The 113,171-nt window shown below is 74.5% G+C and carries 98 protein-coding genes and 4 pseudogenes (2 of these 102 only partly in view); 40 read left to right on the top strand and 62 right to left on the bottom strand.

All coding sequences use genetic code 11. The features are described from left to right. Nucleotides 1-1,049, top strand: partial view of an FUSC family protein gene (locus A4V12_RS19715; protein ID WP_234372250.1) — the 3' portion only. The gene continues 202 nt to the left of window position 1, outside the view; the window shows 1,049 of its 1,251 coding nt (coding positions 203-1,251); its start codon lies off the left edge, out of view; the stop codon is at nt 1,047-1,049. A 90-nt stretch (nt 1,050-1,139) separates the two neighbouring features. Here A4V12_RS19715 and A4V12_RS19710 read toward each other — a convergent pair whose 3' ends face one another. Then, nucleotides 1,140-2,219 carry a YihY/virulence factor BrkB family protein gene (locus A4V12_RS19710; protein WP_079137158.1) on the bottom strand — a complete coding sequence of 360 codons (1,080 nt, stop codon included), beginning with the start codon at nt 2,217-2,219 and terminating at the stop codon, nt 1,140-1,142. Nucleotides 2,220-2,341: 122 nt separating this feature from the next. On the opposite strand from A4V12_RS19710, the gene A4V12_RS19705 reads away from it, so the two are divergent. Beyond that, nucleotides 2,342-3,745 (top strand): NADP-dependent succinic semialdehyde dehydrogenase, encoded by a 1,404-nt coding sequence (locus A4V12_RS19705; RefSeq protein ID WP_064070674.1) that lies wholly within the window; start codon nt 2,342-2,344, stop codon nt 3,743-3,745. 35 nt (nt 3,746-3,780) lie between these two features. Here the strand turns inward: A4V12_RS19705 and A4V12_RS19700 are convergent, their stop codons facing one another. The 3 genes and pseudogenes from A4V12_RS19700 to A4V12_RS38935 form a co-directional block, all read right to left on the bottom strand. Then, nucleotides 3,781-4,347 carry an HAD domain-containing protein gene (locus A4V12_RS19700; protein ID WP_064070673.1) on the bottom strand — a complete coding sequence of 189 codons (567 nt, stop codon included), beginning with the start codon at nt 4,345-4,347 and terminating at the stop codon, nt 3,781-3,783. A 129-nt stretch (nt 4,348-4,476) separates the two neighbouring features. Beyond that, nucleotides 4,477-5,460, bottom strand: a complete 984-nt coding sequence (locus A4V12_RS38940; protein ID WP_064070934.1) for a glutathione S-transferase family protein — start codon at nt 5,458-5,460, stop codon at nt 4,477-4,479. Nucleotides 5,461-5,643: 183 nt separating this feature from the next. Beyond that, a pseudogene (locus A4V12_RS38935) lies at nt 5,644-6,417 on the bottom strand (helix-turn-helix domain-containing protein); the annotation flags it as partial. Between the two features lie 191 nt (nt 6,418-6,608). On the opposite strand from A4V12_RS38935, the gene A4V12_RS37610 reads away from it, so the two are divergent. Then, complete coding sequence (locus A4V12_RS37610) at nt 6,609-7,946, top strand: helix-turn-helix transcriptional regulator (RefSeq protein WP_064070672.1); 1,338 nt, start codon at nt 6,609-6,611, stop codon at nt 7,944-7,946. A gap of 466 nt (nt 7,947-8,412) precedes the next feature. Here the strand turns inward: A4V12_RS37610 and A4V12_RS19685 are convergent, their stop codons facing one another. Beyond that, on the bottom strand, nt 8,413-9,435 hold the full coding sequence (locus tag A4V12_RS19685) for a PHP domain-containing protein (RefSeq protein ID WP_064070671.1): 1,023 nt from the start codon (nt 9,433-9,435) through the stop codon (nt 8,413-8,415). Continuing rightward, on the bottom strand, nt 9,435-11,510 hold the full coding sequence (locus tag A4V12_RS19680) for a SpoIIE family protein phosphatase (RefSeq protein WP_064070670.1): 2,076 nt from the start codon (nt 11,508-11,510) through the stop codon (nt 9,435-9,437). The genes A4V12_RS19685 and A4V12_RS19680 overlap by 1 nt, the downstream gene beginning before the upstream one ends. Nucleotides 11,511-11,750: 240 nt before the next feature. Between A4V12_RS19680 and A4V12_RS19675 the strand changes: the two genes are divergently transcribed. Next, nucleotides 11,751-14,282, top strand: a complete 2,532-nt coding sequence (locus A4V12_RS19675; RefSeq protein ID WP_064070669.1) for an alpha-L-arabinofuranosidase C-terminal domain-containing protein — start codon at nt 11,751-11,753, stop codon at nt 14,280-14,282. Between the two features lie 271 nt (nt 14,283-14,553). Here A4V12_RS19675 and A4V12_RS19670 read toward each other — a convergent pair whose 3' ends face one another. Both A4V12_RS19670 and A4V12_RS19665 read right to left on the bottom strand, forming a co-directional pair. Beyond that, nucleotides 14,554-15,474, bottom strand: a complete 921-nt coding sequence (locus A4V12_RS19670; RefSeq protein WP_064070668.1) for a hypothetical protein — start codon at nt 15,472-15,474, stop codon at nt 14,554-14,556. Beyond that, nucleotides 15,471-15,899 carry a hypothetical protein gene (locus tag A4V12_RS19665; protein ID WP_234372249.1) on the bottom strand — a complete coding sequence of 143 codons (429 nt, stop codon included), beginning with the start codon at nt 15,897-15,899 and terminating at the stop codon, nt 15,471-15,473. The genes A4V12_RS19670 and A4V12_RS19665 overlap by 4 nt, the downstream gene beginning before the upstream one ends. A gap of 142 nt (nt 15,900-16,041) precedes the next feature. Here A4V12_RS19665 and A4V12_RS19660 point away from each other — a divergent pair, with 142 nt between their 5' ends. The 3 genes from A4V12_RS19660 to A4V12_RS19650 all read left to right on the top strand — a co-directional run bounded on the left by A4V12_RS19660 (nt 16,042) and on the right by A4V12_RS19650 (nt 23,117). After that, nucleotides 16,042-19,509 carry a CHAT domain-containing protein gene (locus A4V12_RS19660; RefSeq protein WP_064070932.1) on the top strand — a complete coding sequence of 1,156 codons (3,468 nt, stop codon included), beginning with the start codon at nt 16,042-16,044 and terminating at the stop codon, nt 19,507-19,509. Nucleotides 19,510-19,775: 266 nt separating this feature from the next. After that, nucleotides 19,776-20,831: a tetratricopeptide repeat protein gene (locus A4V12_RS19655; RefSeq protein WP_234372248.1), complete on the top strand. Its 1,056-nt coding sequence runs from the start codon at nt 19,776-19,778 to the stop codon at nt 20,829-20,831. A 207-nt stretch (nt 20,832-21,038) separates the two neighbouring features. Then, nucleotides 21,039-23,117 carry a GAF domain-containing SpoIIE family protein phosphatase gene (locus A4V12_RS19650; protein ID WP_079137207.1) on the top strand — a complete coding sequence of 693 codons (2,079 nt, stop codon included), beginning with the start codon at nt 21,039-21,041 and terminating at the stop codon, nt 23,115-23,117. Nucleotides 23,118-23,126: 9 nt separating this feature from the next. On the opposite strand, the gene A4V12_RS19645 is transcribed toward A4V12_RS19650, so the two are convergent. From A4V12_RS19645 to A4V12_RS19615, 7 genes are all read right to left on the bottom strand, one after another. Continuing rightward, nucleotides 23,127-24,275, bottom strand: coding sequence for an aldose epimerase family protein (locus A4V12_RS19645; protein ID WP_064070666.1), 1,149 nt, complete (start codon nt 24,273-24,275; stop codon nt 23,127-23,129). Nucleotides 24,276-24,299: 24 nt separating this feature from the next. After that, nucleotides 24,300-25,529 carry a multiple monosaccharide ABC transporter permease gene (gene mmsB / locus A4V12_RS19640; RefSeq protein WP_199831325.1) on the bottom strand — a complete coding sequence of 410 codons (1,230 nt, stop codon included), beginning with the start codon at nt 25,527-25,529 and terminating at the stop codon, nt 24,300-24,302. A gap of 9 nt (nt 25,530-25,538) precedes the next feature. After that, a complete protein-coding gene (gene mmsA / locus A4V12_RS19635) occupies nt 25,539-27,074 on the bottom strand; it encodes a multiple monosaccharide ABC transporter ATP-binding protein (RefSeq protein WP_064070929.1) in 1,536 nt (511 codons plus the stop codon). Between the two features lie 32 nt (nt 27,075-27,106). Then, nucleotides 27,107-28,219: a multiple monosaccharide ABC transporter substrate-binding protein gene (gene chvE / locus A4V12_RS19630; protein WP_064070665.1), complete on the bottom strand. Its 1,113-nt coding sequence runs from the start codon at nt 28,217-28,219 to the stop codon at nt 27,107-27,109. 4 nt (nt 28,220-28,223) lie between these two features. Continuing rightward, entirely contained in the window at nt 28,224-29,150 is a 927-nt protein-coding gene (locus A4V12_RS19625) for a hypothetical protein (RefSeq protein ID WP_064070930.1), read from the bottom strand. Between the two features lie 354 nt (nt 29,151-29,504). Next, nucleotides 29,505-30,515: a zinc-dependent alcohol dehydrogenase gene (locus A4V12_RS19620; RefSeq protein WP_064070664.1), complete on the bottom strand. Its 1,011-nt coding sequence runs from the start codon at nt 30,513-30,515 to the stop codon at nt 29,505-29,507. Then, entirely contained in the window at nt 30,512-31,666 is a 1,155-nt protein-coding gene (locus tag A4V12_RS19615) for a mandelate racemase/muconate lactonizing enzyme family protein (RefSeq protein WP_064070663.1), read from the bottom strand. The genes A4V12_RS19620 and A4V12_RS19615 overlap by 4 nt, the downstream gene beginning before the upstream one ends. A gap of 215 nt (nt 31,667-31,881) precedes the next feature. Between A4V12_RS19615 and A4V12_RS19610 the strand changes: the two genes are divergently transcribed. The 4 genes from A4V12_RS19610 to A4V12_RS19595 all read left to right on the top strand — a co-directional run bounded on the left by A4V12_RS19610 (nt 31,882) and on the right by A4V12_RS19595 (nt 34,816). After that, on the top strand, nt 31,882-32,655 hold the full coding sequence (locus A4V12_RS19610) for an IclR family transcriptional regulator (protein WP_064070662.1): 774 nt from the start codon (nt 31,882-31,884) through the stop codon (nt 32,653-32,655). Further along, nucleotides 32,652-33,515: an SMP-30/gluconolactonase/LRE family protein gene (locus A4V12_RS19605; protein WP_064070661.1), complete on the top strand. Its 864-nt coding sequence runs from the start codon at nt 32,652-32,654 to the stop codon at nt 33,513-33,515. The genes A4V12_RS19610 and A4V12_RS19605 overlap by 4 nt, the downstream gene beginning before the upstream one ends. A 132-nt stretch (nt 33,516-33,647) precedes the next feature. After that, entirely contained in the window at nt 33,648-34,184 is a 537-nt protein-coding gene (locus tag A4V12_RS19600) for a SigE family RNA polymerase sigma factor (protein ID WP_064070660.1), read from the top strand. Then, nucleotides 34,172-34,816 (top strand): hypothetical protein, encoded by a 645-nt coding sequence (locus tag A4V12_RS19595; protein ID WP_064070659.1) that lies wholly within the window; start codon nt 34,172-34,174, stop codon nt 34,814-34,816. Before A4V12_RS19600 ends, A4V12_RS19595 begins: the two co-directional genes overlap by 13 nt. Nucleotides 34,817-35,319: 503 nt before the next feature. On the opposite strand, the gene A4V12_RS19590 is transcribed toward A4V12_RS19595, so the two are convergent. Next, nucleotides 35,320-35,595, bottom strand: coding sequence for a DUF1876 domain-containing protein (locus A4V12_RS19590; RefSeq protein ID WP_064070658.1), 276 nt, complete (start codon nt 35,593-35,595; stop codon nt 35,320-35,322). 171 nt (nt 35,596-35,766) lie between these two features. Between A4V12_RS19590 and A4V12_RS19585 the strand changes: the two genes are divergently transcribed. From A4V12_RS19585 to A4V12_RS19570, 5 genes are all read left to right on the top strand, one after another. Beyond that, entirely contained in the window at nt 35,767-36,126 is a 360-nt protein-coding gene (locus A4V12_RS19585) for a hypothetical protein (RefSeq protein ID WP_234372246.1), read from the top strand. Between the two features lie 94 nt (nt 36,127-36,220). After that, complete coding sequence (locus tag A4V12_RS19580; RefSeq protein ID WP_064070657.1) at nt 36,221-36,916, top strand: type 1 glutamine amidotransferase domain-containing protein; 696 nt, start codon at nt 36,221-36,223, stop codon at nt 36,914-36,916. A gap of 221 nt (nt 36,917-37,137) precedes the next feature. Next, nucleotides 37,138-37,314, top strand: coding sequence for a hypothetical protein (locus tag A4V12_RS37605; RefSeq protein WP_159028901.1), 177 nt, complete (start codon nt 37,138-37,140; stop codon nt 37,312-37,314). After that, a complete protein-coding gene (locus tag A4V12_RS19575; protein WP_064070656.1) occupies nt 37,311-37,649 on the top strand; it encodes a DUF3140 domain-containing protein in 339 nt (112 codons plus the stop codon). The genes A4V12_RS37605 and A4V12_RS19575 overlap by 4 nt, the downstream gene beginning before the upstream one ends. A 116-nt stretch (nt 37,650-37,765) precedes the next feature. After that, nucleotides 37,766-38,212: a DUF4383 domain-containing protein gene (locus tag A4V12_RS19570; RefSeq protein WP_064070655.1), complete on the top strand. Its 447-nt coding sequence runs from the start codon at nt 37,766-37,768 to the stop codon at nt 38,210-38,212. A 148-nt stretch (nt 38,213-38,360) separates the two neighbouring features. Here the strand turns inward: A4V12_RS19570 and A4V12_RS19565 are convergent, their stop codons facing one another. Further along, on the bottom strand, nt 38,361-38,594 hold the full coding sequence (locus tag A4V12_RS19565) for a hypothetical protein (protein WP_064070654.1): 234 nt from the start codon (nt 38,592-38,594) through the stop codon (nt 38,361-38,363). Nucleotides 38,595-38,682: 88 nt separating this feature from the next. Between A4V12_RS19565 and A4V12_RS19560 the strand changes: the two genes are divergently transcribed. After that, nucleotides 38,683-41,754 (top strand): ATP-binding protein, encoded by a 3,072-nt coding sequence (locus A4V12_RS19560; RefSeq protein WP_064070653.1) that lies wholly within the window; start codon nt 38,683-38,685, stop codon nt 41,752-41,754. 192 nt (nt 41,755-41,946) lie between these two features. Then, nucleotides 41,947-42,147, top strand: a complete 201-nt coding sequence (locus A4V12_RS19555; protein WP_064070652.1) for a hypothetical protein — start codon at nt 41,947-41,949, stop codon at nt 42,145-42,147. A gap of 105 nt (nt 42,148-42,252) precedes the next feature. Here the strand turns inward: A4V12_RS19555 and A4V12_RS19550 are convergent, their stop codons facing one another. After that, a complete protein-coding gene (locus A4V12_RS19550; protein WP_064070651.1) occupies nt 42,253-43,407 on the bottom strand; it encodes an iron-containing redox enzyme family protein in 1,155 nt (384 codons plus the stop codon). Further along, nucleotides 43,404-44,951 carry an FAD-dependent oxidoreductase gene (locus A4V12_RS19545; RefSeq protein ID WP_064070650.1) on the bottom strand — a complete coding sequence of 516 codons (1,548 nt, stop codon included), beginning with the start codon at nt 44,949-44,951 and terminating at the stop codon, nt 43,404-43,406. The genes A4V12_RS19550 and A4V12_RS19545 overlap by 4 nt, the downstream gene beginning before the upstream one ends. 63 nt (nt 44,952-45,014) lie before the next feature. On the opposite strand from A4V12_RS19545, the gene A4V12_RS19540 reads away from it, so the two are divergent. The 6 genes from A4V12_RS19540 to A4V12_RS19515 all read left to right on the top strand — a co-directional run bounded on the left by A4V12_RS19540 (nt 45,015) and on the right by A4V12_RS19515 (nt 50,880). After that, nucleotides 45,015-45,674 carry a HemK2/MTQ2 family protein methyltransferase gene (locus tag A4V12_RS19540; RefSeq protein WP_064070649.1) on the top strand — a complete coding sequence of 220 codons (660 nt, stop codon included), beginning with the start codon at nt 45,015-45,017 and terminating at the stop codon, nt 45,672-45,674. Next, nucleotides 45,658-45,879: a CDGSH iron-sulfur domain-containing protein gene (locus A4V12_RS19535; RefSeq protein ID WP_234372245.1), complete on the top strand. Its 222-nt coding sequence runs from the start codon at nt 45,658-45,660 to the stop codon at nt 45,877-45,879. Before A4V12_RS19540 ends, A4V12_RS19535 begins: the two co-directional genes overlap by 17 nt. Before the next feature lie 28 nt (nt 45,880-45,907). Further along, a complete protein-coding gene (locus A4V12_RS19530) occupies nt 45,908-46,159 on the top strand; it encodes a DUF6480 family protein (protein ID WP_064070647.1) in 252 nt (83 codons plus the stop codon). Between the two features lie 14 nt (nt 46,160-46,173). After that, a complete protein-coding gene (locus tag A4V12_RS19525; RefSeq protein ID WP_064070646.1) occupies nt 46,174-46,590 on the top strand; it encodes a CBS domain-containing protein in 417 nt (138 codons plus the stop codon). Nucleotides 46,591-46,894: 304 nt separating this feature from the next. After that, on the top strand, nt 46,895-49,339 hold the full coding sequence (locus A4V12_RS19520) for a serine/threonine-protein kinase (protein ID WP_064070645.1): 2,445 nt from the start codon (nt 46,895-46,897) through the stop codon (nt 49,337-49,339). Then, nucleotides 49,336-50,880 (top strand): phytoene desaturase family protein, encoded by a 1,545-nt coding sequence (locus tag A4V12_RS19515; protein WP_064070644.1) that lies wholly within the window; start codon nt 49,336-49,338, stop codon nt 50,878-50,880. Before A4V12_RS19520 ends, A4V12_RS19515 begins: the two co-directional genes overlap by 4 nt. 111 nt (nt 50,881-50,991) lie before the next feature. Here A4V12_RS19515 and A4V12_RS37600 read toward each other — a convergent pair whose 3' ends face one another. From A4V12_RS37600 to A4V12_RS19505, 3 genes are all read right to left on the bottom strand, one after another. Continuing rightward, nucleotides 50,992-51,168 (bottom strand): hypothetical protein, encoded by a 177-nt coding sequence (locus A4V12_RS37600; RefSeq protein ID WP_159028900.1) that lies wholly within the window; start codon nt 51,166-51,168, stop codon nt 50,992-50,994. A gap of 482 nt (nt 51,169-51,650) precedes the next feature. Beyond that, a complete protein-coding gene (locus A4V12_RS19510; protein ID WP_064070643.1) occupies nt 51,651-51,845 on the bottom strand; it encodes an antitoxin in 195 nt (64 codons plus the stop codon). 85 nt (nt 51,846-51,930) lie between these two features. Then, nucleotides 51,931-53,694, bottom strand: a complete 1,764-nt coding sequence (locus A4V12_RS19505) for a serine hydrolase (protein ID WP_064070927.1) — start codon at nt 53,692-53,694, stop codon at nt 51,931-51,933. A 371-nt stretch (nt 53,695-54,065) separates the two neighbouring features. Between A4V12_RS19505 and A4V12_RS19500 the strand changes: the two genes are divergently transcribed. Continuing rightward, a complete protein-coding gene (locus A4V12_RS19500; RefSeq protein ID WP_079137156.1) occupies nt 54,066-55,226 on the top strand; it encodes a calcium:proton antiporter in 1,161 nt (386 codons plus the stop codon). A 289-nt stretch (nt 55,227-55,515) separates the two neighbouring features. Here A4V12_RS19500 and A4V12_RS19495 read toward each other — a convergent pair whose 3' ends face one another. Then, entirely contained in the window at nt 55,516-56,607 is a 1,092-nt protein-coding gene (locus tag A4V12_RS19495) for a glutamate--cysteine ligase 2 (protein WP_064070925.1), read from the bottom strand. Nucleotides 56,608-56,775: 168 nt separating this feature from the next. On the opposite strand from A4V12_RS19495, the gene A4V12_RS19490 reads away from it, so the two are divergent. Together A4V12_RS19490 and A4V12_RS35330 are read left to right on the top strand one after the other, a co-directional pair. After that, nucleotides 56,776-57,576 carry a restriction endonuclease gene (locus A4V12_RS19490; protein ID WP_079137155.1) on the top strand — a complete coding sequence of 267 codons (801 nt, stop codon included), beginning with the start codon at nt 56,776-56,778 and terminating at the stop codon, nt 57,574-57,576. A 199-nt stretch (nt 57,577-57,775) separates the two neighbouring features. Beyond that, nucleotides 57,776-58,006, top strand: a pseudogene (locus A4V12_RS35330) (helix-turn-helix domain-containing protein); the annotation flags it as partial. Nucleotides 58,007-58,160: 154 nt separating this feature from the next. Here the strand turns inward: A4V12_RS35330 and A4V12_RS19480 are convergent. The 3 genes from A4V12_RS19480 to A4V12_RS19470 form a co-directional block, all read right to left on the bottom strand. Continuing rightward, a complete protein-coding gene (locus tag A4V12_RS19480; protein WP_064070641.1) occupies nt 58,161-59,798 on the bottom strand; it encodes a serine/threonine-protein kinase in 1,638 nt (545 codons plus the stop codon). Nucleotides 59,799-59,898: 100 nt separating this feature from the next. Beyond that, nucleotides 59,899-61,191, bottom strand: coding sequence for a phenylacetate--CoA ligase PaaK (gene paaK / locus A4V12_RS19475; RefSeq protein ID WP_064070640.1), 1,293 nt, complete (start codon nt 61,189-61,191; stop codon nt 59,899-59,901). 162 nt (nt 61,192-61,353) lie between these two features. Next, nucleotides 61,354-61,851, bottom strand: coding sequence for a GNAT family N-acetyltransferase (locus tag A4V12_RS19470; RefSeq protein WP_064070639.1), 498 nt, complete (start codon nt 61,849-61,851; stop codon nt 61,354-61,356). Between the two features lie 160 nt (nt 61,852-62,011). On the opposite strand from A4V12_RS19470, the gene A4V12_RS19465 reads away from it, so the two are divergent. Further along, the gene (locus A4V12_RS19465; RefSeq protein WP_064070638.1) at nt 62,012-62,254 is read left to right on the top strand and encodes a DUF397 domain-containing protein; all 243 of its coding nucleotides are present in this window, start codon (nt 62,012-62,014) and stop codon (nt 62,252-62,254) included. Here A4V12_RS19465 and A4V12_RS19460 read toward each other — a convergent pair. Next, nucleotides 62,247-62,855, bottom strand: coding sequence for a hypothetical protein (locus A4V12_RS19460; RefSeq protein WP_064070637.1), 609 nt, complete (start codon nt 62,853-62,855; stop codon nt 62,247-62,249). The genes A4V12_RS19465 and A4V12_RS19460 overlap by 8 nt on opposite strands. Next, nucleotides 62,809-63,228, bottom strand: a complete 420-nt coding sequence (locus A4V12_RS19455) for a PadR family transcriptional regulator (protein ID WP_234372244.1) — start codon at nt 63,226-63,228, stop codon at nt 62,809-62,811. Before A4V12_RS19455 ends, A4V12_RS19460 begins: the two co-directional genes overlap by 47 nt. Nucleotides 63,229-63,315: 87 nt before the next feature. On the opposite strand from A4V12_RS19455, the gene A4V12_RS19450 reads away from it, so the two are divergent. The 4 genes from A4V12_RS19450 (at nt 63,316) to A4V12_RS19435 (ending at nt 65,571) form a co-directional block, all read left to right on the top strand. Continuing rightward, entirely contained in the window at nt 63,316-63,909 is a 594-nt protein-coding gene (locus A4V12_RS19450) for a CGNR zinc finger domain-containing protein (RefSeq protein ID WP_064070635.1), read from the top strand. Between the two features lie 21 nt (nt 63,910-63,930). Next, nucleotides 63,931-64,332 (top strand): ACT domain-containing protein, encoded by a 402-nt coding sequence (locus A4V12_RS19445; RefSeq protein ID WP_064070634.1) that lies wholly within the window; start codon nt 63,931-63,933, stop codon nt 64,330-64,332. A 204-nt stretch (nt 64,333-64,536) separates the two neighbouring features. Next, nucleotides 64,537-65,037, top strand: a complete 501-nt coding sequence (locus A4V12_RS19440) for a hypothetical protein (RefSeq protein ID WP_064070633.1) — start codon at nt 64,537-64,539, stop codon at nt 65,035-65,037. 144 nt (nt 65,038-65,181) lie between these two features. Beyond that, nucleotides 65,182-65,571: an RNA-binding S4 domain-containing protein gene (locus tag A4V12_RS19435; protein ID WP_064070632.1), complete on the top strand. Its 390-nt coding sequence runs from the start codon at nt 65,182-65,184 to the stop codon at nt 65,569-65,571. Nucleotides 65,572-65,592: 21 nt separating this feature from the next. Here A4V12_RS19435 and A4V12_RS19430 read toward each other — a convergent pair whose 3' ends face one another. The 7 genes from A4V12_RS19430 to A4V12_RS19400 form a co-directional block, all read right to left on the bottom strand. Next, on the bottom strand, nt 65,593-67,869 hold the full coding sequence (locus tag A4V12_RS19430) for a terpene synthase family protein (protein WP_079137154.1): 2,277 nt from the start codon (nt 67,867-67,869) through the stop codon (nt 65,593-65,595). A 120-nt stretch (nt 67,870-67,989) separates the two neighbouring features. After that, the gene (locus tag A4V12_RS19425; RefSeq protein ID WP_064070630.1) at nt 67,990-69,906 is read right to left on the bottom strand and encodes an N-acetylmuramoyl-L-alanine amidase; all 1,917 of its coding nucleotides are present in this window, start codon (nt 69,904-69,906) and stop codon (nt 67,990-67,992) included. A 268-nt stretch (nt 69,907-70,174) separates the two neighbouring features. Then, entirely contained in the window at nt 70,175-71,926 is a 1,752-nt protein-coding gene (locus tag A4V12_RS19420; protein WP_064070629.1) for a PP2C family protein-serine/threonine phosphatase, read from the bottom strand. A 148-nt stretch (nt 71,927-72,074) separates the two neighbouring features. Further along, a complete protein-coding gene (locus A4V12_RS19415) occupies nt 72,075-72,359 on the bottom strand; it encodes a GlsB/YeaQ/YmgE family stress response membrane protein (RefSeq protein WP_064070628.1) in 285 nt (94 codons plus the stop codon). A gap of 476 nt (nt 72,360-72,835) precedes the next feature. After that, on the bottom strand, nt 72,836-73,015 hold the full coding sequence (locus A4V12_RS19410) for a hypothetical protein (RefSeq protein ID WP_064070627.1): 180 nt from the start codon (nt 73,013-73,015) through the stop codon (nt 72,836-72,838). Between the two features lie 215 nt (nt 73,016-73,230). Beyond that, entirely contained in the window at nt 73,231-73,947 is a 717-nt protein-coding gene (locus A4V12_RS19405; protein WP_064070626.1) for a DNA alkylation repair protein, read from the bottom strand. Between the two features lie 190 nt (nt 73,948-74,137). Continuing rightward, on the bottom strand, nt 74,138-75,262 hold the full coding sequence (locus A4V12_RS19400) for an aminoglycoside phosphotransferase family protein (RefSeq protein ID WP_064070625.1): 1,125 nt from the start codon (nt 75,260-75,262) through the stop codon (nt 74,138-74,140). Nucleotides 75,263-75,496: 234 nt separating this feature from the next. Here A4V12_RS19400 and A4V12_RS19395 point away from each other — a divergent pair, with 234 nt between their 5' ends. Next, nucleotides 75,497-76,993: a DNA-binding protein NsdB gene (locus A4V12_RS19395; RefSeq protein WP_064070624.1), complete on the top strand. Its 1,497-nt coding sequence runs from the start codon at nt 75,497-75,499 to the stop codon at nt 76,991-76,993. Nucleotides 76,994-77,325: 332 nt separating this feature from the next. On the opposite strand, the gene A4V12_RS19390 is transcribed toward A4V12_RS19395, so the two are convergent. Together A4V12_RS19390 and A4V12_RS19385 are read right to left on the bottom strand one after the other, a co-directional pair. Further along, nucleotides 77,326-78,765: a PP2C family protein-serine/threonine phosphatase gene (locus A4V12_RS19390; protein ID WP_064070623.1), complete on the bottom strand. Its 1,440-nt coding sequence runs from the start codon at nt 78,763-78,765 to the stop codon at nt 77,326-77,328. A 211-nt stretch (nt 78,766-78,976) separates the two neighbouring features. Then, entirely contained in the window at nt 78,977-79,771 is a 795-nt protein-coding gene (locus tag A4V12_RS19385) for an SDR family NAD(P)-dependent oxidoreductase (protein ID WP_064070622.1), read from the bottom strand. A 188-nt stretch (nt 79,772-79,959) separates the two neighbouring features. Between A4V12_RS19385 and A4V12_RS19380 the strand changes: the two genes are divergently transcribed. Next, nucleotides 79,960-80,982, top strand: a complete 1,023-nt coding sequence (locus A4V12_RS19380; protein WP_423545949.1) for an NAD-dependent epimerase/dehydratase family protein — start codon at nt 79,960-79,962, stop codon at nt 80,980-80,982. 402 nt (nt 80,983-81,384) lie between these two features. Here A4V12_RS19380 and A4V12_RS19375 read toward each other — a convergent pair whose 3' ends face one another. The 5 genes from A4V12_RS19375 to A4V12_RS19355 form a co-directional block, all read right to left on the bottom strand. Beyond that, complete coding sequence (locus tag A4V12_RS19375) at nt 81,385-81,912, bottom strand: hypothetical protein (protein ID WP_064070620.1); 528 nt, start codon at nt 81,910-81,912, stop codon at nt 81,385-81,387. A 172-nt stretch (nt 81,913-82,084) separates the two neighbouring features. Further along, entirely contained in the window at nt 82,085-83,356 is a 1,272-nt protein-coding gene (locus A4V12_RS19370; RefSeq protein ID WP_064070619.1) for a cation:proton antiporter, read from the bottom strand. After that, nucleotides 83,353-84,159, bottom strand: coding sequence for a VOC family protein (locus A4V12_RS19365; protein ID WP_064070618.1), 807 nt, complete (start codon nt 84,157-84,159; stop codon nt 83,353-83,355). Before A4V12_RS19365 ends, A4V12_RS19370 begins: the two co-directional genes overlap by 4 nt. Before the next feature lie 128 nt (nt 84,160-84,287). Further along, nucleotides 84,288-85,169, bottom strand: coding sequence for a YhjD/YihY/BrkB family envelope integrity protein (locus A4V12_RS19360; protein ID WP_079137152.1), 882 nt, complete (start codon nt 85,167-85,169; stop codon nt 84,288-84,290). Between the two features lie 95 nt (nt 85,170-85,264). Beyond that, nucleotides 85,265-85,918, bottom strand: coding sequence for an HAD family acid phosphatase (locus A4V12_RS19355; RefSeq protein ID WP_064070617.1), 654 nt, complete (start codon nt 85,916-85,918; stop codon nt 85,265-85,267). Nucleotides 85,919-86,091: 173 nt separating this feature from the next. On the opposite strand from A4V12_RS19355, the gene A4V12_RS19350 reads away from it, so the two are divergent. Further along, complete coding sequence (locus A4V12_RS19350; RefSeq protein WP_064070616.1) at nt 86,092-87,045, top strand: GNAT family N-acetyltransferase; 954 nt, start codon at nt 86,092-86,094, stop codon at nt 87,043-87,045. 88 nt (nt 87,046-87,133) lie between these two features. Here A4V12_RS19350 and A4V12_RS19345 read toward each other — a convergent pair whose 3' ends face one another. Then, nucleotides 87,134-87,712, bottom strand: a complete 579-nt coding sequence (locus A4V12_RS19345) for a TetR/AcrR family transcriptional regulator (RefSeq protein ID WP_064070615.1) — start codon at nt 87,710-87,712, stop codon at nt 87,134-87,136. Nucleotides 87,713-87,763: 51 nt separating this feature from the next. On the opposite strand from A4V12_RS19345, the gene A4V12_RS19340 reads away from it, so the two are divergent. Next, nucleotides 87,764-88,663, top strand: a complete 900-nt coding sequence (locus tag A4V12_RS19340; RefSeq protein WP_064070614.1) for a DUF2867 domain-containing protein — start codon at nt 87,764-87,766, stop codon at nt 88,661-88,663. A gap of 3 nt (nt 88,664-88,666) precedes the next feature. Here the strand turns inward: A4V12_RS19340 and A4V12_RS38930 are convergent, their stop codons facing one another. Together A4V12_RS38930 and A4V12_RS39990 are read right to left on the bottom strand one after the other, a co-directional pair. Further along, nucleotides 88,667-90,067: a tannase/feruloyl esterase family alpha/beta hydrolase gene (locus tag A4V12_RS38930; protein ID WP_423563708.1), complete on the bottom strand. Its 1,401-nt coding sequence runs from the start codon at nt 90,065-90,067 to the stop codon at nt 88,667-88,669. Between the two features lie 474 nt (nt 90,068-90,541). Continuing rightward, nucleotides 90,542-91,477: pseudogene (locus A4V12_RS39990) on the bottom strand (extracellular catalytic domain type 1 short-chain-length polyhydroxyalkanoate depolymerase); the annotation flags it as partial. A 272-nt stretch (nt 91,478-91,749) separates the two neighbouring features. Here A4V12_RS39990 and A4V12_RS19325 point away from each other — a divergent pair. Continuing rightward, nucleotides 91,750-91,938 (top strand): hypothetical protein, encoded by a 189-nt coding sequence (locus A4V12_RS19325; RefSeq protein WP_064070613.1) that lies wholly within the window; start codon nt 91,750-91,752, stop codon nt 91,936-91,938. Between the two features lie 93 nt (nt 91,939-92,031). Here A4V12_RS19325 and A4V12_RS19320 read toward each other — a convergent pair whose 3' ends face one another. From A4V12_RS19320 to A4V12_RS19295, 6 genes are all read right to left on the bottom strand, one after another. Then, complete coding sequence (locus A4V12_RS19320; protein ID WP_234372243.1) at nt 92,032-92,382, bottom strand: hypothetical protein; 351 nt, start codon at nt 92,380-92,382, stop codon at nt 92,032-92,034. Between the two features lie 69 nt (nt 92,383-92,451). Next, nucleotides 92,452-94,215: a ThuA domain-containing protein gene (locus A4V12_RS19315; RefSeq protein ID WP_064070611.1), complete on the bottom strand. Its 1,764-nt coding sequence runs from the start codon at nt 94,213-94,215 to the stop codon at nt 92,452-92,454. A gap of 19 nt (nt 94,216-94,234) precedes the next feature. Next, entirely contained in the window at nt 94,235-97,123 is a 2,889-nt protein-coding gene (locus tag A4V12_RS19310) for a PQQ-dependent sugar dehydrogenase (RefSeq protein WP_064070610.1), read from the bottom strand. A gap of 264 nt (nt 97,124-97,387) precedes the next feature. Further along, nucleotides 97,388-98,305 carry a S1 family peptidase gene (locus A4V12_RS19305; protein ID WP_064070609.1) on the bottom strand — a complete coding sequence of 306 codons (918 nt, stop codon included), beginning with the start codon at nt 98,303-98,305 and terminating at the stop codon, nt 97,388-97,390. A gap of 997 nt (nt 98,306-99,302) precedes the next feature. Continuing rightward, a complete protein-coding gene (locus tag A4V12_RS19300; RefSeq protein WP_064070608.1) occupies nt 99,303-99,749 on the bottom strand; it encodes a VOC family protein in 447 nt (148 codons plus the stop codon). A gap of 52 nt (nt 99,750-99,801) precedes the next feature. Beyond that, nucleotides 99,802-100,317 (bottom strand): helix-turn-helix transcriptional regulator, encoded by a 516-nt coding sequence (locus tag A4V12_RS19295; RefSeq protein ID WP_064070922.1) that lies wholly within the window; start codon nt 100,315-100,317, stop codon nt 99,802-99,804. A 115-nt stretch (nt 100,318-100,432) separates the two neighbouring features. Here A4V12_RS19295 and A4V12_RS19290 point away from each other — a divergent pair, with 115 nt between their 5' ends. Further along, the gene (locus tag A4V12_RS19290; RefSeq protein ID WP_064070607.1) at nt 100,433-100,627 is read left to right on the top strand and encodes a hypothetical protein; all 195 of its coding nucleotides are present in this window, start codon (nt 100,433-100,435) and stop codon (nt 100,625-100,627) included. Between the two features lie 91 nt (nt 100,628-100,718). Here A4V12_RS19290 and A4V12_RS19285 read toward each other — a convergent pair whose 3' ends face one another. From A4V12_RS19285 to A4V12_RS19275, 3 genes and pseudogenes are all read right to left on the bottom strand, one after another. Continuing rightward, nucleotides 100,719-101,588, bottom strand: a complete 870-nt coding sequence (locus tag A4V12_RS19285) for a class II glutamine amidotransferase (protein ID WP_064070606.1) — start codon at nt 101,586-101,588, stop codon at nt 100,719-100,721. A 33-nt stretch (nt 101,589-101,621) separates the two neighbouring features. Then, nucleotides 101,622-103,061, bottom strand: a complete 1,440-nt coding sequence (locus tag A4V12_RS19280) for a glutamate decarboxylase (protein ID WP_064070605.1) — start codon at nt 103,059-103,061, stop codon at nt 101,622-101,624. Nucleotides 103,062-103,279: 218 nt separating this feature from the next. Then, nucleotides 103,280-104,104 (bottom strand): annotated as a pseudogene (locus A4V12_RS19275) (alpha-amylase); the annotation flags it as partial. 587 nt (nt 104,105-104,691) lie between these two features. Between A4V12_RS19275 and A4V12_RS19270 the strand changes: the two are divergent. Beyond that, a complete protein-coding gene (locus A4V12_RS19270) occupies nt 104,692-105,243 on the top strand; it encodes a hypothetical protein (RefSeq protein ID WP_159028899.1) in 552 nt (183 codons plus the stop codon). Here the strand turns inward: A4V12_RS19270 and A4V12_RS19265 are convergent. From A4V12_RS19265 to A4V12_RS19230, 8 genes are all read right to left on the bottom strand, one after another. Further along, the gene (locus A4V12_RS19265; protein ID WP_064070602.1) at nt 105,240-105,647 is read right to left on the bottom strand and encodes a hypothetical protein; all 408 of its coding nucleotides are present in this window, start codon (nt 105,645-105,647) and stop codon (nt 105,240-105,242) included. The two genes, A4V12_RS19270 and A4V12_RS19265, sit on opposite strands and share 4 nt — an antisense overlap. A gap of 54 nt (nt 105,648-105,701) precedes the next feature. Next, a complete protein-coding gene (gene crcB / locus A4V12_RS19260; protein ID WP_064070601.1) occupies nt 105,702-106,076 on the bottom strand; it encodes a fluoride efflux transporter CrcB in 375 nt (124 codons plus the stop codon). Continuing rightward, nucleotides 106,073-106,426, bottom strand: a complete 354-nt coding sequence (locus A4V12_RS19255; RefSeq protein WP_064070600.1) for a DUF190 domain-containing protein — start codon at nt 106,424-106,426, stop codon at nt 106,073-106,075. The genes crcB and A4V12_RS19255 overlap by 4 nt, the downstream gene beginning before the upstream one ends. Then, the gene (locus tag A4V12_RS19250; RefSeq protein WP_064070599.1) at nt 106,423-106,833 is read right to left on the bottom strand and encodes a fluoride efflux transporter FluC; all 411 of its coding nucleotides are present in this window, start codon (nt 106,831-106,833) and stop codon (nt 106,423-106,425) included. Before A4V12_RS19250 ends, A4V12_RS19255 begins: the two co-directional genes overlap by 4 nt. A 65-nt stretch (nt 106,834-106,898) precedes the next feature. Continuing rightward, nucleotides 106,899-107,114 (bottom strand): hypothetical protein, encoded by a 216-nt coding sequence (locus tag A4V12_RS19245; protein WP_064070598.1) that lies wholly within the window; start codon nt 107,112-107,114, stop codon nt 106,899-106,901. A gap of 101 nt (nt 107,115-107,215) precedes the next feature. Further along, nucleotides 107,216-108,511, bottom strand: coding sequence for a vanadium-dependent haloperoxidase (locus A4V12_RS19240; RefSeq protein ID WP_064070597.1), 1,296 nt, complete (start codon nt 108,509-108,511; stop codon nt 107,216-107,218). A gap of 125 nt (nt 108,512-108,636) precedes the next feature. Continuing rightward, entirely contained in the window at nt 108,637-109,953 is a 1,317-nt protein-coding gene (locus tag A4V12_RS19235; RefSeq protein ID WP_064070596.1) for a phytase, read from the bottom strand. Between the two features lie 212 nt (nt 109,954-110,165). Further along, nucleotides 110,166-111,038, bottom strand: coding sequence for an MBL fold metallo-hydrolase (locus tag A4V12_RS19230; protein WP_064070595.1), 873 nt, complete (start codon nt 111,036-111,038; stop codon nt 110,166-110,168). Between the two features lie 265 nt (nt 111,039-111,303). On the opposite strand from A4V12_RS19230, the gene A4V12_RS19225 reads away from it, so the two are divergent. Further along, nucleotides 111,304-113,171, top strand: partial view of a SpoIIE family protein phosphatase gene (locus A4V12_RS19225; protein WP_079137149.1) — the 5' portion only. It continues 265 nt past the right edge of the window; the window shows 1,868 of its 2,133 coding nt (coding positions 1-1,868); its start codon is at nt 111,304-111,306; its stop codon lies off the right edge, out of view.

Here is a 113,171-nt window from a genome sequence, read left to right as displayed (position 1 = left end):
CGCCCTGGACGGCGGTCGCGCTGGTGCAGAGCACCGTCTACCGGTCCGTGCGCACCGGCGTCCAGCAGGTCGTCCTCATCGCCGCCGGCACCGTGCTCGCGGCCGCCGCCGCGGGGCTGACCGGCGGCAACACCATGGCGGCCATGGCCATCGCGCTGCCCGTCACCGCGCTGCTCGGCAACTACTCCCGCTTCGAGGGCCAGGGCGTCTACGCCTCGACCACGGCGCTGTTCGTCCTGGTGTACGGCTCGTTCAGCGGGTTCGACATCCTGCACCGGCTGCTGGAGACGCTCCTCGGGGCGGTCATCGGCATCGGCGTCAACGCACTGATCCTCCCGCCCGTGCACCTGCGGCACGCGCACGAGTCGCTGTGCCGGCTGCCCGGCGACGGCGCGGAGCTGCTGCGGACGATGGCCCGGGAGATGGAGCAGGGCTACGAGCGGCGCCAGGCCCAGGAGTGGTACACCCGCGCCCGGCGGCTCCCGCAACTGCTGGCGGACCTGCACAACGCCCGGATGTGGACGAGGGAGAGCCTGCGCCTCAACCCCCGGCGCCGCATCCGCCGGCCGCCCGGCCCGGGACTGCCCTCCACGCAGTGGGACGCGGCCTGGGAGCGCGTCACGGACCACCTGACCGCGCTCACCGGCATGCTCGCCGAGGCGGCCGGTGACAGCCCCCGCCTCAGGCCGCCGCCGGACTCGGTGCTCGGGGAGGTGCCCCGCCTGCTGCACGCCCTGGCGGACGTGTGCGAGGCGGACGCCGCGGCGCTCACCGGCGGGGCCGGGCCGGACGACGGCCGGGGCGCGCCGGGCGACGCCCGTGACGCGCCGGGCGGTGGCCGTCAGGACGCGCCCGGCGGTGTTCAGGGCGCGCCCGGTGACCGCCGGGAGGAGGCCCTGCGGCGGGCGTGGGCGGCACAGCGGCGCCTCAAGGCCCGGCTCACCGAGCACGACGACGAGACCGCCACCTCGGTCGGCGGCCTCGCGGCGGAGACGCAACGGCTCCTCTACGACCTGGACGACGCCCGGCCCGTCCCGGCGGAGACGTGAACGGCCCGGTACCACCGGCCGGGGTGCCGGTGGTACCGGGCCGTAGGCGTCAGCGCGGGTCGGTATGCCGGTGGTACCGAGCCGCGGGCGTCAGCGCGGGTCGGTACCGCGGCCGCGCCGCTCGTCGCGTACAGCCCCTTCGCGGGCGGCGTCGTCGCGGGAGGTCCCTTCACGCGCGGTCTCCTCGCGCGCGGCCTCCTCACGCAGCTCCTCGGGCCACTTGCGGGTGTCCCGGGGCTCCACGTACGGCTCCTCCGACTCCGGCATGCCGCTGCTGATCGCCCGCTGGCGCGCCAGTTCCGCGTCGAGCTCCAGGCCCAGCAGGATCGCCAGGTTCGACAGCCACAGCCAGATCAGGAAGGTGATGACACCGGCCAGGGTGCCGTACGTCTTGTTGTACGAGCTGAAGTTCGCCACGTACAGTGCGAAACCGCCGGAGGCGATCAGCCACAACAGCACCGCCAGCACGCTGCCCGGGCTCAGCCAGCGGAAACCCTGGCCGTGCACGTTCGGCGCCCGCCAGAACAGCAGCGCGATCATCACGATCACCAGGACGATGAGCACCGGCCACTTGGCGATGTTCCACACGGTGACCGCTTCGTCGCCGAGGCCGATGGCCTCACCGGCGCGTGCCGCGAGCGGTCCGGTGAAGACCACGATCATCGCGCTGACCGCGAGCAGCACCATCAGCACCAGCGTCAGCCCGACCCGGAGCGGGGTCAGCTTCCACACCGGGCGGCCCTCCGGCAGGTCGTACACGGCGTTCGCGGTACGGATGAAGCCGCCCACGTACCCGGAGGCCGACCAGATCGCGCCGAGCAGGCTGACGACCGCCACCACGCCGCTGGCGCCCGGGCTGTCCTGGAGCTGCTTCACGGCGTCCCCGAGGATGTCCCGCACCGGCCCCGGCGCCAGCTTCTGGAGGTTGTCCAGCACGGTGCGGGTCGCCGAGTCCCCGATCACGCCCAGTACCGACACCAGGACCAGCAGGGCGGGGAAGATCGACAGGACGCTGTAGTACGTCAGGGCCGCCGCGCGGTCGGGCAGCTCGTCGTCCATGAACTCCTTGCCGGTCCGCTTGAGGACCGCCCGCCACGAGCCCGCGGACAGATCGGTCGGCTCGTCCGGGGTCCCGGCGCCTTTTTCCTTGTCATCACCTGTGTGTGCCATACCGCCACGGGTTACCCGACAGACCGGTCATAACCCGCCGCCGTCGTGCCGCGGCCGCTCGCGTTGCGGCGCCGCGACCAGCGCGGCAGGGTCGAGGCAGCGACTGCGAGGAGGACCCACCCATGCCCATCGCGACGGTCAACCCCGCCACCGGCGAGACGCTCAGGACGTTCGACGAGCTGACGCCCGACGGGATCGAACGGCGCGTCGCCGCCGCCGACGCGGCCTTCCGCGCGTACCGGACGACCACGTTCGCCGACCGGGCCGGCCTGCTCGACCGCGCGGCGGGGCTGCTGGAGGCCGACCAGGACGACATCGCCCGCACGATGACCACCGAGATGGGCAAGCCCCTCGCCGCCGCCCGGGCGGAGGCGGCCAAATGCGTGAAGGCCATGCGCTGGTACGCGGCCAACGCCGAACGGCTCCTCGCCGACGAACAGCCGCCCGAGGCCGACGTACGGGACTCCGGGGCCGCCCACGCACGCGTGCACTACCGCCCGCTCGGGCCGGTCCTCGCCGTCATGCCCTGGAACTTCCCGCTCTGGCAGGTCGTCCGCTTCGCCGCGCCCGCGCTCATGGCGGGCAACGTCGGGCTCCTCAAGCACGCCTCGAACGTGCCGCAGACCGCCCTCTACCTGGAGGACCTCTTCCGCCGCGCCGGCTACCCCGAGGGCTGTTTCCAGACGCTGCTCGTCGGCTCCCGCGCCGTCGAGGGCATCCTGCGCGACGACCGGGTGGCCGCCGCCACCCTCACCGGCAGCGAACCCGCCGGGCGGTCCGTCGCCGCCATCGCCGGCGACGAGATCAAGAAGACCGTCCTGGAACTGGGCGGCAGCGATCCGTACGTCGTGATGCCCTCGGCGGACGTGGAGAAGGCCGCCGAGGTCGCCGTGACGGCCCGCGCGCAGAACAACGGCCAGTCCTGCATCGCCGCCAAGCGCTTCATCGTCCACACCGACGTGTTCGACGCCTTCCGGGAACGCTTCACCGCCGGCATGGCCGCGCTGACCGTGGGCGACCCGATGGACGAGGCCACCGACGTCGGCCCGCTGGCCAGCGAGTCCGGCCGCGACGGGCTCCAGGAACTCGTCGACGACGCCGTGCGCCAGGGCGCCACCGTCCTGTGCGGCGGCCGCCGCCCCGAGGGCCTGCCGCAGGGCCTGGCCAACGGCTGGTTCTACGAGCCGACGGTGCTGACGGGGATCACGCCCGGCATGCGGATCCACCAGGAGGAGACCTTCGGGCCGGTCGCCACCCTCTACCGGGTGGCCGACGCCGACGAGGCGGTGAAGGTCGCCAACGACACGTACTTCGGTCTCAGCTCCAACGTCTGGACCCGTGACGACGAGGACGTGCGGACGTTCGTCCGCGACCTGGAGGCGGGCGGGGTCTTCGTCAACGGCATGACCGCCTCCCACCCCGCGCTGCCCTTCGGCGGCGTGAAGCGCTCCGGGTACGGGCGCGAACTGTCCGGCCACGGCATCAAGGAGTTCTGCAACGCCACCACCGTGTGGCAGGCGCCGTGATCCCCGTCAGCACCGTCGGCTCGTAGAACCAGCCGTCAGCCGCCCGCGGCACTTCGGTGCGGATTGGCCGCCCACGCCGTGAGCGCGGCGAAGTCGTCGCTGGTGAGACCGCGGCGGGGATCGACCCGGTGCAGGAGCGCGGGGCCGCTGTGACGCTCGGCCACCCAGGCGCGGTCGGCCTCGGTGATCTCGTCGTCGATCCAGGCGAAGGCGCGGCCCTCGGCCCACGCCACGATCTCCGGCGTCTTCCAGAACACACCGCCTTCGAGCCGGACCCGCGGCGTGGCCCAGGCGATGAAGGGGAGCCGGGGCAGTCCCAGAACCGGTGCGATGAAGGTGTTTGCTTCCTCCTCCCACGTGGTCGCCCACACCAGATCGAAGGGGAGCGCCTCCAGCGCCGGGCCGTGGGCCGGGTCGAGCCACACCCGGAGCGGTTTCACCGGCTTGTTCGGCAGTCCCTGCTCGGTCAGCCGGCGGCGCTCGGCCGCCTCCCAGCGGGGCGTCAGGAGCCGGTGCGTCCGGTACCCCTCGGGCCGGCGGTACGGTTTCGCGGCATACGGGTTCAGCGGCCCGTCGACATCCACCAGCAGCACCGGACGCATCGGCCCACCCCCGTTCCGTACCGCACGGTACCGGCCGAAGGCGCGGCCGCCCAGCGGAATACCGGCAGGTGGCGATCCACGGGGGCGCCCGGCCGGGACGGCACGGGGCCGGGCGGACCCCGCCGGACGTCACAGCGGCTGGACGACCTCCGCGGGCGGGGGAGGGGGCGGCGGCGTTCCGTCGCCGAACGGGCGCCCGCCCAGCTCCTCGCGGTGGTGCGGGGCGCGCCAGCCGCGCAGGTCGGGGCCGCGCGGCACGACCCGTGTCGGGTTGATGTCCTCGTGGACCACGTAGTAGTGCCGCTTGATGTGGTCGAAGTCCACCGTGTCGCCGAAGCCGGGCGTCTGGAACAGGTCCCGGGCGTACGCCCACAGGACGCGGTCCTCCGTGAGCTTGTTGCGGTTGCACTTGAAGTGGCCGTGGTAGACCGCGTCGAACCGCACGAGTGTGGTGAACAGCCGGACATCGGCCTCGGTGATGGTGTCCCCCACCAGGTAACGCTGCCCGGCCAGGTGCTCCGACACCTGGTCCAGCCGGGCGAACAGCCGGGCGTACGCCGCGTCGTAGGCCTCCTGCCTCTTGGCGAACCCCGCCTTGTACACCCCGTTGTTGACGTCCTGGTAGATGCCCTCCATCCGCTCGTCGATCTCGTCGCGCAGGGCCTCCGGGTAGAGGTCGGGCGCGCCCTCGCGGTGCAGGGACCGCCACTCGGTGGACAGGTCCAGGGTGATGCGCTGGTAGTCGTTGCTCACCACCCGGCCGCTCGGCACGTCGACGACCGCCGGGACGCTGACGCCCCCCTCGTACTCCTCGTCCCTGGCCCGGTACGCCTCGCTCAGGAAGCGGATGCCGAGGACCGGGTCCCGGTCGTCGGGGTCGAGGGTGAAGCGCCAGCTGCGCTCGTCCTGGACGGGGTCGGCCACGGCCAGTGACAGGGCCTCCTCCAGGCCCAGCAGCCGCCGCACCACCAGGGAACGGCTCGCCCACGGACACGCCCGGCTGACGACGAGCCGGTACCGTCCGGCCTCGACCGGCCAGCCGTCCCCGCCGTCGGCGGTGATCCGGTCGGTGAAACGGCTCGCGGACCGCGTGAACTCGGCGGAATCGCGCACGGCGCCTGTCCTTCCTCGTGGCGGGAACGTGCGCTCCGGGTACCCGCCCCGCGCCGGGTGACCCGCCCCGCCCACGACGTCCGGTCCAGGCCCGCGGCCCCCGAGGTCCGGCGAGGGCCCGCCGCCCTCGTCCTCCGCCGGCGCCCGCAGCACCGGGGGACGCCCGCGACGGCGGCGGGTGCCGGGGCGGAAGACCAGGATGATCAGCCGGGAGCCGGGGGCCGCGAGGGGCTGCGCGGCGGACATGGTGACCCACCCGTGGCCCAGGGCGGGGTGGCGCAGCGGCCGCTCGTCGCCGTCCAGGTGGCTGTAGGCGCTCGCGGACGCGTAGAGCGGGGCGGCCACCGGGTCGGCCAGGACGTCCTGCTCGATCGCGCACAGGGTCTTGTCGGAGGGGTCGGCGGCGAGCGCGACCCGCAGCTGCGGCAGGACCACCGGGGCCCACGCCGTCTCCCAGTCCGCCAGCACGGTCCGCGCCTCCTGTTCGACGGCCATCCACCGCATGGCGTTGGCGGGGACCCGGCCGTGCGGGAACAGCGCCTCGAAGGGGGCGTTGTGCGCGAGCACGTTCCAGGAGCGGTCGTTGACGTACGCCGGGTGGGAGACGCCGCCGAGGATGTCCCGCCACACGCCCGGCAGTTCCTCGCCGGAACGGAAGTCGAGCGGCCGGGGCGGGTCCTGGCCCAGCGCGTACCGCCACAGCGCGATCCACTCCTGCTCGTTCATGCGGAACAGCCGCGCCACGTCCTGGAGCAGGTCGACCGGCGGGTTCGGGTAGCGCCCCGACTCCAGCCGCCCGTAGGTGTCCGGGGCGCGGTGCAGGATCTGGTCGATCTGCGCCTGGGAGAGCCCGCGCGCCCGTCTGCCCTGCCGTGTGGGCCGCGTCAGGCCCTGGCTCTCCGGCGTGATCGACGCCCGGCGCTCACTGAGCAGGAGACGCAGTGCAAGCTTGTCCATGGTGCTTTCTTCCCCAAGGGGGCGGCCGCCGGTCGTGCCGTGGCCGCCGTGGTGTGCCGCGGGCCGTTCCGGGAACAGAGCCAGAAGGGCCACACCGGTACGCTGGCCCGTCGTACGTCAGCGATCAAGCGTTCGCGTGGTGCGTACATGCGCACGGCGCACACACGCAGGCGTAAACGGGGGCAAGGGCGATGGACGAGGACAATTGCGCGCGCGCCGAAGGAGCGGGCGCCGGTACCGGCTGCGACACCGGCCCGGACATCCGCACCCGTCCGGGCATCGGCACGGGCACGGGTACGGACGTCGGCACGGGCACGGGCACCGGGGCGGGCGTCGGTACGGGTACGGGTACGGGCATCGGGGCGGGCGTCGGCGCGGGCGCGGACCAGGGTTTCGGCGTTGCCGGGAGCGGTCCCTTCCGCACCGGCCACGCGACCGGCTCCGGCTCCGGCTTCGGTACGGACCCCGGGACCGGCTCGGGCCTCGGGACCGGTCCCGGCACGACCGACCGCACCGCCGACCGGGCCGGGCTGTCCCCGGCGGCCAGGGCCCTGTACGCCGGGATCACCCGGGGCGAGCCCCTTGCCCCGGGGGACGGGGCCGCGCTGCGGGAACTGCTGGCCTGGCGACTGGTCGCCGTCGACCCCGACCGGCCCGAGGCGCCGATCGCCCTGGACCCGCAGGAGGCCGGCCGGCGCCGGCTCGACGAGGGACTGCGCGAACTGGCCGCCCGGGCGGCCGGCATGGCGGCGGTCCCGGGCGTCGCCGACGAGCTGGCCCTGCACTTCGAGCGCGCCAAGTGGCGCTCCGGCTCGGGCAGCGAGTTCCTCGCCGAGCCCGAACAGGTCGGCGCCCGGATCGACGAGGCCGTCGGCCGGGCGGAGAGCGAGCTGCTGACCGCCCAACCGCTGGGCCCGGAGGGCGCGGACGCCCTGGAGGCCGCCGACGCCCGCGACACCCGCGCGCTCGCCCGGGGGGTGAGCGTGCGCACCCTGTACCGCGACGGCGAGCGGGACGACCCGGCGATCCGCGACCGGGTGACCCGCCTGACCGCCCAGGGAGCCCGCTTCCGTACGCTCGCCGCGGCCTTCCAGAGCTGCGTCGTCGTGGACCGGCGCCAGGCGTTCATCCCGGACCGCGTCGTCAACTCCAGCCCCACGCACGCCGCCTGGCACGTGATGGACCGGGCCCTGGTGGCGTTCATCGCCGAGGGCTTCGAGGACGCGTGGCGCCGCGCCGACATCTGGCAGGGTGACGCCCGCCGGACGACCCCCGACGGCGTGGCGGGACTGACCCACCGCCAGCGCGAGATCCTCGTCGACACGGCGGCCGGGATCGACCAGCGCATCACCGCCCGCCGCCTGAACATCGGGCTGCGCACCCTCACCAAGGAACTCGGTGTCCTGCGGGCCCGCTGGGGCGCCCCCACGCTCGCCGCCCTCTCCTACCAGTGGGCCCTGTCCGCCGAGCGCCGCCGGATGGCGGAGGGGGCCGCCGGTCCGGCCGGTGCCGCCGGTCCCGCCGAGTGACCGAACCGGCCCGCCGAGTGACGGCCTCGCCCGCCGGGTGACGGATCCGGCCATGCGGGAGCCGTGCCCGGGCCCCTCGATGGCCGAGCTTTTTCACCGAAGAAGCATCAGAAGAAAACAGCGGGGGATTGCTGCATCCTGGACGAGTTGATCGGCCCGCTCTCCCGGGCACCGGCCGGTCCGCGAAACCGCTATTACGGGGGGCGTTGTCCGCGCCTCATGCCAGAAACGGGCAACGCAGGGCACGGGCAGCGTGTCCTGCCGGGCATCGCGTGGATACCGCAAGGTCGAGCCAGGGCCTTCCGGGCCGCCACACCGGATCTTCGGTACGTCCCCCGTGATAGGGCGGCCCCGGGCGCCCCGGCAGTGGTCGGGACGGCCCGGCTCACTCACTGCGCGGCGCCGGCACACACCCTGCCCGTCGCGTTCCCTCAGCTGCCCGGTCCGCCCGGCCCGTCGTGTTCCCTCAGCCGCCCGCCGGCGCCTCGCGGGTGCGCGTCCAGTGCAGCAGGTCGTCGGCGTGCCAGGTGTTGATCACCCGGTCGGCCGGAACGCCGCACTCCTCGGCCCGCGCGCAGCCCAGCACCTGCCAGTCCAGCTGGCCCGGTGCGTGCGCGTCGGTGTCCACCGCGAAGAACGTCCCGGCCTCCACCGCCTGCCGCAGCAGCCGCCTGGGCGGGTCCAGCCGTTCGGGGCGGCTGTTGATCTCCACCGCGGTCCCCGCCTCGGCACAGGCCGCGAAGACCCGCTCCGCGTCGAACTGCGACTCCGGCCGCTTGCCGCCCACCAGCCGGCCCGTGCAGTGCCCCAGCACGTCGACCAGCGGATTGCTCACGGCCCTGACCATGCGCCGGGTCATCGCCGGGGCGTCCATCCGCAGCTTCGAGTGGACCGAGGCGACCACCACGTCCAGCCGGTCCAGCAGCTCGTCCTCCTGGTCGAGCGTGCCGTCCAGGAGGATGTCGCACTCGATGCCGGTCAGCAGCCGGAAGGGGGCCCACCGCTCGTTCAGCTCCGCCACCACGTCCAGCTGCTCGCGCAGCCGCTCCGCCGACAGGCCGCGGGCCACCGTCAGCCGGGGCGAATGGTCGGTCAGCACCGCCCACTCGTGCCCCAGGGCCGCCGCCGCCCGCCCCATGGCGTCGATCGGGCTGCCGCCGTCCGACCAGTCGGAGTGCAGGTGGCAGTCCCCGCGCAGCGCCGCCCTCAGCGCCGCGCCCCGGTCCGGCGCCTCGGCCGCCTCGCCCTCCAGCCGCCGAAGGTACGCCGGTACGTCCCCGGCCAGCGCCTCCCGCACCACCTGCGCGGTCTTCGGCCCGACGCCCTTCAGCTGCTCCAGCGTCCCGGCCGCCGCCCGTGCTGCGGTCTCGCCCTCACCGAGCGCCGACAGCGCCGCCGACGCGGTGCGGAACGCCTTCACCCGGTACGTCGGTGCCAGCGAGCGCTCCAGCAGGAAGGCGATCCGGTCCAGTGCCTCCACGGGATCCATCACGCACGCCTCCTCGCCTCGCCGGTCCGCGACGACGGGCCGATCTCGCACCACACCGCCTTGCCCTCGCCGCGCGGCTCCACACCCCACCGCAGCGCCAGCGCGTCCAGCAGCAGCAGCCCCCGGCCCGAGGTGGCCGCCTCACCCGGGGTACGCCGCCGGGGCCACGCGCTGGACCGGTCCTGCACCGTGAGGCGCACCCGCCGGACCGGCTCCGGCAGCACCTCCAGGGTCAGCACCGCGCCGCCCTCCGTGTGCAGCAGCACGTTGCCGAGCAGCTCGCCGGTCACCAGCTCGGCGTCGTCCGCGAAGGTCCGCATGTCCCAGTCCCGCAGCGCCCGCCGCACCACCGCCCGCGCCTCCGACAGGCCCTGCGGGTCCGCCTGGTGGATGTACTGGTGGATGCGCGGCGCCCGCGGCGTCCCCGGGTCCGGGCTGCGCCGCAGCACCAGGAGTGCCACGTCGTCGCCCGCCCCCCAGCGCTCCCAGAAGCGCTGCGAGAGGTGGTCGGCCAGCGCCTCCGCGCCGGGCGGCCCGCTGCTCACCGCCGCCTCCAGGGCGTCCATGCCCTCCCCGATGTCCACCCCGGGCTGTTCGACGAGCCCGTCGGTGCACATCACCAGCGTCTCGCCGGGCACCAGGTCGAGCCGGGTCTCGGGGAACTCCTCGTCCCCGAAGACGGACGCGACGCCCAGCGGCAGGCCCCCCGGCAGCTTGGGCCGCCCCACCCGCCCGTCGGTGTGCCGGATGAGGGGCCCGAGGTGGCCCGCCCGGACGGCCCGCACGGTGCCCGAGTCCAGGTCCACCTGGGCGTACGTGCAGGTGGCGAACCGCTCGGTGTCCAGTTCGGCGAGGAACCGGGACGCCCGGGCGAGCACAGTCGAGGGGGCGTGCCCCTCACCGGCGTACGCCCGGAGTGCGATGCGCAGCTGGCCCATGATGGCGGCGGCGTGCGTGTCGTGGCCCTGGACGTCGCCGACCACGATCCCCACCCGCGCCCGGGGCAGCGGGATGACGTCGTACCAGTCGCCGCCGACCTCCCGGCCGCTCCAGGCGGAGTGGTAGCGCACGGCGATCTCGCCGCCCTCGACCGCCGGGATGCGGCGCGGGAGCATGGTGGCCTGGAGGCCGGTGGCCAGTTCCCGCTCCTCGTCGAAGAGGATCGCCCGCTGGAGCGACTGGGCCACGATGGCGGCGAGCCCCAGCAGCAGGTTGCGCTCGTCGGCGCTGAAGGCGGTGCGGCCGCGGTAGAACAGCGCCATGCCGCCCAGGGTGCGCGCCTGGGCGACCAGCGGCAGGTAGGCGGCCGCCCGGAACCGCAGCCGCCCGGCGAAGGGGGCCAGCACCGGATAGTCCTTGATCAGTTCCTGGAAGGAGCTGCTGAACAGGGGGCGGCCGCTCAGCACCGTCTCGGCCAGCGGCATCCCCGGCTCCAGGCGCTGCATCCGCAGGTGTTCCAGGAGGTCGAGGGACTCGCCGCTGAGCGCGATGACGTTCAGCGAGCCGTTCTCGACGAGGCCGAGCGCGAACCCGTCCACGCCGAGCCGGGCCAGGCCGCCGGGACCGGTCAGGGCGGCCGTGACGTCGTCCACCGTCACCGCCCGGGAGAGCGCCTGGGTGGTGCGTTCCACCATGCTGGTCTGGCGCTGCCTGCGCTTCTCCAGTTCCAGGACGAAGGCGGAGTGGGTGATCTCCGGGGTGGCGTCCCGGACGATGCCGACGATCCGGTGGGCCCGCCCGTCGCGGTCGCGGAGGATGCGGGCCTGCACGTGCGTCCATTGCACCGAGCCGTCGTCGAGCGGCACCTGGAAGCGCGCGGCGTACGAGGACCTGCCGCTGCCCAGCGCTTCCTTGATCACGGCGTCAAGGCGGGCCCGCTCGTCCGCTTCCAGCCGGTGTACGAGCGAGGCGGGCCGGGCGTCGAAGGTGCCGGGCGGCAGGCCGAACACCAGGAGGCCGGCCTCGTCGATGTCGATGGTGCCCGCGTCGAGGTCCCAGTCGAAGCTGCCCGTGCGGTTCATGGCGAGCCGCTCGGTGGGCCCGATCTCGCCGCTGTGTGCCCGGTTGTCCGTCATCCCCCTCATTGTCGAACCGGTCGCGCGGGAACGCCAAGGCATCGGCACCCCCCGGTGCGCCGAGCGGGCCCGTGGCGGGGGCCGACGCGCCGTGCTCGGGGCGTACCGGTGAGTAGTCGCGGGCGGCGGTCGCACGGGTGGTCGCACGGGTTGACGCCTCAACTGCCCCTCCCTATCTTCCTGTTCGAAGTCCTGGTCAATGTCCGAAATTTCGAACAACTGAAGAATCCAGGAGCACACATGGCACCCGAACGGCCGAGGCTCGTCCTCGCGCTGGCGGCCCTCATGGTCGGCACGGTCATGGCCGTCCCCACCAGGGCCGATGAACCGCCCCCGGCCGACTACGCCATCACGGTCACCCCCGACCGCACCGGCCCGGCGATCGACCCGACCATGTACGGCGTCTTCTTCGAGGACATCAACAACGCCGCCGACGGCGGCCTCTACGCCGAACTCGTCCAGAACCGTTCCTTCGAGTTCGGGCCCGTCGACAACCGGTCCTACACCCCGCTCACCGCCTGGCGGCAGACCGCTACCGGCGGCGCCGGCGGCACCCTCCGGGTCGTCGACGACGCCGAACGCCTGAACGAACGCAACCGCAACCACCTCCGCGTCGACCTCACCGGCACCGGCGGCCCGGGCGCCCGTTTCGGCATCGTCAACAGCGGCTACGCGGCCGGCATGGCCCTCGCGGAGGGTGCCCGCCACGACTTCTCCGTATGGGCCCGCACCGACAGCCCGGCCGGCACCCGCCTCACCGCCGAGCTGCGCACCGCCGACGGCACCGTCGTCTCCACGCCCCTCGGCGTCACCGTGCGGGGCGACCGCTGGACCAAGTACACCGGCACGCTCACACCGAAGGTGACGACCACCGGCGGGCGTCTCGCCGTCACCGCGGAGGGCGGCGGGACCCTCCGGCTCGACATGGTCTCCCTCTTCCCCCGCGACACCTACAAGGGCCGGCCCAACGGACTCCGCAAGGACCTCGCCGAGAAGATCGCCGCCCTGGAGCCGGGCTTCCTCCGCTTCCCCGGCGGTTGCCTGGTCAACACCGGCAGCCACCGGGCGTACGAGGCCCCGGACTGGGAACGCCGCCGCTCCTACCAGTGGAAGGACACCATAGGCCCCGTCGAGCAGCGGGCCGTCAACGCCAACTTCTGGGGCTACCACCAGAGCTACGGCCTCGGCTACCACGAGTACTTCCAGTTCGCCGAGGACATCGGCGCCATGCCGCTGCCCGTCGTCCCCGCCCTGGTCACCGGCTGCGGGGAGAACAGGGCCACCGACGACCCGGCGCTGCTGAAGCGGCACATCCAGGACACACTCGACCTCATCGAGTTCGCCAACGGCCCCGTCACCTCCGAGTGGGGCCGCAAGCGGGCCGCCATGGGCCACCCGAAGCCCTTCGGCCTGACCCACATCGGCGTGGGCAACGAGGAGAACCTGCCCGACCAGTTCCTCACCCGCTTCACCGCCTTCCGCGAGGCGATCGCGGCCAGGTACCCGGACATCACGGTGATCAGCAACTCCGGGCCCGACGACGCCGGGAGCGTCTTCGACCGCGCCTGGCAGCTGAACCGGGAAGCCGGCGTCGACATGGTCGACGAGCACTACTACAACAGCCCGCAGTGGTTCCTGGAGAACAACGACCGCTACGACGCCTACGACCGCCGGGGCCCCAAGGTCTTCCTCGGCGAATACGCCTCGCGCGACAACCGGTTCCGCAACGCGCTGTCGGAAGCCGCCTTCATGACCGGCCTGGAACGCAACGCCGACGTCGTCAAACTCGCCTCCTACGCCCCGCTCCTCGCCGACGTGGACCACACGCAGTGGCGCCCCGACATGATCTGGTTCGACAACCACCGCTCCTGGGGCTCCACCAGCTACGAGGTGCAGAAACTGTTCATGACGGGCACCGGCGACCGGGTCGTCCCCAGCCGGGCCACCACCACCCCCGCCGTCTCGGGCCCGATCACCGGGGCCGTCGGGCTGTCCACATGGGCCACGAGCGCCGCGTACGACGACGTGCGGGTCACCGCCGCCGACGGCACCACGCTCCTTGCGGACGACTTCTCGGCCGGCGACGCCCACTGGACCCGGGCCGCCGGCCGGGGCGACTGGGCCGTCCGCGACGGCGCCTTCGTCCAGGGCGACACGGCCGCCGAGGACACCCTCGTGACGGCCGGGAACACGAACTGGCACGACTACGACCTGCGGCTGAAGGCGACGAAGAAGGCGGGCCGGGAGGGCTTCCTGATCGCCTTCGGCGTCCGGGACACCGGCAACCACTACTGGTGGAACCTGGGCGGCTGGAACAACACCCGCTCCGCCGTCGAGGAGGCCGTGGACGGCGGCAAGGAGACGCTCGCCGAGAAGGACACGACCATCGAGACCGGACGGACCTACGACATCCACGTCAAGGTGCGCGGACGCCAGGTCACCCTCCACCTCGACGGACGCGAATGGGGCCGCTTCACCGACGACAGGGCCGCCGAACCGTTCCGGCACGTGGTCACCCGGGACAAGGGCGACCTGGTGGTCAAGGTCGTCAACGCCCAGGCCGCGCCCGCCCGTACCCGTATCGACCTCGGCACGGACAAGGTCGCCCCGACCGCCCGGCTCACCACCCTCCAAGGGGAACCCGACGCCGTCAACACCGCCGACGACCGGCCGGTACGGCCCCAGGCGTCCACCCTGCGCGGGATCGCCCGGCAGTTCACGCACACCTTCCCCGCCCACTCCGTCACCTTCCTGCGGATCAGGACGGGCTAGCGGGCCGGCGGGCGAGAAGCGCGAGCGGGCCGCCCTCGCACCACGGGGGCGGCCCCGCCCCGGGGCGCCCGCACTGACCAGGTCGTCCCACCCGCCCCGAACGCCCCGTCCGCGACGGCCCGGGCCGGCCGGTGCACGCCGAAAGGTGCGCGCACGCCGCCTCCGTGCCTCCCGCCGGGCGCCACGCGGCTCCCGGGTCTCTCGCCGACAGTGGCTCTCGCCAGACGCCCGGGCGCTGCGCCGTCCCCAGCCCCTCACCGACCGCCGGGCGTTACGCCGCCTCCGGCTCCTTCCGCAGCGCCCGGGTGAGGCGTTCGCCGACGACCCGGTCGACGGCTCCCTCGCACGGGATTCCCAGCGAGGCCGCCAGATCCCTCACATGGAGGTCCGCCAGGGCCTCGGTGAGTTCCGCGAAGGCCTCCGCGGCGGCGCGCCCGCGCCGTACCCCGGAGACGGCGGCGACACCCCCGACCAGCGCCGCAGGCCACCACCACAGCCCCAGCACCAGGTACCCCGCGCCCCAGGCGCACAGCCGCGCAGACGCGCCGAACTCCCGCCGTGCGGCCTGGAGTTCGGCTCGCGTACCGTCGCCGGCCAGCAGCCACAGGTGCGGCCAGGCGGACCCCAGCTCCAACCGGTGGGCCCGCCACAGCCGTTGCCCGGGCGCGGCGAGGCGGTCACCCATCCCGAAGGGGTGACGGGGCGGCGCCGCGGCGATCCGGCCGCGTTCCGCGTGACGGCGCTCGGCGACCCCGGCGAGCCGGTCGGCGTCGTCCGCCCCCTCGATACGGGCCCTGCCCGCCGCCACCAGCGCCGTGCGGAACTCCGCGTCGGCCGCCCGCCAGCGGCGCGACCTGCGGTCGGCGAGGTACCGCAGCAGCGGCCCGCGCGGCTCCGCGCACCACAGCAGCTCCACCGCGGTGCCCAGCGACCGGGCGGCCGCGCCCGTCACCGCGGCACCGGCCAGCACACCCACCGCCACCAGGGCGACGGTGCCGGTGCTGCGGGAAGCGGGGGAGGCGGCGAGCGCGTCGAGCCGGTCCCGCAACCGCCCGGCGTCCGCCCAGTGTTCGTGCCCGAGGACCAGGGCGGTGGCGAGGGTGACCAGGAAGAGCAGCCCCGGCAGGGCCAGCAGGGTCAGCCACCGCTCGGCGATCCGGCTCCCCAGCGCGCTGAGGAAGGCGCTGGTCACCGGATGGGCACCGTGCGCAGCGGCTGGTCGAAGACCCGGCAGCCGGGGGGCGGGGCGTCGTCGCCGGGCGCCTCCACCCGCCCGCAGTGACCCCGCGGGCAGGCCAGCACGTACAGCGCCGGGTGGCCCGGCGCGGCGACCGGCAACTGCTGGTAACCGGGGACCGGCGGCGGTGTGGTGCGGTACGAGCCCAGGCCGGCGCTGTGCCCGGCCGCGAGCAGCTCCTCCTCCAACTCGTCGAACAGGTCCTCGAGTTCACCGGGGGACCGGCCGGAACGCAACGCCGAGGTGATGGATTCGACGAGCCGCGGCCCCCGCCCCTCCAGGCCGAGCGACCCGGGGGAGCCGGCCAGCCGCCGGCACAGCTCCCCGAGCCGGGGGTGCCCGCCACCCGGCCCGCTCCGAACACCCGTCTCGATCCCCACCGTTCCCCCTCGGACGCCCGATGCCGGTTCGCCGCGATTCTACGTCGGTGCTCCGGCGGCCTGTTCGCTATCGTCGGCACGGGCCCGCGGCGACGGGGCGGCGGTCACGACGGCGTGACACCGGGGGGTGGACGTGTTCGACATGAGCATCCAGCGAGCGGCCGACGGCCCGGAGGAGGGGTCCCGGGCCGACGACTCGCTGGTCCGGCACTTCCGCACCGGCGACATGGAGGCCCTCGACCGGGCCGTCGCGCTCTACCGCCGATTACTCGCCTCGGTGCCGCCGGACGCCGGGCCGGCCGCCGTCGGGGCCGCCAACCTGATGGTCGCCCTGCACCGGCGCTTCCGACTGCTGGGGCGCCCCGACGACGTGGAGGCCCTGATCGGCCTGGGCCTTGCGCGGACGGCGCGCGAACCGGTCCGCCCGCAGGACGTACGGCTCCTGGGCCTCGCGTACCGGCATAGGTACGGGCTGCACGGACGTCCCGACGACCTCGACCGCGCCGCGGAGACGTTCCGACGGGCCCTCGACCTGCCCCAGGAGGCCGGCACCGCGGCGCAGACCCTCGCCGCCCTCGCGGACGTGCTGCACCTGCGGCACCGGGTCGCCGCGGACCGTGGCCCGGAGGGTACGCGGACCCCATCCGCAGGCGCCGGGGACGGCGGAGTCCCCGGCCCCGCGGCGGACCTCCTCCGCGCGACGGACGCCCAACGGCGCGCGCTCCGCGCACTGCCGGGCGGATCGGAGAACCGTCCCGCCTACCTGAGCGATCTCGCCGAGATGCGGCACAGCGCCTACCTGTACGACGGGGACCTCGATGCCCTGCGGGAGGCCCTCGACCTGTGGCGCGCCGCCGCCGAAGCCGTTCCGCCGGGCGACTCCGACCGCCCCCTCGTCCTGGGGAACCTCGCCCGGGGACTGCGCACGTGGCACGAGCACGCCCCCGACGATGCGCACCTGCCGGAGCTGCTGCGGACCCACCGCGCGGCCGTGGCCGCCTGCCCGCACGGCCACCCCGGCCGCGCCGAACTGCTCGCCGGGCTGGGCGTCGCCCTGCGCCTGGCCGCCGAGGCCACCGACGACCCGGCGCTCCTGGAGGAGTCGGCCGCCCGTCTGCGCGAGGCCCTCGCCCTGCTGCGCCCCGGCTCCCCGGGACGCGCCGACAGGCTGAACAGCCTCGGCAACACCTTGCACCGGCTGGCGCAGTGGACCGGTGACGCGGCGAGGCTGGACGAGGCCGTCGCCACGCTGCGCGCCGCTCTCGCCGAGCACGAACCGGGCACCGACGCGTACGCCGGAAGCCTGGCCAACCTCGCCGTCACCCTGCGCCAGCGGGCCCTCCAGACCGACGACCTCGCCTCCCTGGGGGAGGCCGCCCGGCTGGCCCGGGAGGCGCTCCACGCCTCCCGGGCGTCCCCCGCCGCGCAGGTCGTGGGGCTCGGCAACCTCGGGGTGGTGCTCCAGAGCTGGCACGAGGCGACCGGGGACACCGCGGCCGCCGACGAGGCGATCGACGCGGCCCGCCGCGCCCTCGCCCTCGCGCCGGGGGCCGGGCTGCCGCTCGTCGACCGGCTGAACCACCTGGCCAACGCCCTGCGGGGGCGTTTCCGGGACGCGGGTGACGTGGCGGACCTCGACGAGGCCGTCGCACTGCTGGAGGAGGCCGCCCGGCAGGCGCCCTACGGCGACCCGGCGCTCCCGCTGGTCCTCTCCAACCTCGGCTCCGCCCGGCTCACCAGGTACCAGGCCACCGGCCGGCCCGGGGAGCCGGAGCAGGCGGTCGGCGACCTGGGCCGCGCGGTGTGGGCGGTCACCGAGCGGACCTCGGCCCACGGCACGTACCTGATGGGGTACGGCCACGCGCTGCGCGCCCTGCACCACCGCCACGGCGACCCGGGGGTGCTGCGCGCCGCCGAGGACGCCTTCCGGCAGGCCGCCGGAACCACCGCCCTGCCCGCCCACGAGCGGGTCCTCGCCGCCTGGGAGTGGGGCGCCGCCGCCGCGGACGGCGACCGCTGGGCCGAGGCGCTGCCGGGCTACGAACTCGCCCTGGAACTGCTGCCGTTCGCGGCGTCCGGCCGGCTGGTCCGCAGCGACCAGGAACGCGGCCTGTCCCGCGTGCGGGGCCTGGCCGCCGAGGCCGCCGCGTGCGCGGTCAACACCGGGCGGCCGGAGCACGCGGTGCGCCTGCTGGAACAGGGCCGGGGCGTCCTGCTCGGCCGCGCCATGGCCACCCGTGACGGCCTCGGGCGACTGCGCGGCGCGCACCCCGCCCTCGCCGAGCGTTTCGCCCGCCTGCGGGACCGGCTCGACGCGCTGCAAGCCGCCGATGCCGCGGAGACCGCCCGGGGCCGGCTGCCGGACGGCACCACCGACCGCCGGCACGCGCTCGCGGCCGAAATGGAGCACCTGGTCGCCGAGATCCGGGCCCGGCCCGGTTTCGAGGACTTCCTCGCCGCACCCACCCTCCGGGAACTGCTGGACTGCTCCGACCGGGGCCCGGTGGTGCTCGCCTACTGCAGCGCCTTCCGCAGCGACGCCCTGGTGCTGCGGGACGGCGAAGTCCTCCTCGTCCCCCTGCCGGACGCCACCCCCGAAGCCGTGGGGGAACAGGCGGACCGCCTCGACCGGGCGCTCGCCGACGCGGCCGACCCCGCCCGCGACCGGGCCGCCCAGCGGACCATCGGCGAGGTCCTTGCATGGACCTGGGACCACGTCACCGGACCGGTGCTCGACCGGCTGGGACTGCGCGGGCCCGCACCGGACGGCCGGTGGGACCGGCTGTGGTGGTCACCGGGCGGTGCGCTGGCCTCCCTGCCGCTGCACGCGGCCGGTCACCACGGCGAGGCGACCGGCCCCGCACCGCGGGACGACGCGGCGGCGCCCGCCGGGACCGGGCCCGCGCCCCGGACCGTACTGGACCGGGTGGTGTCCTCGTACACGCCGACGGTCGGCGCCCTCCGTTACGCCCGCGCCCGGGCCGCCGCGCCCCGGCCGCCCGGCCGGCCCCTCGCCGTCGCCCTGCCCGACACCCCCGGCGCCCGGCCGCTGGGCGGCGCGCACCGCGAGGTCGGGGTGCTGCGCGGCCTCCTGCCGACCGAGGTGCTCCACGGCGAGCAGGCCACCTTCGACCGGGTCATGGACGCCCTGCCCCGCCACCCGTGGGTGCACTTCGCCTGCCACGGGGTCAGCGAGCCCGCGGACCCCTCGAACGGCAGGCTCCTGGTGCACGACCACGCCACCCGGCCGCTGACGGTCCGCGCCCTCTCCCGGCTGGACCTGCCGGCGGCCCGGCTCGCGGTGCTGTCCGCCTGCGAGACGGCGCGGGGCGGCGGGGAGCTGGCCGACGAGGCGATCCACATCACCTCGGCCTTCCAGCTCGCCGGGTACCCCCACGCCGTCGGGACGCTCTGGCCCGTGCACGACGCGGTGGCCGTCCGCGTCACCCGGCTCCTCTACCGGGAGCTGTGCACCGAGGGGCCGGGCGGCGGACCGGAGCTGGACGACACGAGGACGGCCGACGCCCTGCACCGGGCGGTCCTGCGGTGCCGCGACGCCTTCGCGGCCGGCCCCAGCCTGTGGGCGGCACACGTGCACGCGGGCGCCTGACGACAGCGGACGACACCGGCAGCGAGGAGGAGGCGGTCACGATGACCCGATGGTGGCGGCGGCGAGCCGCGGACGACGGCCCCGGGGCGGGCGCACGGCCGCCGGGGCCCGGACGGCAGGAGCCGCACGGGGACGGGCGGCGGGACGGGACGGAGGGGAGCGGGCCCCGGAGCCCGGAACGGCCGGACCCGGACGCGCGGCCGTCCACGGCGGGAGCCGGAGGCACCCGGCGGCGGCCGTCCGGAGGGCACATCACCATCACGGAGGTGACGGAGGGCCGCCCGGAACGGGAGATCGCCCGCGTGGAGATCCCTCCTGAGGAGTTCCACGCCATGCGCGCCCAGTCCGCCATCGACCGTCTGGGCCCCCGGCACCCGGAGGCCTGCCTCGCCGTGCGCGACCTCGCCCGGGTCCTCGCCTCCGCCCCGGGGCGGGGCGAGGACGCCCTCGACCTCTACCAGCAGGTGGTGCGCACCCAGTGGACCGTACTGGGCGACCGCCACGAGGAGACCCTGCGCACCTCCGCCGAACTGGCCGCGGTCCTCCACGACACCGGCCGGCTGGAGCTCGCCGAGTCGGCGTGGCGCGACACCTTCCGCGCCCGGGCGGAGACCCTGGGCCGCGACCACCCCGACACGCTGAACTGCGCCATCGGGCTCGCCGTGCTGCTGGAGGACCTCGGCCGCGCCGCCGAGGCCGAGCCGCTGCTGCGGGACGTCCTGGAACGCCGGCTCCGGCTGCTGGGTCGCGACCACCCCGACGTCCTGACCTCTACCAACGCCCACGCGGGTGCACTGCTCAAGTGCGGCCGCCACGAGGAGGCCGAGCGCGCCCTGCGCGCCCTCGTGCCCCGGCTGGAGGAGCGGTACGGGCGCGACCACGAGCGCACCGTCGCGGCGCGGGCCAACCTCGGCGCCGTCCTGTGCCGGCTGGAGCGCTACTCCGAGGCGGAACCGTACATGCGTGCCGTCGTCCGGTCGTGCGAGGCGACCGTGGGGCCGCACCACGACACCACCTTCACCGCGCGGAACAACCTCGCCGCCGTCCTGCACGGCATGGGGCGGTACGAGGACGCCGTACCGATCCTGCGCGCCGTCCTGGCCGGACACGTCGCACTCCAGGGCGAGGACCACCTGACGACCGTCAGCGCCCGGGACAACCTCGCCAACGTCCTGATCGACGTGGGCCGGCACGCCGAGGCCGCCGGGCTCCTCGACCGCTGCGTACGCGACTACCGCCGCATGTACGGTCCGGGCAACCCCCGCCTGCTGGCCGCCGAGGAAAGGCTCGCCTGGCTCCGCGACGACCCGGCTCCCCGCTGACCGGCGGCCCCTCCCCGCGCACCGGGTCCGCCCCGGCGCGGGCGTCCTCCCGGACCGGGGCGAGCCGGCACGCGGGGCGCCGCGGCCCGGTCCCCCGGCGCGGGCCGACCTGCGTCCGGCGGCTCGGCGGGGCACGCTTGAAGCGTGAAGAACCCCGAGGAGGCGGGCTCGGGCCTGCGGTCGCTGGGCGCCGCCCTGGCCGACGTCATGCGGCGGACGGGCGCGTCGATCGGCATGGTCTACCTGCCGCCGTCCGGGGAGAGCGCCATGCGGCTGGCGGTGCTGAGCGGGGTGTCCCTGGAGTTCGCCGCCCCGTGGATGCGGGTCGCGCCCGACGACCCCGTGCCCCTGGCCGACGCCGTGGCCGACGGGCGGCTGGTGTGGATCGCCGACCGGGAGGCGATGGCCCGCCGCTACCCCCGCCCGGGGCTCGTCCTGCCCTACCCGTTCTCCCTGGCCGCCTCGCCCCTCGCCGCGGGCGGCACCACCTGGGGCGGCCTGGTGCTGCTGTGGCCCGGGGGGCACGCGCCCCGGCTCGCGCGGGTCGAGGAGGACGCCGTCCACGAGGGCTGCGACCGGATGACGGGGATCCTGGCGCGGGCCGCGGGCGAGGGCCGGCCCGTCCTCCCGGGGCGGAAGCCGCGGATGGTCCGCCCCGCCCGCCGCACCCCGGGGCCCGTCGAGGCCGCCGCGGCCGTCGAGTTCGTGCACCGCCTGCCCGGCGGCAGCTGCGCCCTCGACCTGAACGGCCGGATCACCTTCGTCACCGAGGAGGCGGCGGACCTGCTGGGCATCGACGCCGAGGACCTGGTCGGCGCCCTGCCGTGGGAGGCCCTTCCCTGGATGGACAACCCCGCCGTCGAGGACCGCTACCGGGCCGCCGTCATCAGCCGCCGCACCACGTCGTTCACCACCCTGCGCCCGCCCGACCACTGGCTCCGCTTCGAGCTGCACCCGGACGCCACCGGCATCAGCGTCCGCATCACCCCGGCCGGCCCCGACCGGCGCGCCCCCGGCGAGGGGGCCGCCCGGGAGGAGGAGGCGGAACGGGCCGCGCAGTCCGCCCTGCCCAGCCGGGCCACCAGCCTCTACCACCTGATGCACCTGGCCGCCTCCCTCACCGAGGCCGCCGGGGTGCGCGACGTGGTCGACCAGGCCGCCGACCAGATCACCCCCGCCCTCGGCGTCCACGCCCTGGCGGTGCTCACCGCCGAGGACGGCCGGCTGCGGGTCGCCGGACACCGCGGCTACGCCGACGCCGTGGCCCGGTTCGACTCCGCCCCGCTGGCCTCCGACACCCCGGCGGCGCGCGTCCTGGTCACCGGGGCCCCGATGTTCTACGGCAGCCGGGAGGAGCTGGCGGGGGACTTCCCCGCCGCCGTCGTCCTGGGCAGCCCGGGCGCCGCGTGGGCCTTCCTGCCCCTGGTCGCCTCCGGCCGGCCGGTCGGCTCCCTGGTCCTCGGCTACGACCGGCCGCGCGACTTCCACCCGGGCGAGCGCGCCATCCTGATCTCGCTGGCCGGGCTCCTCGCCCAGGCGCTGGACCGCGCCAGGCTCTACGACAGCAAGCACGAACTCGCCCGCCGCCTCCAGGCGGGCCTGCTCCCGCACACCCTGCCGCACGTCCCCGGCCTGGAGGTCGCCGCCCGCTACCTGCCCGCCGGCCACGGCACCGGCGTCGGCGGGGACTTCTACGACCTGATCAGGCTCGGCGGCACCACGGCCGCCGCGACCATCGGGGACGTCCAGGGCCACAACGTCGAGGCGGCCGCTCTCATGGGCCAGGTCCGGGCCGCCGTGCACGCGAGCGCCGGCGCACCGCCCGGCGAGGTCCTGGCCCGCACCAACCGCCTGCTCACCGACCTCGACCCGGGTCTGTTCACCAGCTGCCTGTACGCCCACATCGACCTGAAGCACCACCGGGCGCTGCTCGCCACCGCGGGCCACCCGCCGCCGCTGGTGCGCCACCCGGACGGGCGCGCCGAGGTGCTCGACCTGCCGCCCGGCCTGCTCCTCGGCATCGACCCGGCCGCCGACTACCCCACGGCCGGGGTCACCCTGCCCATCGGTACCGTGCTGGTCCTCTTCACCGACGGCCTCGTCGAGGCACCCGGCGTCGACATGGACGAGGCGACCGCCGAGCTGGCGGGGCAGCTCGCCTGGAGCGGCGGCGGGGACGCGAGCCTGGACGACCTCGCCGACACCCTCATCGGCCACGCCCAGGGCTCGGCGCCCCGCCACGACGACATCGCGCTGCTCCTGCTCCGTACGGTCGCGCCCCTCTGAGCCGTCCGCCTAGTACGCGGAGAAGCCGTGCACGGTGGTGGAACGGTACGTCGCCCCCGGCCGCAGGACCGTCGACGGGAACTCCGGCCGGTTGGGGGAGTCGGGGAAGTGCTGTGTCTCCAGGCACAGCCCGTCGCCCTGCCGGTAGGTGCGCCCGGACGGGCCGGCGAGGGTGCCGTCCAGGAAGTTGCCCGAGTAGAACTGCACGCCCGGTTCCGTGGTGGCGATCGTCATGGTGCGCCCGGAGCCCGGGTCGCGCAGCGTCGCAACGGGCAGCGGGCGGGCCGTTGCGCCCTTGTCCAGCACCCAGTTGTGGTCGTACCCCTGGGCGAGGACCAGTTGCGGGTGCGCCCGGCGGATGTCCTCGCCGATCGGCTTCCCGCGCCGGAAGTCGAACGGCGTACCGGCCACCGGTGCCAGTTCCCCGGTCGGGATCAGGGTCGCGTCGGTCGGCGTGCAGCGGGACGCGGCGAGTCGCAGCTCGTGGCCGAGGACGTCCCCGCTGCCCTCGCCCGCCAGGTTGTAGTACGTGTGGTTCGTCAGGTTCACCACGGTGGCCCGGTCGGTGGTCGCCGCGTAGTCGATGCGCCACTCCCCGCGCGGGGTGAGCGTGTACGTCACCGTCACCCGCAGCGTCCCCGGGTAGCCCATCTCGCCGTCCGCGCTCACGTACCGCAGCACCAGCCCGACGCCGGTGCGGTCGGTGAACGGCTCCACGTCCCACACCCGCTTGTCGAAGCCCTGGGCGCCGCCGTGCAGGCTGTTCGGCCCGTCGTTGACGGACAGCCGGTGCTCGGTGCCGTCCAGGGTGAAGCGGCCGCCGGCGATCCGGTTGCCGTACCGGCCGATCAGCGCCCCGAAGAACGGCGACGACGACACGTACGCGTCGAGGCGGTCGAAGCCCAGCGACACGTTGGCGTACCGCCCGTGCCGGTCCGGTATTTCCAGGGACTGCACGATGCCGCCGTAGGACAGCACCTTCAGCCGGGTGCCGCCGTTCCGCAGCGTCCAGCGGTGCACCACCGTCCCGTCGGCGAGTGTGCCGAACCGTTCCCGCACCGGTTTCCCGCCGCCCGACGCGTACGCGGTGGCCGGGGCCGCCGCCATGGCTCCCGCCGCGGCCGCCGCCGCCAGCAAAGTGCGTCTGCTCGTGTCCATGCGAACTCCCTCTGTTTGGAAGGACTACTTGCCTGCCCTGCGCTTGTTCCAGACGTCGAAGCCGACCGCGGCGAGCAGCACCAGGCCCTTGATGACCTGCTGGTAGTCCGTGCCGATGCCGACCAGCGACATGCCGTTGTTCAGGACGCCCAGCACCAGGCCGCCGATCACGGCGCCCATCACCGTGCCGACGCCGCCGCTCATCGAGGCGCCGCCGATGAACGACGCCGCGATCGCCTCCAGTTCGAAGTTGAGGCCCGCCTGCGGGGTGCCCGCGTTGAGCCGGGCCGCGTACACGCAGCCCGCCAGGGCCGCCAGCACGCCCATGTTGACGAAGACGAGGAAGGTGACCCGCTTGTCCTTGACGCCCGACAGCTTCGCCGCCGCCTTGTTGCCGCCCAGCGCGTACACATGGCGTCCGATCACCGCGTTGCGCATCACGTAGCCGAGCCCGATCAGCAGCGCGCACATGATGAGCATGACCACCGGCACGCCGTGGAAGCTGGCCAGTGTGAGGGTGAACGCCACCACCGCGGCCGTGACGGCGGTGCACTTCAGCGCCCACAGGCCGAACGGCGGCACGTCCAGCTCGTGGGCGAGCTGCCGCCGGCGGTCCCGCCACTCGCGCCACAGCAGGAAGACCACCGCGACCAGCCCCAGCAGGAGCGTGGGGTTGTGGTACTGGGTGTACGGCCCCATCTCCGGGATGAACCCCTTGGCGATGTTCTGGAAGCCGTCGGGGAAGGGGGCGATCGACTGCCCCTCCAGCACGATCTGCGTGAGCCCCCGGAAGAGCAGCATGCCGGCGAGGGTGACGATGAACGACGGGATGCCCACGTACGCGATGAAGAAGCCCTGCCAGGCTCCCGCGACGGCGCCGATCAGCAGCGACAGCGTCAGGGCGAGCACCCACGGCATGTCGTGCCTGACCATCATCACCGCCGACATGGCGCCGACGAACGCCACCACCGAGCCGACGGACAGGTCGATGTGGCCGGCGATGATGACGATCATCATGCCCATGGCCAGGATGAGGATGTAGCCGTTCTGCTGGATCAGGTTGGAGACGTTGTTCGGCAGCAGCAGCGTGCCGTCGGTCCATATCTGGAACAGCACGACGATGAACACGAGGGCGATGAGCATGCCGTACTGGCGCATGTTGCCGCGCACGCCGTTCAGCAGCAGCGCGGCCGCCGAGGGCTGCGCCGGGGCGGCCGGTGGCTGGGGGCGCGGGGGAGTGGTCGTGGTGGTCATGGCGGGGCCTCAGCTTCTGTTCAGGGTCATCTGGCGCATCAGGACTTCCTGGGTGGCGTCGGCGCGGGCGACCTCACCGGTCAGCCGGCCCTCGGCCATCGTGTAGATCCGGTCGCACATCCCGAGCAGCTCCGGCAGTTCGGAGGAGATGAACAGCACGGCCTTGCCCTGCGCCGCGAGCCGGTCGACGACGGTGTAGATCTCGTACTTGGCGCCCACGTCGATCCCGCGGGTCGGCTCGTCGAGGATCAGCACCTCGGGGTCGGCGTGGATCCACTTGCTGAGGACGACCTTCTGCTGGTTGCCGCCCGACAGCCGTCCCACCTGTTCGAAGACGGTCGGCGCCTTGATGTTCATGGTGGTGCGGTACCGCTCGGCGACCCGGCGTTCGTGGTGCTCGTCGACGACGCCCCGGCGCCGCATCCCCGGCAGGGACGGCAGGGAGATGTTGCGGTTGATGTCGTCGATCAGGTTCAGGCCGTACGTCTTGCGGTCCTCGGTGACGTACGCGAGCCCGGCGTCGATCGCCGCCGGCACGGTTCTCGTCACCACCTCGCGCCCGCCCACCTCCACGGTCCCGGCCACGTGGATCCCGTACGACCGTCCGAAGAGGGACATCGCGAGTTCGGTGCGGCCCGCGCCCATGAGCCCCGCGACGCCCACGATCTCGCCGCGCCGCACGGTCAGCGACACGTCGTCGACGACGGTGCGCTGGTGGTCGACCGGGTGCCGGACGGTCCAGCCGCGGACGCTCAGCGCGACGTGTCCGGCGTCCTCGCCCCCGTACGGTGTGCGGTCGGGGAAGCGCTGGTCGAGGTCGCGGCCGACCATGCCCCGGATGAGCCGGTCCTCCGACAGCCGCGGTTCGGCGCCGGCGGTGCCGCGGACGGCCAGGGTCTCGATGGTCCGGCCGTCGCGGAGGATCGTCACCGAGTCTGCGACGCGCCGGATCTCGTTCAGCTTGTGCGAGATGATGATGCTCGCGACGCCCTGGTCGCGCAGCTCCAGGATCAGGCCGAGGAGCGCCGCGCTGTCCTCGTCGTTGAGCGCGGCCGTCGGCTCGTCGAGGATGAGCAGCTTCACCTCCTTGGCCAGCGCCTTGGCGATCTCCACCAACTGCTGCTTGCCCACGCCGAGGTCGGCGACCGGCGTCTGCGGGTTCTCCCGCAGCCCCACGCGCTTGAGCAGCGTGCCCGCCCGGCGCAGCGTCTCGTTCCAGTCGATCAGTCCGCGCGCCGCCCGCTCGTTGCCCAGGAAGATGTTCTCGGCGATCGACAGGTGCGGGACGAGTGCCAGCTCCTGGTGGATGATGACGATGCCGTGCCGCTCGCTCGCCCGGATGTCCCTGAAGGCCACCGGTTCGCCCTCGAAGCGGATCTCGCCGTCGTAGGAGCCGTGCGGGTGGACCCCGCTCAGCACCTTCATCAGGGTCGACTTGCCCGCGCCGTTCTCGCCGCAGACCGCGTGCACCTCCCCCGGACGCACCGTCAGGTTCACCTCGCGGAGCGCCGTGACGCCGGGGAACGTCTTGGTGATCCCGCGCATCTCCAGGACCGGCCTCACCGCCGCGGGCCCCGTCACTTCAGCTGCCCGGCGGTGAAGTAGCCCTCGTCGACGAGGAGCCCGGTGTTGGACTTGTCGATGCTGACCGGGTCGAGCAGGAACGACGGCACGGTCTTCCTGCCGTTGTGGTAGTCCTTGGTGTTGTTGACCTGGGGCTTCCTGCCGTTGAGCACGGCGTCGCCCATCGCCACCGCCTGTGCGGCCAGTTTGCGCGTGTCCTTGAAGACGGTCTGCGTCTGCTCGCCCCGGATGATCGACTTCACCGACGCCAGCTCGGCGTCCTGCCCGGTGACCACCGGCAGGGGCCGGCTCGTCGTGCCGTAACCGGCGCTCTTGAGGGCCGAGATGACGCCGATGGAGATGCCGTCGTAGGGGGAGAGGACCGCGTCGACGCGCTCCTCGCCGTAGTTCTTGCTGATGAGGTCGTCCATCCGCTTCTGCGCGGTGCCGCCGTCCCACCGCAGTGTGGTCGCCTGGCTCATCCGGGTCTGCTTGCTGCGCACCACGAGCCGGCCGCTCGCGACGTACGGCCGCAGGACCTTCATGGCGCCGTTCCAGAAGTACTTCGTGTTGTTGTCGTCGGGCGAGCCGGCGAACAGCTCGATGTTGTACGGCCTGCCCGCGGCCGTCGCGGGTCCGAGGCGGAGCGCGTCCACGATGTACCGCGCCTGGAGCTCACCGACGCGCTCGTTGTCGAACGACGCGTAGTAGTCGACGTGTTCGGTGCCCATGATGAGGCGGTCGTAGGAGATCACCGGGATGCCCGCGTCCTCGGCGCGCTGGAGCACCTCGGTGAGGGCGGAGCCGTCGATGGCGGCGACCACCAGCAGCTTGCGCCCCTTGGTGATCATGTTCTCGATCTGGGCGATCTGGTTCTCGACCTTGTCGTCGCCGTACTGGAGGTCGGTGTCGTACCCGGCCTCGCGGAACTGCTCGGCCATGTTCTCGCCGTCGGCTATCCAGCGCTCCGACGCCTTGGTCGGCATGGCGAGCCCGATGGTGCCGCCCTTGCCGCCCGCGGGCCGGTAGCGGCTGCCGCCCCTGGCCTCCTGGCCGCAGGCGGTGAGGGAGAGGGTGAGCAGTGCGGCGAGCGACGCCGCCGCCGCGGCTGTGCGGGAGATGCGCATGGGGTCAGTCCCCTTCCGGGACGGGGAAACGCCGGAGCTCACCCGGCAGGCGGGAGCCGAGCGGCGACATGCCGCCGTCCGCGCCGTGCCGGGCCAGCAGGTCGAGGGCGAGCCGCCCGCGACGCACGCGCTCCCGGGCGGTGGCGAGCGCGGTGTCGCGCAACTGCGCGCCGTAGGGGTAGATGCCGGGGGAGCGGCTCAGGCCGAACTTCAGGTACAGCGGGGCGCCGCGCCGGATCAGCTCGGCCACCTCGTACATCCGGATGTAGCCGCCGAGGTCGTCGGGCGCCTCGACGTACATGTCCATCGGGGCGCGGGCGGCCAGCCGGATCTCGGTGAGGTGGTCCAGCGTCAGGTCGGAGGGCACGTTGATGGAGTCCGCGCCGAGCCGCTCGTACACCGCGTAGGAGGCCGGGTTGACCGGTCCGGTGAGGGCGGACAGCTTGAACGTCGTCCCGGCCGGCAGATGTCCGGCCGCACGCAGCCGGTGCAGTGTCCACAGGACGCCCTCGTCGGCGACGAGCAGGCAGCGCACGCCGAGCGCCGTGGCCCGGCAGGCGTCCTCCACGCAGCCGGCGAGCGCGTCGTGGCCGCGGGCGCGCAGCCCGGCGCCGCCCGAGTCGGTGCGGGTGCCCGCGCCGATGTCCCAGGTGCCGCGGGGGCCGGTGAACAGGCACAGCTCGATGTCGCGTTCGGCGCAGGACCGCACCATCTCGGTGATCTCGGCGTCGGTGAGCATCCACACGCCGCTGCCCTGGCTGATCCGGTGGACGGGCACGCCGAGCCGGGCGCTCTCCTCCAGGACGACGGCCAGGGCCTCCGGTCCCTCGACCGAGGGGATCTCGGTGCGCCAGGTGCCGCCGTCGGGGAAGGTGTGGGGCGAGGTGTCGGCGGGGTCGGTGGCGGGCACCGGGTGGCCGATCGCGGCCAGGGCCTTGGCGCCGGGCCGGCGTCGTGCCGGCGGGGGTGCGGGGGCCGGCGGTGGCGAGGCCGCCGGTGCCGGTGCCGGTGCGGACGGCGGTGATGGCGGGGGTGTCGGGGCCGGTGCTGGTGCCGGTGCGGACGGGGAGGTCACAGGGCTCCTCGGTTGTTCGATATCTCGGACGTGGTTCGTGTCATTGGGTGTACGGCGGTACGGGGGGCGGGCAGGGCACCCCGTACCGCCGTACGTCATGGGCCCGGCCGGGCCTCCCGCGCGGGTCGCGCCGGCTCGTGACGCCCGGGCGCCGCACCGCGCGGTGCGGGCGTGGGCCGCCACGGTCCGGCCCGGCCCGCACGGAGGCCCCTACGGCCGCAGCAGCACCTTGCCGGTCTTCGGGTCGCCCCCGCCCACCAGTGCGATCGCGTCCGCGAACCGCTCCAGCGGGAACTCGTGCGTGATCAGCGGTGCCGGGTCGAGCAGCCCGAGTCCGAACGCCCGCACCGCGTCCGACCAGGCGGACGAGGGGGCGCCGAAGACGCTGCGCACCTCCAGCTGGCTCAGCGACAGGTGCACGGGGTCGATGCCGGCCGCACCGGGCGCGAACATCCCGGTCAGCACCACCCGGCCGCCGCGGCGCGCCAGCCGGCAGGACGCCGCGGCCGTGGTCGGCGCCCCCGCCGTCTCCACCACCAGGTCGAACCGGCCCTCCAGCTCCGCCGCCCCGGCCGGGTCCACCGACCCGGTGGCGCCGAACCGCAGCGCCTGCTCGCCCCGCGCCGCCCTCGGGTCCACCACGGTCAGCCCGCCCGGCGACGAGGCGCCCAGCAGCTGCACGGCCAGCAGCCCCAGCGTGCCCGCGCCCACCACCGCGACCCGCTCGCCGGGGCGCGGCCGCCCCGCCCGTACCGCCGCGGCGATCACGGCGGCGGGCTCCAGCAGGGCCGCGGCCCGCAGGTCGGCGTCGTCGCGCAGGGGGTGCAGCAGCCGCGCCGGGACGATGACGTAATCGGCGAAGGCGCCGGGCTCGGTGAACCCCGTCTCCGCGTACCCGCCCGCGCACAGGCTCGTCTCCCCGCACCGGCAGCGCTCGCACGACCCGCACGACCGGAACCCCTCCGCGACCGTCTTCCGGCCGGCGAGCGCCGGGTCGACGCCCTCGCCGACCGCCTCGACCGTCCCGGACCACTCGTGGCCCGGAATCAGGGGGTAGCGGACGTAATCGGGGTCGCGGTGGCCGTCGTACACCTCGCGGTCGCTCATGCAGATGCCGGCCGCCGCCACCCGCACCAGGACCTCGCCGCGGCCGGGTTCCGGCGGGTCGCGCTCGACGAGCCGGTGCGCGCCGGGGCGTTCCACCAGCAGCGCGCGGCTCACTTCGGCGCCCTCTTCTCCCAGCCCTCGGCCCACAGGTCGAACCGGGCCCGCTGCTGCGGGAACTCGGCCGCCGCGTCCACGTCCAGTTCGACGCCGAGGCCCGGGGCGTGCGACACCGTGAAGCAGCCGGTGGCCGGGTCCACCTGCGGAGCGCCCCTGACGACCTTCTTGATCTCCGCGTCCGCGAAGTCGTTGAAGTGCTCCAGGATCTTGAAGTTCGGTGTGCAGGCCGCCAGTTGCAGGGAGGCCGCGGTGAGCACCGAGCCGCCCACGTTGTGCGGGGCGACCATCATGTAGTGCGTCTCCGCCGTGGCCGCCAGCTTGCGCGTCTCCAGGATGCCGCCGATGTGCCCGAGGTCCGGCTGGATGATGTCGGCCGCCTGGGACTCGAACAGCTCCCGGAACTCGATCCGGTCGTGGATGCGTTCCCCGGTCGCCACCGGCAGGTCGACCTTCTCGGCCACCTTCGCCAGCGCCTTGAGGTTCTCCGGCGGCACCGGCTCCTCCAGCCAGGCCGGTTCGAACGGCGCCAGCTCCTTCGCCAGCCGCACGGCCGTCGCCGGGCTGAAGCGCCCGTGCATCTCCAGCATCAGTTCGGCGTCCGGCCCGATCGCGTCCCGCACCGCCTCGATCAGCGACACCGCGTACCGCGTCCGCTCCGCGTCGAGCTCGAAGTGCCCCGTTCCGAACGGGTCGATCTTCAGCGCCCGGTAGCCGCGCGCCATCACCCCCTTGGCGGCCCGGTGGTAGGCCTCCGGGGTCCGCTCGGTGGTGTACCAGCCGTTGGCGTACGCCTTGACCCGGTCGGTCACCCTGCCGCCGAGCAGTTGCCAGACCGGCACCCCGAGGGCCTTGCCCTTGATGTCCCAGCACGCCATCTCGACGACCGCGATGCCCGACATGACGATCTCGCCCGCCCGGCCGTAGTCGCCGTACTTCATGCGGCGCACCAGGTCCTCCACCGCGAACGGGTCGGAGCCCGCGATGTGGTTGGCCTCGGCCTCCTTGAGATAGCCGACCAGCGCGTCGGTGCGGCCCAGCATGCGGGTCTCGCCGACGCCGGTGAGTCCTTCGTCGGTGTGGACGAGCACATAGGTCAGATTGCGCCAGGGGGTCCCGACGACATGAGTGCTGATTCCCGTGATGCGCACGGCAGTTGCCCTCTCGAGCTCGTTCGATATTTCGTCACACGTTCGAAATCTTGGCGTGACCGTAATCAGCCGGTCGGGAGGTGTCAATGGTGCGCGCGGCATCCCGCCGAACGCGGTCCGCGCACGGCCATTGCCCGGCGAAGTCGCCTGTGGTTAGCCTGTGTTCGTCATACCGATCAAAGGTCGAAGTTTCGAACGAAGGGGTGGGTGACGCCATGGGACGTCTTGTCCCCGCTGTGACCAGGGCGCTCGACATCCTGGAACTGTTCCTGGAGGGCGACGGGACGCTCTCGGCACCGGAGGTCACCCGCAAGCTCCAACTGCCCCGCACCACCGTGCACGAGCTGCTCACCACCCTCGCCGCCCGGTCGTACCTGGTGCCGCTGCCCGAGCAGCCCGGACGCTACCGCCTGGGCGTACGCACCTACCAGCTCGGCAGCCGGTACGCCGAACAGCTCGACCTGGCCGCCGAGGGCCAGCGGGTGGCCCGCGAGGTCGCCGAGACCTGCGACGAGACGGTGCACGTCGCCATCCTGGAGGACACCGACGTCATCTACATCGCCAAGGTCGACTCCACCCACGCGGTACGGATGGTCTCGGCGGCCGGACGCCGGTTGCCCGCGCACTGCACCTCCGTCGGCAAGATGCTCCTCGCCTCCCTGCCGCAGCACGAACTGGACGCCCGGATCGAGGGGCGCGAGCTGGCCGCCATGACCGCCGCCAGCCTCACCGACCCCGACGCGCTGCGGGCCGAGCTCACCGCCGTCCGCGAGCGGGGCGTCGCCACCGAGCACCGGGAGTCCAACCCGGACGTCAGCTGTGTCGCCGCGCCCGTGCGGGACGGCACCGGCCGGGTCGTGGCCGCCCTGTCCATCTCGGTCCCCATGATCCGGTGGAGCGAGGAGCGCGAGGCCGAGCTGGCCGAACTCGCCGCCAAGGGCGCCGACGACCTCTCCGTCAGCCTCGGTCACCGGACCGGCCCCCGGTGAGGGCGCCCCACGCCGTCGAGCCCGCCGTCCGCGAGCACGCCGCACTGGGCGAGGGCCCCACCTGGGACCCGGCCGCCGGGCGGCTGCTCTGGGTCGACGTTCTCGGCTCCCGCGTGCACACCTACGACCCGGCCACCGGCCGCCGCACCGTCATGGTCACCGGTCAGCACGTCGGCGCGGCCAAGCCGCGGGCCGGCGGGGGACTGGTGGTCAACCTCCGGGACGGCGTGGGGCTGTACGACGAGGACGGCGCCGGCTTCCGGTGGCTGGTCCACGACCCCGTCCCCGGGCGGCGCGGCAACGACGCCGCGGTCGCCCCCGACGGCTCCCTGTGGGCCGGGACGATGCGCTACGACGAGGCGGAGGGCGGCGGCGCCCTGACCCGGATCGCCCCCGACGGCACCGCGACACCCGTCCTCCCGCGCGTCACGGTCAGCAACGGCACCGGCTGGAGCCCGGACGGCACCCTCGTGTACTACGTCGACAGCCCCACCCGGCGCATCGACGTCTGCCGGGTCGCCGACGACGGCGGACAGGTCACCGACCGGCGCCCGCTCGCCGTCGTCGAACCGGGCGCCGGCTTCCCCGACGGCCTCACCGTCGACGCGGACGGCTGCATATGGGTCGCCCTCTGGGACGGCGCGGCGATCCGCCGCTACACCCCGGACGGCACCCTGGACCGGACCGTCACCCTGCCCGTGCGCCGCCCCACCGCCTGCGCGTTCGGCGGCCCGGGGCTGCGGGACCTGTACGTCACCACCGCCCGCACGGGACTCACCCGCCCCCATCCGCTGGCCGGTTCGCTGCTGGTGCTCCCCGGGGCGGGACAGGGCCTCGCGGGCACCCCCTTCGGGGGCTGACATGCTCCGGCCAGGCACTTGTTAAGATCACGCCTTCGCACGGTGACGGACCCGTGCGCACACACCACCGGTCACGCAGGGCGCGAACCACCGGTCACGCAGGGGCGCGACGACGCGCGGAAAGGGGACGCCGTGGGAACATCCGCCGATGACGCCGCCACGGAGTTCCACGACTTCTTCGAGCGCCACTACGCCGAACTGGCGCGTCTGGCCCACCTGCTGACCGGCGAGGCCGACGCCGCGGACGACATCGCCGCCGACGCGCTGCTCGCCCTCTGGCACCGCTGGGACCGCGTCCGCGCCGCCGAACACCCCGCCGCCTACGCCCGCGGCGTCGTCGCCAACCTCGCCCGCAGCCGCATCCGCAGCGCCGTCCGCGAACGCCGCCGCATCGCCCTGTTCTGGTCCCAGCAGTCCCCGCACACCGACGGCCCGGACGTCCCGGCCGTCGTCGACGTCCAGGGCGCCCTGCGCACCCTGCCGTTCCGCAAACGCGCCTGCGTCGTGCTGCGCCACGCCTTCGACCTCTCCGAACGGGACACGGCCCTCGCCCTGGGGATCTCGGTCGGTACGGTGAAGAGCCAGACGTCCAAGGCCATGGCCCAGCTCGAACGGCTGCTCGGCGACCGGGCGGCGACGCACCTCGTGGGGAAGACATGGACCAGCTGAAGCAGCAGCTGCGGGAAGCGGCGCACGCCCACCGGCCCGACCGCGCCCGCATCCTCGCGCGCGTCGAACGCGGCATGGCGGCGCCCGCCGAGGACGCACACCCCCGCCGTACGGTCCCGCGCACCTCCTGGCTGCGGGTCGCCGGCGCCACCGCCGCCGTGGCCGGCGTGCTGGCCGCCGGCGGCTACACCGCGGCCACCGTGCTGGGCACCGACCGGCCGGACCACGTCACCGGCACACCGGCCGCCGCGCCCCTCCACGCCGAGGGGGCCGTCGACCGGCACAGCAACGAGTTCTGGGCCCAGAGCAACATCACCGTGACCACGCCCCGTCCGCTCACCGCCCTCACCGTCGACCTGCGGGTCGCCCAGACCGGCGGCGTCGCCGGCACCGGGCACTGGCGCACCCGGCCCGCCGAGGACTTCACCGTCTCGGTGCGCGAGGAGGACGGCGCCCTCCGCTACACCTGGACGCTCAAGCACGGCCGCACCGCCCCGGCGGGCCGGCACGTCTTCGCGGGCCAGTACAACCACGCCGAGGGCGCCCGCTCCGCCGGCGCCGACCGGTTCACCGTCACGGCCACCGACGACAGCGGCGAACGCACCACGAAAAGCGGCGGCTTCGCCCCCTGATCCGTCCGGAAGCCCGCCGGGCGGCCGTCGAACGGCGCCGGCCGGTCCACCGTCACCGGCACCACGGACGGCCCGGAGGACGTCCAGGACGCGGCTTCCGCCGGCCGCTCGCGCGGGGGACCGCATACAGCAGAGGGTCATGCTCGGCTCGTGGTACGGCCCATGGAACGGCCGCCCGTGACACCGGCGCCTCCTGACCGGGCGGCGGCGGGAACGGCGGTGGTGGGAGGACGGGCGCGGACGGTCCGCGCGGCGTCCGCCGACGTGCGGGGGCGCGACAATGAGCCGGTGAAGGACGGTACGACGACAGAGGACGGGGCACCGGCGGGCCCGGCGGCGCCGGAAGCGGGAACGGCGCGCTACGAGGTGCTCGGCGCCACCCGGGCGCTGCGCGCCGACGGGTCCGAGGCCCCGGTCGCCGGGGCGCGGCTGCGGGCACGGGGCCGCGGGGCGCCGGGCGGGGCGCGGCCGGCGGCCGGCGGCGCCCCGCCCGTGCGGCAGGCTCACATGGCGAGGTGCGCCGGAATGTGCGTCACCTCCTCGATCTCACCCCCGGCCTTCTTCATCAGATTTCGCGAGAGTTCGTTGAGGCAGCGGGCCGCCGCGATCTCCTCGCCGACACGCTGCTGCTCCCTGTCGTCGGGGTGCCGCTTCGCATGGCCGTGGGCACGCAGCTCGGTGCCGTCCGGGAGCCTGACCATGCATGCCGCGCGGGTCCTGCCGCTGACTTCGTCCTCGGTGAACTCGATGTCCACGTGCCAGCCGACGATCGTCTTCATCTCACACACCTCCGGGTCACGGCGTCACCCCTCCAGCGTGCACCCGTGGGTACGCGTACGCCCATTGGGGCGACGCGCCGGGAAAACCTGTTCGGGCCGGGTGCTGAACGGGGCGCGGGAGTGCTCCGTACTAGGCGGTGAAACGTCTCTGCGGCAACGACAGGAGCGGTGATGAACGAGCGCGAGGAGCCGACGGTGCGAGGTCTCCCGGACGGTGGCGCGGAGGTGGCCGTGACGCTGCGGCTGCGCTGGGACGACATCGCGGCGCTCGGCCGGGAGGCGAGCCGGCTGGCCGAACAGCGGGGGGCACCGGTGAGCCTGGACGACGCCGCCAGCCACCGCCTGCGCACCTGGTCCTCGGTGGCGAACGCCCCGGACGACCGGACCAAGGCGGCACCTCCCGCCCCGGCGACGGCGGCCATCTCGGGCGTACCCGCGGGCGGCTCGGACCGGGGGCGGCACCAGGTGGGGCATCTGAGCGACACCGCGCCGGTCGCCTCCCTCACCGCGCACCCCGCCCGGCAGGCATAGGAATCCCGATAGCTGCGATCGGCCTGCCCATTGGATCTCCTGGGGGTGAGCGGCCTACGGTCGAACCATCGACCGCACCCTTGGGAGAAACATCATGTCGAAGATCCTTTTCGTGCTGACCGGCGCCGACCACTGGACGCTGGCGGACGGCACCGAGCACCCCAGCGGCTTCTGGGCCGAGGAGGCCGTCGCGCCCTACGAGGCCTTCACCGCGGCCGGGCACGAGGTCGTGGTGGCCACGCCCGGCGGTGTCGTGCCGACCGTGGACCGGGCCAGCCTCGCGCCCGAGGTCAACGGCGGCCAGGAGGGCGCCGACCGGGTGGCGGCAGCCCTCGACGCCTTCACCGCGCTGCGGCACCCGCTGGCCCTCGCCGACGTGGACCTCGACGAGTACGCCGCGGTGTTCTACCCCGGCGGCCACGGTCCCATGGAGGACCTCGCCGTCGACGCCGAGTCGGGCCGGCTGCTCGGCCGTGCCCTGGCGTCGGGCCGGCCGCTCGGGGTGGTGTGCCACGGCCCGGCGGCGCTGCTCGCCGCCCGCGACGAGGACGGCGCCAACGCCTTCTCGGGCTACCGGCTGACCGGCTTCACCAACGCCGAGGAGACCCAGGCCGGCCTCGCCGACAAGGCGAAGTGGCTGCTCCAGGACCGTCTGGTGGAGATCGGTGCCGACTTCGTGGAGGGCGACCCGTGGGCGCCGCACGTGGTCGTCGACCGCAACCTGGTGACCGGCCAGAACCCGGCCTCCTCGGCACCGCTCGCCGACGAGCTGCTGAAGCGGCTGGGCTGACGGCCGCGGCACGCCCGCACCGACGGCCGCCGCGGGGGGACGCTCCCGCCGGCGGCCGGCCCCGCACCGGCACCCGGAGACGGGGCCGCGCTGCGGCAATGGGGTGGTCCTGCCCGCGTGGAGACCCCCGGGGTGACGAGTGCCGCGCCGGGGAGGGAACACGGCCTGAGAGCCCCGAGGGCCGCCGGGCCCTCTTCACGAGCGGGCAAGGAAGGCGTCCGATGACCGACGACAGAAGGCTCCGCGCGGGTGACGAGGTCACCCGGAGCACCTACGGCTGGACCGCCGACAGGACCGGGACGACGCGCGGGGCGCGGTACGGGGCCGGGGGCGGAGCGCCCGGTACCGGCGCGGTGCGCCCGTCCGTGTCCCCGGACCGGAGGGGCGGGCGGCCGTGAGCGGCGGCGGCAAGGACCGCGAGGAGACCCTGCGGAGCTTCGACGAAGCGGTGAACATGACCGCGGGCGAACTGGAGAAGTGGCTGAAGACGGAGGAGTCCCGCGGCGCCGGGCAGTCCGACGGCTCCGGCGAGAGCGTCGGCCACGCGTCGGGGCGCCGCATCGTCGACCTCCTGCGCACCAGGAAGGCGGACCTGACGGACGACGACGTCGCCCATATGCGCAAGGTCGTCGGGTACGTGCACCGGCACGTGTCGCAGCGCCCCGACGGGGACGTCACCGACACCCGGTGGCGCCACTCGCTCATGAACTGGGGGCACGACCCGACGAAGTGAGCCGCCCGCAGGACGGACAGGTAAACACGGGATAAAGGTGATCGAAGGGGGTAGTCAGGCCTTAAGTGGTGATCCGGACGGTCAGCGGGCCGTCCCCGGGCAAAAGGAACCGGATCATGAACAGCAGGCGTGGTACCGCCGTGACTACCCGGACCCCCGTGCAGCAGGCCGCACTGCTGGTGGGGATCGTCTTCCTGCTGGTGGGGGTCCTGGGGTTCATCCCCGGGATCACCACCGACTACGACTCCATGGAGTTCGCCTCGCACGACTCGGAGGCCAAGCTGCTGGGCGTCTTCCAGGTGTCGGTGCTGCACAACCTGGTGCATGTGCTGTTCGGCCTCGCCGGCCTGACCATGGCCCGTACGGCCCCGGCCGCGCGGTCCTACCTCGTCGTCGGCGGCCTGATCTACCTGGCGCTGTGGCTGTACGGGTTGTTCATCGACCACGACAGCAGCGCCAACTTCGTCCCGGTCAACACCGCCGACAACTGGCTGCACTTCGCACTCGGGGTCGGCATGGTCGCGCTCGGCCTCCTGCTGGGCCGCCGCCGGCCGGTCCGGTGAGGTGCCGACCGCCGCGTGCGGCGGAGGCGTGAGGGGCCCGGTTCCCGGGCGCGGTGGACTCCGCGTCCCGGAACCGGGCCCCCGTCGTTCGACTCCCGTCGTTCGTTCGGGCCCCGGTCGCTCCGGCCCCCGTCGTTCCGGCCCCCGGTCAGTCCCGGGCCGCGCCGCCGCGCCGCACCCCGGCCGCGGCGAGGACGGCACCGGCCACGCACAGCGCCCCGGTGACCAGGACGGCCGTGTGGACGCCGTTCATGAACGCCTGGCCGCTGCCCTCGACAACGGCGGCCCGTAGCTGGGCGGGCAGGTCGGCGCCGGCCGGCGCGACGCCCATCGCCACCGCGTCCCTGGCCTCGTGCAGCCGCTCGGCGAGGGGCGCGGGCACACCGGCGGCGGTCAGTTCCCCGGTCAGCCCGGCCGCCCTGCAGGCCCTCGTCGGGCGGCTGCGCCGGGCACTGGGGCGGGACGCCGTCGTGTCCGTCCCCGGCGGGTACCGGCTGGACACCCGGCCCGGCGAGGTCGACCTGTTCCGGTTCGAGCGGCTGGCCACCGAGGCGGCCGCCGCGCTGCGGGCCGGGGACCCCGGGACCGCCGCCCGCCTGCTCGACGGAGCGCTGCGGCTGTGGCGCGGGCCCGCCCTGGCCGACCTGCCCGACCGGGACGGCGACCCCCTCGCCGTCCGGGCCGAGCGCCGCCGCACCGAGGCGCGCCGGGACCGGCTAGCCGCCGACGTCGCGCTCGGCCACGCCGAGGCGGCCCTCGCCGGTCTCGCCGAACTGGCCACCGCCCACCCCCTGGACGAGCCGCTGGCCGCACTGCGCATCCGGGCGCTGCGCGCCGCGGGCCGCCCCGCCGAGGCCCTCGCGGCGTACGAGGAGGTCCGCACCCGGCTCGCCGCCCGCCTCGGCACCGGCCCCGGCCCCGCCCTCAGGGTCCTGCATGCCGAACTGCTCGCGGGCGACACCGCCCCGGCCCCCGCGCCGGCGCACCCGGGACCCGTCCACTCCGCGCCGGCCCGCCCCGCGCCGGCCCGCCGGGCGCCCGGCAACCTCCGGGCCCGGCTCACCTCCTTCGTCGGACGGGACGACGAACTGGCCGCCCTCGCCGGAGAGGTGCGCGTGCGGCGGCTGGTCACCCTCCTCGGGCCCGGCGGCGTCGGCAAGACCCGCCTCGCCCTGGAGGCGGCCGCGGCGGTCGACGGCGCCGAGGACCTCTGGCCCGACGGCACCTGGCTCGCCGAACTCGCCCCCGTACGCGACGCCGCCGACGTCCCCGAGGCCGTGCTGAACGCCCTGGGCGCCCGCGAGCCCCTGCACCTGGGCACCGAGCACCGTGCCCAGGACCCGCTCGGCCGGCTCCTCGACCACTGCGCCCGGCGCCGCCTCCTGCTCGTCCTGGACAACTGCGAGCACCTCGTCGGCGCGGCGGCCACCCTCACCGACACGCTGCTGGCCCACTGCCCCGGCGTCACCGTCCTCGCCACCAGCCGCGAACCGCTCGGCGTACCCGGAGAGACCGTGCGCCCCGTCGAACCGCTGCCCCGGGACGCGGCGCTCCGGCTCCTCGCCGACCGGGGGGCCGACGCCCGCCCCGGCTTCCGCACCGACCACGACCCGCGGGCCTGCGCCGAGATCTGCCACCGCCTCGACGGGCTGCCGCTCGCCCTCGAACTGGCCGCCGCGCGGCTGCGCGCCCTCACCCCGCGCCAGATCGCCGACCGGCTCGACGACCGGTTTCGCCTCCTCGACCGCGGCGCCCGCACCGCCCTGCCGCGGCAGCAGACCCTCCGCGCGGTCGTCGACTGGTCGTGGGACCTGCTCGACGACGCCGAGCGGGCGGTCCTGCGGCGGCTGGCGGTCTTCGCCGGCGGCTGCTCCCTCGACCAGGCCGAGGAGGTGTGCGCCGACCCGGACACGCCGTCCCTCCTCACCTCCCTGGTCGACAAGTCCCTCGTCGTCGCCACGCCCACGCCGGCCGGTGACGGCATGCGGTACCGGCTCCTGGAGACCGTCGCCGACTACGCCGCCGAACGGCTCACCGAGGCGGGGGAGCGGGAGAGCACGGCCCGCCGCCACCTGGTCGCCGTGCGCGAGTTCGCCCGAGCGGCCGGCCGCCGGCTGTACGGGCCGCAGCAGACCCGGTGGCTGGAGGCGCTCGACGCCGAGCACGACAACCTCCGGGCGGCCCTGCGCACCGCCGTCGACCTGGGCGAGGAGCAGGAGGGCCTGTGCCTGGCCCTGTCGCTCGGCTGGTTCTGGCAGCTCCGCGGCCACCTGGCCGACGCGCGCACCTGGTCGGCCGAGGTCGCCGCCCTCGGCCCCGACCCGTTCGACGCCGGCGCCGGACCCGGGGTGCGCCGCGCGGAGCCGCTGCCCCGCCGGTGCACCGACCGGCCGCCACCGTGGCGGGAGGACGACCTGTGGGAGGCCCGGCGCGGGATACGGCTGATGGTCCTGGCCTCGGACGGCAGCCAGGGCGCCGCCACCTTGGAGAACCCGGCGAACCTGGCGTACCTGAGGGCGGTCGCCGAGGCCTACCGGCCCGGCCTGCCGCAGAACAGCCGCCAGCCCGGATCGATGTGGTTCTTCGTCAGGCTGCTGCTGGGCGAGTTCGCCGACCTCGCCGGAGCGATGGACGCGTACGTCTCGTGCTGCCGGGCGTACGGCGACGACGCGGACCTCGGCTTCGCCCTGCTGCTGCGGGCGAAGGTGTCACCCGGCGGCGGGGACGACGCCGACGAGGCCCTGGCCCGCTTCGGGGCGGCCGGCGACCCGTGGGGCATCGCCGAGGCGTACAGCGCCCGCGGTGAGCACCACGAGCGGCAGGGCAGGTACGCCGCGGCCGCCCGGGACTTCGAGCGGGCCGCCGAAGGGGCCGAACGGACCGGCGCGCGGGGCCTCGGCCCGGTGTTCCGCGCCAGGCTGGCCCACCTCCGGCTCCAGGACCGGCCCGGACCGCGGGAGCGCGAGGAGGCCGAGCGCATGCTCCGGGAGGCGGCCGAGGACGCGGCGGGGGCGACGGTGGAGTCGATCAGCTCCGCCCGCCTCCTGCTCGCCCAGCACTACGGCCGCACCGGCCGCGTCGCCCTCGCCCGGCAGCAGCTGGACACCATCGAGGCGGGGATGCCGGCCGGAACGGCCGAGCTGTTCACGGGCATGCTCATGGGGCTCCAGGGCTGGCTGGACTGCCTGGAGGGCGACCACGCGCGCGCCCGGCGTCGCCTCGCGGGCGCCGTACGCAGGATGGAGAAGCTCGCGTACATGGTGGCGCCGCGGCTCCTCGTCGGCCAGTTCCCGACCGCCGCCTGGGCCATGGCCGGGCAGGGCGACCCCGTGGACGGGGCGCGGCTCGTCGGCGCGTACGACCGGCACGCCGACGGCCCGGGAGGCACGGGCTTCCGCCAGTTCTCCGCCGACGCGGCGCAGGAGATCCGGCTGCGCGCCGAGGCGGAGCTGCGCGCGGTCCTCGGCCGGGAGGCGTACGCCCGCGCCCACGCCGAGGGCCGCGGCCTCACGGTGCGGGAGGCCGCGGCCCTCGTCCGCTGACGCGGCGCGCCCCGGCCGCGCGGGCGAGCGCCGGACGTCCCGCGCCGACGGTCCGCACCCGCCGTGACCCGCTCCCTGCGCACGGTGACCTCCCGGCCCCGTCCGCCACATCGCACCCCACCCGATCGGTGTAGGGGATGCGATCCGGGTACCCGGCGACGACAATGTCTGCAGGACGAACAAGGAGGCGGCATGAACGCTGAGCCCGATTCGACCTCCAAGCGAGAGGGCGTCACGCCCGACAGGCTTCTGCACAGCGGTGCGGAGGGCGAATTCAACGCCGAAGACCTGGTCCTCGCTTCAGGACGTGACGTCAACCCGAAGAATCTCGCCTGGGCCGAACGCAGGATGGCCGAGAAGGGCAAGGCCGCCCTCGACGAGCTCCTCCCCTGACCCTGCGACCCCTCGGGCCGCGCGACCGCCCCCGGCGGCCGCGCGGCCCGCAGCCCTGCCCGCCCCATCCCGCGCCCCGCCGGGACCCGGGGCCCGGCGACCGGCTCACCCGGTAGACGGCCGCGCGGCGTCCGACCCGGTCGCCCCGGTCGCGGTCGCTCCGTCCCCGGTCGCGTCCCGATCGGTCGCCACCGGCCCGGCCGGCGCGAGGGGCCCGCGCAGCGAGGACCGGCCGTCGTCCCAGGCCGCCAGCACCTGCTCCTCCCAGCGCTCGTCCAGCCACACCGTCGCCCGGATGCCGAACGCCACGTCCGCGGCCAGCCCCGGTTCACGGTCCAGCAGGTCGCCCAGCACGTCGCGGCGCATCACCTGCTCGTGGACGGCGTCCGCCTCGATGTGCTCCGTGAAGAACCGGACGCACCGCTCCTGCGCCCCCAGCCTCTCCAGCGCCCTGGCCATCCGCCGGGCGCCCGGGGGCGAGGTGACCTCGATGACCGCGAAGTTCCCCGCCGCCGCGCCCCGCAGCGACCGGTGCAGCCCGAACAGCGACATCACGTTCACCGTGGCGAGGGTCGCCGCGGGGACGAGGTCCAGGTAGCGGCCGTACGAGGAGTCCAGCCCCGCCCCCTCCATGAGGTCGGCGAACAGCCGCGCGTGCACCCGCTCGCCGCGGCCCCCGCCGAACTCGTCGTACGCCACCGCCACCAGGGAGGCCTTCGCCTGCCCTTCCAGGCGGGGGATCAGCCACGCCTGCGGATCGGACTCCTTGAGCTGGTACGGCGAGCGGTGCACCAGGTACTCCCGCATCAGCTCCCAGGTGCCCTCCCGCATCAGGCGGTGCGACACCCCGTGCCCGTCCACCGGTTCCACCAGCAGCGGCTCCAGCGCCGCCGTCACGTCGTCGCCGTCCGGCACCGCCGCGCGCAGCGCCTCCAGGAAGGCCTGCTCCATCGGCCGGCGCAGCGCCAGCAGCGCCGGGTCCCACTCCCGTTCGTCGGCCACGCCCTCCAGGGTCCGGTAGTGGGGTTCGTACGCCAGGTACAGCGCCAGCTGGAGGTCCTCGCCCAGCGGGTCGGCGCCCGCCACGGCGACCGCGGGCGCCGACCCGCCCCGCAGGACCCGCAGGACCGCGGCCGACAGGGGACCCCGCTCCCGCGGGAGGGGAGCGCCCGGCAGCGGAGCACCCTGCGGGGGAGCGTCCGGCACGCGCGCACCCGGGGCCGCCGGGCGCGCCTGCGGCCGGGGAGCCGTCTCCGTCATTCGCCCTCCTCGACGTCCATCTGCTCCAGCGGCCGTACCGCCGGGCCCTGCACCACCTTGCCGTCCACGTCGAACCGCGAGCCGTGGCACGGGCACTCCCACGCGCACTCCTCGTCGTTGAAGTGGACGATGCACCCGAGGTGGGTGCAGCGCGCCGACACGCCGTGCAGCGAGCCCGCGTCGTCCCGGTGCACCGCCACCCGCCGCCCCCCGACGCGTACGACCGCCCCGCCGCCGCGCGGGATGTCGTCCGTCGAGTCGGCGTGCGCACCCGGCAGCCGGTCACCGATGAAGTGCTTGCCCACCTGCGCCTGGAGCCGCAGCATGGCGGGCGCCTCGCGCACCGGGTGCAGCCGGGCCGGGTCGTACAGGCTGGTCCAGGCGGGCTCCCTGCCCCGGATGCGGGACGCGATGAGGTCGCCGGCCATCACGCCGTTGCTCATGCCCCAGCCGGCGAACCCGGTGGCCACGTACACGTGCCGCGACCCGGCGTGCAGCCGTCCCACGTACGGCACGTGGTCCGTCGTGACGTTGTCCTGCGTCGCCCAGCGGTGGGTGAGCTCCACGCCGCCGAAGTGCTCGCGCGCCCAGGAGGAGAGCTTGCCGTAGCGCTCGCCGACCTCGCCCTCGCCGACGGTGCCGGGGGTGAACTTCTCACCGGTGACGATCAGCATCCGCCGCCCGTCCTCGCCGAGCGGCGCCGTGCGCACCGAACGGGTGTTGTCGTCCCACGTCAGGAACATCCCGCCCGGGTCCTGCCCGGCCGGCAGCGGGCCGGCCACCACCAGCTCGCGCTTGGGCTCCAGCCGGGTGAACAGCAGTGCCCGGTCGAACACCGGGTAGTGGGTGGCGACGACGACCTCGCGCGCCGTGACGGTGTGCCCGGTGCTCGTCGTCAGCTCGCACGGGGAGCCCTCGTTCAGCCGCGTCACCCGGGTCCGCTCGAAGATCCGCCCGCCCAGCACCTCCAGGTCGGCCGCGAGGGCCAGCAGGTACTTGCGCGGGTGGAACTGTGCCTGGTTCTCCACCCTGACCGCGCCGACCACCGGGAACGGCAGCGGCACGTCGGTGACGTACGAGGCGTCCAGGCCGGCCTCCCGGGCCGCCTCCGCCTCCCGGCGCACCTGCTCCTCCTTGGCGGGATCGACGGTGTACGAGTACGCCGGCAGCCGCTCCAGGTCGCAGTCGATGCCCAGTTCGTCGCTGACCTCCGCCACCCGGTCGACGGCGATCTGCTGCGAATGGGCGTACAGCCGGGCGGCTCGCTTGCCGTGGATGCGGGCGATGTCCGCGTACACCATGCCGTGCAGCGCCGACAGCTTCGCCGTGGTGTGGCCCGTCACGGCCGACGCGACGCGGTCGGCCTCGAGCAGCACCACCTGGTGCCCGGCGCGGGCGAGCTCCCAAGCCGTGCAGATGCCGGCGATCCCGGCACCCACCACGGCCACCTCCGTCTCGACGGGGCCGTCCACGGCCGGACGGGTGGGGCCCGGGGCGTACTCCATCCACAGAGAACCCGAACCGGAACCGGACTCAAAGCTCATCGCTCACTCCTCACACACCGATCACCAGCGTTTCGCCGGGGAAGACCGAGGTACCCGCTGTGCATGCGTCTACTCAGACCGCGCGGCGTGTACGCGCCCCAGGAGGACACGGAATTGCTCGCCCAGGCGGCGCGCAGCGAGCTCCGCACGCTGTGCGCCCAGCCCGGCGTCGAGGTCCTGGACGTCGGAACCGGAACCGGCGCGCTGGCCCTCATGGCCGCCGAGTGCCCGGGCGCACGGGTGACCGCCGTCGACATCTCCTGGCGCGCCGTGCTCGCCGCGCGCTACAACGCCCGGCGCCGCCGGCTGCCGGTCGTCGTCCGGCACGGCGACCTGACGGAACCCGTCGAGGGGTGCCGGTTCGACCTGATCCTGTCCAACCCGCCCTACGTCCTGTCCCCGGGCCCGGTGCGGCGCGGCGAGGTGCGCACCTGGAACGCGGGCGTGGACGGCCGTCAGGTCCTGGACCGGCTCTGCGCACGCGTGCCGCACCTGCTGCGGGAGTCGGGCGTCCTGCTGCTGGTCCAGTCGGCGCTGTCCGGAGTGGACGCCACGCTGGGGCAACTGGAGGACGGCGGCTTGTCGGCGCGCGTCGAACTGCGGGCCAGGATCCCCTTCGGGCCGGTGATGGCGCGGCACGCGGAGTGGCTGGAGCAGCGGGGGCTGATAGGACCCGACGAGCGCAAGGAGGACCTGGTGGTGATCCGTGCGCAACGAAACTGAACCCGCGGCCGAGCGTTCCGCCCGACGGGTGACGATCGACCCGGAGGGCCCGGTCCTGATCGACGGGCCCGTCGAGGTCCGGATGCCGGACGGTACGACGGCGCGCTCCGACCGCTTCATGGTCGCGCTGTGCACCTGCCGCCGCAGCCGCCGCTACCCGTGGTGCGACACCAGCCACCGGCGCCGGACCCGCGGGGAGGATTGAAAGGCGCCGGCCTGCGTACTCGTACGGCATGAGCCACGCGAACCCCGATCCCGACCCGAACCCGGACCCCGATCCGGACCGCACCCCGGGCCTCGAACCCGGCGGGGGAGTCCCGCCGGGGGAGACCCCGCCCGGGGAGTCGAGCATGCCCGGGGCCGGGCCGAGGGAGACGCACAACCCGCCGACCGGCTGGGCCAAGGCACCCATGGTGCTGATCCTGCTGGTCGTGGTGCTCGTGGCGGCGCTGTTCGCCGCGATGGCACTGATGATCGCACTCTGAAGGGAGCAGGAGGCATGACAACCGCACGGCAGCTGATGACCGCGGGTGTCGACTGCGTCGGTGAGGGCGACACCGTCCTCCAGGCCGCCGAGATGATGAAACAGCTCGGGGTCGGCGCGATGCCGATCTGCGGATCCGACGACAAGCTCAAGGGCATGCTGACCGACCGCGACATCGTGGTGAAGGCGCTGGGCGCCGGCAAGGACCCCGCGACGACCACGGCCGGTGAGCTCGCCCAGGGCGGAGTCGTCTACGTCGACGCGGACGACGACGCCCAGCTGGTGCTGCGCAGGATGACCGAGCACAAGGTGCGCAGGCTCCCGGTGATCGACGACCACCGCCTGGTCGGCATGATCGCCCAGGCGGACGTCGCCCGCGCCCTGCCGGACCCCCAGGTCGGCGACCTGCTGGAGGCACTCTCCACCGACTGACCTCGCCTCCTCCCGGCCCCGCCCGCCGCCGCCCCGCGCCCCCGTGGTCCGGGGCGGTCGCCGTGCTTGCCCGTACGCCACCCGGTGATCGTGGACCGGCACCCCGCTGCGCTGCTTCCCCTCCCGTCACCGAGACACCTCACGCCCCGTCACGGCGCCCGAACCGTCACCGGATCAGGGGCGCGACACCCGCCCGACCCCGTACACACCGCGCGGCCGGACCGCCATACTGGACGGGCCGGGGAGGGGCGTGGCGGGGGCGACGGGCGGATCGACGGGGACACGACGGGGGCGATGGCACGCGATGGGGGACACCAGGCTGCTCCAGGGGCGGTACCGGCTGGAGGAGTTGATCGGACGCGGCGGCATGGGCGAGGTGTGGCGCGCCACCGACGAGGCGCTCGGCCGCCGCGTCGCGGTCAAGTGCCTCAAACCGCTGGGACCGCAACAGGACCGGAACTTCGGCACCGTGCTGCGCGAGCGGTTCCGCCGCGAGGCGCGCGTCGCGGCGGCGCTCCAGCACCGGGGCGTCACGGTCGTCCACGACTTCGGGGAGTCCGACGGACTGCTCTTCCTCGTCATGGAGCTCCTGGAGGGCCGCAACCTCAGCCAGCTCCTGGAGGACAACCAGCAGCACCCGCTGCCCGTCCACGTCGTGGTGGACATCGCCGAGCAGGTGGCCGACGCCCTCGCCCACACCCACCGGCAGGGCGTCGTGCACCGCGACCTGAAGCCCGCCAACATCATGCGGCTCGACGACGGCACGGTGAAGATCTGCGACTTCGGGATCGCCCGGCTCGGCGCCGACATCGGCTTCACCGCCCGCCTCACCGGCACCGGCATCGCCATGGGCACCCCGCACTACATGTCGCCCGAGCAGATCAGCGGCGGTCACGTCGACCACCGCAGCGACCTGTACTCCCTCGGCTGCGTCCTGTACGAGATCGCCACCGGCGTCCCGCCCTTCGACCTGGACGACGCCTGGGGGATACTCGTGGGCCACCGCGACACCCCGCCCGAGCCGCTGCGCAACCACCGGGCGGAACTGCCCGAGTTCTTCGAGCGGGCGGTGCTCGACCTGCTTGCCAAGACGCCCGACGGCCGGCCCACCGACGCCACCGACCTGCGACGCCGTATCATCGCCGCCCGCCCGGCCCCGGCCGCCGTGTTCCCCGCCCCCTTCCCGCTCGCGCCCCGCGCCCCCCACCTGCCGCCCTGGACCCGAGGCATGACCACCGGTCACAAGGCGGTCGGCACCCTGCTGCCGTACACCGCCCCGCCGCCCGACCCGGCGGCCGGCCTCACCGGCGCGTGGACGCCCCCCGCCCACGAGCCCGCCACCGACCGCCCCGGTACGGACGCGCCCGGCCCCGCCCGGCCCGGCGACGACCCGCCGGCCACCGACTGGCCCAGGGCGGACCGCGCCCGTACGGACCGTTCCCGCACGGACCTCACCGGCCCCGACCGCCCCGCCACCGACTGGCCCGGCACGGACCTGCCCCGCACCGACCGCCCCCGCACGGACCTCACCGGCACCGACCGCCCGGTGCCGGGGCGGGTCCACGTTCCCGCGCCCCGGGTCGTCGCCCACCTCGACGGCAGGCACAGCGCGGGGCTCAGCCTCGGCCGGCTGGGCCGCTGGGACGAGGCGGGCAAGGTGCACCGATCGGTCGCCGCCGAGCGGGAGCACGCCCTGGGCCCGGATCATCCCGACACGCTCACCAGCCGTTACGAGGCCGGGTTCGCGCTCACCAGGACCGGCCGGGACACCGACGCGCTGCGCGAGTTCGGGCGCGTCGCCGAGGGCCGTGCCCGCGCGCTCGGCCCCGACCACCCCGACACCCTCGCCGCCCGCCAGGAGATGGCGTTCGTCCTGGGCCGGCTCGGGCGTCACGCCGAGGCGCACCGGGTGTACACCTCCGTCCTCGACGCCCGCACCCGCACCATGGGCGCCGACCATCCCGACACGCTGCGCTGCCGCCACAACCTGGCGTGCACCCTCGGCCGCCTCGGGCGCCGGGAGGAGGCGTACCGGACGGCGTGCGACGTGGCCGCCGCGCGCGCCCGCCTGCTGGGGCCCGAGCACCCCGACACCCTCGTGACGCGGTACGAGGTGGCGTACACGCTCGGGCAGCTGGACCGCTGGACGGAGGCGCTGCGCACCTACCGGGAGGTCGCCTCGGCCCGCGCCCGCGCCCTCGGCCCGGACCACCCCGACACGCTCGCCGCCCGCCATGAGGCCGGGATAGCGCTGGGCAGGCTCGGGCGCGGCGACGAGGCGCTGGAGCTGTACCGCGACCTCGTGGCCACCCGCACCCGGGTGCACGGCCCGGACCACCCGGAGACCCTGCGCGCCCGGCACGGCCTGGGCGTCAACCTGGGCCGGCTCCGCCGCTGGCAGGACGCGCTCGTCGAGGCGCGGGACGTGTGCGCGATCCGCGAACGCGTCCTGGGCCCCGACCATCCCGACACCCTGGTCAGCTGCCGGGAGGTCGCCGTGGCGCTCGGCTGGCTCGGCCTGTGGGCGGAGGCGCTCGCCGCGTACGAGCGGGTCGCCGAGGCCCGGGACCGGGTGCTGGGCGCCACCCATCCGGACGCCCTGGCCAGCCGCGGCGACGAGGCCCACTGCCTGCAGCAGCTCGGACGGCGCACCGAGGCCGTCGAGCTGTACCGGCGGGTCGCCGAGCTGCGCGGCCGGGACGGCGGGCACTGGAAGGCCGGCGCGGACGCGTGCTACGAAGGGCCATGACCGTACAGCGCTCGTACGACGCCGTCATCGTCGGCGGTGGCCACAACGGACTGGTCGCCGCCGCCTACCTCGCCCGGGCCGGGCGTTCCGTCCTCGTCCTGGAACGCCTGCCGGACACGGGCGGGGCCGCCGTCTCCACCCGGCCCTTCCCCGGGGTCGACGCCCGGCTGTCCCGCTACTCCTACCTGGTGTCGCTGCTGCCGCGGAAGATCGTGCGCGACCTGGGCCTGCGGTTCGCCGTCGCGCGGCGCACCGTCTCCTCGTACACGCCGGCCGAGCGCCGCGGCCGGGCCACGGGCCTGCTGGTGGGCGGCGCGGGCACTCGCGAGTCGTTCGCCGCGCTCACCGGATCGGACGCCGAGTACGCGGCGCGGCAGCGGTTCTACGCGATGACCGGGCGCGTCGCCGAGCGGGTCTTCCCCACCCTCACCGAGCCGCTTCCGGCCCGCGAGGAACTGCGGGCCCGCGTCGCGGACGACGACGCCTGGCGGAGGCTCTTCGAGGAGCCCGTCGGCGTCGCGATCGAGGAGCACTTCGACGACGACCTGGTACGGGGCGTGGTGCTCACCGACGCGCTGATCGGGACGTTCGCCGACGCCCACGACCCGTCGCTCGTCCAGAACCGCTGCTTCCTGTACCACGTGATCGGCGGCGGCACGGGGGAGTGGAACGTGCCGGTCGGCGGCATGGGCGCCCTCACCGGCGCCCTGGCGGACGCGGCGCGCTCGGCCGGTGCCGACCTGCGCACCGGTCACGAGGCGGTGCGGATCCGGACGGACGGCCGGGCCGCCGAGGTCGCCTTCCGCACGAGCGGCGCGGAGGGCACGGTCGCCGCCCGGCACGTCCTGGTCGGCGCCTCGCCGCACGCACTGGCCGCGCTGCTGGGCGACCCCGCGCCGCCGCCCGTCGAGGGTGCCCAACTGAAGGTCAACATGCTGCTGAAGCGGCTGCCCCGGCTGAAGGACCACGGCGTCGACCCGCGCGACGCGTTCGCCGGGACGTTCCACGTCTCCGAGGGGTACACCCGGCTGGCGACCGCCTACCGGGAGGCGGCGACCGGCCGGCTGCCGAGCGCGCCGCCCTCCGAGATCTACTGCCACTCGCTGAGCGATCCGTCGATCCTCGGACCGGACCTGGCCGCCCGCGGCTTCCAGACCCTCACGCTCTTCGGCCTGCACACCCCGGCCCGGCTCTTCACCTCCGGCAACGACGCCGCCCGTGCCGCGCTCCTGGCGGCCACCGTCGCCGAACTCGACGCCCACCTGGACGAACCGCTCGCCGACTGCCTCGCCACCGACGCGGACGGCCGGCCGTGCATCGAGGCCAGGACCCCGCTCGACCTGGAGCGGGACCTCCGGCTGCCCGGCGGTCACATCTTCCACGGCGACCTCGCCTGGCCGTACGCCACCGACGCCACCGGCCGCTGGGGCGTGGAGACCGCGCACGCCAACGTGCTGCTGTGCGGTGCGGGCGCGGTGCGGGGAGGCGGTGTCAGCGGAATCCCCGGCCACAACGCCGCCATGGCGGTGCTGGGCCGCTGACACCGGGTGGCCCCGGGCGGCGGCCCCACCCGGCGGGACCGGATCCGGCCGCCCGGGCCCGGACACACGGATGGGCGCCGCGAGGGCGCCCATCCGGGTGTGGCTCGTGGGTCAGCCGACGTCCCAGCAGGTGGCGTCGAAGTGCTTGACCTTCACGTCGCCGGCCTTGACGTGACCGCCGGAACCCCAGCAGCCTTCCACGTCCGAGCCGTGGGCGGCGGCGGGGGCGGCGGCCATGAAGCCGACGGCGAGCAGACCGGCGAGAACGAGCGAGATGCGCCGAAGCATGAGTTTCTCCTTCGAGTTGGGGACTCGACACGACTGTTCATCAGCCACCGCCCGACCGCACGTCGAGTCGCGCGGGCGGGTGGTGCCTCCCGCCCACCCCGCCGTACGCGCCCCCACGGCCGACCACTCCGCCGGCTCCCGGCCACCCCCTGCGCGCGACCGCGTGCACAGCAGGCCGGTCGGCCGAGACGTCGGCGCGCCACCCGCACGGCTCGGCCGGCGCCGCGGCCACGCGCCGCGGTCGATCCGGCCGTCACCGCCGACCGGCACGTACGCCCGCCGACCCGGCGCCCCGGCCGGTCGCATCGACACGGGGGCCGGCGCCCCGGCCGCGCATGTCCGCACGGGCGGCAGAGCGCCCGCCGCGCCCACCGCCCCCGGCCCGGCATGCCACTGCCCGGGCGGGCAACAGCCCCCGGGCATGCCGCGGCCCCGGGGCCGTGGTGTGACACGGTCCCGGGGCCGGGCGTGACGCGGGCGGGTCAGGTCCGGGTCGGCGGGTCCTGGTTGGGGTCGCTGCCGAACCGCTCCCTCGCCCGGTCCTGCGCGGTGTCGACCTGACCGGTGTACTTGCCCCGGGTCTTGTCGTCGACGTAGTCACCGCCCCTGTCGATTCCCTTGCCGGCCTTGTCCTCGTGGCCCTTGAGCATGTTCTTGAGCTTGTCCATCACGGACATAGGGTCGTCCTCCTCGCCGAGTGACCCCCCGCCCCCCCAGTTTCGCCCGCCCGTGCGCAACCCGCATCCCCGGCCGTCCGGGCCGTCAGTCCGCCGAGGCGGTCCACCCCCGTGCCTCGACCCGGGCCCCGTCCACCGGCCGTGTCTCGTCGAACAGGGTCCGGGAGCCGTCCTGCACCCGGATGCCGTCCACGTACACCCCGCGCCCGACGTACAGCCGGTCGGTCACGTACCGCCAGCGCAGCCGGACGGGTGTGCGCCGCCACGCGGACAGGTCGGCCTCCAGCCGGTGCCAGGCCCGCCCTGACCACCCGCTCACCCTTCCGTCCGGGCGGTTGCGGGGTGCCTGCCCGGGCCCTTCGGTGACGAACGGCACCGGTTGCCACGTCGCGCCCGCGTCGCCGGAGGCCTCCAGGAACAGGCCGTCCGAGACCGGCTCGGTGTCCCACCACAGGGAGCAGCGCAGCCGAGGGCGCGGCGAGGCGGGCGTCAGGTCCGGCAGGGTGAGGGTGGCCGCCGTGTCCGGGGCCATGCCCGCGTACCAGGCGGTCCGGCCGCGCGCGGGGCGTACGGGAACGGCGCGGGCCAGGTGGTTGGCGGCGGCCACGCGCGGCGCGGAGCCGGAGCGCCAACTGCGCACGGGGTGGACCGAGTTGCCGAGGACGACCAGGAACGCGTCGGTGGTGGGGTCGATCACCAGGCTGGTGCCGGTGAAGCCGGTGTGCCCCGCGGTGTGCGGGGTGGCCATGGCGCCCATGTACCAGTGCTGGTACAGCTCGAAGCCGAGGCCGTGCTCGTCGCCGGGGAAGGCGGTGTTGAAGTCGGTGAACATCAGCCGCACCGACTTCGGCTCCAGGATGCGGGCGTGCCCGTAGACGCCGCCGTTGAGCAGCGTACGGGCGAGAACGGCGAGGTCCCAGGCGCAGGAGAAGACGCCGGCGTGGCCGGCGACGCCCCCGAAGGCGTGGGCGTTCTCGTCGTGGACCTCGCCCCACACCAGGCCGCGGTCGAGGCCCGACCAGGGCGGCCGGGCGTCCTCGGTGGCGGCGATCTTCGGTCTCCAGGAGGCGGGAGGGTTGAAGCGCGTGCGGTGCATCCCGAGCGGAGCGGTGATCTCGTTGCGGAGCAGTGCGTCCAGGGAGTGGCCGGTGATCTCCTCCAGGATCAGCTGCAAGGCGATCAGGTTGAGATCGGAGTAGAGGTAACGCGTGCCGGGCGGACTCGCCGGTGCCTCCTGCCACAGCAGCCGCAGCTTCCCCTCCCGTGTCGGCTCCTTGTACAGCGGGATCCACGCCCGGAGCCCGGAGGTGTGCGTGAGCAGCTGGCGGACCGTGATGTCCTGCTTGCCGCCGCCCCCGAACTCCGGCAGGTACGCCGTGACCCTTTCCTCCAGGTCCAGCGCGCCGCGCTCGATCTGCTGCACCGCCAGGATCGCGGTGAACAGCTTCGAGACCGACGCCAGGTCGAACACGGTGTCGTCGGCCATCGCGATCCGCCGCTCCGGCGGCAGCTCCACGCCCGTGTCGGTCTCCTCGTCGTACGCCGAGTAGCGCACCGCGTGCCCGATCGCCCGGTGCAGTGCCACCGTGGCCCCCCGGCCCGCCAGCAGCACCGCGCCGGCGAACCACGGGTGCCTGGGGGAGGGGCTCAGGAACCGCTCGGCGTCGGCCACCAGCCGGTCCAGGTGCTCGGGCAGCAGCCCGGCCCGCTCGGGGGAGCCCAGCCGCAGGGTGGGCCGGCCCCCACCCGCCGTACTGCCGACGGCAGCCGCCGCGGCCCCCGGAACAGAACCGATCACCAGCGCACCTCCCAGGGTCAGCATGCCGCCGCCGAACCGGCGACGGCTCATCCCCTCCGTCAGTCCCACCACGCTCCCCCTCCTCGGGCCGGACGCACCCGAACCTCTCCGCACCGTCCTGAAAGATTCCTTCGGCATCACACGCACCAGGTGAAACTTTCTTACCGGCCCTCCGTGGCGTCAAGAACCGGCCGCCCACAAAGAATCTGACACCTCATCAGTCCAATGGGGAACCCCTTGTCACCGATCCTGCCGCCGCGCCACTCCCATGACGCCGCTCCGTCCGGCACCGGTGCGTACGTCCCCAGGCGGCCCGGGCGGCCGCGGCGCCCCCAGCCCCCGGGCCGGGCGGGGGTCCGTGCCGTACCCGGTTCGGGCGGCTCCGCCGCGCGGGGCCGCGCACGCTCTGGCAGCGTGGCGGCATGAGTACCGGCACGGGCGCGGGCGCCGACACGGACACCGGCACGGGCGGCCAAGGGGCGGAACCCGGCCGGACGCCGCTCGCCCGCCAATGGACGACGTGGGTGCCGGTGGTCGCCGTGCTCGTCCTGGGCATCGGGTGGGGGCGCGACCTGCCCGGCCCGGTCGTCGCCGTCGTCGGCCTCTGCCTGATCGGCTCCGTCCTGTCGGCCGTGCACCACGCCGAGGTCGTCGCCCACCGCGTCGGTGAGCCCTTCGGGTCGCTCGTCCTCGCCGTCGCCGTGACCGTCATCGAGGTCGGGCTCATCGTGATGCTGATGGCGGACGGCGGGGACAAGGCCTCCACGTACGCCCGGGACACCGTCTTCGCCGCCGTCATGATCACCTGCAACGGCATCGTCGGCCTGTCCCTCCTCGTCGCCGCCCTCCGCAGACGCGTCGCCGTCTTCAACGCCGAGGGCTCGGGCGGGGCGCTGGCCACCGTCATCACCCTGGCGGCCATGACACTGGTGCTGCCCAGCTTCACCACCAGCCAGCCGGGCCCCGAGTTCACCGGCGTACAGCTCGCCTTCGCCGCCGTCGCCTCCCTCTGCCTGTACGGACTCTTCGTCGCCGTGCAGACCGTCCGCCACCGCGACTACTTCCTGCCCGTCGCCCGCGAGGGGCAGGAAGCACCCGGGGACGACGAGCACGCCCCGCCCCCCACCCCGAGGGAGACCTGGGGCAGCCTCGCGCTCCTGGTGCTCGCCCTGGTCGCCGTCGTCGGCAACGCCAAACTGATCTCGCCCGCCATCGAGGACGGCGTCGAGTCCGCCGGCCTGCCCAAGGCGGTCGTCGGCGTCGTCATCGCCCTCATGGTGCTGCTGCCCGAGACCCTGGCGGCGGTCCGCGCAGCCCGCCGCGACCGGGTGCAGACCAGCCTCAACCTGGCGTACGGCTCCGCCATCGCCAGCATCGGCCTGACCATCCCGGCCATCGCGCTCGCCTCCGTCTGGCTGTCCGGACCCCTGGTCCTCGGACTGGGACCGCTCCACCTGGCGCTGCTCACGCTCACCGCGGCGGTCAGCGCCCTGACCGTGGTGCCCGGACGAGCCACCCTCCTCCAGGGCGGCGTGCACCTGGTGCTGTTCGCCGCCTTCGTGTTCCTCTCCTTCAGCCCCTGATCCTCAACCCCCTGACGCGACGGACGCGGGACGGGTCACCGAGTCCGGCTGTCCGTGCGCCTGGGTGAACACCGCGGCCGCACATGACGAAACCCGGGGCAGCCGCAGAGCTGCCCCGGGGTCAACGGGAACGACGGGGGAGGGTGGCGCGAGCGGGTGCGGAGGAGCAAGGCGCCTTCCGAGAGGCCCGAGCCGCAGGCCCGTCCGTCGCCCGGTCAGCCGCCCACCCCCGTGACCGGCCTGTCAACCGGCCGTCGCGCACCGGCCCCGCCCGGCCGGGCCGGAGCCGTCAGCCCCGGGTCAGGCGGACGCACTCGGCGACCACCTCGCGCAGGCTCCCGGTCCGTTGCAGCAGTTCGCGCTGGATCCGCGAACCGGTGCCCGTCTTCAGCAGCCCGGCCAGCGCCTCCTGTGCGGGCAGCACGTCGCCGCTCTCCTCCAGGGCGTCCCTGACGTGGTCGAACAGAGCCCGCACCACCGCCTCGGCCGGCGCCGGCCGCATCGTCACCGGGTGGATCAGCTGGTCCTCCAGCCCCGACCGCGCCGCCCGCCAGGCGGCCAGCCGCAGCAGCGCGACACCGTGCCGCGCGGGCGGCTCACCGTCCCGCCACTGCCGCGCCGCCGTCTCCACCAGGGCGCGCACCAGCGTCGCCAGCAGCACCGTGGTCGACGGATCGAGGCAGACGTCCGCCACCCGGATCTCCACCGTCGGGTAGGAGTGGGACAGCCGGGCGTCGAAGTAGATCATGCCCTCGTCCCGCAGGACCCCGCTGGCCACCATGTCGGCGACCTGCTCGTGGTAGCGGTCGGCGGACCCGAAGATCTCCACCGGTCCGGCCGACGGCCACCGCCCCCAGACCCGGTTGCGGTAGCTGGCGTACCCGCTCTCCTCGCCCTGCCAGAACGGCGAGTTCGCGCTCATCGCCAGCAGCACCGGCAGCCACGGCCGGATGCGGTCCAGGACCGCCACGCCCTCCTCGTCCGACTCCACCGACACGTGCACGTGGCAGCCGGAGGTCAGCTGCTCCTGCGCGGTGAGGCCGAAGTGCTCCTTGAGCCACTGGTGGCGCTCGCCGGTACCGATGGTGGGGGAGACCGGCAGCGGTGACGTGGCGAGCGCGGCGACCGCCGCGTCCAGCCCCTCCGCGTGCCGCGCGGCCTCCGCCCGCCACCGCCGGATCTCGTCGCCCAGCTCACCCATGTCGGTCTGCGGGCGCGTGGCGAACTCCAGCTGCTGGCGCTGCAGTTCGCTCTCGAACACCTCGTCGTTGCCCTGCGGGTCCCGGGCCACGGCCGCCAGGACGGCCGTCGACAGGGCCCTCGGCTCCCCGCTCCGGCCGTCCACCAGAAGGAGCTCCTCCTCGACACCCACGCTGCGCACCATCGTCCTGCCTCTCTTGCGGAATGACCGTCGTCTGCCCCCGATCCGAACCCTCACGCATCGGCCGCACACCCGCCCCGACCTGGACAGGTGTGCGAGAGCGCCCGGACGGGGCATACGGGCAGAACAAGATCGTCGGCGTACGAGGGACGAGAAGGGAGCCCGCTGATGGCGATACCCGTCCGCAGGCCGCGCACGGACCGGACGCTCCGCCGCCCCGCCGCCCGCGCGGCCGGGGCCCGCCGCCCGGGCCTCCGTCTCCGCGAGGTGACGCTGGGCTTCGGCCTGGTGGCGATCCTCCTGTGCGGTACGGCCGTGATGGCGCGGGCCGCCATGGGGGACACCGCCGACGTGCCCGCCGCCGTGCTGGCCGTCGCGGGCGGGCTGCTGGTGTCCTGGGTCCTGGTCCGCGCCGCGGGCAGGCGCCGCCCGCGGGCCGTCCCGCCCGTGACCGCGGAGCCGGTGGGAGCGGTGGCGACGGTCACGGAGGCGGCCGGGGAGCCGGCCGCGTACGTGGCCGACGACCTGGTCGAGGACCTGGTCGAGGAGCCGGCCGTCCACGTGGACTACACGGCCCTGGACGCGGACGCGTTCGAACAGGCCGTCGCGGACCTCTGCGTACGGGACGGCTGCCTGGACGTCGAGGTGGTCGGCGGCGCGGGCGACCTGGGCGCCGACGTGGTGGCCACCGCGCCCGACGGGCGGCGCGTCGTCATCCAGTGCAAGGCGTACGGACCCGACAACAAGGTCGGTTCCCAGGACCTCCAGCGCTTCGGCGGCACCTGCTTCGCCGTGCACGAGGCGCATGTCGCCGCCGTCGTGACCACCAGCGAGTTCACCGAGCCGGCCGCCCAGTACGCCGCCCAGTGCGGCATCCTCTGCGTCGACGGCCCGGGCCTCGACGCCTGGACGGACGGCACCGGCCCGGCGCCCTGGCTCCAGGCGCCCCTCCAGGGGGCCGGCTGCTGAGCCGCCGGCCGGCGGCATCCCCGGACGCCGCCGGCGGCGGACCTCAGCGCACCGCGGACGGCGGCGCCCCCTCGGACCTCTCCTCCGTCCGGGCCCCCGGCTCCGCGTCCGTCCCGGCCAGGCGCTCGCCGGACTCCGGATCCACGAACTCGAACGACCGCCACCGGCGGGGCTGCGTCCGGGGCCGTGAGGTCGCCGACGGCCTGTCACCGGCACCACGCCGCTGCGCCGGCTGCCGACCCAGCGCGTCCACCGGGCGCAGGAACTGCTCGAGACCACCGACGACACCGTCGACGCCATCGCCGCGGCGACCGGCATGGGCACCGCCACCACGCTGCGCCGGCACTTCCACCGCAGCGTGGGCGTACCGCCCGACGCCTACCGGCGCACCTTCAGCAGCGCCCGGGCCGACGACGCCATGCGCGGCTGACCGCCGCCGGCCGCCGCTTGGCACCGCCGCACCGGCCGGACGGGACGGGTCGCGGCGCACCCGACCGGGCGCGTCGTCCACCGCCGCACCGGACCGCACCGCCCCGCGCCGGTACGGCTCGCGGCGCACCGCGTCCGGGCGCCGCGGGCCGTCCCTACTGGTCGCCGGTCCGGAACTGCGAGCGGGCCTTGTCCAGCAGGTCGCCCGCGGTCGCGTCCGCCGACTTCCCGGCCGGTACGTCGACGCCGAGGGTGACCCGTTCCTGGCGCGAGTTGACCACGACGAGGGTCTTGGACAGACGCCGGGGAGCACCGTCCTCGTCCTTGTTGTACTCCACGGTGAGGACGGCGGCGTCCCGCCCCTGTTCGGTGGTGGGCAGGACGGTCGCCACGGCGGTGGTCCCACCGGTCGGCGGGGTGGCCGTCTCGTACTCCTGCTCCCAGCGCCGGGCCGTCGCCGGCGCGGTCTCGGTGGTCTTCTCCTTCTTGTCGACGAGCAGCGTCAGCTCGCCCCTGGGCGAGGTGTAGCGGGTGCCGAGGTAGGCGCCGTCCGAACTGTCGACGTCGTCCACCGTGGTGATCGTCCAGTCGGCCGGGGCGGCGACGGTGACCCGCATCCGGTACTCCTCGTAGCGCTTCCACCCGTCCGGCACGTCGTCGCCCCCGAACGGGAGCACCAGGGCGACCAGCAGGGCCACCACCAGGGCCGCGACGGCGGCCAGCGGCAGCGGACGCAGGAGGCGGCGTGCGAGAGTGCCGGACGGCTGCGGCGCCGCCGGACCACCCTGCCCCTCGTGACCTCCCGGGGCCGGGGCGGGGGCGGCCGGCCGGGGGAGCGGGTCGGCGGCGGCACGCAGCATGGGCAGTGCCGCCTGGGCGGTGAGCCTGGTCTCCGGCTCCTTGCGCAGCAGACCGGTGACGACCCCGGTCAGCTCCGCCGAGTGCTGCGGCGGCGGCAGTTCGGCGAGGAGGATGGCCTGGAGGGTCGACGGCGTGGTCTGCCGCCGGAACGGCGACACGCCCTCGACGGCCTGGTAGAGCATCACCCCGAGCGACCACAGGTCCGACTCCGGACCGGGACGGCGCCCCAGCACCCGCTCGGGGGCGATGTACTCGGGGGAGCCGACGAAGCCCCCGGTCTCGGTGAGCCGCTGCTCGCCCTCCATCTGCGCGATGCCGAAGTCCGTGAGGACGACACGGTCGTGACGGCCGACCATCACGTTGCCGGGCTTCACGTCCCGGTGCAGCACCCCCGCCTCGTGCGCGGCGGTCAGGGCGCCGAGCACCGCGACGCCGATCCGGGCGGCCTCCTGCGGGGACACGGTGCCCTCGTCCAGCACCTCGGCGAGGGAACTGCCGCGCAGCAGCTCCATCACGATCCACGGGCTGTCGCCCTCGGTCACCACGTCGTGGATGGCGACCACCGAGGGGTGGTCGATCCGCGCGGCGGCGCGCGCCTCCCGCTGCATGCGCAGGTACGCGGTCCGGCGCTCCGCGTCGGTGAAGTGCTCCGGGACCCGGGGCTCCTTGACCGCCACATCGCGGTCCACCACCTCGTCGCGGGCGCGCCACACGGTGCCCATGCCGCCCGAACCCAGGCGCTCCAGCAGCCGGTAGCGGCCGCCGATCAGCCGCCCCGCGCCGCTCCCCGGACCGGCCTGCGGCCCGGCGGCATCCGCCGTCCCGGCCCCGTGCGGGCGTTGTGCGGACCCTTCCGGCTCCCGCGCCGCCGGGACCGGCGGTGGCAGTTCATAGCTCGTCGGCTCTTCGTGCCGTCCCCCGTCGTTCTTCATGCGCCCATCATGCACCGGTGCGACAGGTGCCCGTCGCCGGGTCCGCCCACCGGTGCGCGGCCGGCGGTGCCGGCCCGTCCGGCCTGCCGCGTTGTCCCCTTCACCCCCCGTCCCGGAGGTCCACGATGCGCTTGATCTTCCCCACGGAACGCTCCAGCGTCTCCGGGTCCACCACCTCCACGCCCACGGACACCCCGATGCCGTCCTTGACGGCCGCCGCGACCACCCGCGCCGCCTCCGCGCGCTCCTCGCGGGTGGCGTCCGCACGGGCCTCGGCGCGCACGGTGAGGACGTCCAGGCGCCCGTTCCGGGTGAGCCGGAGCTGGAAGTGCGGCGCGAGCCCCGGCGTACGGAGCACGATCTCCTCGATCTGGGTGGGGAAGAGGTTGACGCCCCGCAGGATCACCATGTCGTCGCTGCGCCCGGTGACCTTCTCCATCCGCCGGAACGCCGGGCGCGCCGTCCCTGGCAGCAGCCGGGTCAGGTCGCGCGTCCGGTACCGGACGACGGGCATGGCCTCCTTGGTGAGCGAGGTGAACACCAGTTCGCCCTGCTCGCCGTCGGGCAGCACCTCTCCCGTGAGGGGGTCGACGACCTCCGGGTAGAAGTGGTCCGCCCAGATGTGGAGCCCGTCCTTCGTCTCCACGCACTCCTGGGCGACGCCCGGGCCCATCACCTCCGAGAGGCCGTATATGTCCACGGCGTCGATGGCGAACCGTTCCTCGATCTCCCGCCGCATCTCCTCCGTCCACGGCTCGGCGCCGAAGATGCCGACCTTCAGGGAGGTGGACCGCGGATCGACGCCCTGCCGTTCGAACTCGTCCAGCAGCGTCAGCATGTACGACGGCGTCACCATGATGATCTCGGGCCGGAAGTCCTGGATCAGCCGCACCTGACGTGCCGTCATCCCGCCCGAGGCCGGCACGACCGTGCAGCCGAGCCGCTCGGCGCCGTAGTGCGCGCCCAGACCGCCCGTGAACAGCCCGTACCCGTATGCCACGTGCACCGTGTGCCCGGCCCGGCCGCCGGCCGCGCGTATCGACCGGGCCACCACGTCCGCCCAGGTGTCCAGGTCGCGGTCGGTGTAGCCGACCACGGTGGGCAGACCGGTCGTGCCGCTCGACGCGTGCACCCGCCGTACCCGCGACCGGTCGACGGCGAACATCCCGAAGGGGTAGTTGTCCCGCAGATCCGCCTTGGTGGTGAACGGGAAGCGGGCCAGGTCGCCGAGCGTGCGGCAGTCCTCCGGCCGCAGCCCGGCTTTGTCGAAGGCCTGTCGGTGGAACCCCACGTTCTCGTACGCGTGGTGGAGCGTCGCCCGCAAGCGCTCCACCTGAAGGGCCGCCAGCTCGGTACGGCTCATCCGCTCCCCGGCATCGAGGGTCTCCGCCATCCGCCGCACTCCCGTTCCTTCCGTGGATCCGGCCGCCGACCCGGTCGACCGATCATTCGGTCGACCGCTGTGGACACGTAATCCCACCCGCCGCCGCGACCGCAAGGGGTGGGCAGTGAGGTGGCCACCCCTGAGGCCCTGCGGTCGCGGTCCCGCGGACGGTCAGGGGGCGATGGTGAACACCAGCTCCGGCCGGTCCCACATCACGGCCGGCGGGTTGGCCCGCACCGTGCCGACGCGCCGGGCGCCCATGCCGAGGTAGAAGCCCTCGGCGGGCGGGTGGGAGACGACCCGCACGGCGCTCGCGCCGGCCGCCCGGGCCCGCTCCGTCATGTGCCCGACGAGCAGGCGGCCGACGCCCCGTCCCTGGGCGGCATCGGCGACGAACATCAGGTCCAGCTCCGGCGGGGACAGGACGAGCGCGTAGAACCCCAGGACCCTCCCGTCCTCGCCGGCGGCGACGTGGACCTCGTGGGCGTCGATGTAGTCGGGCCCCACCCGGTACCCGGCCACCATCGGCGCGAACGGCCCCTCGTACGCGCGCGACGTGCGCACCAGGGAGGTGAGCCGTTTCGCGTCCCGGGCCGTCGCCCGCCTGATCCGCACCGGTGGCCCGCCGGATCGGTCGGCGCGGCCGCGTCGGGTCATGGGCGAGGTCATGCGACGAGTATTACTCGGCACCGGTGCTTCCGGGTAGCGGCACCGGGTCGCCACCCTCTCCCGCACGCCACCCGCATGTCCGGCCCCGTGCCGCGCCCTGTCCGCGGCCCGGCCTGATGACTAGTCTGAGCGCGGACGACGAACCGGGAGGAGCAGGCACGTGGCGGAGACCATCACCACCCACCATCAGCTCGCAGGCTGGGAGAAGCCGGATCTCGACCTCAGCAACGCCGACTGGCGGTCGGGCAGCCAGGGAGCGGGCGACGTCCAGATCGCCTTCGTCGAGGGCTTCATCGCGATGCGCAACGGCGGTCGCCCGGAGAGCCCGTCGCTGATCTTCACCCCCGCCGAGTGGCGCGCCTTCGTGCTCAACGCGAGGGAAGGGGAGTTCGACCTCACCTGACGGTGACGCCCCGCTCCGCGCGCCGCCGGGTCCGGGCGTCCACGACGGCGCAGGCGGCTCCGGGCGCTATCAGCAGGAGCGTGACCCACAGCGGCAGGGCGAACAGCGGCCCGTCGCCGGCCAGCCGGTCGGCCACCAGCGCGACCGGCAGGCCGACGACGGCGCCCACCAGCCAGTTCTTCCGCAGCCCCAGCCTCCCGCTGCGCAGCTCCACGGTCACCGTGACCGCGGCGATGGCGGCGATCAGTGCGAGCCGGCCCGCGGTGACGGGCAGCGCGGTGGTGCGCCACAGCAGGTGGGAGAAGAGCATCAGCAGGCCCACCATGGCGGGCACCAGGGCCGCGAGCCGCGCCGCCCTGCGGCGCAGCGGTTGCCGGGCCCGCGCCCAGGACGCGGCGAACGCCTTGACGTCGTCGCCGACCACCTCCCTCGGGCCCCGTCCCGCCGCCCCGGCGTCCTCCAGGTGTGCCGCCAGCTCGGCGAGCATCTCCCGGACGGTGGCGTCGTCGATGCCGCGGTACTCCCAGTTGGCCCGGCAGATCGCCAGTACCCGCTCATCGGTCGTCGTGGTCGTCGTGGTCGTTGTGCGGTCGTCGGTCATCGTCCGGTTCCCCCGTCTTCTCCTGTGGTGACAGGACGCGGCCGACCTGGGCGGTGAAGTCCCCCCAGACGGCTCGGCCGTGCGCCAGCTCGGCGCGGCCGCCCCCGGTCAGCCGGTAGTACTTGCGCGGCGCCCCGCCCGCGGAGGACGGAGCGCGGTACGACTCGACGAGCCCCGCCCGCTCCATCCGCGCGAGCAGCGGATAGATGCTGCCCTCGCTGACGAGCTCCAGCCCGCCGGCGTCGAGCGCCTCCACGAACTCGTAGCCGTAGCGGGGCCGGTCGGCGATCAGCGACAGCAGGCAGAGATCCAGCACTCCCCGCAGCAGCTGACTGCGCCGCTGGTCACCGGCAGCCGTCGGCTCCTTTGTCATGCGGCACATGATAGTCCCGCATTGTCATGCCCCGCAAGACACTTGCGGCGTACGGTAATGATCCCTCGGGGCGCTACCGTGAGCCGTATGGCCGCACACCCGCTCGCCCTCGACCTCGCCCTCACCGTCCGCCACGACGGCCACGGCGGTGTCGCCGACGACCTGCGGGATCCCGAGGGCCTCACGGAATGGGTCCGTGAGCGCGCCGCCGCCCTCCCGGCCGTACCGGACGCGGCCCGGTTCACCGCCGATGCCGGCACCGCCGAGGCGGTCCGCGTGCTGCGCGCAGCCGTCCGGGCGCTGTTCGCCCGGGCGGTCCCGGGCAGCCCCCGCCCCGACGGCTCCGAGCCGCCGCCGGGGGAGACGGCACTTGGCCGTCTCAACGAAGCGGCCGCCGCCGCTCCCGCCGTACCGCACCTCACCTGGTCCGAAGGAGCGGCGGCACCGGCGGCCGGGTGGCGCCCCGCCGGTCCCGCCTCCCCCCGGGACGCGCTGTGCGCCGCCCTCGCCCGCGACGCCATCGCGTTCCTCGCCGGACCGGACCTCGCCCGGCTGCGCGCCTGCCACGCCCCGCGCTGCGTGCGGTACTTCCTCAAGGAGCACCCGCGCCAGGAGTGGTGCAAGCCCTCCTGCGGCAATCGCGCCCGTGTCGCCCGCCACCACGACCGCCACCGTGCCTGACGACACGCCTAGGCTGGAGTCATGAGCGCAGAGCGTGATCTCACCCGGCTGGTCGCCGGCATGCGGCCCGAGCTCAACCGGGGACGCTTCGTCTTCGTGAGCGTCGAGGGCACCGCCGTCCCGCCCGGGCTGCACCCGGTCGTCACCGTCGCCGAGTCCGAGGGCCTGACCCTCGTCATCCCGCAGGAGGAGGCGGACACGGCCTCACTCCCGTACGACTACGTGGCGGGATGGATCACCCTGCGCGTCCACTCCGCGCTCGACGCCGTCGGCCTGACCGCCGCCGTCGCCCGGCAACTCGCCGACGCGGGACTGAGCTGCAACGTCGTCGCCGGCTTCCACCACGACCACCTGTTCGTCGAGCACGCGCGGGCGGGCGAGGCGCTCACGGCCCTCCGCCGCCTGGCCGAGGACTCCGCCTGACCGGCCGCCCCGCTCCGCCGCCTCACCGCCGGTGCCCGCTCGCCCGTTTCCCCCGTTCACCGGGCATCGCCCGAAGCGGTGAATCCCGGACACCCCGCGGCCCGCGCGACGGGCCGCGCCGAAGTCGCGCCGGCGGTCGGGGCGGGGTCCGGGGCGCGCGGGCCCGGGCGCCGGCGGCGGGCGCCGGACACGTACCATGGCGGCATGTCCTTCCTCCGCCGCCGCAGCGCCGCCACACCCGCGGGCCCGGACTTCGACGTCCTGGCCATGGACCCGGGCGACTGGCCCGGCAATCTCGGCGCCGGTCTGCTCCCCGCCCCCGACGGCACGTGCCAGGGCGTCTTCCTGCGGTACGACCTGTTCGGCGGCCGCGGTCCCGCGATGATCATCGGCAACCTCCCCGAGGGCTCCCCGGCCCGGGAGCTCGCGGAGGGCCAGATCCCCTTCGAGGTCGCCCAGCTGCTCGCGGCGCTGGAGAACGACGAGCCGGTCGAGGTCGTCGAGACCGAGGACGTACCGGTCATGCAGGGGGACAACCTGCTCATCGTGCGCCGGCTGAAGCTTTCGGAGAGCCGGATCTCCTGCGTGCAGTTCGACCGCAGCGACAACGTGCTGGTGACCATCGCCAGCTGGGACCGCCCCATCACCGACGACCTGTACGCGCTGCTCAAGCCGCTGCCCGCGGAGCTGTTCCAGCAGGGCTGACACCGCCCGGCGCGCCCCCGCCCGCCCCGCCCGCCGGCGCAGCCCCGGCCCCCGGCCCCCGGCGCCCTCCCCGCCCGCACGGCCCGCCCGCGCGGGCGGAAATGTGTTCCCGCACGCGCGCCCGCGCGGATTAGAGTCGGGTCCATGGCAACGCACGAGGGGAACCCGACCGCCCGGGTGGACAGCTGGATCTGGGCCGTACGGCTCACCAAGACGCGCTCGCAGGCCGCCACCGCCTGCCGGGCCGGGCACGTCCGCGTCAACGGCGACCGTGCCAAGCCCGCCCAGCCCGTGAAGCCCGGCGACGAGGTCCGGCTGTTCCACGCCGGCCGCGAGCGCATCGTCACGGTGCGGCAGGTGCTCACCAAGCGGGTCGGCGCGCCCGTCGCCGCCGAGGCCTACACCGACGACAGCCCGCCCCCGCCGCCCCGCGAGCACGTCGCCCTGGCGGGCGTCCGCGACCGCGGGGCCGGCCGCCCCACCAAGCGGGAACGCCGCGAACTGGACCAGCTCCGCGGCATCCGCCCGTCCTGACCCCGTACCGCCCGGCGGCGGCTACGGGGTGAACAGTTCCGCCGGCCGGGCCGCCGAGGTGCCCAGCCCGGTGGGCCCGGCGGGCAGGCCCACGGCCGGGCGTCCGGCCCCGGCGGCCTCGCCGGCCCCGTGCGCCGCCGACCGGCCCGGCGGGACGACCGCGCCGGCCCGCAGCCGGGCCGTGCCGGCGCCGGAGCGGACGTCCTCGTCCCGGTAGCGGCGCACGCCCCGGTGCCAGTTGAGGATCCCGGCCAGCCAGTCCTCCAGCTCCCGGACGTACGCGGCGAGGGCCGCCCTGCCGTCCTGGTCCAGCGCGAACTGCTCGCTGAGGACGGGCAGTTCCTGCTCCTTCACGTGCTCGAACTGGCGCAGTCGGCCGCGCATGAGGTCGTCGACGATCCGCACGCCGGTCGGGTAGTCGCAGCCGAAGAAGGACTGCACCACCAGCACGCCGTTGTGCACCTCACCCTCGACCTCGATCTCCTTCTGGTACGAGAAGAGGTCGTTGATCATCGTGGCGTAGTCCGCCACGGCGTTCTCCATGCTGCGCACGGTCCCGCTCCGCAGCAGCTCCTGCGGCAGGTGGTGCTGGTGGCGCAGGCGCGCCAGGCTCATCGTCAGGTCGGAGCCGAAGGTCAGCCGCCGCATCTCCACGTAGTCCACGGGGTCGGGCACCCGGTGCTGCGCCTGGTTGTGCAGCTCCCACAGCCAGCTCTCCAGCATGTCGTCCAGCGCCTTGCGCAGCGACGCCCGCGCCCCGGGGCCCATCGGCCCCGCCGTGCGCGCCCACAGGTCTGCCAGCGACCGCTCCATGGGGCTGACCGCCCCCGCGGCCCCGGCCTCCGGGTCGTCGACGGGCATGCACGTCAGGAGCCGCTCGTGGCAGAGCTTCGCCCCGGCGAGGTCACGCGGCCGCCCGAAGACCAGCGGGTAGTAGTCGTCGCCGTACGTGCCCCAGGTGAGCCACTCGGCGCTGAGCTCCAGTTCCTCGGCGGTGGCGTCCGGGTCGAGCCCGGCACTGCACAGGGCGAAGTCGAAGCCGGCCAGCATCCGCTCGTCCCAGATGTCGTCGAGCAGGCCCATCCGGCCGGCCCACGCCAGGGACTTGGCGCGCGCGTCGTCGAGGTGGGGGCTGAGCGTCAGCGGGTACGGCAGGTCGAAGTCCGGCAGCAGCGAGGGGCCGACGTGCCGGTGCGGCACGTGGGTGAGGCTGCGGGCCCGCGCGGCGGCCGGGCGGCCGAAGAGGGTGGTGATGTCGAGCGCCGAGGTGCCCAGCACACCGCTGAAGAGCGACGGCCCGGTCCTGGCGTCCTCGTTCATGTAGCGGCTGGAGCGCATGTGCCACTCGTGACCGCCGGACTGCCAGTCCTGCAGCCCCTTGGTGTACGCGGCGATCGCGGCGCACTCCACGGCGTCGAGGCCCTTGTCCAGGCAGAGTTGGGGGACCTCGGTCAGGGCGGTGTTCTCGAACTGCTGGAGCCGTGAGGTCAGCAGGTCGTTGACGGCCTCGGCGGCCTCCTGGGTGGTGCACTCCAGGAACTTCTCCAGCACCAGGACGCCGTTGCTGTTCTCGCCCTCGTCCTCGACCTCGCGCTGGTACGAGAAGAGGTCGTTGCGCAGGTGCACCGCGTCCGAGAAGGCGTCCCGCAGCACCCGCAGCGGCCGGGAGGCCGCCACCGACTCGGGCACCTCGGCCCCCGCGGCGTACTCCACCAGACCGGCCGACCACGGGGCGCCACCCACCTTGCGGCGCATCTCGATGTACTCGACCGGGTTGGCGATCCGCCCCTCGTTGATGTTCGCCAGTTCCCACAGCGACTCGTTGAGCAGGTGCTCGGTCGCCTCGGCGAACCGGGACCGCCACGCCGCCGACATGCTCGGCACGGTCCGCGTCCACAGGTCGGCGAGTCCGGCCTCCACCGGGTTGGTCGGCTCCGGCATCTCCTGGGACAGGTCGAGCGGCATGAAGGCCGGCAGCCGGTCCAGGTAGGCCTTGCCGCCCGCGAGGTCCTGGGTGCGCTTGAAGACCTCGAGGAAGTGGTCGTCGAAGAAGAAGACCCAGACGTACCAGTCGGTGACCAGGGACAGTGCGTCCGAGTCGCAGTCCGGGTGGGTGTAGGCGCAGAGCAGGGCGTAGTCGTGCGCGTCGAGGTCCTGCTGGTCCCAGACCCCCGATCCCTCCAGCATCCCCATCCGGCGCGCCCACGTCCTGGTGTGGGAACGGGCCGCCTCCACATGGGGATTGAGGCGTGCCGGATACGGCATGTAGAAATCCGGCAGGACGAAGGGCTGTGCCATGCGTGCGGCGCCTTTCGGGGAAGGTGGACATACCGCGGCCCCCCTACCCCTCGGCACCTCGGCCCACGCCGCCCCCCGTATTAGTCATATGAACGCCATTGATGGCTTCCCCGGAGCCCCTCACCCAGGCGAAACGGTCACGTCCGCCTCCTTCACGAACGCCACCCGGTGTCCGAACTGGATCTCGTAGTACGCCTCCCGGCCCCGCACCACCCGGTGCCCCGACGTGTCGAAGGACGGGGCGTAGTAGTACTCGCCCGGGACCCGGCCGCCCACCACGTACCGCTGACCCGCCGAAAGCCTGTACGGCAACGGCGTCACCGCCTGGACCGGCACGCCCGCCGGGTAGGCGGACGCCTCCGGGTAGGCCCGCCCGTACACCGGGATCTCCGCCAGCCCCTCCCTCGGCGTGAGCACCCGGCCGCGCGAGCCCACCGCCGCCGGACGCGTCCGCGGATTGGCGAACCACGCCTTCTGCCCCAGGTACCAGATCGCCGTCCACCCCCCGCGCCGCTCCGCCACCGCGTACTTCTGCCCCGTCGACGCCCGCGCCCCGGTGTCGTTGACGCCGGTGGTCGAGTCCTCCCCGCCCGGACGCAGCCCCACGTCCCTCACCAGGGGCGCGTTCTCGTCCGGCCGCGTGTGCAGCCGCACGGCGCCGCTGCCGTGCGGCGGACAGGCCTCGGCGGGCTTCGCGCAGCCGGTGTAGAGCGGCTGGTGGGCGGCGTACCGGGGGCGGATCGTCACGATGTCCGCGCGCGGCCCGGCGGTCGGCGTGAACGGCCGCCCCAGCAGCGCGAAGTAGTGCGCCCAGTCCCAGTACGGGCCGGGGTCGGTGTGCATGCCGCGTACCGTGCCGGCGGTCGGGCCGGGCACGTTGTCGTGGCCCAGCACGTGCTGCCGGTCCAGCGGGACCCCGTACCGCTTCGCCAGGTACCGCACCAGCCGAGCCGACGTGCGGTACATGGCCTCCGTGTACCAGGCGTCCGGCGCCACCAGGAAGCCCTCGTGCTCCAGACCCACGGACCTCGCGTTGACGTACCAGTTGCCCGCGTGCCAGCCGACGTCCTTCAGCGGCACGTGCTGGGCGATGTGCCCGTCGGACGAGCGCAGCGAGTAGTGCCACGACACGTACCGCGGGTCCTGCACCAGCTTCAGCGTGACGTCCCAGGTCGCCTCGGTGTCATGGATGACGATGTAGTCGATCCCCTGGGACGCGGGCCGCTCCGCCTTGTCGTGGTTGCCGTAGTCGCCCTCGCCGAACTCCTCGTACGGCGCGGGGATCCACTCGCACGCCACCGTCCGCGGGCACTCGGTCCCCTCCGACGCCGGCGCCCGCAGCCCCAGCCCGGCGACCTGCCCCATGTCGGGCACCACGTCCGGGTCCGCGGGCAGAACCACCACCTGCCCGCTGTCCGTCACCCGTCGCTCACCCGCACGGATGACGTCGTAGACGTCGTTCGCGTAGGTCGTGGCGGTCGCCGTGTCGTCGGCGCCCGAGTACCGCGCCACCGCGCCGTACCAGTCGCCCGGGTCGGCGCTCGCCGGGTGGCCCAGCTCCCGCTGCGCGGCCGCCAGCAGGGCCGCCCCGCCCCGGATGTTCGCGGCCGTACCGGTGCGCAGCCGCTCGGGGGCGAGCCCGGTCAGCCGGGCGGCCCGCTCCAGGGTCCGCAGCCGCTCGGGGAGGACGGACGGCGCGGGCACCGCCCCGGCGTCCGCGCCGTGCCTCACCGGACGCGAGGCGTCACCGCGCGGGTCCTCCGCACCGTGCGAGTGGTGCGGCGCCGAGGCCAGCGCCGCCCGCGCGTCGGTGAGGTGCATGGGTCCGTACCCCCCGGTCACGCTGGGCGCGCCGCCGTGACCGTCCCAGCGGGACTGCAGGTACGACACCGCGAGCAGCACGCTCCGCGGCACCCCGTACTCGGCCGCGGCAGCCGCGAAGTCGTCCTGGAGAGCCCCCTGCGCGGGCGGCCTCCCGGCGGTGGCGGGCGGCGCCGCGGAGACCAGCGGCAGCAGCAGCGCGACGGACGCCACCACCGCTCCCGCTGCCCGTACGCGCCCTGCGCGGCGTGCGTGTCGACGAGCCGGAGCGGGCAAGGCGGCCTCCAGAAGCCGGACGGAAGACGGCGACCCGTACAGGGGTAGCGGCTGCCGGACCGCCCGTCAATCACACCCGCAGGCGCGGAAGTTCGCGCCCCGGCCGGGGGAGGGCGCGGGGGCGAGCACCGTTTCGCACCGGCGGCGCGCCGGCCTGCGGCACGTCACCGGACTGCACCGATGACACCTTCCGCCGAACGGACCGCGGTCAGTCCACCCGGACGGCGAGCAGACACGCGTCGTCGTCGTGGGCGCCGCGCTCGTACTCCTCCGTCAGCCGGTCGACGATCCGCCGCGGCGGCAGTCCGCCGCTCGCCGCGAGGAGCCCCGTCAGGGCCGTGATGCCCTCGGTGATGTCCTGCCCGCGCCGCTCGACCACCCCGTCGGTGTACATCAGCAGCACGTCGCCCCGTTCCAGCGGGAACTCCGACGTCTCGTACCGGTGCCCGGGCAGCACCCCCAGCAGCGGCCCGCGGTGCTCCGTCGGCATCGCGTACGCACGCCCCTCGCGCAGCAGCAACGGCGCCGGGTGCCCGGCACACGTCCACCGGAACACCCGGTCCGGGCCGATATGGCCGACCACCACGGTGGCCGTCGCCGACGAGGGGTCGGAACACACCAGCTCGTTCAGCCACGTCGTGACGTCCCCGGCGCACGCCCCCGTCTGGGCGAGCCCCGCCATGGCGTGACGCTGCTGCGCCATCCGGGCGACCGCCTCCAGGCCGTGCCCGCTCGCGTCCCCGATGGCGATCAGCGCCCGGCCGTCCGTGAGCGGCCGGCACTTGTACCAGTCGCCGCCCACCGCGGCGTCCGGCTCCGCGGGCAGGTACGCGGCGGCCACCTCCAGCCCCAGCTCGGCCAGCCCCTCGGAGTAGGTCGGCAGCAGCGCCTCCCGCAGGGCCGAGGCGACGTGCCGCTCGGCCGCGGCCTGCTGCCGCAACTGCTCGGTCTCCACCTGCTTCTCCACCAGCCTGCGGCGGCTGCGCATCTGGGGAGTGAGGTCCCGGGCCACGATCTGCAGGGCCCACGGCCGGCCGTCGGTGCCCGCCACCGGCCGGCCCAGCAGATCGACCGTCCGGACCTCGCCCAGCACCCGGAACCTGATCCGGGTCCAGGCCGGTTCCTCACCGGCCAGCACCGAGGCGACGAACTCGCCGAACGGCCCCACGTCCGCCGGCACCAGCGCGTCGCACAGCTCGAGGAGCGACCACGGCAGCGCCGGATCGGTACGGAAGATCCGCTGCAGCCCCTCCGACCACGTCACGGCACCGGACAGCAGGTCCCAGCGCCCCCACCCCATCGACGCCAGGTGCTGCGCGTCGATGGTGAGCAGCTCGGCCTGGCTGCGCACGGGGCGCCAGGTCGTGAGCACCTGGTCGCCGCACGACGACGCGTGGTGCACCAGCTGGACGCGCCGCAGCCTGCCGTACCGTTCCTCGGTGTAGTCCACCACCAGGCCGTTCAGGGCCCGCCCGCCGTCCAGGACCTCCTTCAGCGCGGCCAGCAGCCCGCCGGCCGCCGCCCCGGGCCGGGCCTCCGCGAAGAACCGCTGCCCGACCTGCTGGTCCGGTGAGACCAGCCATTCGGCGGAGCGGATGTGGTTGCCGGCGCGGATGACGAAGTCGGTGACCCCGCCGAAGTCGTCACGCACCGGGGCCAGCAGCGCAGCCGACACCGGAATGGCCGGCAGCGTCGCGCACAGGCACGTCCACGGGTCGTGCCGCTCGTCCGCGTCCACGCACGTGTGCGGGGAGCCGTGTCCCTGGCCGCAGGAGCACTGCGCCGTCAGGGTGCCCCCGGCCTCCGGCGACGGCCCGCCGATCCCGCCGGTGGACCGGCCGGGCGACGGCTCCGCCACCCCCGCCGTCTCGGCCCGCCGGCGCACCTCCGCCCGCAGCGTCGTGATCTCGCGCTCGATGTAGGCCTTCAGGGACGCCACGTCGGCGGTGTGCGACCGCATCACGAAGGCGCCACGGTACCGGTGCCGGCGGCCGCTCCCACGGCCGGAGCGTGCGTCTCGCCGGGACGGTACATCGTGGCGCCCTCTTTCCTCGTGCTTCCGGTGTCCGTCGGGGGCTCACACCCCCGGGGACACGTTCGGTACGGGGTCAGGCGTGCACCCCGTGACCCCGGTGCCCTCGCCCGGTGATGAGCCGGTAGAGAGCCAGAATGATCACCGAACCGATGATCGCGGCTATCCACGTCGACAGGTCGAAGAAGCCGTCGATCGACTCGACACCGAAGATGACCTTGCCCAGCCAGCCGCCCAGCAGACCGCCCACGATGCCGATCAGCATGGTCACCAGAATGCCGCCCGGGTCACGTCCCGGCATCAGCGCCTTGGCGATCGCACCGGCCAGCAGCCCGATGATGATCCACGCGATGATTCCCATTCTCGACCTCCCGTAGCTTTCCGCACGTTCCGCCACGCGGCGGGACATCACACCGCTTTGCCCCGCCCGGCAGCGGTAAACGCCCGCGGTGGCAACCGTTCCGTTTCCGGGCCCTCCGGCCCGGACGAAACGGGCCGGAAGTCCCGGTACGGACGGACGGGCCGGCGCGCCCGTCCGTGGCCAGGGCGGCACCACCCGCGAGAGCCCGGGAGAAGGCCCCCGTGAAGCGCCGCAGGACGTGGACGTCCCGCGCCGGGCGCACCCGGGCAGGAGAGGTGGACCTGGGGGAGCGGCACCGGATCGGCCGGCCGTGCGCGGGCCCGTGGGCACCTCCCGGAGCTGCCCACGGGCCCGTACCGCGTCCTCAACGCCTCGCCGGAGTGGCCCGTGTCGCGACCTGCGGCCCGCCCCTGGCGATCCGCCACCACCGGCCCCCGCACACAGACGGCCGCCGAGCGGCCGGCGCGCGGCGCCGGTCAGCCGGTGCTCCCCGATTCCCTCCTCAGCACCATCCACCGTTCGGCGACTCCCCTGACGGCCGGGTACCTCTCCAGCAGTTCCGCGTCCGCCAGGGACAGCTCGTCCGCCACCTTCGCCGGGGCGCGAGTGGATCCGTCGGAAAGGGGCAGGGACCGGGCGTGGTGATCGTTCGGCATCAGGCCTCCAGTCGCTCGGGCATGCGCCTGGCCTCCCGTGGGGAGCCGGGAGGCGGCGCGGCTCCGCCCGCGCGACGTTGCGGGGCGGAGCCGATACGGCCACCCGTCGGGGGTACGAGCGCCGCGGGCTCAGCATGCACCCGAACCGGCCATCGCCGGTAGGGGTATGGCTGAAATCAGTCGAACCTCGATGGGGTGTCCCGGCGCGGGACCCTTCACACGGTTCCGGCGGGCAGGCGGCGGACGGCTTCGCGCCAGGTGAGACCGGACATCCGGGGGCGTCGCTCCCGGACCCACGCCGCGACGAACCCCGGGTCGCGCACGGAGACCTCGCGCAGGACCCAGCCGATCGCCTTGCGGACGAAGAACTCCCGCTCGTCGAGCATGGCGTCGGCGTAGCGGCTCAGACGCGGCAGGTCGGGCGTGCCGGCGCGGACACCGGGCAGCAGGGCGAGGAGAGCCGTCCGGCGGAGCCAGAAGTCCTCGTCCCGCGCCCAGCGGTCCAGGGCGTCACCGCACGCCGCCGGGTCGCGGCTCACCACCGCCCCGACGGCGTGCACGGCCAGGGGGTCCACCAGCGCCCAGGTGCCCGACGCCCGCAGGTACCGCTCCAGCCCGGCCAGGTCCCCGGCCCGCAGCACGGCGGCCGCCCGCGCGGTCAGGGTCTCGACCGCGGCCTGCCGGTGCTCGTACACCTCATCGCTCCAGAGCAGCGCCGCGAGCCGCAGCGTGTCGTCGCGGGAGGGCGGACCGAGCGCCCGGAGCGCCGACTTCACGGTCCGCCGCACCTCGGGCACCGGCACGCCCAGGTGCGTGAGGTCGCTGCGCAGGTACGCCCGCTCCCGCTCCGCGCGCTCGGCCGTGCCCAGGCGGTCCAGCGCCTCCCGGACACCGTCGGCGGCGGCGGCGAGCCGGGCGTGCGGTTCACTCATGGCGGCCTCCGGTGCTCCTCGGGACGCGGTCGCGGCCGGGGCCGCAGCCGGCCCGCGCGTCGCCGGCCCGCCCCGGGGCGACGCTACCGTCCCCGGGGCCGGAGCGGTCCGGCCGAGGACGTACGACAGCGCGCCGGGTGTCCGGTGTGTCGGCACCAGGCACCCGGCGCGCTTCCCCCCTGACCGCCGGTCAGCGCGTGCCGACCGCCGCGCGCACGGCCCGCCGTGCCAGTGCGCAGTCGTCGTGCAGCCGCCGCAGCAGCAGCCGCTGTTCCTCGCCGGTCGACACCGCTCCGGGAGCGGCCGGCACCGAACCGGCGGGTGGAGCCTCCCGTATGGTCCGCTGCACCGCCGTCTCGTACGTGCGGATCTCCCGGGTCAGCACCAGCATCAGGTTCACCAGGAACGCGTCCCGGGCCGCCGGTCCCTCGCGCTGGGCGAGCTGGCTGATGTGGCGCCTGGCCGCGGGCGCGTCGCCCAGCACCGTCCACAGCGTCGCCAGGTCGTACCCCGGCAGGTACCAGCCCGCGTGTTCCCAGTCGACCAGGACGGGACCGGCGGGCGAGAGCAGGATGTTGGACAGCAGCGCGTCGCCGTGGCAGAACTGGCCCATGCCCTGCCGCCCGCCCGCGTGGGCCAGGCCGTGCAGCAGCTTCTGCAGGTCGTCGCGGTCCCGGTCGGTGAACAGGCCCAGCTCGTGGTAGCGGGAGATCCGGGACCCGTAGTCGAGCGGAGCCTCGAACGTCCCGGCCGGCGGCCGCCAGGTGTTGAGCCGGGTGACCGCAGCGAGCGCGGCCCGCAGATCGGCCCGGGGCGGTGCCTCGGCGGGGTGCCGCGTGAGCGCCGCCGCCCGTCCGGGCATCCGCTCGATCACCAGCGCGCAGTTGTCCGGATCGGCCGCGATCAGCCGCGGCACCCGTACCGGGGGGCGGTGGCGCACGAAGGCCCGGTAGGCCGCGATCTCATGACGGAACCGCTCGGCCCACGCGGGGGAGTGGTCCAGTAAACACTTGGCGACCGCGGTGGAGCGTCCGGTGGTCCCCACGAGGAGGACCGAGCGGCCGCTGCGCCGCATCACCTGCACCGGGTTGAACTCGGGGCAGATCCGGTGCACCGACGCGATCACCTTCCGCAACTGCGCGCCCTGGGTGCCGGACAAGTCGATTCTCCCGCTGAGCGGTCCGGCCACGGCCCCCGCCCAGCGCCGGGTCCGACCCGCCTGGGAAGGATCCAGGTACGGGCCGCCGCCGGCCGTGACGGTGCGCTGCTGCTGCGGCCGGGGCGGGGCGGACACGGAGGACGATGCTGTGTACATGGGCGAGACAGACCCCTTCGTGTGCCGACGATTTACGTACGCTGCCCCGTCCCGGCCGCCGGTCGACACCCTGGGGAATGAGGGCCGGTTGCCGGGGCGGGGTGGCGCTTTCCTACCTGACACCCGGGCGCGGGTGGCACACCATCTGGCGCACCCTGGCGAACCCTGGCGAATAGTCGCGGGCCCTATGACACCGGGTTAGTGTCAACTCAGCCGAGAACCTGGGGGCTTGACGTGACCGGAGAACCCAACACCCGCCTTGCAGACCTGTTCGGCCTCGCCGGCTGGTCCAAGGGCGAACTCGCGAGACTCGTGAACCGGCAGGCGGCGGCCATGGGCCACCCCCAGTTGGCGACCGACACCTCGCGGGTCCGGCGCTGGATCGACATGGGGGAGACCCCGCGCGATCCCGTCCCGCGGGTGCTGGCGGCTCTGTTCACCGAGCGACTCGGCCGTGTCGTGACCATCGAGGACCTCGGGTTCGTACGACACGGGCGCGCCGGGAAACGGCGGGACGTCAGGAACACCGACAACCCTGACGGGCTGCCCTGGGCGCCCGAGCGTACGGCTGCGGTCCTCACCGAATTCACGGGAATGGACCTCATGCTCAACCGACGCGGCTTGGTGGGCGCGGGCGCCGCGCTCGCCGCAGGCTCCGCACTCACCAGCGCCATGCACGACTGGCTCCACACCGACCCGTCACTCGCCGCCGACGCCCCCCGTCCCGGCGATCCCCTGCACGCCGAGCCCGCCGGGTTCGACCGTTACGAGGCCGCGCCCATCGGGTCGCAGGAGATCGAGGCACTGGAACGCTCGGTCGAAGTGTTCCGCGCCTGGGACGCCGCACGCGGCGGCGGGCTCCAGAGGAAGGCCGTCGTCGGCCAGCTCAACGAAGTGGGCGGCATGCTCGCCTATCGCCACCCCGACCACCTCCAGCGCCGGCTGTGGGGCGTCGCCGCCAACCTCGCCGTGCTGGCGGGCTGGATGTCCCACGACGTGGGCCTGGAACCCACCGCCCAGAAGTACTTCGTCATCGCCGCCCACGCGGCCCGCGAGGGCGGCGACCGGCCCCGCGCCGGCGAGGCCCTCTCCCGCGCCGCCCGCCAGATGGTCCACCTGGGCCGCCCCGACGAGGCCCTGGACCTGATGAAGCTCGCCCGGTCCGGCTCGGGCGAGGAGATCCTGCCGCGTACGCAGGCCATGCTGCACACCATCGAGGCCTGGGCGCAGGCGTCCATGGGCCGCGGCCAGGCCATGCGCCGCACGCTGGGCGAGGCGGAGGAGCTGTTCGTCTCGGACAAGTCCGACGTGCCGCTGCCGAGCTGGATGCAGACGTTCCGGAGCGAGGACCTGTACGGCATGCAGGCGCTCGCGTACCGCACCCTGGCCGAGCACGAGCCCGCCGCGGCGAAGCAGGCCCAGTACTTCGCGCAGAAGGCCCTGGCGCTGCGCAACGACGGCCGCCAGCGCTCGAAGATCTTCGACTACCTCTCCATGGCGTCGGCGTGCTTCATCGCCGACGACCCGGAGCAGGCCGACCGCTACGCCCGCCTCGCGCTGATGTCGATGGGCGAGACCTCCTCGCAGCGCACCTGGGACCGGCTGCGGGAGATGTACCGGCTCACCGGGCAGTACGCGGGCTACTCCAAGATCGAGGACCTTCGTGAGGAGATCCAGCTGGCCATGCCCAAGGCCACGACGGCCAAGAGGACCCGGCGCGGACGTGCCTGACGGCCGCTCCGGACCCTGAGGCCACGCCCGCACGGTCACCGACCGACGATCCACCCGGCACGACCGCCCGGGACCGGAAAGCAGGACCACCGGCCTCCGCAGGGCGACGGTACGACAGCCGGGAACAACAGCACGGCCGCACCGATCCCCGGCACCACGTCACACTCCGACGAACCGACATCACGGCCCGATGGGCGACACGGCAAAGCCGTCGGGAACCCCACCGCACGCGGAACGACCGACCACCGGGCTTCACCCCGACGCTCCGGTGCCCTGCCACCCCGACCGGGCCCACGCGCCATACCGCCACGGCATGACGCCCGGGCCGCAGCTCACGACCGGTCGCCGACCCTGGCGACCATCACGCAGGCGTCGGCCTCACGGGCCGTGCCGCCGAACTCCTCCACCACCGACCTCACGCACTCCTTCGCGTCCCGCGCCCGGGCGAACCGCGGCGCCAGCTCCAGCAGCCTCTCCCTGCCGGGGCCGCGCGTCAGGCCGTCCGTGTGCAGCACCAACAGGTCGCCGGGCAGCAGCACGATCTCGGCCTGCTCGTACGTCGCCCCGGACGTCGCCCCCAGCAGGGCGCCGTCCGGGCGGGTCAGCGCGCGCCCCGTCCCGCCGCGGAACAGCAGCGGGGCGGGGTGGCCGGCCTGCGCCCAGCCGAGGGTCCGGGTCCTGGGGTCGTAGCGGCAGCACACCGCGCTGCCCAGAGCCGGCTGCGACGAGGTGTCCAGCACCTGGTTGAGGTGACCCATCAGGGCTCCGGGCCTGATGCCCGCGACCGCCATGCCCCGCAGGGCGCCCAGCAGCATCGCCATCGTGGACGTCGCGGAGACGCCGTGCCCGGTCAGGTCGCCCACGGTCAGCAGGGCGTCCCCGTCCGGCAGTTCGAGCGCGTCGTACCAGTCGCCGCCGATCGTCGCGCTCGACGCCGACGGCAGGTACTGCGCGGCCAGGTCCAGCCCGGCCGGCCCGCCGTGCGGGAGCCCCGAGGACCCGCGCCACGGGGGCAGCACCGCCTCCTGGAGCTCCACCGCCATCCGGTGTTCGGCCTGCTCGATGTGGTGGCGGCGCTGCAACGAGTCGCGGGTCTCGCGCACCGCCCGCTCGCTGCGCCGCAGTTCGCTCACGTCCCGCAGGACCGCCCACATCGACGCGGTGCACCCGTCGACGTCGAGGACGGGCTCGCCCATCATGTGCAGGGTGCGCACCCGGCCGTCGGCGCGGACGATCCGGAACTCGCCGTCGATGGGTTTGCCGTCGATCAGGCAGCCCGTGACCATCGCCGTCAGCAGCGCCTGGTCCTCGGCGAACACCATGGAGGGCAGCTCGTCCAGGGTCATCGGGCCGGCCTCGGGGGGGCGGCCGAAGATGACGTACAGCTCGTCGGACCAGCTCACCTCGTCGGTGAGGAGGTTCCACTCCGCGCTGCCGACGCGGCTGAGCAGCGACCCGGTGGGCGGCGGGTCCGCGGGGGCGCGGTCGTCGGCGGCCGGGTCCTCGAAGGGCTCCGCGGTTTCGCCGGTGCCGTCCGGAGCACCCTGCCTGAGCTGACCCAACTGGGCGCCCAGGTCGTCGAGTTGGTGGACGGCGAGGTCGCACAGCGCGCGCTGCCAGCGGCCCTGGGGATCGTCCTCGTCCGCCACGGCGTCCCTGCGCACCGCGTCGACGTCTCCGCGCAGCCGACGGGTCTGCGAGATCAGGGCGTCCAGCGTGCCACGCTCGGGTGGCTGTGGGGCGGGACGGTCCGCGAACAGATGGGACGGCATGTCGTACTCCGATACGGGCGCGGCGCGGCCAGGGTCGTAAACTGAGGACCGGTTACGACTGTTGCACAGGCGGAGACACCCTGTAAGGGGTTTGGCAACACTCGATACGGTGGTGCTTCCGGCATATGCCTACGGCCCGGTGGAACCCGGCCGCGACGGGCCGGGCGACCGCCGGTGCCACCGGCTCCGGGGGTGCGGGACGGCCGGCGGTTCACGGCAGGATGGCGTCGACATAGCCGCCGTCGACGCGCACCGCCCCACCGGTCGTCGCGGACGCCTGGGGCGAGCTGAGGTAGACCACCATGTGCGCGATCTCCTCCGGCTCGATCAGCCGTTGCAGCAGCGACTGCGGCCGGTGCTCGCGCATGAACACGCGCTGCGCCTCCTCCCACTCCAGGTCCCGGTCGACCAGCTCGTACACGAAGTCCTCCACGCCACCCGTCCGGGTGGGGCCGGTGATGACCGAGTTGACAGTGACGCCCGTCCCGGCGGCCTCCTTGGCGAAGCCCCGGCTCACCGCCAGCAGCGCCGTCTTCGACATCCCGTAGTGGATCATCTCGACCGGGGTCACGACCGCCGAGTCGCTGGCGATGTACTGCACCCGACCCCAGTCCCGGCCGGTCATCCCCGGCAGGTACGCGCGGGTCAGCCGCACCGCCGCGAGGACGTTCACCTCGAAGTACCGCCGCCACTCCGCGTCCGTGATCTCCAGGGCCGGCCGGGACTCGAAGACGCCCAGGTTGTTGACGAGGACGTCCACCTCGGGCAGCAGCTCCACGGCCAGCCGGGCGCCCTCCTCCGTGGCGACGTCCGCGGCCACCGGGACCACCTCGGCGTCGGGCACCTCCGCCCGCAGCCGCTTCACCGCGGCCGTCACGCCGTCGGAGGTCCGCCCGTTGACGGCCACCGTCGCGCCCGAGCGCGCCAGGGCCGTGGCGATCGCCGCGCCGATGCCCTGTGTCGAGCCGGTGACCAGCGCCGTCCTGCCGGTGAGGTCCACATGCATCCGCCCGGTTTCCCTTCTCGTGCGTCATTCGTCCCCCGCGTCCCATGGTTCCCTTCCGTCCGGGCCCTCATACCCGCGCACCGGGGACGTGGACCGGCCGCCAGGGGGTACCCGGGACCTCCCGGCGCGGGCCCACCGGGCCGGGACGCAAGTGGAACCGTCGCCGTCGGAGGGCAGGAGCCGTGAACATGAACGCCGGCAAGCGGGTCGTCGTCACTGGGGCCACCGGAAACGTCGGCACCAGTGTGGTGGCGGCCCTCTCCGAGGACCCCCGGATCTCGTCCGTCCTGGGCCTGGCCCGCCGGCTGCCCGGCTGGTCGCCGCCGAAGACCGACTGGGCCGCCGTGGACCTCCGGGAGGAGGGGACCGACCTCGTCAGGCACTTCGAGGGCGCCGACGCGGTCATCCACCTGGCCTGGGCCTTCCAGCCCACGCACGACCCGGTGGCCACCTGGCGCACCAACGTCCTCGGCAGCCTCCAGGTGTACCGGGACGTCTCCGCCGCGGGCGTGCCCGTCCTGATCCACGCCTCGTCGGTGGGCGCGTACTCGCCCGGACCGAAGGACCGGACGGTCGACGAGACGTGGCCCACGCACGGCTGGCCGGGAGCCGCGTACACCCGCGAGAAGGCCTACCTGGAACGGGTCCTGGACGGCTTCGAGGCCCGCCACCCCGGGGTCCGGGTCGTGCGGATGCGGCCCGCGTTCCTGTTCAAGGAGGAGTCGGGGAGCGAGCAGCGGCGCATCTTCGCCGGACGCTTCGTGCCGGGCCAGCTCGCCGGGCCCCGCACGATCCCGGTGGTGCCGGACATCCCGGGCCTGCGCTTCCAGGCCCTGCACACCGACGACGCCGCCCAGGCCTACCGGCTGGCGGTCGTGAAGGAGGTGAGCGGTGCCTTCAACCTCGCCGCCGAGCCGGCCCTCGACGCCCGCCGGCTCGCCGAGCTGCTCGACGCCCGGGTCGTACGCCTGCCCCGGCCGGCCATCCGCGCCGCGCTCGCCGCGGGCTGGGGCCTGCGCCTGATCCCCGCCTCCCCGCAGCTCTTCGACGCCGTGCTGCGCGTGCCGATGCTCGACTGCACGCGGGCGCGCGAGGAGCTCGGCTGGCGCCCCCGGCGCACCTCCCTGGAGGCCGTCGAGGAGATGCTCGACGGCATGCGGCACGGCGCCGGTATGGACACCGCCCCCCTCACGGGCCGCAGGGCGAGCTGACCGGCGCGGCGGGTCCCGCCCGCAGGTGAATCCGGCGCTCCCAGTGGGCAGACCGACAGGGACGGGCAGGACGCCCTGACGTCCCGGCCCGTCCACCCGCTCGGTCCGAAGGGGGGCAACGGTGCCGGACAGGCGTCCTCGCGGCTACCAGCCCGACTGGCAACCGCGGCCCGCGACCCAGGAGTTGCTGGCCGCGGTCGAGTTCATCCTCGGCAGGTATGCCGCCCAGCTGCCGCTGACCATACGTCAGATCTGGTACGCGGCGGTCTCCGAGGGTGTGCTCGCCCGGCAGGAGCGGACCTACAAACGGCTGGTCGACCTCCTCGGCATGGCCCGCCGGTCCGGCCGCATATCGTGGCTGGCGATCGGGGACGGCACGCACACCGCCGTGGAGCCCGTCGCCTACGACGGGGCCGACGGCTTCCGGCAGGCGCAGCTGGACGCGGCGCGCGGCTTCCGGCTGGACCGGCAGACCGGCCAGGACGCCAGGCTGGAGGTGTGGTGCGACACGGCGGGCCTCGTCCCGCAGCTGGCCACGGTCACCGACCCGTGGGGCGTACCGGTGTACGCGTCGGCCACCGGGCTGTCCGGCAAGCGGGCCGCCGCCCAGCGGGCCGCGGTGGGCGGCCACGGCTGCGTGCGGATCCTGGTGGTCGGGGACTGGGACCCGAACGGGCTGCAGCTGTTCGCGGCCCTCGCCGAGGACGTCACCGCCTTCGCCGCGCTGGACGCCCCCGACGTGCTCGTGCGCTTCGACCGGCTGGCCGTCACCGAGCGGCAGATCGCCGAGCTCCGGCTCCCCACCGCCCCGGTGAAGGCCGGCGAGCGGCGGTCCTCCTTCCCCGGCGCGTCCACCACCCAGGCCGAGGCGCTGCCGCCGGACGTCCTGGCCGCGCTGGTGCGGGACGCGATCAGCGGCAGCCGCGACACCGAGGTCCTGGCCGACGTGCTGGAACGGGAGGAGGCCCAGCGGCGGGCCCTGCTGGAGCGCTTCCCGGGGGGACCCGGCGCTTCGGCGCGGCGGCGCCCGGCGCGGAGCTCCCGGCGCGGCGCACAACGCGCGGCGCACAACGCGCTGCGCCCGCCGCTCTGCGCCCGCCGCTCAGGGCGGCGGATCGCCCGGCGCCGCCGTCCCGCGCAGCCGGTCGAGGCGGCTGATCACCGGCGTCGCGGTCACCCCGTGCAGGACGACGGAGGCGACGACCGTGAATGCCACCGCGGCCCACAGCTGCCCCGCCAGCCCGTCGAAGTCGTCCTCGCCCAGGGCGTACGCGAGGTAGTACAGCGACCCGATGCCGCGCAGGCCGAACGCCGCCGCCACTATCCGCTCGCGCGGCCCGGCCGCCGAGCCGAGCTGTGCCACCCAGCCGGTCACCGGGCGGACGACCAGGAGCAGCAGCACGGAGACGGCCACCGCCTGCCACGTCAGGTCCGCGAGGCCGCCGCCGGCGACGTACGCGCCGAGCAGGAACAGCAGGAACGCCGTGAGCAGCCGCTCGATCTGCTCGGTGAACTCGTGCAGCACCTTGTGGTACCCGTGGCTGCGCTCGGCGGCGCGCAGCGTGCAGGCGGCGACGAACACCGCCAGGAAGCCGTAGCCGTGCAGCAGCTCCGTGATCCCGTACGACAGGAGGGTGGCCCCGAGCGCCACGAAGCCCTCCATGTGCTCCGACAGCCGCAGCGCCTCCGCCCGGGCGCGGAAGAACATCCACCCCAGCAGCCGGCCCACCGCCGCCCCCGCGACCACGCCGATCACCACCTTGCCGAGCGCGTCGGACAGGGCCCACCCGCCCATCCACCCGGTCGACCAGCCGGTCCCCGCCGCGGCGGCCAGGGCCGTGGCCGCGAGGACGAAGGGGAAGGCGAGCCCGTCGTTGAGCCCCGCCTCGCTGGTGAGCGTGAAGCGCACCTCGTCCTCGTCGTCCTCCGCGTCGGTCGGTTCACCCACCCGCACCTCCGCCGCCAGCACCGGGTCGGTGGGCGCCAGCACGGCGCCCAGCAGCAGGGCCGCGGCGGGCGGCCAGTCCAGCACCGCCCAGGCGAGCACGGCGACCGCCACGACGGTCAGCGGCATCGTGATGCCCAGCAGGCGCCAGGTGCCCGCCCAGGCGCGGAGTCCCGGTGGCCGGTTGATCGCCAGCCCGGCACCCATCAGCGAGACGAGCACGCACACCTCGGTGGCGTGCTCCACCCACAGCCGGTCCGCCACGGGATCGATCACGGGGACGGGCAGCGGCAGGAGCTGGACCGCGACACCGGCGGCCAGGAACACCATGGGCATGGAGAACGGGCGGCTGAACACCACGCGCGGCAGGACGGCGGCCGCGAGCGCGCCGACGCCCAGGCCGGCGTACACAAGATCGGAAAAGCTCATTCAGCAGTTGTGCGCGCGGTGAGCGTGAACAAACCCCCGTCCGGGTCACGAAGGGTGGCGTGGGCGCCCGGCTCGTGGTGGATCACCGTGCCGCCGTGCCGCCGCGCGGCCGCCACGCGGGCGTCGACGTCACGCACCGGGAAGTGCACCTCCCACCGGGGCCGGACCGCCGGGTCGGGCGCGGCCTCCAGGGCGCCGGAGCTGAGCCGGGCGACCACGTGGCCGGCGCTGCGCAGCACGACCTCGTCGCCCTCGTACTCGACGTCGCAGCAACCCGGCCGGCCGCAGGCCCAGTCGAAGACCTCGCCGTAGAAGATCGCGGCCTCGAAGGCGTCCCGGGTCTGCAGCCGCAGCCAGGCGGGCGCGGCGGCGCGCCAGGTCTCCCAGCCGGAGAGGAGCTGGCCCTCCCAGATGCCGAAGACGGCGCCGTCGCGGTCGGCCGCGAGCGCACCCCGGCCGACGACGAACCCGACCGGTCCGACGGCGACCGTGCCGCTGCGCTCCCGGATGCGGGCGGCGGTCTGGTCGGCGTCCTGCACCGCGAAGTACGGGGTCCAGGCGACGGCCACCTGGAGGGCGGAGGCCAGTGCTCCTATGCCGGCGACGGGGTTGCCGTCCTCCAGGGCGACGCTGAACTCCTCGCCGAGCCGCGCCGGGCGGAACTCCCAGCCGAGGACCGCGCCGTAGAAGTCCTGGGCGGCGCGCAGGTCGCGGGTCATCAGACTGACCCAGCAGGGAGCACCGAAGACGGAGCTGCTGGACGTCACCCCTGCCGCGGTGGTGGCTGTCGGCTTCCTGTTCATGTGCAAACCGTCCCGGTGTCACCAGTGGTGCGGATGTGCCGCAGGTGTCCCTGCTGTCTCTTCTGCCTCTGCCCGGTGTCCATACTTGCACTCTTCGCGAGGGATGGCCGTTTTGGTCACGCCGCGTATCAGCCGTGGCGGCGGCGCAGCCCGAGCCGGTGGGCCCAGCGCCGCAGGAGGCGCGCCAGGTGCCAGCGCTCCTCGTACAGCAGCCGGCCGGTCAGCGCGCCGCCGAAGACCACGAAGCCGACGCCGACGAGCCAGGACTGGACGACCAGCATGGTGCCGACCGGCCCGTAGGCGACCGCGTTGGAGGCGATCAGCGGGGAGAAGACCAGGCGGGAGAAGACCCGCAGTCCGGCCAGTCCGATCACGGTGCACACGGCGCCCGGCAGCAGGGCGCGCCAGGGCAGCCGGCCGCCGAGCAGGAGCCGCTGCGACCACCAGAAGAACAGCACGGCGCTGGCGACCGCGAGCACCAGGCGCCAGACCAGGTCGATGCCGACCGCGGGGCGCGTGAAGACGTCCGCCGACAGCAGGAGGTAACCGATGAGCAGCGCGAGCCACACGGCGTGGCGCCACATGGTGTGCCAGCGGGCGGCGGGCAGTTCCCACACCTTCTCGTAACCGGTCTGCACCACGCCGCCGAAGGTCAGGCCGAAGACCACCAGGGCGGCGAGACCGAAGCCGGTGATCGACTCCAGCGCCGCCCCCGGCGGCGCGAACAACCGTTCGACCTCGTCGATGGAGCCCTCCGCGACGCCGAGGCCGTCGGAGAGCCACTGGGCGAAGCCGGTGCCGCCGGCCGGGTCGGCCGCGGCGATCACGATCAGCAGGGGCACCAGGGTGAGCAGCCCGAGGGCGGCGAACCCCATCGAGCGGTGCATCAGTTCCAGGTCGTTGCCGGTCCGCCAGCCGCGCCCGGCGGCGGAGCGGTGGAAGGCGCGGTGCAGCCGCCCGAGCGACCATGCGCGGGCCCCGCCCTCGGTCCCGGGAGACTTGTCGGACATGCACCTCGCATACCCGGCGGCGGGGCGCGGGGCGCGGGTGGGGGCGGGGGAGGGCCCGAATGGACGCCTCCGCCCGCCCGCCGGACGCGCCGCCGCTACGACAGCTTGCCGTCGTAGTCCGGCAGCTTGAACGTCCTCTCGGCGCGGCCGCCGACCAGGTCGGTGGGCCGGTTGCCGATGTTGGCGATGATCGTGTAGCCCTTGGCCTCTATCTCGCCGCGCTTGGCCGTCTTGTACGCGCTCACCTCGTCGAACAGGTCCGGCAGGTCGCGCACGTACAGGCCGTCGACGGGGTAGCCGACCGCCCTCAGGTTGTACGCGGTGGGAGCGTGCAGGATGCCGGGCCGGGCGGTGACGAAGAAGACGTCCACCCCGCGCGAGTCCGCGTAGCGGACCAGGTCGAGGACGGGCCTGACGGCGGGCGTCGGGTACTCCCAGAAGTAGTGGAAGTCCGTCTCCAGCGAGGTGTTGTCGATGTCGAGGACCACGGCCAGCTTCTGGCCGGAGGCGGACGCGGTGCGCTGCTCGATGTAGGGGCGGGCCTGGGCGAGGGCGGTGGCCACGTCCCGCTGCCAGGTGGTGTAGTCGACGCCGCCGAGCTGGGCGCCGGTGGTCGCGGTGACGCGGGTGGCGGACGCGGTCGGCGGGGCGGCGGTGGCCGTGGTGGTGGTCGCGGCGGTGGTGGCCGTGGTGACGGCGAGGGCGGCCGCGGTGAGCGCCACTCGTGTTCTCCATCGAGCTGCATGCATGGTGTTCAACTCCTGTGGGGGTGGGGAGCGGTTGACGCGTTGGCATGCTCGCGCTCAATGATGGACGGAATGAGGCATTCCATCTACTGGTCGGTAGCCATTTGGTTCGGGCGGTGCGGCGCACGCGCGAAATCGGCTTGCACGGCGGGCCGTCCGGCCCCGACAGTGGCCCGATGCAGACGGGACCCACACTCACCGTCCGGGCCGCCCGGACCGACGACGCACCGCAGATCTGCGAGCTGCTCAACACCATCGACACGATCGAGATCGGCGCGCCCGAGACCGATCTGCACACCATCGAGGCCGACCTGACCCACCCCGAGGTGGAACTCGCCCACGACTCCTGGCTGGCCTTCGAGGAGGACCGGCTCGTCGCCTACGCGCTGGTGTGGAGCGACTCCGGCGGCGAACGCGTCGACATGGACCACTACGTCCTGCCCGACCACCAGGCCGCCGGCGAACGCCTGCTGGACCTGGCGGAGGAGCGGTGCCGCCGCATCGCCGGGGACCAGGGCGCCACCCGGGCCGTGGTCCACCTGCACCTCAACCGCCGGCCGACCATCGACACCACCCTCCTGCGGCGGCGCGGCTGGCACACCGTACGGCGCTACCAGGTCATGCTCCGCGACCTGACACCCCACCAGGAGCCGCTGCCCGAGCCCCCGGCCGGAGTCACCCTGCGCGCCTGCACGGACGAGGCCGACCGGCGGCGCGCCCACGCCCTGGTCGAGGAGACCTTCGCCGAGCACTTCGACCACCAGCCCCGCACCTACGAGCAGTGGCTCGACGACATCGACGCCGCCCGCCTGGACTGGTCGCTCGTCTGGATCGCCGCCGTGGAGGGCACCGGCGACGCCGCCGTGCTCCTCTCCCGCAACGACCGCGCCGGCATGGGCTGGGTGCGCAACCTGGGCGTCCTCAAGGCCGCGCGCGGCCGGGGACTCGGCGGCCACCTGCTGCGCCACGCCTTCGGCGTGTACGCCGCCCTGGGCCGTGACCGGCTGGGGCTCGGGGTCGACACGCTGAACGAGAGCGGCGCCCTGCGGCTCTACGAGGCCCACGGCATGCGGCTGCACTACGCCGTGGACACCTGGGAGGTCACGCTCCCGGTGACCGCCGCCGGCTGACCGTCCGCCTCCGGACGGCGCCCGCCCGGCGGCGTGCCCGCCGCCCCCGGTCCGTGCGCGCCGGGGCCGGCGACCGGCCGGCCCGCGGTCACGGACGGCGGAGCAGCGTCTCCAGCACGGAGTCCACGTAGACGCGGTCCGGGGGCAGGACCCCCGGCACCGCGTGGGCCAGCTGGGTGTGGCCGAGGTAGGACGTGTACGCGAGCAGCCCGCGATGGGCGGCGGCCGGTGCGGAGAAGCCCAGGTCCTCGAAGAGCCGGGCGACGTACCCGATCCGGCGCTCCGTCACCCGGCGCAGCACGGCGGCGACATGGGGCTGTCCGGCGTCCGCGAGCAGCGAGACCTCCAGCGGGTCGTTCACCGCCTCCGTCATGACCGCGAGGAACAGCGAGCGCAGCCGCTCCTCCGGGTCGGGACGCGCCTCCGTGGCCTCGATGATCCGCTCCGTGGAGGTCTCCTCCCACCGCGCGAGGGCCGCCTCGACGAGCGCGTCGCGCCCGGTGAAGTGCCAGTAGAAGCTGCCCTTCGTGGTGCCCAGCCGGGCGGCCAGCGGCTCCACCGCGACGGCCGCCAGACCGCCGCCCTCCGCCATCGCTGCGAGGGCCGCGTCGGCCCAGTCCTCGGCGGTCAGCCGCCTGCGGCCGCCCGCCGGTCGTTCGCTCCTCATGACCGTACGGTAGCGTACGGAAAAACATACGCTCCCGTATGGAGGGTCGTCATGCGCACGGTACGGAACGTCCACGCACGCGTCATCGAGGCACCGGCGGACCGGGTGGGCGCCCTGCTCGACCGGATCGCCTCCGACGACGACCCCCTCTTCCCGGCTCCCGTCTGGCCGCCGATGCGGTTCGACCGGCCCCTGGGGGTCGGCGCGGAAGGCGGTCACGGCCCCGTCCGCTACCGGGTCACCGCCTACACCCCCGGCCGGAGCGTCCGGTTCGACTTCGCCCCGCCCGCGGACGGCCACCACCGGCTCGACGTCGAACCCCTGGGACCCGGCCGCTGCCGCCTGACGCACACCCTTCAGGAGCGCCAGGGGCCGGGCCAGGCGCTGCTCTGGTCCCTGCTCGTGCGCCCCGTGCACGACACGGTCGTCGAGGAACTGCTCGACAACGCCGAGCACGCCGCCACGGGCCGTACCGCCGCCCCTCCCACCACCCGGCCGCCCCTGGTGCGGCTGCTGCACCGCCTGGGGCAGGAGCGGCCGGTCGCCGTCCCCGTCCCGGACGGCGCGCGGCTCGCCCGCACCGCGTTCGACCGCACCGACTTCGCCGACGCCTGGGGCGTGCCGCTCGACCCCGGCATGCCCCGCGACCCGCGCGCCTGGCGGGACGTCCTGCCCTTCCCCGTCATGGCGAGCGAGGGCGACGAACTCCTGCTCGGCCAGGACGCGCGGCACCTCGACTTCCGCGCCTCCCTCCTCGTGGGCGAGCGGGACGTCACCCTGAGCACGGTGGTGCGGACCCACAACCGGCTCGGCCGGCTCTACTTCGGCGCCGTGCGCCACGTCCACCCGTTCATGACGCGGCTGGTGCTCCGCCGCACCCGGCGCCGGCTCGCGCTCGCCGCACCGACCGCGGGCTCGCGCCACCGCCGGCGGGAGGCCGCCCGGGGCTGAGCGTCACAACCGGCAGCCGGCCAGCAGCTCCGCCGCGCCGGCCCCCGCCGGCAGGGGCACGGTCCGGCCGGCCGGCGGACGCTCCCCGCGCCCGATCCACCCCTCCAGGGCGGTGAACGCCGAGCGGTGGCAGGGCACGAGCGGCCTCAGCCGGTCCGGGAACGCGTCCACCAGGGCGTCGGTGTGCGTACCGCCCTCGACCCGGTAGTAGCGGTGCAGCCCGCCGCGCCCCGCCTCCCGCACCATCCGGGCGTACACGTCCGAGTCCCGGGTGATGGGCAGCAGGACGTCCAGCGTGCCGTGCACGGTCATCAGCGGCTTGCCGATGCGGCCCGTCAGGGCGATGCGGTCCACCGCACCGCGCACCCGCTCGGGGCGGGCGGCCCAGTCGTAGTCGGCGTCGGCGCCCGGGTAGCCCGGATCAAGCTCCTCGCGGTAGATCCGCTGCGTCAGACCCCAGTAGTACGTGTGGTGGTACGGCCACAGGAACTCGGAACCGGCCGGGTAGCCGGCGGCGTGCATCGCCCTCCGGGCCGCGCCCGCGGCCGGGCCGCCGGCCGCGTACACCGGGTAATGGCGCAGGGCGGGAGGCAGGAAGGTGAACAGGTGCGGACCGTCGGCCCGCCACAGGGTGCCTTCCCAGTCCACCCCGCCGTCGTACAGCTCCGGATGGTTCTCCAGCTGCCAGCGCACCAGGTAGCCACCGTTGGACATCCCGGTCGCGAGGGTACGGGCCGGCGGCCGGTGGTAGCGCTGGGCCACCACCGCGCGGGCCGCCCGCGTCAGTTGCGTCAGCCGGGTGTTCCACTCGGCGATCGCGTCGCCGGGCCTGCGTCCGTCGCGCTGGAAGGACGTCCCCGTGTTGCCCTTGTCGGTGGCGGCGAACGCGTACCCCCGCGACAGCACCCAGTCGCCGATGGCCCGGTCGTTGGCGTACTGCTCACGGTTGCCGGGCGTCCCGGAGACGACCAGGCCGCCGTTCCACCGGTCGGGCAGCCGCAGGACGAACTGGGCGTCGTGCATCCAGCCGTGGTTGGTGTTGGTGGCCGACGTGTCGGGGAAGTACCCGTCGATCTGGACGCCCGGCACCCCGCTGGGCGTCGGCAGGTCCTTGGGGGTCAGGCCCGCCCAGTCCGCCGGGTCGGTGTGGCCCGACGCCACGGTCCCCGCGGTCGTCAGCTCGTCCAGGCACGACACCCGCTGGTGGGCGGCGCCCGGAACGCGCAGCGAGGCGGGGCAGCCGGACACCGTCCGCCCCCCGGGTGCGGCGGCCGTGGCGGCGGTCGCCGCGCCGGACGGCGCCGGCGGTTCCGGGGCGGGAACGCACCCGTCGTCGGCGAGCGTGAAGTGACCCGCGGGCGACTCCCTCAACGTATGGGTGATGAACGTGTTGTACAGCCCCATCGCCTGGTCGGAGCCCTTGGCGTACGTGTACCCGCCCCTCGCCGTCGCCCGACCCGCCCGCACGTGCCCGTAGTTGTCGTCCGTCCAGCAGGAGGCGGTCGAGCCGCCCGTGGTCCGGGCGGTCACGGGGGCGGACAGGGTGCCGGTCCTGCCGTCCCGGTCCCGGGCGGCCACCGCGTAGGTGTGGTCGGTGCCGGCCGCCAGGCCCGTGTCGGTGTAGGGGGGAGCGGCGGGCGCGGCGACCGGCGCACCGTCGCGGTACAGCGTGTAGCCGGTGGCGCCGTCGACGGCCGACCAGGTGAGGGTGATCGTCGACCCGGTCGCGCCGGTGACCGCCAGCCCGGACGGCGCCGGCGGCGTACCGGGTCCACCACCGGAGCCGTCCAGTCCGAAGAACCCCGCGATCCAGTGGCCGGAACAGATGGTGTCCGGGAAGTGGGTGCCTGCGACACCGCACTGCTCCGGCCCGGTGCCCGGGTCCACCGGGGTGCCGTGACCCATCCCCGGCACCTCGGCCACCTCGACGGCGACCGTTCCGTCGGGGGCCGCGTACTGCTCCCGCCGGGTGGCGTTCGGACCGATGACATCGGTCCGGGTGGGCGTCTGCGACAGGCCGTGGACGGCCGTCCACTGGTCGCGCAGCTCATCGGCATTGCGCGGCACCACCGTCGTGTCCCGGTCACCGTGCCAGATCGCCACCCTCGGCCACGGGCCCGCCCACGACGGGTGGGCGTCGCGCACACGCTGCGCCCACTGGGCCGGGGTCAGGTCCACACCCGGGTTCATACAGGTGTACGCGGCTGTCGTGTCCCGCGCGCAGTCGTGGGGCAACCCCGCGATCACCGCGCCGGAGGAGAACACGTCGGGGTAGGCGGCGAGCAGCGCGGACGTCATCGCGCCCCCGGCGGACAGGCCGGTCACATGGACCCGCCGCGCGTCCGCCCCATGGGCGGCCACCGCGTGCGCGACCATCTGGCGGATCGACGCGGCCTCCCCCTGCCCCCGGCGGCTGTCGGCCGGCCGGAACCAGTTGAAGCACTTGTTCGGGTTGTTCGCCGCCGTCTGCTCGGCGAGGACCAGCAGGAAGCCGTACCGGTCGGCGAGCCGCGAGAGCCCGGAGCCGTCCGCGTACACCTGTGCGTCCTGCGTACAGCCGTGCAGCGCGACCACCACGGGGGGCGCGGCGGGCAGCGACGGCGGCCGGTGGACGTACATGTGCAGCGCGCCCGGGTTCGCGCCGAACGAGGTGACCCGGGTCAGCCCCGGAGCGGGGTCGGCCGCGGCGGCGGGTACGGGCCCCGCGAGGGCGGCACCCAGCGCCAGGACCAGCACGGTCAGCGCGGCGACCAGCCGCCGCAGGACGGGGCCGGCGCCCGTGGGGGGCGTACGGCGGAGGGCGGGCGATGGCATGGGCGGCTCCTCGGGGACGTGCCGGGACATCGATCCCCGCACCGTAGGGCGCCCCGGATACCGCCCGGTATGTCCAGGCGCCCCACACTCCGCCGGGTCCGGGACCGAGCCGGGGGGATTGCGCCGCGCCCCGGATCCTGCTAGGGGGCCGCCCGGGACGGCCCGCGTGACGGGCTGCGCGCACCGTGCCCCGTCACGCCCCGTACACTCGTCCACCGCTGCCCGCAGCGGCGGTGAGCGACCAACAGACTGCTTCGGAAAGGTTCTTCGACATGGACTCCGCCGTGCGAGGCGACGCGCCGATCTACGACCGCCTCATAGAGGAGCGCGGCGACGTTCCCGCGGACGTGCGCCGCGTCGCCGAGGAGACGCTCAGGCAGCTGACGCGGGCGCTGGACTTCGGCGCCGTCGGCCGGCCGACCGGCTACCCGGGCATGGGTTTCCCGCCCGCCTCGATATGAGCGGGCGGGAGCCCCCGCCTCCGCGCGGGTGCGTCCCCTGCCACCTCCCGGGCCGCCGCCCCGGCGCCCGCGGCACCGGGCCACGCCGGCGCGTCAGGGCCGTTCGTCGATGAGCCCGCACACCCACGCCAGCGCGTCATGGACGCCGCGGACGTGGGCCGCGCCCTCGGCGCTCTGGGTCGGGTCCCCCAGCTGGACCACGGCCGCGTCCAGCTCGGCCGTGAGCAGATGGCTGGACGGTACGCGGCCGGTGCCGGCCGCTCCCGTCACGGGGGCTTCGGCGGCGCGCCCGAGCGCCCACTCGTAGGCCGCCACGGCGCCCAGCGAGAAGGGCGTCCGGAGACCGGGCGCGGCCGCCTTGTGCTCCAGCCGCTGGTACGCCGCCTCGACCTGGGCCCGGGGCTTGGTGCCGACGAGTACGTCCTGGTTGCGTTCGGAATCCACTGCCATACCGTACGTCTCACCGCAGCGGCCCGGGCGATGCCCCGAAAGGCGATTTATCTGCGGCGCGGCTCAGGGCAGGGTCCATTTCTGGTTGGGTCCGGTGTGGCAGGTCCACAGGTGCAGGCGGGTGCCGTCGTTCCAGGTGGCTCCTTCGGCGTCGAGGCATTTGCCGGAGCGGGGGTTGCGCAGGGTGCCGTCGGTGTGGGGCTGCCATTGCTGGGCGGTGGTGCCGTTGCAGGTCCAGAGCTGGACGGGGGTGCCGTCGGTGGTGGCGCCGCCGCTGACATCCAGGCATTTGCCGAGGGCGCGCAGGGTGCCGTCGCCGGGGAGGGTCCAGGTCTGGGCGGGGGTGGAGTTGCAGGTCCACAGCTGGGTGCGGGTTCCGTCGGCGGTCGCGCCGCCGGCGACGTCGGCGCACTTGCCGTTCACTCCCCTGACCGCACCCGTCCGCGGCACGGGGGGCGGGGTGGTCCCGGAGGTCTTGACGCGTACGTTGCGGAAGGACACCTGGTCGCCCTCACCGTGGTTCTGGAGGCCGACGTACCCCTGGGCGAGACTCCGTGCCGGGTCGGTGTTGGTGAAGTCGTTGATTTTGCGCCCGTTGAGGAAGACCTCCAGGCGCTCGCCCGTCACCCGGATCTCGTAGGTGTTCCACTCGCCGGGCGGGTTGAGCGCGGCGTCGCGGGCCGCCGCGTCCGCCGGCTTGAACCCGTACACCGCCCCCGTCGTGCGGTCGGCGGCGTCCGTGGCGTCGATCTGGATCTCGTACCCGTGGTCCACCGCCGACCACGGATCGTCGGAGGCCGGGAAGCCGACCAGGACGCCGGAGTTGTCGTCGCCGTCCATCCGCCAGTCCAGCTTCAGCGACCAGTCGCCGGTGAGCTCCCGGGCGGAGTACCACAGCATGCCCAGGCCGCCCTGCGAGGTCAGCGTGCCGTCGGCCGACGTGAACGACCCCGGCCCCGCCTGTTTCCAGCCGGCCGTGCCGGAACCGTCGTACAGCGGTACGTATCCCGTCTCGGGCCGGCAGTCGGCCTCCGTCATCCCGGCCGCCCACCGGACACCGCCGAGCAGGTGCCGGCGGAACGCGGGCTCCGTGTACGACTCGTCCGTGTGGCCGCCGCCTGTGTAGAAGGCGCGACCGCCCTGGTAGTCCTTGCACCAGGCGATCGGGTGGTCGCCCGACATCGTGCCGCCCGAGTACCCGGACTCGTCGAGCGAGGCGAGGACGTGCGCCGTGGAGCGCGGGTTGGAGCGGTAGTTGTACCACTCGTCGAACCGCTGCCAGGTCCGGCCGAGGTGCGCCGTGGCGTCGTGGGCCCGGTCCTCGACCTTCATGGTCGCGGTCTGGTTGTGCGGGTGGGAGTGGAACAGGGCGCCGGCGAGGCCGGCGTAGAAGGGCCAGTCGTACTCGGTGTCGGCAGCGGCGTGGACACCGACGTAGCCGCCACCGGCCCGGATGTACTGCTCGAAGGCGGTCTGCTGGACCGAGTTCAGTACGTCCCCCGTGGTGGAGAGGAAGACGACCGCCTCGTACTGCGCGAGGTTGCCGGGGGTGAAGGCCTGAGCGTCCTCCGTGGCGTCGACGGTGAAGCCGTGGGCGCCGCCCAGCTCGCGCAGCGCGGCCAGACCGTCGTCGATGGACGAGTGGCGGAAGCCCGCCGTCCTGGAGAAGGCCAGGATCCGGTACGCGGGGTCAGCCACGGCCGGGGCCGCCGCCGGAGCCGGGTCGCGCCCCGGCGGCGCGGCGGCGGGTGCGGTGGCGGGTGCGGCGGCCAGGCACAGGAGCGCGCCCGCGAGCAGGCAGCCGGCCTTGGTGAGGGTGGTGCGCATGGTTACGCCTCCTCTCCTGCTACGGCAGGGTCCATTTCTGGTTGGGTCCGGTGTGGCAGGTCCACAGGTGCAGGCGGGTGCCGTCGTTCCAGGTGGCTCCTTCGGCGTCGAGGCATTTGCCGGAGCGGGGGTTGCGCAGGGTGCCGTCGGTGTGGGGCTGCCATTGCTGGGCGGTGGTGCCGTTGCAGGTCCAGAGCTGGACGGGGGTGCCGTCGGTGGTGGCGCCGCCGCTGATGTCGAGGCATTTGCCGAGGGCGCGCAGGGTGCCGTCGCCGGGGAGGGTCCAGGTCTGGGCGGGGGTGGAGTTGCAGGTCCACAGCTGGGTGCGGGTTCCGTCGGCGGTCGCGCCGCCGGCGACGTCGGCGCACTTGCCGTTCACGCCCCCGACCGCACCCGTCCGCGGGCCGGTGCCGCCGGTGGTCAGGCGGAAGTCGTCGACGTCGAACAGCGAGCCGGCGCCCCCCTTGAAGACGAGGTGGAGCGTGGTCGTGCCGGCGGGGCGGTTCGTCAGCGCGGTGGAGACGTCCTGGAAGGTCTCCCAGCCGCCCGTCACCGGCACCGTCACCGTGCCCAGCAGGGTTCCGGTGGGTGAGCCGGCCCGTACCTCCAGGGTGCCGCCGGTGCCGCCGGAGGAGACGCGGGCGGTGAACCCGGTGGCGTCGTCGAGCGCGTAGGGGGTGAAGGAGATCCAGTCGCCGTTCTCGATGTGCCCGACCGTCCGTCCGCCGTGGGCGGGGGCGTGGGTGACGACCTGGACGCCGGACGAGCCGCCGTAGTGCTCGGCCTGCCGGTGGCTGGGCTGGCTGATGTTCTGGTCGTGCGTCGTCAGAGCGGGCTGGCCGTTCGCGCCCTTGTCGGTGTACTCCGCGTCCCAGACGCCGAAGATGTTCGCGTTGGGGTCGTGCTCGCCGTCCGCGATGGTCTGAACGGTGCCGGAGCAGCCGGTCGCGGAGGTCTGCGGGTGGCCGTGGCTGTCGTGGCCGATGATGAAGGTCACCTTCACCCGGGAGCAGTCGACCGTGCCGTCCTCCGGGTCGGTGACGGTGACCTTGAACGGGACGGCAGCGCCCGGGTCGATGATCCGGCCCTCGGCCGGCAGCTCCAGCCTCACGGTCGGCGCCGTGTTGCCGACGGTCACCTGGACGGAGGCGGTGGCGCTGCGGCCGGTGCCGTCCGAGACGGTGACGGTCGCGGTGTACTGCCCGTCGGCCGTGTACGTGTGGGAGGGGTTCGCGGCGGTGGAGGTCCCGCCGTCGCCGAACCTCCAGGCGTACGTCAGCGGGTCGCCGTCCGGGTCGGAGCTGCCCGCCGAGGAGAACGCCACGGCCAGCGGGGCCTGCCCCGAGGTGCGGTTCGCCGCGGCCTGGGCGACGGGGGAGCGGCCGGCGGTGACGTGCTCGATGCGGTAGAGGGCCGAGTTGGCGTCACCGTTGAAGTAGCCGGTGCCGTAGTCCAGGACGTACAGGGCCCCGTCCGGGCCGAAGGCCATGTCCATCACCTGGGTCCCGCTCCAGGGGAAGGCGTTGATGGACTGGACGGCGCCGTCCGTGCCCTGCGCGATGCGCTTGATCCACTTGCGGCCGAACTCGCCGGCGAAGAAGTTCCCGTCGTAGCCCTGCGGGAACTTGACGGACGACGTGGAGGCCGCGTCGTAGCGGTAGACCGGCCCTCCCATGGGCGACTCCGAGCCGCTGCCGAACTCGGGAACCGAACCGCCGTCGTACGGTATCCAGGCGGGCTGGGCCGGCGGCAGGTCGGTCAGGCCGGTGTTGCGGGGCGAGGTGTTCCGCGGAGCCGCGCAGCTGAACGCCGCACCGGTCGCGCCGGTGGCGAAGTCGTGGTCGACGTAGGCGTCGTTCTTCCCCGTGCAGTACGGCCAGCCGAAGTTGCCCGCCCTGGTGACGCGGTTGAACTCCACCTGGCCGGCCGGGCCCCTGGTGGGGCTCGCGGTGCCGGCGTCGGGGCCGTAGTCACCGACGTACACGATGCCCGTCGGCTTGTCGACGCTCATCCGGAAGGGGTTGCGGAAACCCATGGCGTAGATCTCCGGACGGGTCCGCGCGGTGCCGGGGGCGAAGAGGTTGCCGGAGGGGATGGAGTACGAGCCGTCCGCGCCGACCTTGATCCGCAGCACCTTGCCGCGCAGGTCGTTGGTGTTGCCCGCCGAACGCTGGGCGTCGTAGGCGGGGTTGCGGGAGGGCCGCTCGTCGATCGGCGTGTATCCGTCGGAGGCGAAGGGGTTGGAGTCGTCGCCGGTCGACAGGTACAGGTTGCCCTGCGCGTCGAAGTCGATGTCCCCGCCGACGTGGCAGCAGATCCCGCGCGAGGCGGGCACGTCGAGGATCTTCTTCTCGCTCGCGGTGTCGAGGGTGCCGTCCGTGCGCAGGACGAAGCGCGACAGGCGGTTCACGCCGTCGAAGGGGGCGAAGTCGGCGGCGGTGCCGTCGCCGGGGGCGTCCCCTGCCGGAGTGGTCAGCCGGGGCGCGTAGTACAGGTAGACGTGGCGGTTGGCGGTGAAGCCGGGGTCCACGCCGATGCCCTGGAGGCCTTCCTCGTCGTGCGCGTAGACGTCCAGTCTGCCCGACACCTTCGTGGTGCCCGCGGCGTCGGTGAGCCGCAGGGTGCCGTCGCGCGAGGTGTGCAGGACGGAGCGGTCGGGGAGGACCGCCATGGTCATCGGCTCGCCGGTCTCGGCCACGCCCTTGGCGAGGGTGACCTGCTGGAACTCCTCCGCCAAGGGGGCGGGGGCGGGTGCCGCGTTGGTGGCGGCGGGGTGGGCGGCGGAAGTGGCGGGCTCCGCGGTGGCGGTGGCGATGGCGGTGGCGGGGGCCGGAAAGCCGGCCGCGAGCGCCGCGGTGAGCAGGAGTGCGGCGGCGCCCCGGCGGGGCGGTCTCGGTCGTGTGCGCACAGGCGTCTCCCGGGACGGTGGGGGATCCCGGCGGTCCGGGGTGGGGACCGCGGGGGTGGACACGGGGGAGCACAGGCGCGCGCCGTCGCGCCGAAACTCGCCGGCCACGGCTCATGACCGGTGTGTTTCAAGGAAGTTAGCGGGCTTGGTCCGGTCGCGTAACCCCTTTCGCGGCGTCTTTCGCAACTTCTTCCTCGGTCGGGACAAAGAAGCGGCGGCCCGCCGGAAGGCGGACCGCCGCTGAAGGGTGCGAGCCGTGCGGGCCTAGAAGACGCTCACCCCGTAGGCGCTCAGCGCCTCGGTGACCGGCTGGAAGAACGTGGTGCCGCCGCTGGAGCAGTTGCCGCTGCCGCCGGAGGTCAGGCCGAGCGCGGTGCTGCCCGAGAACAGGGCGCCACCGCTGTCGCCGGGCTCGGCGCAGACGTTGGTCTGGATCATGCCGTAGACGACGTCGCCGTTGCCGTAGTTGACGGTGGCGTTGAGGCCGGTGACGGTGCCGCCGCGCAGGCCGGTGGTGCTGCCGCTGCGCTGGACCGACTGGCCGACGTAGGCGTTGCCCGCCGCCGTGATGTCGCGGTAGCTGCCGTTGTACAGGTACACCCGGCCGTCCGCCGCCGAGGCGTTGGAGTGGCGGATGATGCCGTAGTCGTTGTTCGGGAAGCTGGAGCCCGTGCGCGTGCCGAGCAGGGTCGTGTTGGAGGAGTTGGTGTACCAGGTGCTGCCGATGTTGGTGCAGTGACCGGCCGTCAGGGCGTAGTACGTGCTGCCGCTGCGGACGTTGAAGCCGAGCGAGCAGCGTCCGCCGCCCGCGTAGATGGCCTGGCCGCCCGCTATGAGCTTGTTGAACGTGCCCGGGGTGCGCTTGATCTCCAGGGCGCCGGCGCGGCTGCCCGCGGCCTCCTTGATGCGGGCCAGTTCGGCCGCCGACACGGTGGAGTCCGCGGTGACGACGAGCTTGCCGGTCTTGGTGTCCGTGTACCAGGCGGTGCCCGGCACGTCGGCGGTCAGGACGGCGTCGCTCGCCTGGGCCAGCTGGGCGGCGCTGGCCCGTCCGCCGTCGAGGGGAGCGGCGCCGGCGCTCGGGGCCGCAAGCGCGGAGGCGGTCAGGAGAGCGGCGGCGACGGCGGTCAGCCGCGCGCCTCTCGCGATACCGCCGAGGGGGGTGAAGCGCTTGAAGTTCACTGCATCCTCCGGTGGGGGATCCGTGGCCCGCTGGGTGGGCGGGCCCGACAGGGCGCCGGGAGACGGCACGTGACGGGTGGGTGACCGTCATGTGCCTGACAAGCGGCGCGGTAGGAATCCTGGGCTCCGGCCGGGTGCGTGGGCAAGATCGCCTTTTGGCCGCGCTACGCGCGTCCGTCCGGTGCGTGTCCGGGCGGGTGCCGCGGAGGGGCGGCTGGAGCGCGACGGGCCAGGGCACGGGCGGTCGCCCGGCGCGCCCCGGAGGGTGGCCGGCGGAGCCGGGTCCACGCCGTGCGAACGTTTGCTCGCCGTTCACCGGCTCGTCCGCAGGGCCGGCCGGTGTCCGGCGGGCCGGCGGGGCGAGGCAGCGGTCGCCGCGGGCCGTCGTATGGACCTTCGATGCTGTTCAGCGTTCAACGGCGGGGCGATGGGCGGTGATCCGGCCGGACGGAAGGAGTCCGTTTCGCCGGGCGGCGGGACGCCCGCTCGGCGGCGCGCGTTGCAGTGGCTCCCGCAATCAGGGCACGCGCGCGGGCGTGACGGAGCCCCCCGCCGGGGGCGGCCGGTCGCGCCGCCCCCGGCGGGGAGCCGGAACCGGACGCCGGGGGCGCCGGCGGCCCGCGCGGGCCTTCCTTATGCGTCGATCGCGCCTGTTCGCCCAGCGCGCGACCGTGTCCGAATACCGTCCCTCGGCCTGCGGGACGTCCGCCCGTAGGGCACGGCTCGTCGGTTCCCGCTTCTCCACGGCCGCCCTGCCGGATCGTACGAGCGGGTCGTGCTCGCGGGCCGCCGCCCTCCTCGTCGGCGTACCCGATCGGCGCCGGGCCGCCGGTCGGTGCGCGCACGGTGAGCCCACCGCGGTCCTCCCGCCCCCGCCACCGACCACCGGCACCGCTGCGGCCGCGCAGCCGTCATCCCCCCGGCGCCCTGCCGGCCACGGCCCGGACCGCCGCCCGGACCACTCTCCGGGACCGGGCGCGGGGCGGGGCGGCGGGGATCAGCAGGCCCAGTCCTTCTCCCGGTCGAGGCCGCCCTCGCGGGGCTGGGTGAACGAGAACCAGTTCCCCGAGTCGTCGCGGAAGATCGCTTCCGTGCCGTACGGGCGCTCCTGCGGCTCCTGGAGGAACTGCACGCCCCGCGCCCGGAGCCTCTCGTAGTCGCCGTGGATGTCGTCGGTGGCCAGCACCCCCGCACCCAGGACACCCTTCGCCACCAGCATCCGCATCGCCTCGGCGGACTCCGGGTCCATGGCGGGGGAGCCGGGCACCATGAGCGTCAGCTCCACCTCGGGCTGGTCCTTGGCGCCGACGGTCAGCCAGCGCATGCCGCCCTCGCCCATCGTCATGTCGGTCCGGACCTCGAGCCCCAGCTTCTCGGTGTAGAACTCCTTGGCCCGGTCCTGGTCCAGGACCCATACGGTGGAAATGGCGAGACCCTTGATCATGGCGTGCTCCTCGGTGGTCGGGCTTGCCCCGCCACCGTAGGCAGCGACCGCCTCAGCCCGCTTCTCCGGAATCGCGGTGCCCGGACCCGGCAGGCGCGTCCGGCGCGTCCGGCACGTCCGGCGTGGTCCGCTCGGCGGGCGTGGCCGGCGCGGTCGGCGCGTTCGGGAACCCGCCCGCCCACAGCATCGCGTAGCACCCGGGTATCAGCGCCGCCCCGCGCCCGACGTGCCGGGCGCGGTACTCGCTGGGCGAGAGCCCCGTCGCCCTCTTGAAGCGGGCCGAGAACGTGCCGAGGCTGGTGAAGCCGACCAGTGTGCAGATCTCCGTCACCGAGAGGTTCGCGGTGCGCAGCATCTCCTCCGCCCGCTCGATGCGCCGCCGCGACAGGTACCTGCCGGGCGTGTCGCCGTAGGCGGCCTTGAACACCCGGATGAAGTGATGGCGCGAGTACCCCGCGTGCGCGGCGACCGCGTCGAGGTCCAGCGGCTCCGCCCAGTCGCGGTCCATCGCGTCCTTGGCGAGCCGCAACTGCTTCAGATGGCCCGGGTCCGTCGTCACCCTCCCCATGCTGGCACGCGGCACCGACAACGCCGCCGGTCCGACTCCGGGGACGTACGGGGGTGTAAAGGGGCGGACCGCGAGGAAGTCGGGAGACACCAGCGAAGCCGGGTGAAGGAGAGACATGAACGACCGCGACCACAAGCCCGAGACCGCCGCGGAGGAAGTGCTCGACGAGTTCGAGGAGGCCGAGCTGCGGCTCGACGACGGGGGCCCGGACGAGCACGACAAGGAGGCGGCCGACACCCTGACACCCAGCAGGACCGGACAGGAGTCGGTGCAGAAGGACACCCCCCGCCGGGGCGGGTCCACCTCCTGACCTCGCCCCGCAACCCGGGCGCCCCCGCGTCCCACGGCGGCCCGCGTACGCAGCGGCTTCCGGGCCCCACGGCGGCCCCCCGCGTCGCCGCCTAGCCGGCCGACTGGGACGCGGCCGCCGCCGGGCGCAGGTCCGCCAGGCCCAGTTCGCGCGCCGGCCGGTCCGGCACCGCGATGCGGCTGCTCACGCTCAGGTCCGCCGCCACGTGCAGCAGCTCACCCGGCTCCATGAGCCGCCAGTGCGGGTTGTCGTCCATGCGCTCGCTGGCCACCACGACCGCCGGCGCACCGGTCAGCTCCGCGGAGTGGACGCGCATCCGGCCTCCCGCCCCGCTGTGGTCGAGGTGCCGGTCGCCGTGGTGGCCGCCGGCCGGACGCTGAAGGACGTACAGCCGGTGGGTGTCCGGGTAGCGCAGGGCCCACAGCTCTTCGTGGGTGACCACGATCAGGTTGAGGGCGTAGAGGGGCAGGTTCCGGGCGACCCAGCGGGCGGCGTGCCCGATCCCGGCGGCGACGTCGCCCCCTTGGGCCCGCACGCTCCTGGTGATCAGCGCGAAGAACCGTTCCGAGTCGGTGTCCCCGGCCACCAGCGCCCGGTCCTCGCCCAGCTCCGCGTCGATCGCCTCCGGCTCCTCGATGACCCCGTTGTGGGCGAACAGCCGCCCCTCCTGGAGGAACGGGTGGGTGTTGCGGGCCTCCAGCGCGCCGGTCGACGCGAACCGCACATGGGCGAGGAACGTGGCGGAGCGCACGTGCCGCGCCTCCTGCGCGAAGGCACGGTCCCGGTACGCGGCGACGGGTGCCTTGTCGACACGCGGTGTCCCGTCGTCGTCGAAGAAGCCGAGGCCCGTGCCGTCCGGGTCCCGCCGGCTCTGGTCCTGGAGGCTGTCGGGGGCGTCCAGCAGCCAGAACGTGGCGTGCGTACGCCGCGGGGCGCTGCTCAGGCCGAACAGTCGGCACATACGGGGCTCCTCTCCTGCTGACCGGACCGCCGCTCAGTGGCGGCCCGGCCGCCGCGGCTCCTTGGTCTCGGCTCCGTGGGCGAAGCCCCCGGCGTCGTCGGCGTCCCGCTGCGGACCCGGCTGGTGCTCCAGCCGCGCCAGCACGCGGCGCAGGTCGTCCAGGAGCAGGTCCGCCAGGTCGTGCCCGAAGCCGTTGCGCACGACGACGCGCAGCACTTCGAGGTCGTCGCGGTTCTCGGGGAAGGTGTAGGCGGGCACGAGCCAGCCGCGCTCCCGCAGCGCCGCGGACACGTCGTACACGCTGTACGCGTCGACGCCGTCCCGGAGCCGGAACGCGAAGACCGGGGCCTCACTGCCGTCGGTGAGCAGCTCGAACGGCCCCAGCTCGGCGATCCGCGCCGCCAGCCGCGTCGCGACGTCCCGGCACGTCTGCTGGACCCGGCGGTAGCCGTCGAAGCCGAGCCGCAGGAAGGTGTAGTACTGCGCGACAACCTGCGCGCCCGGCCGGGAGAAGTTCAGCGCGAAGGTGGGCATGGCGCCGCCCAGGTAGTTGACGTGGAAGACGAGGTCGTCCGGGAGCGCCTCGGCGTCGCGCCACAGCGCCCAGCCGACCCCGGGCATGACCAGCCCGTACTTGTGCCCGGACGTGTTGATGGACGCCACCCGCCGGACCCGGAAGTCCCACTCCAGGCCGGGGTCGACGAACGGCGCGATCATGGCGCCGGAGGCACCGTCCACATGGATCGGTACGTCGAGTCCCGTCCGCGCCTGGAGGTCGTCGAGCGCGGCCGCGATGCCGGCGACGGGTTCGTAGCTGCCGTCGAACGTCGAGCCGAGGACGGCGACGACCCCGATGGTGTTCTCGTCGCACAGCTCGACGGCGGTGTCCGGGGTCAGGTGGTACCGGTCGCCCTCCATGGGGACGTAGCGGGGCTCCACCTCGAAGTAGTCGGCGAACTTCTCCCAGCAGATCTGCACGTTGATGCCCATCACCAGGTTGGGCCGGTCCACCGGCTTCCCCGCCGCCCTGCGGCGGTGCTGCCACCGCCGCTTCAGCGCCAGCCCGGCCAGCATCGAAGCCTCGCTCGACCCGGTCGTCGAGCAGCCCACCGCCCGTTCGGGGTCCTCGGCGTGCCAGAGGCGGGCCAGCATGTGCACGCATCGCGTCTCCAGCTCCGCCGTCTGCGGATACTCGTCCTTGTCGATCATGTTCTTGTCGGCGCACTCGGCCATCAGGCGCTGTGCCTGCGGCTCCGCCCAGGTGCTGACGAAGGTGGCCAGGTTGAGCCTGGCGTTGCCGTCGAGCATCAGCTCGTCGTGGACCAGCTGGTAGGCGGTGTCCGGATCCATCGGCCCGTCGGGCAGGGCGTGGCGCGGAACGGAGACGGGCTCCCGGCTGAAGAGGGGGTTGAGCTGGAGGTCGCGGCTGCGCCGCGTGTCGTGCCGTGACCGGCTCGCAGGGTTCAGGGGCATCGCTCGACGTCCTTCCACACGGATCGGCCCGTGCCTCCATGCGCCTTTCCCCGCCCTCCGGCGCGCGGCCCGCCGGCCGGCCCCATCCCCCCGGAATGGCCCAACGCGGACGGGCCCGGGCGGGACCGGCCACGGGCGCGCGCCCACACCCCGTCCCGCCCGTCCCGCCCGCGCCCGGCCCACGCCCCGCCCGAGCCGGGCCGGACCGGGGCGCCGGCCTACTTCAGGTACGGTCCGGCGGTGTCGATCCTGCCGGTGCCGCCCAGGACGTACACCCGCAGGTTGCCCTTGCCCGGGGCCGCCACGGTCAGCCGGCCGTCGCCGACGACCCGGGTGTCACCGGTGACGGCATCGGTGTAGGTGCCGTTGGGGATGCCCGTGAACGTGGCGCCGTGGGTGACCGTGACCAGGGCGAAGCTGTCGGTGGACCCACTGGTGTACCGCCGTTTGAAGGCCATCTCGCCGGTGATCCCCTCCGTCGAGTACTGGCCCGTCTGCAGGGCGGGAACGGCCCGGCGGATGAGGTTGAGCCGCTGCACGTGGGCGACCAGCGGCTGCGCCAGGGTGGTGGCGACGGCTCCGGTGGCCGAGTCGACCCGGGAGAAGCCGGACGCCGTCACCTCGCCCGCCAGGTGGTCGCCGTAGTAGGCGCGTCCGGTGGACGCCAGCGGACAGGCCGGGCCGCAGTCGATCCTCCTGCCGGCCCGGAACTCGATCTCCGAGCCGTAGTACAGCGTCGGGATGCCGCGGAACGTCCACATCAGCGACATGTTCTCGGCCCAGGCGGCGGTGCCGCCCGCATAGCGCTCACTGCTCTTGTCGGGGCCGTAGTCGTGGCTGTCGACGTAGACGACGTTGTACGTGGCGTCGTGGTAACTGTCGTCGGAGTCCTTGCCGTTGTGGAAGGCGTTGCGGGCGTCGCCGAAGTTCATGTGCATGCGCATGTCGATGACGTGCATGCCGGAGAACCGGCTGCCGTCGGGGGTGCGGTAGCGGTTGCCGTCGAGGAAGGCGTTGGTGGAGGTGGGCTGTCCGGCGGGGCCCCAGGTGTAGGTGGTCCGCTCCTCCAGGCCGGTGTCGGAGTGGACGGTGGAGCCGACGTCGGTGACGACCGTGCCCCTGGACCCTCCGGTGCGGGTGACCTGGTAGCCGGTGACCCCCTCTCCGGTGCCGGCGGGTACCGGCTCCGGAAGCGCGTACGGAAATGTGTGGAACTTCTTGCGGCGCACGGAAGTTACCCCCTCCCGGCGCCGCCGTAAAGGGATGCGGCACCGACCGGCACACCGCCGGGACCGGCCGCGAGTCCCGTCGCACCGGCCGTCGCACCGGCCGCGGGCGCACCGACCCTCGGCGAACCGGCCTACTTCGTCGTCCACTTCACGACTCCCTCGACGCCCAGCACGCCGGGTAGCCTCCGCCCCACCGCCGGGACCGTCGAACCGGCGGAGAGGCCGTGCACACCGTGTGAGCACCTGCGGCGCCGCCGGCCCCCCGAGCGTGGGCCAAAACGTTCTGTTCCGTACCCGGCCGGACACCCAACGCGACGGCAGCGGCCTCAATGAGCCACCGTACGTAACAGGTTCGGCCCGGACCGGTGCGCCGCACCCGTCCGTGCCGGTACGGTCCGCCCGTGGACGACTCCGAGTTGACCAAGGGCACCGACACCTGCGCACCGCCCGACCGGTTCGTGCGACTCCGGCTCGCCGCCTACGACGCGGCCGCCGACGCCGGCATCTCCTGGGCCCTGAAGGCACAGCGGCCGCGCCGCGCCGAAGTGCGGATCGCGCGGGAACTGCACCAGGACATCCAGGCGGCCCGGGCCGCCTGGAGCACCCCCGAACCCCCCGGCGAACACTGGCCGCAGCTCGTGCGAAGACTGCACAGCCTGCTGCACATCAGCCACCTGATACCGGCGCTGCTGGAGACCAGCGGCACCCAGGACCTCGACGCGGACCTGGTCCAGGCACTGCGCACGGCCGCCGTCATGTGCGGCGGCTTCGACCGGCCGCTGACCGACCTCGAGAACGCGCTCCGCGACGCCCCGCACGGCGACGGCGACCACGGACGCACCGCCCCCGACCCCGACCTCCTGGCCGTGGCGTCCCGGCACGCCCTGACCGCCTTGCTCCTGCTGGACAAACAGCTCCTGGCGAAGATCGCCGGCTGCGGCAGCAGGCACTAGGCGGACCGCCTCCCGGCCCGGCGACCGGCCCGGCGCAGGAGACGCCGCGACGACCGGCGCAGGAACCGGCGCACCTCCCGCACCAGCCGGTACCGCTCGTGGAGGTGCGCCGGCCTCCCGGCGGCCCCGAGCGGTACCTGCGGCATCAGGTAGCGCATGCCGCCGCTCTCCAGGACGCAGAAGGGGACGCCGCCCATCTCGCGGGGCCGGCTGACCGTGATGCCGAACGGCCGCGGCGGGTCGCCCGGCAGTTCCGCCTCCACCGTGCCGCCCGGCCGGTCGCCGGGCCCGTGCGCGACGACCTTGCCGTCCACCAGGACTTCGAACGCACCCGCCCGTCCCAGGAACTGGACGGTGACGGAGTGCCCGTCCTGGTCGACGTGGTAACGGTGACCGAGGGCCATGACGCGCCTCCCGGGCCGGAGGAGACACCGCACCACCAGGGTACGCACCCCGGCTCACGTCCAGAGGGCCTCCGCCACGGCCGCACCGGCGAAGACCGCCCCGAGCCCGGCGCCCACGCTGCCGGCCACGTTCAGCACCGCGTACAACGAGGCACCGCCCTCCAGCAGGCGCAGCGTCTCGTAGGAGAACGTCGAGTACGTCGTGAGGGCCCCGCACAGCCCCGTGCCCAGCAGCAGCTGGAGCCCCGGCGACCCGGCCCCCGCCGTCGCCGCGCCCGCGAGCAGGCCCAGCACCAGGCACCCCGCCACATTGACCGTGAAGGTGCCCCACGGGAACACCGAGTCGTGCCGCGCCTGCACGGCCCGGTCGGTCAGGTACCGCAACGGCGCCCCGACCGCCGCCCCCACGGCGACCCACAGCCAGTTCACCGCGCCCGCTCCCCACCGTCGTACCGGACGGCCTCGCAGGGGTCGAGCACCACCAGCCCGTCGCCGAGCAGGTCGTCGAGGAGCGGCAGGAACGCCCGCACCCGCTCCTCGGTGTCCACGACGACGACCGCCATGGGCAGGTCCTCGCTCAGCGACAGCAGCCGCGCGGTGTGGACCAGGGACGACCCGCCGAAGCCCTCGCAGCCCCGGAAGGCGGAGGCACCGGCGAGCCCGGCCTCATGGGCACGGTGCACGATCTCGCTGTACACCGGCCGGTGCCGCCACATGTCGTTCTCACCGACGAAGACCGTCATGCGCAGCGCCGGCGCGCCGCCCTCCGGTCCGCTCATGTCCGCCTCCACACCAGTACGCGGCGCGTCAGCCACGCCGCCGTGCCCACCGCCGCCAGCGCCGCCGACGGGGTGAGGAAGAGATACGCCAGCCCGGCCGCCACCCGGTCGCCCTCGACGAGCCGCCGGACGTCCAGCGCGTACGCCGAGAACGTGGTGAAGCCGCCGAGCACCCCCGTGCCGAGGAACGGGCGCACCAGCCGGTGGGCCGACCGGACCCGGCCGACCACCACCATGAGCACACCGATCAGCGCGCACCCGACGGTGTTGACGCCCAGCGTCGTCCACGGGAAACCGTCCGCGGGGGTCGGCCACACCAGCGACGCGCCGTAGCGTGCCGAGGCGCCCGCGGCCCCGCCCAGGGCCACCACCGCGACCACCGGCGCCTGCGCCCGCCACGCCGTCATCAACGTCCATTCCCACCGGCCGGGGCAGCCCCGGGTCGACCACGGCCGTCAGCGTAACGCGCCCCTCAGCGCCCGATGCCGTCCAGGGGCCGGAGGTCCGCGTCGGTCAGCGCCCGCCCGGCGCTCTGCGGCTCCGGGCTGCCGGTGTTGCCGTACGACTGCGTCGAGAAGTTGCCGTTCTGGGTGTGCACCTCGCGGTCGCCCACCGCGGAGGCGACGGGGGACGAGGCACCGAGAACGGCCGCGGCGACACCGGCGGCGGCGAGAACCTGCTTGATCATGGGGTCGTGTCCTTATCGTCGTAGCGACCGGGGGTCCGGACTGCCCAACGGTCGCGCGGCGACGGACGTATGCCGCATTCACCCGTTTGCCGGGAGGGCCGTCAGCGGCCCACCGGCCGGAAGTACCGCTCCAGCGCCCAGGCCGCCACCCGCTGCCCGATGGCGTTGCCGACGGTGTCGGCGGTCCGCGTGTGGATGCCTCCCCAGACGCGGGCGTTCACCACGTCCCGGTTGTACTCGTGGGCGTGGCGGTAGTGCCGGGTCGCGCCGGTGCTCTTCGTCGACAGGAACAGGTCGATGCGGGAGGTGCCGAAGAGGCCGGTGAGCGTGCGCGTCAGCGCGCCGCCGGTGGTCGCGTGCCCGCTCAGGTAGTCCGGGTGCGGAGGTGTGGGCAGCAGCGGCTCCCAGTCCGGATCGGCCCGGGTGCCGGGGTTGCCGTCCCGGTCGGCCTCCCGGAGGGCCGTGACCGGCCGCCAGGTGCCGTAGTGCAGTTTGGCGTCCCAGGCGGTGATCACCGCGTCCAGCTGGGCGGTGTTGGCGGCCGCGTACAGCCGGGCCGTGTCCGCGATGTCGAACCGGTGACGGGCCGCGTGGTCGCCCAGCGCCTTCTGGATCTCCACGTTGGTGAAGTACCGCGCGGTCTCCGTCTGCCACGGGGTGCGCACGGACCCCTCCTTGGCGCCGAACGCCCGCACCTCCGCCAGGTCCCTCGCGTACCGGACGGAGGTGCGGGGCGGCGGGGCGGGGGGCCGGAAGTGGTGGGGGGAGTCGATCAGCATCGGACGCAGCCGCCCCAGCCAGGCGGTGGTGAACGCCTGGTGGTCGGGGGGCGTGGGCCGCCACACCCCGGGCGCCGGGCGGGCCGGGAAAGGCACCCGCGCGCCGCGGCCGTCCCCGGCGCGCAGCGCCAGCAGGTGGTCGGCGGCGCGCTCGCCGAACGCGACGCCCTCGTCCTCGGCCCGCCCGTCCGGCACCCGCGCCAGGCTGGCGGCGTACTTCGCGCGCAGCCGGGGCGCGGCCGCCGGGAAGGAGAGCCGCAGCAGCCGGTGCGCCGCTGCCGCCGCGGCGGCCTCCGAGGACGCCGTACGGGGTGCGCGGGCGCTCCAGCGGTAGGGCTCGTACCGCCCCTCGATGCCGACGACCGCGTTGTACACGGCCGTCGACACCAGCGCGTGCCACACCATCTCCTCCGGAATGGTCACCCCGCCCTCCTCGTCGACCGTCCCGGTGACGGCGCCCATCCACTCGGTGACCATCGCGCCCGACACGGCGTCGGAGGACCCGCCCCGGCCGGCGTGGACCGGCGGAGCCGCCGCCACCAGGGCGGCCAGCCCGGTCGCGGCCGCGACCCCCGCTGCCGCCCGTTTGACCGACCGTCCCGCTCTCCTGCGTCGCACAGCAAGCTCCTCGCACCGGATGGACGTTCCCCCAACAGCTGTAGACCCCGGGGCGGGCGGCCAACCGCTCCGCCTCCGGGGCCTGCGCTGTACGGGGCAGTCACTCCACCCGCACGGAGTCAGCCTCAGTCGTCGACGCGGTCCATGAGGTCGCCGAGGTCGACGAAGGCGAAGTTCGTGGCCGCGCGGTCGCCCTCCACCGGCGTGTCGTGACCGTCCTGCACGACGAGCAGACCGTTCGGGTACTTCGAGCCGAGCGGGGCGTTGAGGACGGCGGCGCCGTCGCACTCCTCCGACCCGTCGACCGAGCCGTCCGCGGACGCGGTGACCCGGAAGCCGCCCTCGTACTCGTTGGCGTCCTCCAGCTCCCGGTCGTACAGGGCGAAGGTGTCGTCACCCTGGCTGGAGGCGAGGAGGTAGCCGTCGCCGTCCGCCTCGGTGAGCAGGGTCAGCCCCTCGACGTCGGCCGAGAGGCGGGTGCCGCCGAAGCCGGGGTCGGCGCCGGCGGTGCACTCCTCGGTCTCCTCGTCGTACACGCCCGGCACGCCGTACTCGCGGACGCGGTCGACGAGCTTCGGTGCGGCGCCCGTCAGGTCGGCGCGGACGCGCCAGATGCCGACGTCCTCCTGCCCGGCGTACAGCATGCCGTTGGCCGGGTCGACGACCATGCCCTCGACCTGCGGCAGCTCGCCCGGCTCCCCGCAGGGCGCCCAGGAGGTGCCGTCGGGCAGCCGGAAGGAGGAGGGCAGGTCCAGGCTGCGGAGCTTGCGGTAGGTGACCGTGCCGGCGGCGGTGGGGGTGAGCTCCAGCAGGGCCACGGTGGTGCGGTTGCGGCGGCTGACCAGGGCGTAGGAGCGGCCGGACGCGGCGTCGGTCCACGTGGCGAGCCCGTAGGCGGTGTTCTGGTCGTTGATCTCGGCCTGGTCCGCGGAGAACACCGGCGGCGCGGCGGGGTCGGTGACGTCCACGAGCGGCCCGCCGGCGCGGCCCGGCGCGATGCGGTGGATACGGAGGCGGTCGTGGCCGCGGTCGGTCGTCACGGCCACGTCGGCGCGGCCGGACGGCAGGCGCAGGCCGTGGACGAGGTCGACGTTGTTGAAGCGGCCCGGTGCGTCGTCCGGCCCGGCGGCCGGGGGAGCGGGGACCGCCTGCACCTGGCGGGCGTCGAGGTCGTAGACGCGCAGGCCGCCCTCCTTGGCGGTGGCGATGACGAGGCTGCGGTCCGGCTGGGCGGCGTTGCGCCAGATCGCCGGGTCGTCGGCGTCGGCGTTGCCGCCCGCCTCGTCGTCGTACAGCGGGGCGGTCTCCGCGCGGGGCGTGACCGCGGGCAGCGCCTGGGTGGTGCCGGACGGGTGCGCGCCGGCGGGAACGGTGGCGGCGAGCGCCACCAGAGCCGTACCGAGGACGACGGTGACCGACCGGACGGGACGATGCCTGAACACGAGAGGGAACCCCTTGCTGTCGGGAGCATGGCAAACCGCTGCCGATCATGGACCGCCCCGGTGACCGGTTCGCCTACGCAGGGTGTTCCTCCCGTGAACTCACCGCTGAACCCGCTGTTGAACCCGCCGCTGAACCGGGCCGGATCCGTGGACCGGACCTCTCGCCGAACCCGCGGCCGGGCCGTCACCGAACCCGCGGCCGGCCCCGCCGCTCAGGTGGGCGCGCCCGGCGCGGGCACCTCGGCGGGCATCTCCTCCGGCGCCCGTACGGGCCCGGGCGCCTGCCCACCGGGCTCGAAGCCGGCCAGCATGCGTTCCAGCGCCTCCTGGTCCGGCCCGACGAAGGGGTCCGAACCGGGCGCCCCGCTGATCGTGTCGACCATCCGGGGCGCCAGCCCGGTGGCCGGCGGCAGGTGGGTGGAGAACACGCTCTCCGGCTCCATCTCCCGCAGCGGCTGCACCGTGGCCAGGAACTTGTCGGCGTCCACCGCGTGCACCCACGGGCTGTCGACGGTGGCCCACAACAGCTGCGCGGCCCTCAGCTGCTCGGGTACGAGCGCGCCCGCGTCGTCGCCCTCGGCGAGATCCGCGCTCGGCAGCGGCGCGCCGAAGCAGTCCGAGCTGAAGCAGACACGGGCCCGGTCGTCGTAGAACCCCACCGTCGCCGGATTGTCGAAGAGCGGCGGCCGGAACGCGGTGAGCGTGCGGTCGCCGACGTCGAGGGACTGCCCCGGGTTGAGCAGGAACACCCGGTCCAGCGGCAGCGGCCGCTCGGTGGACATGATCCCGGCGCCGATGTACGTCGTGACGACCCGCGCCCCGGGAGCCGCGTCCAGCAGGGCGAACAGACCGCCCGTGTGGTCGCGGTCGGGGTGGGTCAGCCAGATCCACCGCACGTCGGCGGGGTCGACCGCCGAGCCGACCGTCTCCATGAAGTTCCGGTCGGGCAGGCCGAGCCCGGTGTCCACGACGACCGGTTCCGCGGCGTGCAGGACGAAGGCGTTGACGGGGAGGAAACCGATGCCGGGTACCTCGAGGGAATCCGCGAGGACGGTGACGTCACGGCCGACTCTGTGCATGGTCATGGTGCAGCTCCGTGCCCCCCGGCAGGTGGAGAAGGCTCGCGGCCGCGCAACGGAGCGCGGGGCCGGCCGTACGGTCCCGGCTCCCGTTCCCTCCATCGTCGTCCCGTCCGCCCCCGCCCGCACTCCGGCACGGCGCCCGCACGGGTTCCCGGCGGCGGCGTTCGGGTGCGGACGCCGGTGGTACCCGGTCCAGCGGCCGTTCGGCCATACCGGCGTGCGTGCGCGCCGGTATCGAGGCACGGTGGCAGGACGGAGAGGAGCGGTCATGGGCGGCGCAGAGGGCACCCCGGCCGGCCCTGGCCTGCCCCACGGACCGGTACGGCCCGACGGATCCGTACGGCCCGACGGACCGGAAGCGGACGCCGGGGTGGTCGAGCCGTCGGCGGCGGAGGGCCTGCTCGACGTCCTCGGGGTGGCGGCCGTGGTGCTGGACGCGGACGGGCGCATCGTCCTGTGGAGCCCCCAGGCCGAGGCCCTGCTGGGCTACACGGCCGAGGAGGCCCTGGGCCGCTACGCCGCCCGCCTGATGGTCGCGGAGGAGCACTTCGAACGGGTCCTCCACCTGTTCGAGCGGGTGATGAGCAGCGGGGACGCCTGGTCCGGCGAGTTCCCCGTGCGGTGCAAGGACGGCACGTCACGGGTGCTGGAGTTCCGCAACATGCGGCTCCTCGACGACCGCGGCGACTACTACGCCCTCGGGCTCGCCACCGACCGGGCCACCCTGCGCCGGGTGGAACGCGACCTGGCCCTGTCGGTCCGGCTGGTGGACCAGTCCCCGATCGGCCTCGCCGTCGTGGGCGCCGACATGCGGTACGTCGGCGTCAACGCCGCCCTGGAGCGGATCGACGGCCTCACCGCGGACCAGCACAAGGGCCGGCGGATCGCGGAAGTCCTCCCCTTCGTCAACGCCGGCGCGGTCGAGGAGGCGATGCGGACCGTGCTGGCGACCGGCGTCCCGCTGCTCGACCGCCAGATGGTGGGCCGCACACCTGCCGATCCGGACCAGGACCACGCCTGGTCGGTCTCCCTGTACCGGCTGGAGGACGTCGGGGGCCGGATCCTCGGGCTCGCCATCTCGGTGATCGACGTGACCGACCGCCACCGGGCGGCCACCGAGGCCGAGCGGGCACGCGACCGCCTGACCCTGGTCGCCGACGCCTCGGTCCGTATCGGCACCACCCTGGACCTCGAACAGACCGCCCGCGAACTGGCCGACGTCGCGGTGCCCGAACTCGCCGACGTCGCCGCCGTCGACCTGCTGGACACGGTCCTCGAAGGCCGCCCCGGCCGCGTGCCCGCCGACGGGCCGGCCGTCATCCGGGCCCTGGCCGTGGCCGCCGCCTACCCCACCGTCGCGGTCCGGGCCGCCGACGTCCCGGGCGAACCCGCCCACTACAGCGCCGACCGGCTCGTCACCCGCTGCGTGCGCACCGCCCGGCCCGTCATGGTCGCCGAGGTCGACGACGACGCCCTGTCCTGCATCGCCCGCGACCGGGAGGCGGCGGAACTCCTGGCCGAGGCCGGCGTCCACTCCTACCTCGCCGTCCCCCTGATCGCCCGCGGCGAGGTGCTCGGCGCCCTCGACCTCAAACGCGCCCGCAACCCCTACCCGTTCACCGAGGACGACGCCGTCCTTGCGAGCGAGCTGGCCGCCCGGGCGGCGGTGTGCATCGACAACGCCCGCCTGTTCCGCCGGCAGCGGGAGACCGCGCTGACCCTCCAGCGCAGCCTGCTGCCCAAGACACCGCGCCACCTCGTCGGACTCGACGTGGCCTCCCGCTACCAGCCGGCCGGCTCCGGCAGCGAGGTGGGGGGCGACTGGTTCGACATCATCCCCATGGACGACGGCCGCACGGCCCTCGTGGTGGGCGACGTGATGGGCAGCGGCATCAACTCGGCCACCACCATGGGCCGTCTGCGCACCGCCACCCAGACCCTCGCCCGGCTCGCCCTCGACCCCGCCGAAGTGGTCCGGCACCTCGACGAGATCACCGCCGGCCTGGAACCCTCCCTCGCGACCTGCGTCTACGCCGTCTACGACCCCCACCGGGCCCAGTGCTGCTTCTGCACGGCCGGCCACCCCCCGCCCGTGCTCGTCCGCGCCGGTGCCGGCCCCCGGCTGCTCGACCTGCC

The organism is Streptomyces noursei, from assembly GCF_001646665.1.
Classification (GTDB): Bacteria; Actinomycetota; Actinomycetes; order Streptomycetales; family Streptomycetaceae; genus Streptomyces; species Streptomyces lavendulocolor.
The sequence above is the reverse complement of the archived record's forward strand: the minus strand, read 5'-3'. Positions and strand labels throughout refer to the sequence as shown.

Coding starts and splice junctions, on each gene's coding strand:
- A4V12_RS19710 (WP_079137158.1), bottom strand. CDS start 2,219: ATGGCACACACAGGTGATGACAAGGAAAAAGGCGCCGGGACCCCGGAC.
- A4V12_RS19705 (WP_064070674.1), top strand. CDS start 2,342: ATGCCCATCGCGACGGTCAACCCCGCCACCGGCGAGACGCTCAGGACG.
- A4V12_RS19700 (WP_064070673.1), bottom strand. CDS start 4,347: ATGCGTCCGGTGCTGCTGGTGGATGTCGACGGGCCGCTGAACCCGTAT.
- A4V12_RS37610 (WP_064070672.1), top strand. CDS start 6,609: ATGGACGAGGACAATTGCGCGCGCGCCGAAGGAGCGGGCGCCGGTACC.
- A4V12_RS19685 (WP_064070671.1), bottom strand. CDS start 9,435: ATGGATCCCGTGGAGGCACTGGACCGGATCGCCTTCCTGCTGGAGCGC.
- A4V12_RS19680 (WP_064070670.1), bottom strand. CDS start 11,510: ATGACGGACAACCGGGCACACAGCGGCGAGATCGGGCCCACCGAGCGG.
- A4V12_RS19675 (WP_064070669.1), top strand. CDS start 11,751: ATGGCACCCGAACGGCCGAGGCTCGTCCTCGCGCTGGCGGCCCTCATG.
- A4V12_RS19660 (WP_064070932.1), top strand. CDS start 16,042: ATGAGCATCCAGCGAGCGGCCGACGGCCCGGAGGAGGGGTCCCGGGCC.
- A4V12_RS19650 (WP_079137207.1), top strand. CDS start 21,039: ATGCGGCGGACGGGCGCGTCGATCGGCATGGTCTACCTGCCGCCGTCC.
- A4V12_RS19645 (WP_064070666.1), bottom strand. CDS start 24,275: ATGGACACGAGCAGACGCACTTTGCTGGCGGCGGCGGCCGCGGCGGGA.
- mmsB (WP_199831325.1), bottom strand. CDS start 25,529: ATGACCACCACGACCACTCCCCCGCGCCCCCAGCCACCGGCCGCCCCG.
- mmsA (WP_064070929.1), bottom strand. CDS start 27,074: ATGCGCGGGATCACCAAGACGTTCCCCGGCGTCACGGCGCTCCGCGAG.
- chvE (WP_064070665.1), bottom strand. CDS start 28,219: ATGCGCATCTCCCGCACAGCCGCGGCGGCGGCGTCGCTCGCCGCACTG.
- A4V12_RS19610 (WP_064070662.1), top strand. CDS start 31,882: ATGGGACGTCTTGTCCCCGCTGTGACCAGGGCGCTCGACATCCTGGAA.
- A4V12_RS19595 (WP_064070659.1), top strand. CDS start 34,172: ATGGACCAGCTGAAGCAGCAGCTGCGGGAAGCGGCGCACGCCCACCGG.
- A4V12_RS19590 (WP_064070658.1), bottom strand. CDS start 35,595: ATGAAGACGATCGTCGGCTGGCACGTGGACATCGAGTTCACCGAGGAC.
- A4V12_RS19585 (WP_234372246.1), top strand. CDS start 35,767: ATGAACGAGCGCGAGGAGCCGACGGTGCGAGGTCTCCCGGACGGTGGC.
- A4V12_RS19580 (WP_064070657.1), top strand. CDS start 36,221: ATGTCGAAGATCCTTTTCGTGCTGACCGGCGCCGACCACTGGACGCTG.
- A4V12_RS37605 (WP_159028901.1), top strand. CDS start 37,138: ATGACCGACGACAGAAGGCTCCGCGCGGGTGACGAGGTCACCCGGAGC.
- A4V12_RS19570 (WP_064070655.1), top strand. CDS start 37,766: ATGAACAGCAGGCGTGGTACCGCCGTGACTACCCGGACCCCCGTGCAG.
- A4V12_RS19555 (WP_064070652.1), top strand. CDS start 41,947: ATGAACGCTGAGCCCGATTCGACCTCCAAGCGAGAGGGCGTCACGCCC.
- A4V12_RS19550 (WP_064070651.1), bottom strand. CDS start 43,407: ATGACGGAGACGGCTCCCCGGCCGCAGGCGCGCCCGGCGGCCCCGGGT.
- A4V12_RS19545 (WP_064070650.1), bottom strand. CDS start 44,951: ATGAGCTTTGAGTCCGGTTCCGGTTCGGGTTCTCTGTGGATGGAGTAC.
- A4V12_RS19540 (WP_064070649.1), top strand. CDS start 45,015: ATGCGTCTACTCAGACCGCGCGGCGTGTACGCGCCCCAGGAGGACACG.
- A4V12_RS19530 (WP_064070647.1), top strand. CDS start 45,908: ATGAGCCACGCGAACCCCGATCCCGACCCGAACCCGGACCCCGATCCG.
- A4V12_RS19525 (WP_064070646.1), top strand. CDS start 46,174: ATGACAACCGCACGGCAGCTGATGACCGCGGGTGTCGACTGCGTCGGT.
- A4V12_RS19520 (WP_064070645.1), top strand. CDS start 46,895: ATGGGGGACACCAGGCTGCTCCAGGGGCGGTACCGGCTGGAGGAGTTG.
- A4V12_RS19515 (WP_064070644.1), top strand. CDS start 49,336: ATGACCGTACAGCGCTCGTACGACGCCGTCATCGTCGGCGGTGGCCAC.
- A4V12_RS37600 (WP_159028900.1), bottom strand. CDS start 51,168: ATGCTTCGGCGCATCTCGCTCGTTCTCGCCGGTCTGCTCGCCGTCGGC.
- A4V12_RS19510 (WP_064070643.1), bottom strand. CDS start 51,845: ATGTCCGTGATGGACAAGCTCAAGAACATGCTCAAGGGCCACGAGGAC.
- A4V12_RS19505 (WP_064070927.1), bottom strand. CDS start 53,694: ATGAGCCGTCGCCGGTTCGGCGGCGGCATGCTGACCCTGGGAGGTGCG.
- A4V12_RS19500 (WP_079137156.1), top strand. CDS start 54,066: ATGAGTACCGGCACGGGCGCGGGCGCCGACACGGACACCGGCACGGGC.
- A4V12_RS19490 (WP_079137155.1), top strand. CDS start 56,776: ATGGCGATACCCGTCCGCAGGCCGCGCACGGACCGGACGCTCCGCCGC.
- A4V12_RS19480 (WP_064070641.1), bottom strand. CDS start 59,798: ATGAAGAACGACGGGGGACGGCACGAAGAGCCGACGAGCTATGAACTG.
- paaK (WP_064070640.1), bottom strand. CDS start 61,191: ATGGCGGAGACCCTCGATGCCGGGGAGCGGATGAGCCGTACCGAGCTG.
- A4V12_RS19470 (WP_064070639.1), bottom strand. CDS start 61,851: ATGACCTCGCCCATGACCCGACGCGGCCGCGCCGACCGATCCGGCGGG.
- A4V12_RS19460 (WP_064070637.1), bottom strand. CDS start 62,855: ATGACCGACGACCGCACAACGACCACGACGACCACGACGACCGATGAG.
- A4V12_RS19455 (WP_234372244.1), bottom strand. CDS start 63,228: ATGACAAAGGAGCCGACGGCTGCCGGTGACCAGCGGCGCAGTCAGCTG.
- A4V12_RS19450 (WP_064070635.1), top strand. CDS start 63,316: ATGGCCGCACACCCGCTCGCCCTCGACCTCGCCCTCACCGTCCGCCAC.
- A4V12_RS19445 (WP_064070634.1), top strand. CDS start 63,931: ATGAGCGCAGAGCGTGATCTCACCCGGCTGGTCGCCGGCATGCGGCCC.
- A4V12_RS19440 (WP_064070633.1), top strand. CDS start 64,537: ATGTCCTTCCTCCGCCGCCGCAGCGCCGCCACACCCGCGGGCCCGGAC.
- A4V12_RS19435 (WP_064070632.1), top strand. CDS start 65,182: ATGGCAACGCACGAGGGGAACCCGACCGCCCGGGTGGACAGCTGGATC.
- A4V12_RS19430 (WP_079137154.1), bottom strand. CDS start 67,869: ATGGCACAGCCCTTCGTCCTGCCGGATTTCTACATGCCGTATCCGGCA.
- A4V12_RS19420 (WP_064070629.1), bottom strand. CDS start 71,926: ATGCGGTCGCACACCGCCGACGTGGCGTCCCTGAAGGCCTACATCGAG.
- A4V12_RS19415 (WP_064070628.1), bottom strand. CDS start 72,359: ATGGGAATCATCGCGTGGATCATCATCGGGCTGCTGGCCGGTGCGATC.
- A4V12_RS19410 (WP_064070627.1), bottom strand. CDS start 73,015: ATGCCGAACGATCACCACGCCCGGTCCCTGCCCCTTTCCGACGGATCC.
- A4V12_RS19405 (WP_064070626.1), bottom strand. CDS start 73,947: ATGAGTGAACCGCACGCCCGGCTCGCCGCCGCCGCCGACGGTGTCCGG.
- A4V12_RS19400 (WP_064070625.1), bottom strand. CDS start 75,262: ATGTACACAGCATCGTCCTCCGTGTCCGCCCCGCCCCGGCCGCAGCAG.
- A4V12_RS19390 (WP_064070623.1), bottom strand. CDS start 78,765: ATGCCGTCCCATCTGTTCGCGGACCGTCCCGCCCCACAGCCACCCGAG.
- A4V12_RS19385 (WP_064070622.1), bottom strand. CDS start 79,771: ATGCATGTGGACCTCACCGGCAGGACGGCGCTGGTCACCGGCTCGACA.
- A4V12_RS19380 (WP_423545949.1), top strand. CDS start 79,960: ATGAACGCCGGCAAGCGGGTCGTCGTCACTGGGGCCACCGGAAACGTC.
- A4V12_RS19370 (WP_064070619.1), bottom strand. CDS start 83,356: ATGAGCTTTTCCGATCTTGTGTACGCCGGCCTGGGCGTCGGCGCGCTC.
- A4V12_RS19365 (WP_064070618.1), bottom strand. CDS start 84,159: ATGAACAGGAAGCCGACAGCCACCACCGCGGCAGGGGTGACGTCCAGC.
- A4V12_RS19360 (WP_079137152.1), bottom strand. CDS start 85,169: ATGTCCGACAAGTCTCCCGGGACCGAGGGCGGGGCCCGCGCATGGTCG.
- A4V12_RS19355 (WP_064070617.1), bottom strand. CDS start 85,918: ATGCATGCAGCTCGATGGAGAACACGAGTGGCGCTCACCGCGGCCGCC.
- A4V12_RS19350 (WP_064070616.1), top strand. CDS start 86,092: ATGCAGACGGGACCCACACTCACCGTCCGGGCCGCCCGGACCGACGAC.
- A4V12_RS19345 (WP_064070615.1), bottom strand. CDS start 87,712: ATGAGGAGCGAACGACCGGCGGGCGGCCGCAGGCGGCTGACCGCCGAG.
- A4V12_RS19340 (WP_064070614.1), top strand. CDS start 87,764: ATGCGCACGGTACGGAACGTCCACGCACGCGTCATCGAGGCACCGGCG.
- A4V12_RS38930 (WP_423563708.1), bottom strand. CDS start 90,067: ATGGGGCTGTACAACACGTTCATCACCCATACGTTGAGGGAGTCGCCC.
- A4V12_RS19325 (WP_064070613.1), top strand. CDS start 91,750: ATGGACTCCGCCGTGCGAGGCGACGCGCCGATCTACGACCGCCTCATA.
- A4V12_RS19315 (WP_064070611.1), bottom strand. CDS start 94,215: ATGCGCACCACCCTCACCAAGGCCGGCTGCCTGCTCGCGGGCGCGCTC.
- A4V12_RS19300 (WP_064070608.1), bottom strand. CDS start 99,749: ATGATCAAGGGTCTCGCCATTTCCACCGTATGGGTCCTGGACCAGGAC.
- A4V12_RS19295 (WP_064070922.1), bottom strand. CDS start 100,317: ATGGGGAGGGTGACGACGGACCCGGGCCATCTGAAGCAGTTGCGGCTC.
- A4V12_RS19290 (WP_064070607.1), top strand. CDS start 100,433: ATGAACGACCGCGACCACAAGCCCGAGACCGCCGCGGAGGAAGTGCTC.
- A4V12_RS19285 (WP_064070606.1), bottom strand. CDS start 101,588: ATGTGCCGACTGTTCGGCCTGAGCAGCGCCCCGCGGCGTACGCACGCC.
- A4V12_RS19280 (WP_064070605.1), bottom strand. CDS start 103,061: ATGCCCCTGAACCCTGCGAGCCGGTCACGGCACGACACGCGGCGCAGC.
- A4V12_RS19265 (WP_064070602.1), bottom strand. CDS start 105,647: ATGGCCCTCGGTCACCGTTACCACGTCGACCAGGACGGGCACTCCGTC.
- A4V12_RS19255 (WP_064070600.1), bottom strand. CDS start 106,426: ATGAGCGGACCGGAGGGCGGCGCGCCGGCGCTGCGCATGACGGTCTTC.
- A4V12_RS19250 (WP_064070599.1), bottom strand. CDS start 106,833: ATGACGGCGTGGCGGGCGCAGGCGCCGGTGGTCGCGGTGGTGGCCCTG.
- A4V12_RS19245 (WP_064070598.1), bottom strand. CDS start 107,114: ATGATCAAGCAGGTTCTCGCCGCCGCCGGTGTCGCCGCGGCCGTTCTC.
- A4V12_RS19230 (WP_064070595.1), bottom strand. CDS start 111,038: ATGACCATGCACAGAGTCGGCCGTGACGTCACCGTCCTCGCGGATTCC.